Source organism: Microbacterium sp. NPDC091662 (genome assembly GCF_044756705.1).
Taxonomy (GTDB): Bacteria; Actinomycetota; Actinomycetes; order Actinomycetales; family Microbacteriaceae; genus Microbacterium.
The window spans coordinates 2,442,086-2,555,735 of the sequence record NZ_JBIVTM010000001.1 but is presented as its reverse complement, the minus strand read 5'-3'; the positions used below and the strand labels follow the sequence as shown (position 1 = coordinate 2,555,735).

Below are 113,650 nucleotides of genomic sequence, written 5' to 3'. Positions count from 1 at the left end.
TAGGTGACATCATCTTCTCCGATGAGCGGCATCGCATGCCGCACCGATCCGATCCAGATATCACCGAAGAGGGCGATCGCGTCGCGGATCTGGTCGAGGTCGAGCGGCGCCACGCGCGTGAAGCGATTTCGCTGCATCTCGACGAGGCCCTGTTCCGCCAGACGCGCCAATGCATGCCGGACGGGGGTCTTGGAGGTCCCCAGATCCTCTGCCAGTTCGGAGTCGCGAAGGCGTTCACCCGGTCGCAGCTCACCGTCCACGATCGCATCGCGCAACCGGCGATAGACATCTTCACTCATCGTTCTGCGCTCCAGCGCGACATCGATGCCTGCCAAATCACACTCTCCCTCGACCACAGCGGTTCCCCCACCACTCGAAACGGTCGACACTCGCGAACCGAACACTCCCGTATCCGGAACCGGCGCCATCCCCCCGCGCACGCCAGCGCGCAACGCGTAACATAACACGGCGCAGATCACCGGAAGCTGTGCACCGGCCGCCTGAGCGCTCTCCGTGAATCTCACGTATATCTTGCACAACGTTGTGCATGATCCCTACGATGAAGTCATGACCACTCGTGCACCCCGCCGCGACGCCGTCGAGAATCGCGCAGGCATCCTCTCCGCCGCTCGCTCGACACTGGCCGTGCATCCGCACGCCTCCATCGACGTCATCGCGCGCAGCGCCGGACTCTCGCGACGCACCCTGTACGGGCACTTCGATGACCGCGACGCCCTCATCCGCGAACTCATCTCCAGCGGCACACAGCGGTTCAACGCCATCGCGGCCTCGATCGACGACCCCGACGCGCGGCTCGCCCTCGCCCGCCTCGCGGCCCACCTCTGGCACGAAGCCGCGCATGTGCAGGTGGCCGCAGCCCTCGCCCTCGACGAGGCACACGTCGAGCACACCGCCACCGCCCTCGCCCCCCTGCGTCGCACCGTGGCAGCGCTCGTGCGCCGAGGCCAGGAAGACGGCAGCTTCCGCACCGACCTCGCCGCCCCCACCCTCGCGCGCCTCATCGAGGAGATGGCTCGCACGGTCATCTCCCGAACGGACGCAACCAGCACGGGTGCGGCCGACCTCGCCGTGCGGACGGTGCTGAGCATCGCCGGGCTCTCCTGGCGCGAGGCCGACGATCTGCTCACGTCCCACCCCGACATCGCCGCATCCGCCGCCGCCCCGACGGGGTCGCCGCGCACCCCGGAAGGCCGCGCATGAAGATCACCCTGCACGACGTGAGCAAGGGCCGCAACGGCCAGGCACTGCCCGCGATGTCGCTCGAGTTCCACACCGGCTCGGTGCGCTTCGCCCTGGCCGAGACGGAACAGCGCCCGACGGTGCTCGGACTCATCGCGAGCGGTCGCATGCGCCCCGACACCGGCCGCGTGCGCATCGACGACGCCGACGATCCGAAGGCATTGCGTCGTCGTGTCGCCCTCGTCGACGCCCCCGCCGTCAGCGACCCTCACCCCGACGTCGCCCTCGTCGGCGTCGTCGAGGAAGAGCTCATGTTCGCCGGCCTCGGCGCCACTCCCCTGCACGCACGCCGCTGGCTGGCACGACTCGGCTATACCGAGCTCGCGACCGTGCCGTTCGGCACGATCGACCCCGCCGCGCGGGTGCGCATCCTGTGCGAGCTCGCGGTGCTCCGCTCCGGAGTCGAGGGCATCGTGCTCGTCTCTCCCGACCGTCACGGAGGAAGCCCCGATGGCTGGTGGCGCATCGCGGGAGAGTTCACCGACCGCGGCTACGCGATGCTCGTGATCATCGGGGGTTCCGCAGCCGTCGCCCTGGAGCGGATGCAGGAGTTCGACGCGATCAACGCCTCCGGTCCCGTCGAACCGCTCGCGCTCGAAGAGCCCGCAACCGCAACGCCCCCGACCGCAACGCCCCCGACCGACGAGGTGTCCGCCGTAGCCGAGACATCCGCCACGTCCGAGCCACCCGCCACGAACGAGAACGGAGAAGCGCGATGAAGGTTCCCGCCATGATCGCCGCCGAACTCCGGCGACTCACCGCGAGCCGGATGGGCATCATCGCCCTGGTCGCCTTGATCTGCGTCCCGATCCTCTACGGCGGCCTCTACCTGTGGGCGAACCAGGATCCGTACGCGAAGTTCCCCGAGGTCCCGGTCGCCCTCGTCGTCGACGACGAGGGCGCCCCCGCGCCCACCACCGGAACCGAGCCCGCGACCGGCGAGACCGTGAACTACGGAGAGGACGTGGCCGAGAACCTCATCAAGGGCAACGCCTTCGACTGGCAGCTGATGTCGGCCGACGAAGCCTCCGAAGCCCTGCACGTCGGCGCGGTCGACTTCACCGTGACGATCCCGGCCGACTTCTCCTCGGCGCTGACCTCAGCCGCGGGGTCCGATCCGCACCAGGCGCGCATCGACCTCGAGACCAACGACGCGAACAACTACCTCGCCTCGTCGATGGGCACGCAGGCCGTGGAGAAGATCCGCAGCTCTGTCGCCGAGATGGTCGGCAGCCAGGCCGCGGAACGCCTGCTCACCGGTCTGAGCGACGTGCGCGACAAGCTGATCACGGCAACGGACGGCGCCACACAGCTCACCGACGGCGCCGACACCGCCGCCGCCGGCAGCTCCTCCCTCGCCGAGGGAACCGCGCAGCTCGCCGACGGGACGGCGCAGTTGGCGACCGGGGCGCAGAGCCTGGCGAACGGCGCCCAGCAGGTGAGCGCGGGCAACCGTCAGCTCGCCGATATCGCCGACCGGGCGGGAACCGCGGTGCAGCAGGCCGCGAACGCCCTGCCGCAGGTGCGCACCGACATCGCGAACGCGCTGACGCAGCAGGGGCTCACGCCCGACGAGATCGACCAGGTGCTCGCCACGCTCGATCCGCTCGGCGCACGTCTGCAGGAGGGGAACACGCAGGTACAGGCGGCGGTCGGCAAGGTCGACCAGCTCGCCGACGGTGCCGCGTCGCTCGCCTCGGGCGCCTCCGAACTCGCCGCCGGTGCCGGCACGGTCGCCACGGGTGCCGCCGCCGCGAACGACGGTGCCGCACAGTTGCGGGATGGACTCGCCACGCTCGCCTCCGGCACGGCCCAGCTGCGCGACGGACTGTCACAGGGCGTCGACGCGATTCCCGCCTCCACACCCGACCTGCGATCCCTGCAGGCCCAGACGATCGCCGACCCGGTCAAGGTGTCGAGCGACAAGGTCGCATCCGCCGAGGACTACGGCGCCGGCCTCGCCCCGTTCTTCGCTGCATTGTCCGCATGGATCGGCATCTACGCCCTCTTCCTGATCGTGAAGCCCATCTCCCGGCGCGCCATCACGGCGTTGCACTCCCCCGTCCGCATCACGCTGGCCGGCTGGCTGACCCCGGCGATGCTCGGTGCCGTGCAGATGCTCGGGTTGATGGGCATCCTCGCCATCACCCTGGGCTTCACCTTCGACCATCCGCTCGGCACCCTCGGCGTCATGGTGTTCGCGTCGGCGACCTTCGCCGCGATCATCCTCGCTCTGAACGTCTGGCTCGGCTCGGTCGGGCAGTTCCTCGGTCTGGTGCTGATGGTTCTGCAGCTGGTGACCGCGGGTGGCACGTTCCCCTGGCAGACATTGCCTGCCCCCCTCGCCGCCCTGCACCACGTGCTGCCGCTGGGATACGTCGTCGATGCGATGCGCCAACTCATGTACGGCGGCGACTTCGCGCGCGCCGGGTGGGATCTGGCCGTGCTCGGCGCGTGGCTCGTCGGCGCGCTGCTGTTCGCGATGATCGGCGTGACGCGCATGACGCACCGGCGCACCCTGCGCGATCTGCAGCCGAGCCTGATCGGATGATCGGCCCGGTGCTCGTCGCGGAACTCCTCGCGGCGAGCGCCGGTGCGGATATGATGCGAAGGCGCGACCCTGAAACGCGCACTGGGGCTCGGTGGGACTGAGTTCCACCTGTCTACCCGAAAGAGTTCTCGACGATGATGACCGATTCGCAGGAGTCCGCCGCACCTTCTCGCCCCTCTTTGGGCGTTCGCATCGGACGCATCGCGTTCCTCGTCGTGGCCGGTATCGTCGTGGTCGCCGTGGCCGCGGCGTTCTTCGTGACCTGGACCATCCAGCGGTCCTTCCCGCAGACCGAGGGGTCCATCGAGCTCGACGGGCTCTCGGCCGAGGTCACGGTGCAACGCGACGATCGTGGCATCCCGACGATCACCGCCGATTCGACCGACGACCTGTTCTACGCGCAGGGTTTCGTGCACGCGCAGGACCGGTTCTTCGAGATGGACTTCCGCCGCCATGTGACCGCCGGCCGCGTCGCCGAGATGTTCGGGGAATCACAGGCCGGCACCGACGCCTTCCTCCGCACGCTCGGCTGGCGCAAGGTCGCCGAGGCCGAAGTCGAGGCGATGGACGACACCACCCGCGGCTATTACGAGGCGTATGCGGATGGCGTGAACGCCTACCTGGCCTCGCGCTCCGGCGCCGAGCTGTCGCTCGAGTACGCCGTGATCGGCCTGCAGAACCCCGCCTACGTGCCCGAGCCCTGGGAGCCTGCCGATTCCGTCGCCTGGCTCAAGGCCATGGCCTGGGACCTCCGCGGCAACATCGAGGACGAGACCGAACGTTCCCTGCTCGCCGCCGAGCTGAACGAGGGCGCGGGTGCAGACGACGCGACCACCGACGACATGCTGGCCACGCTCTACCCCGACTATCCGTTCGATGAGAACCCCGTGATCGTGCCCAAGATCTCGACCGTTCCCACGCTCGGCACCGATGCGGAGCCCGCGGCGTTCCTCTCCTCCGAAACCGACGGCGAGATGCAGCAGGCATCGACGACCGTCGAGTGGAAGGAGACAGCGAACGTGATCGAGGCAGCGAGCGTGCTGGTCGGCGACGTCGGCGAGGGCATCGGCTCGAACTCCTGGGTCGTCTCCGGAGACCTCACCGAAACCGGGATGCCGCTGCTCGCGAACGATCCGCACCTCGGGGCGTCGCTGCCGTCGGTCTGGTATCAGGTGCAGTTGAAGTGCTCGACGGTGAGCGAAGAGTGCCCGTTCGACGTGGGAGGCTTCTCGTTCTCCGGCCTTCCCGGCATCGTGATCGGCCACAACCAGAAGGTCGCCTGGGGATTCACCAACCTCACCACCGACGTCACCGACTTCTACATCGAGCGGGTCGAAGGCGACCAGTACTGGCGCGACGGAGCGCTGGTGCCCCTGGAGGAGAGCACCGAGACGATCAAGGTCGCCGGCGGCGACGATATCGAACTGACCATCCGCTCGACCGTGCACGGCCCTCTCATCTCGGGACTCACGGACGACTTCACGGCCATCGCCGACGACCCGGAACCCGCGCTCGGCGCCGAGGCCGTCACACCGGCGACCTCGGCGCCCGGTTCCGATGACGCCGAGTACGCCGTGAGTCTGCGGTGGACCGCGCTCGATCCCGGCACGGCGGCGACGGCGATCTTCGCGCTCTCCACCGCGCAGGACTTCGACGACTTCCGCTACGCCGCCTCGCTCTTCGACGTGCCGGCGCAGAACCTCATCTACGCCGACACCGAGGGCAACATCGGCTACCAGACCCCCGGTCGCCTTCCGATCCGTGGCGCGGGCGACGGATGGATGCCGCAGCCCGGATGGGACAGCAGCTACGACTGGACCGGGTTCATCCCGTTCGAGGAGCTGCCGGTGTCGTACAACCCCAACTCGGGGTACATCGTGACCGCGAACAACGCGATCGTCACCGACGACTACGCCTACTTCCTCTCGCGCGACTGGGACTACGGCTACCGCGCGGCACGCATCGCCCACCTCATCGAGCGGCGGGCAGCCGTCGCCCTCCTGACCGCCGACGACATGCGCGAGATCCAGATGGACGACGAGATGTGGATCGGCACGCAGCTGACGACAGCGCTGGCAGACGTCGAGGTGTCCGGCGCCGGCGCGACCGAGGCCGTCGAGCTGCTGCAGGGATGGGACGGGCAGAACACGGCCTCGTCGGCGGCGGCAGCCTACGCGAACGTGCTGTGGTCGAATCTGGTGCAGAACATCTTCGCCGAGCGCGCCCAGCCGCTCCCCATCGACGGTCAGGGTCGGCTCTTCACGGTCGTCTCCGACATGCTGGCCGATCCGTCCGACCCGCTCTGGGTCAACGAGCAGATCGACGTCGACGGCATGGAGCAGATGCTGGCTCTGTCGGCGGAAGAGGCCTACGACGAACTGGCCGCTCTTCAGGGCACCACCGTCTCGCGCTGGAACTGGGGCGACCTGCACGCGATCACCCTCACCAGCGAGACGCTCGGCTCTTCGGGCATCGCACCGATCGAAGCGCTGTTCAACCGGGGACCGTTCCCCGTGAGCGGAGGCGCTTCCGTGGTGAACGCGACGGGCTGGGAGCTCGGCGTCTCGTACGCCACCACGACCGTGCCGTCGATGCGCATGGTGGTCGACCTCTCCGACTTCGACGCCTCGACCTGGAACCATCTCACCGGCGCCTCGGGTCACGCGTACAACGAGCACTACACGGATCAGACGGCGGACTGGGCAGTAGGCATCCAGAAGCCGTGGGCATACTCGGCGAAGGCCGTGAAGGCGGCCGCCGTCGACACCCTGGTGCTGACGCCGGCGGGCTGAACGACCGCACTCGGGGCGTCCGAAGCGGCGCCCCAGGATGCTCGGCTAGCGTTGACGGGTGCCATCCAGCTATCTCGCCCCCAAGGGCACCCCCGTCATGCTCCTGGAGTTCGAGCACGCAGGTGCGACCCTCATCGCCGAGACCTTCGGAGAGGGCACGCACACCTACCTGCTGCTGCACGGCATCGGAATGGGGCGGAGCGTCTACCTCGACGTCGTGCAGCGTCTCGAAGGCCGGGTCATCGCCCTCGACCTGCCCGGCTTCGGCGAGGCGCCCGAGCCCACGCGGACGCTCACCATGGAACGGCACGCCGACCTCGTCGCGGCCTACCTGCAGCACGTCGACTCGGGCCCGGTCATCGTGATCGGCCATTCGATGGGCAGCCAGATCGCGGCCGAGCTCGCCGCGCGGCATCCGTCCCTCGTCGAGGGGGTCGTGCTGGCCGGACCCACCGTGAACAAGGCGGCACGCAACATCGGCGCCCAGGCACGGTACCTGCTGACCGACCTCATCGGTGAGCGCCCCCTGGTCATCTGGCGCGGTGCCAGGGAGTACCTCCGCGGCGGCCCTCACCTCGTCCGCAAGATGCGCGCGACGATCGTGCACGAGCCTGAGGATGCGTTCGTGCGCATCGACTGCCCGGTGCTGGTGCTCCGCGGGGAGAGCGATCCCCTCGCGCCGATGAGCTGGTGCCGCGAGATCATCGATGCCATCCCCGGCGCCGACCTCGAAGTCATCCCCGACCACGGTCACGGCACGCTGATCAGCGACTCCGAGCCCGCGGCCCGCCTGATCCACGAATTCACCGCCCGCCTCTAGTGGGTCGGCCGGGGGTCACCCCGGTGTGCCCAGATCAGCCTGCGGCGGGCGGGGTCTGCTTCGACTCGGCGAGTTCGTCGACGACGAGGCCGCGCTGCTCGATGGTGCCGTTGCGATACGCCTGACGACCCACCATGTGCGCGGAGAGCGGAGCGGTCGCGAACTGCATCAGCACGACGGGGGCGACCAGCACGAACCCCAGCAGGATGCCGCCGATCGAGCGCTGCGACAGGGCGATCGCGATGCAGATGAGCAGCAACCCGAGCACCTGGGGCTTGGTCGCCGCGTGCAGACGTGAGGGCACATCGCGGAAGTGCAGCAGCCCCACCGCCGCCGACAGGCACAACAGCGCGCCGAGCAGGATGAGCACCAGGACCGCCACGTCGATGACGGCATCCGGAATCATGAGACCGAACACGTTCATGGTGTCGTGTTGTCCCTTCTCGCGACGAACCGGGCGACGGCGATCGACCCGAACACTCCGATGGCCGCGATGATCAGGAGCACGGGGATGTTCCGGGTGTGACCGTTGATCGCCATCTCGGCACCAATCACGCACATCACCTCGGTGAGCAGCACGTCGGAGGCGACAGCGCGGTCGAGGATCGACGGGCCTCGCACGATGCGGATCAGCGCGAGCACTGCGGCGATGCCGAACACCACCATGATCAGCAGCAGCAGAATGTTCATCGGGCACCGCCCTTCGTCGATCCGAGGCCCGCGCGCTCGTCGGCCTTGAGGGCACGATACTGAGCGGGGTCGCCGAGCGCACGCACCACGCGTCGCTCCCACCGGAGCACCCCGGCGCGCTGCTTCTCGACGTCGTCGAGGTTCCTGACGCCGATCACGTGCAGGTAGAGGATGCGTCGGTCGCGATCGGTCTCCACGACCAGCGACCCGGGGATCAGCGACGAAACCACGGCGACGTGCGTCATCACCAGGTCGTCGGCGTAGCGCAACGGCACTGCGATGATGGCCGTGCCGGGCTGGCGACGGAAGTCGAACACCTGCACCGTGACCGAGAGGGCACCGCTCAGCACCGCGAACAGGAACTGCACCACGAACAACGCGGCGTACCAGAGGTTGATGCGGCCGGAGAGTGCGACGGTCGGCAGGCGGAACACGCGGGTGACGAAGATCGCGACGACGAGTCCGGTCAGGAACGACAGCACCGTGAACTGGGCCCACAGCAGCATCCAGAGCACCACGAGCCACGCGAGGAACGGCAGCTGCACGCGGATGTCGCGCCAGAGGTGACGTCGGGTGTCGCGCGCCATCAGCCCACCTCCTCTTCCAGCTGCACGAGGCTCACGGGCTGCAGCAGCGCGGCACCGATGCGGTCGCAGAGGGCGTAGAGCGGGCCGGCGAAGATCGTCAGCGCCAGCGTGACCGCGACCATTCCGCCGGTTGCGACGGTCATGATCTTCGGGATGCGACGACGCTCCTGCTGCTCATCGGCTGCGGGCGCGTTGCCGAGGTACGAGATGCGTCCCTCGGTCTCGGTGGAGTCCTCCTCCTCGCGCCAGAAGGCGAGGTTCCAGGCGCGCATCAGGGCGTACAGCGTCAGCAGCGAGGTGACGATTCCGCCGAAGATCAGCACGATCATGATCGGTGTGCCGACCGATGCCGCCGCCTCGAAGAGGGCGAACTTGCCGATGAAACCCGAGAAGGGCGGCAGCCCACCGAGGTTGATCGCGGGCACGAAGTAGAGGATGGCGATCAGGGGCGCCACCTTCAGCAGTCCCTTGACGCGCAGGATCGAGGTGCTTCCCGCTCGACGCTCCACGAGCCCGACGGCGAGGAACAGAGTCGTCTGTACGACGATGTGGTGCACGATGTAATACACCGTGGCGCCGATCGCGGCGGGTGTGGCTATCGCGAGACCGAAGATCATGTAGCCGACGTGACTGACCAGCGTGAACGACAGGATTCGTTTGAGTTCTGCCTGTGCGACCGCACCGAGCACCCCGACGATCATGGTCGCGAGCGCGATGATCAGCAGCAGCGTGTCGATGCTGTTCGAGGCGAAGAGCTGCGTCTCGGTGCGGATCAGCGCGTACACGCCGACCTTCGTCAGCAAGCCGGCGAACACCGCGGTGACCGGGGCCGGTGCGGTCGGGTACGAGTCGGGCAGCCAGAACGACACCGGGAAGATGGCGGCCTTGATGCCGAACGCCACCACCAGCATCAGGTGCAGCACCAGTTGCGTCTCCTGCGGGAGCTCCGACATCCGCTCGGCGATCTGGGCCATGTTGACCGTGCCGAGCGCGCCGTAGATCATCGCGATCGATGCGAGGAACAGGATCGACGAGACCAGCGAGACGACGATGTAGACCGCGCCGGTGCGGATGCGCGACTCGGTGCTGCCGAGGGTGATCAGCACGTACGACGCGACGAGCAGGATCTCGAAGCCGACGTAGAGGTTGAAGAGGTCACCGGCGATGAAGGCGTTGAAGATGCCGGCCGCGAGGATCAGGTACGAGGGGTTGAAGATCGAGATCGGCGTCTCATCGGTGCCGTCTGCGGCTCCCTGGCCGATGGAGAAGAGGAGCACGGCGAGCAGCACGATGCTGGAGACGAGCACCAGGAGCGCGGCGAGCCTGTCGACGTAGAGCACGATGCCGAAGGGGACGGGCCAGCCGCCGACCGACACCGCCAGCGGAGCACCGGAGTCGACCACGACCAGGAGTACGGCGGCGATCACCGAGACCGCGGCGAGGGTGGCCACCGTGACGACGACCTGCAGGCGCGCATTGCGCCCGAAGACGAGGGTGACGGCGGCCCCGAGCAGAGGCAGTGCGACGAGGAGCGGGACGAGGGCGGTCATGGCCTGCCCTCCTGGTTCTCGTCGTGGTCGTGGGGTTCGTCCGGGCGCGGTTCACGGCCCTCGTCCGAGTGTTCTGACGGTTCTGAGGGTTCGGAGGGTTCGCTCCCCCATCCGGTGGGCGCGTCGAACGGCGCATCGTCGTGGATCGAGGGGTGATCGCGCATGTGCAGGACCGTGATGGGCGCGGTCTGCACGCCGACGAAGTCGGTGGTGGCCTCGTCGTCGTCGGTCTCGGACTCGTCGTCCATGAGGTCTTCGTCGGCGTCGGTGCGCTCGCGCAGCGCGATGTCGGCCTCGTCGTCCTCGACCGTGTCGGCCTGGCCCAGTTGCCAGGAACGATAGATCAGGGCGAGCAGGAAGGCCGAGACCGCGAACGTGATGACGATGGCGGTGAGGGTGAGCGCCTGCGGGAGCGGATCACTCATCTCCCCTTCCGTGCCGAAGAACGGGGCGTTGCCGGGAACGCCCATCACGATCAGGAGCAGCAGGTTCGTGGCGTTGCCGAGCAGCAGGAAGCCGATCAGCACGCGGGTCAGGCTCCGCTCCAGCATCGCGTACACGCCGCACGCGAAGAGGATGGCCATGATGACGATCAGGGTGAGGGAGACGTCCATCAGCTGCTCCTCCCGCCGCGGGAGAGGAATCCTTCAGGACCCGGCGTGGTGCGCAGCGCCGCCTGACGGTCGACCTCGGCGCCGAGGCTGCGCAGCACGTCGAGGACGAGCCCGATGACCACGAGGTACACGCCGACGTCGAAGATCGTCGAGGTGACGAACTCCATGTGTCCGATACCGGGGATCTCCCACTCCCAGAAGGTGCTGGTCAGGGGCGCGAGGCCGAAGAACAGGGGCACGACCGCGGTGCCGACGGCCAGGATGAGGCCGGTGCCGAGCAGTCGTCCCGCGTCTGTGGGAGCGGCAGCGCCCAGCTCCCAGCGCCCGCCGGCGATGTAGCGCATCACGAGAGCCATACCCGCGACGAGCCCCCCGGCGAAGCCGCCGCCGGGCAGGTTGTGGCCGGAGAAGAGCAGGAAGATCGACACCACGATGATCGTGTGGAACAGGATGCGGACGATCACCTCGAGCAGGATCGACCTGTTCTCGGGTTTCATCTTCTGACCGCCGACGAGCCACGCCCGCGGGCTGCTCTCGTTCTCGGATGTCTGGAACCGGATGCCCTCGGTGGTCTCGACGAGCGGGCGGCTGCGGGCGGCCTTGCGCGTCGCTCGAGGGAGGTTCTTGGTGGCGGCGAGCAGGTCGGCACGGTGCGTGACGAACACCAGGGAGGCCACACCGGTCGCGGCGAGCACGAGCACCGAGAGCTCACCCATCGTGTCCCAGCCGCGCAGGTCGACCAGCGCCACGTTGACGACGTTCTTTCCGTGGCCGATCTCGTACGCGAGCTTCGGGAACGCCTCCGAGATCGGGTCGGCGACACGCGACTGCGTGGCGACGACGGCGACGAAGGCCATCGTGACGCCCACTCCGATCGCCAGCAGTGCACGGGGGATGCGTCCGACCGAAGCGTTGTGCTCACCCATCCGTGCCGGAAGACGACGCAGCACGAGCGCGAAGGTCACCATCGTCACCGTCTCGACCAGGATCTGTGTCAGCGCGAGGTCGGGAGCGCCGCTCGTCGCGAACAGCACGACCATGCCGAGTCCGGTGACCGAGACCAGCACCACGCCGGTGTAGCGCTTCTGCGCACGGACCGCGAAGATGCCGGCGATCGCCATGATCGGTGCGACGACGATCTGCGCCGGGGTGTGCCAGAGGGACAGGTTGTACCGATCGATGTCGCTCGCGATCAGGGCGGTGACCTCGGCGGCGACGAACACCACGAAGATGGTGCCGACATAGACCGGCAGTGAGCCGCGCTGGGTGAGCGTCGTGCTGAGCACCGAGAGACGGTCGACGCCGCGCATGACGAAGTAGTAGACGTCGGCCGCGGTGAATCTCAGGATCCGGGCCTTACGGTCCCATCCGGTCCTGCGGGTGAGCAGGAAGAGCCCGATACCGAGCAGGATCGACAGGATCGAGATGCCCAGGGCGGGCTCGAAGCCGTGCCACAGGGCGAGGTGGCCAGGACCCTCGACAGCCTCGCCCGCATGGTCGAGCCCCGGGGTCGCGGTGAGGGCGTATCCCTGCAGGGCCGTGTCGAGCGCTGGGGCACCGATGCCCGCGGCGATGGTGACTCCGGCGAGGATGATCGGTGCCGACAGGAAGCCCACCGGCGGGTCGGGCCATGCGGTGTCTGGCAGCTGCTGTCCGTGCTCGTCGCGCTTCTTCCAGAACGCGCCCCAGAGGAAGCGCACGCCATATGCCGCTGTGAGCATGGATCCGACGATGATGCCGATGAGCGCCACGAGGCCCCAGGGAGAACCGCCCTGGGCGTCGTCGAGGAGAGCGGTGAGCGTGGACTCCTTGGCGACGAACCCGATGGTCGGAGCGATGCCGGCCATCGAGGCGACCGAGATGAATGCCGCAGTCGCCATGACCGGCGCCTGCCGGCCGACGCCGGAGAGCTCATTGATGTCTCGGGTGGACAGTTGACGGTCGATCACACCGACGATCAGGAACAGTGCCGACTTGAACAGCGCGTGCCCGATGACGAGCGCGAGACCCGCGAGTGCCGTCGCCTGCGTGCCGTAGCCGACGACCACGGCGAAGAAGCCCAGCTGGCTCACGGTGCCGAAGGCGAGGATGCGCTTGAGGTCGGTCTCGCGCAGCGCCTGGATGCCGCCGAGCAGCATCGTGAGGATGCCGAGGGTGACGACGATGGGACGCCACGTCGTGCTGAACGCGAAGATCGGTGCGAAGCGGGCGATGAGGTAGATGCCGGCCTTCACCATCGCGGCTGCGTGCAGGTACGCGCTCACCGGCGTGGGCGCGGCCATGGCACCGGGCAGCCAGAAATGGAACGGGAACAGCGCCGACTTGCTGATGGCACCGATCAGGAGCATCACGATCGCGGCATCCACCAGGGGTCCGCTGGGCGCGATGACGAGGATCTCGCGGATGCTCGAGGTACCGGTGTCGACCACGAGCAGCACGACGCCGACGAACATCACGAGGCCGCCGAGCGTCGTCACCAGCAGAGCCTGCAGCGCCGCACGACGACTGGCCGCTCGGCGACGGTAGTGACCTATGAGCAGGTACGAGAGGATGCTCGTGACTTCCCAGAACATGACGAGGATCACGAGGTCGTCGGTCAGGACGAGGCCGTACATCGCGCCGGCGAACCCCAGCAGCACACCGGCGAACTGACCGACTCCTGCCGAGTCCTCGTAGAAGTACCAGCGGCAGTAGAGGAGAACCAGCGCCCCGACGCCCGTGACGATCAGGGTGAGCACCCAGCCGAGCACGTCCATGTTCATGGAGAGGTTCAGACCCAGCTGCGGGATCCACTCGACCGACTCGAACGGCACGGGTCCGTCGAGCACCTGCGGCGTCATGACGAGTGCGTGCACGAAGGCGGCGGCCGGAACGAGGGCGGCGATGGCGAAAGCCTGAGCTCCGAGCCAGCGCACCAGAACGGGCATCAGCAGCGACCCGAGGAGGAACACAGCGAGGAGCATCAGCATATACGCGGCTCCCTCAGGGCTCGTCGGCCATTTCGGCACAGGCGGGCGGGTGTCAGACCAGTTTACCGGCGCGAGAGGTTCCTGAGGTCCACGTTTGCACGATCGTGCGAGAGTAGCCCCATGCGGCGGGTCTGGGTTCGAGAGCTCGCGGGCTGGTCGGGGGCCTTGGCCGTGGCGATGATCACGACGGCGCAGGTCGCTTCTTCCGCTCGCGCCGAGCTGCTGTTCCGTGACGGAGATTCCCTGATCGTGGGCATGTTCGCGAGATCCGTCCTCTCCGGCGCTCCGCTGGATTGGGCGATGTCCAGCGTGCTGTTCCTGCCCGAGTCCGCGGTGTTCGCAAGCCTCGACGCCGTGCTCCCGCTCGACGTGAACGGATTGCTCACGGTCAATGCCGTCATCAACATGCTCGCGCTCTACGGCGCGCTCAGACTCGTCGTCGGTCGCCGACGGGACGACACGGCACCGGTCATGTGGGCCCTCGTCGGGCTCGGGGCCTTCGGCCTCCTGGCGATGACCGATGTCTCGGGATCACGAGATGCCCTGGAGCTCGCGTCACTCCTGCTCACGACCACCTACTACTCGGCCACAGTGGTCGGCGTCGTGCTGTCGGTCGGCCTGGTGCGGCGGGTGATCGATCGCGTCGCCGGTGGCGCGGGGCTCGTGATCGCACTCGGGGCGACCGCCGCCGTCTCCACGCTCTCGAATCCGCTGTTCGCTGCCTGGGCCACGATCCCGATCACTCTTCTCCTCGCCCTGATGCTCATCCGCTCACCCCGCCGCACCCGCACGGCGATGCTCCTCGTCGTCCTGGTCACCGGCACCGCACTGGGGTTCCTCGGTCGCATTCCCCTTCGGGCATGGATCGCGAACACGGGAGCCGGCTACGTCCAGCCCGAGCGGTGGACCGAGTCGGTGCGCTACTACGGAGCCCTCCTCACCGACCGCATGGCGACGCCCGCCGGCATCATCGGCGTCCTGATCGTGAGCTCCCTCCTCGTGCTGGCGATCGCACGCACGGTACGAGCGGGCGACGCCGGCGCGCGGTTCGTCGCGACGGTCGCGTGGGTCACGCCCGTGCTCGTCGCGATCGGCGCGATCGCTCTCGGCACGCACGCCGCTCGGTACCTGCAGCCGCTCGCCTTCGCGCCGGTGTTCGCCCTGGTGGCTGCTCCCCGTGCCTGGCGAGTGTCGATGCGTACCGGTTCGCTCCTCGCTGCGGCCGCCACCGTGATGCTCCTGATCGGTGGCGCCTTCAGCGCCCCCCGACTCGCCGCTGCGAGCGCCGCCCCCGACCCCGATCTCGTGTGTGTGACCGACTGGGTCGACGCCTCGGGCCGCGTGGGGGCCGGCCAGTTCTGGACGGTTCGCCTGCCGAAACTGCATCTGGCCGATCCCGCCCGTCTCGTGCAGGTCGATCATGAGCTCAACGGCTACGCGTGGCTCGTGAACCGAACGGACTTCGACGTGGGCGAAGTGTCATTCCTCGTCGAAGATGCGCAGACCGTCCCCTGGCGCCTCTCGACATCGACGGCCCCTGACGAGGTGATCGACTGCGGGCGCTACCGCATCCTCGATTTCGAGGAGAGCAGTCTGCCGCTCGGTCCCCAGCGCAGCTGAGAAGGGCTGCCGCTCAGCGCGGGACGGGACCGGTCGTCGTGCCGGCGCGGAACACGCAGGTGAGGTGCTGCGTCTCACCGGGCTCACCGCGGAGCATGCGGGCAACCTGCTCCCCCGCCGCGCGACCCTTCTCGACCGCCGGCTGCACGCTGGTGGTGAGGGCGAGATCTCCGAGGCCGTCGAGCGGGATGCCGTCGAATCCGGCGACCGAGAGATCCTCGGGCACGCGGAGACCCAGTTCCTCCGCCGCTCGGATCACTCCGACCGCGAGCAGGTCGCTCTGGGCGAGCACGGCCGTCGGGCGGGTGGCAGGGTCGGTCAGGAGCATCCGTCCCACCAGCACCCCTTCGTCGATGAGGCTGCCGGACGCCGAGATCGCCGGCGCCTCGGGGAACACCTGACGCATCCCCTCGAGTCGATGCACCGAGACATCGACCGTCGCGTTCGCGATCCGCTCGGGGGTCACGGGCCCCCGTTCCCGTTCGCTGTCGAGCGAGAGCGTGACCAGCGCCACGTCACGGTGGCCGAGGTCGTGGACGTGACGGGCGACGTCGGCGGACGCCGCGACGTTGTCGAGCGTGATGCGGGGGATCTCCTCACCGGCGTCGCCTTCGATCACGACCACCGGCAGGCCGCGGCCGACGACGACTTCGAGCGACGCCTTCGTGCGTCCCGAGCATCCGATGAGGACGAAGGCGTCGACGGGCGCGTTCGTGATGGCCGCCCCCTCCTCCCCCGGTTCGTCGCGCATCAGGAGGATGCCCGCGCTGAGGTCGGCGAGACCGTCGGTGAGGCCGTCCATCATGGCCGTCGTCACCGGATCGAGGAACGCAGCGCGCAGGTGCCCCTCGAGAACGACGGCGACGATGCCACTGCGCCCGCGACGCAAGGATGCCGCGCGAGGATCCGGGCCGGCGTAGCCGAGGTCGGCTGCCGCGGCGAGCACGCGCTCCCGCGTGGCGGCTGCCACGTTCGCCTTGCCGCTGAAGACGACCGAGGCCGTGGATGTCGCCACGCCCGCCTCACGTGCGACGTCGGCGATCGTGGGCCGACGCGGCGTCTCCTGACTGCTCATACTTCGAGGATAGCTCCCTTCGCTTCCCTTCGGTCGAATCGATTCGATAGGCTGTCCGGCATGGAAACAGCGCTCTCCCGTTCGCAGTTCGTGCGCTGGCGCGCCGCGATCTTCGCCATCTTCCTCGCGAGCGGCCTGTCGATCGCGACCTGGGCGTCGCGTGTGCCCGGGATCAAGGAGGCGCTGGGACTCGACAACGCCCAGGTCGGCCTCATCCTGCTCGGCATGGGCGCGTCGTCGATCATCGGCATCTCGACGGGTCCCGCCGTGATGGCGCGCCTGGGCGCCCGCCGGGGCATGCTCCTGACGATGCTGACCTTCGCATCCGGCATCACGCTCGTGGGCCTGGGGGCCAACGTCTTCGTTTCCGTGCCCCTCGTGATCGTCGGCATGGCGCTCTTCGGGTTCGGCAACGGATCGGTCGACGTGATGATGAACGTCGAGGCCACGGCGATCGAGCAGCAGATGGGCCGCACGATCCTGCCGGTCTTCCACGCGTTCTTCAGCTTCGGCACGGTCATCGGCGCGGGAATCGGCGCTCTCGCGGCGCAGCTCACGATGAACGTCGCCACCCACGCCGCGATCATGGGTGGGCTGATCGCCCTGATCGCGGTCATCTGCTTCTTCCAGGTGCCCTCGCGCGAGGCCGCCCTCGATCCGGTGACACATGAGAAGCCCGCCTTCCGCGCACGCATGCACACCGCACTCGAGGCCTGGCGCGAGCCGCGCACCTATCTGATCGGCGTCGTCATGCTCGGCATGTCGTTCGCAGAAGGCGGCGCCAACGACTGGATCGCACTCGGCACGGAGCAGGGTCACGGCTTCGCCGAGGGCACCGGAGCCGTCTCGCTCGCCGTGTTCTCGGTCGGCATGACCGTCGTGCGGCTGCTCGGCGGGCCGCTCGTCGACCGCTTCGGGCGCGTCCTGGTGCTGCGCATCCTCGCGGCGACTGCGGCATCGGGCATCCTGTTGTTCATCCTCGCGCCCACCTTCCCGCTCGTGCTGGTGGGGGCGGCGCTCTGGGGCATCGGCGCATCTCTCGGCTTCCCGCTCGGCATGTCGGCGGCGGCAGACGACCCGGCGAAGGCCGCGGCACGGGTGAGCGCGGCGGCGACCATCGGCTACATCTCGTTCCTCGGCGGACCTCCCGTGCTCGGGGTCATCAGCGAGCACATCGGCCTGCTGAACACCCTGTTCATCCTCGTCGCGCTGGTGGTGATGTCCGGATTGTTCTCCGGCGCTGCCCGTCCGCTCCGCGACGACGAGAAGACCCCGGTCACCACGACGGCACAGGTCTGACGCCGGCAAGGGCTGCGGCTCAGTCCTCGCCGCCGCGGACGAGCGCTGCCGCGTGCGAGCGGCTGCGGGCACCGAGCTTCGTCAGCACGTTGGAGACGTGCGTCTTGACCGTGGGCACCGAGATGCGCAGCCGTGCGGCGAGTTGGGCGTTCGACCACCCCTGCAGGATCCCGTCGAGCACTTCCTGCTCCCGAGCCGTGAGATCCGGGAGCGCTGCCTGACGCGCCCCGGGCACAGTCGGCGGCGTGTTCTCGGCGACGGCGGCGAGCGCACGTCGGGTCACCCGCGCATCCAGCGCACCGTCACCCGCAGCGACCGCACGGACGGCCTGCCCGAGGGTGGGGGCGTCGACCGTCTTGAGGAGGAAGCCGACGGCGCCGGCACGGATGGCCCCGAAGACGAGGTCGTCCTCGTCGAAGCTCGTCAGGACCAGGACGTCGCCGAGACCGCGCTCGACGATCTCCCTGGTGGCCGAGATCCCGTCGCGCCCCGGCATCCGCAGGTCCATGAGCACGACGTCGGGGCGCAGCGCTGCGGCATTGCGGACAGCGACCTCGCCATCCGCGGCCTCCCCGACCACCGTGATGCCCTGCGCCTCGAGCATGATGCGCAGGCCCGCTCTGATCGCGCCGTGATCGTCGGCCAGCAGCACGGTCGGGGCCGTCATGCCCTCGCCTCCACCGGGATGCGCCCCTCGACCGCCCATCCGCCCGTGGTCGGTCCCGCGGAGAAGGCGCCGCCCAGCGCGCCGACGCGTTCCTCGAGCATCTGCAGCCCCCAGCCCTCGTCGCCATGCGCGGCCGCGCGGCTGGCCACTCCACCATGCGAGCGCACCTCCACCCGCACCTCGGCATCCTGCTCCTGGACCACGATGTCGACGACGGCACCGCCCGCATGGCGGATGCAGTTGTTCAGGGCCTCCCGCACGATGCGTATGACAGCCTGCTCGCGTCGCGCGCCGACGTCCCCGACGTCCTCGACGTCGAGGTGCACGACGAGCCCCGCCCGCTCGGCCTCCCGCACGATTCCGCCGAGATCCGCCCAGCGCGGCGTGGCTGCGAGAGTCCCGTCGCCACGACGGAGCACCGAGATCATCGATCGCAGCGCGCCATGGGCGTCGAGGCCCGCATCGCGCACCGCCTGCAGGGCTTCTCGATCCCTGGCCCGGTCTGGTGCCGTCGACAGCGCAGCCTCCGCGCGGATCGCCATCGCCATCACATGGCCGGCGACCACGTCGTGCAGTTCTCTCGCCATCGCCTCCCGCTCCCGCTGCACCGCCTCGACGCGGTCCCGTTCCGCTGCCGCGGCGGCGTCCTCCGCACGCTGACGGTGCAGCTCGGTGAGCTCCTGGGCCTGGGAGACGGCCACCGCCCACCAGTAGTCGGTGCCGAAGATCGCACCGAACTGCACGCCGATGAGGAAGGCGACGGCGAACGACACCTCGGTGAAGCGCCAGGCGGCGAGGAAGAGGACGATCGTCGATGCCCCCAGCAGGATGAGCAGCACCCGCCTCCCCCGCGGACCAGCCAGGAACGCCGCCGTCCACAGCACGTCCAGCAGCACCACGAGGGTGCCGATACCGCCGACCGTGAGCAGATCGACCACGAAGAGGAGCGTGACCAGCACGAGGACCGTCACAGGCATACGCCGCTTCAGGAGGGCGAGCGCGCAGGCGGGAAGCGCGAGGGCCAGCGCCCACCACGGCGAGACGGGGTCCTGAAGGATCGAGAAAGGACCCCAGATGCCGCGGAACCCGAAGCCCGCCATGACGACCGCGAGGATCGCCATCCCGAGCGGATCCGCCCACCAGCGGTGCCGGCGGTACCAGGCTCCGAACCCGCCTTCGACCTGCTCGTGCATGCCCTCATGCAACCACGGCGTGCGCGCTCGCGCATCCGACGAAGGGATGAGGAAGCCGAAAGAGACGATACTTTCGCCCGATCCGCAGCTGACCCCGTTCCGTGAACGTGGAGCCATGGAACTCTTCGGCGGGCTGCCGCTTCCCCTCTCCCTCGCGCTCCTGGCGCTGATCGATGGGCTGAGCGTCGGCACTCTCCTCATCCCCGTCTTCCTGCTCCTGCATCCGGGGCGGGTGCGCGCCGGACGCATCCTGCTGTATCTGGTGACGATCGCCGCGTTCTATCTGCTCGTCGGTCTCCTGTTCCTCTGGGGGTTGGTGAACCTCGTCGACGTCGCGTCCGATTTCCTGGCCTCGCCCGCCGGCCTGATCATCCGCCTGCTCGTCGGAGGAGCGCTCCTCCTCGCGGCCTTCGTGATGCCGACCGGCGACAAGAGTGCCGAGACCGCGTCGACGAGCCCCACGTCGGGCGCCACCACCCCGCAGATCTCGCCGTGGACGGGGATGCCGACCGGGTCGGACGCGGATGGCACCTCGATGATGCCGCCACCGCCTCCGGCGACCGCGGTGGCGGCAGACGCCGCCCCACGCCCCGGCCGCATCACCCGATGGCGGGAGCGGCTGCTCGATCCGCGCACCCGCGGCACCGCCGTGATGGCGGTGGCGATCGCCGCCGGGCTGGTCGAGATCGCCACCATGCTCCCGTACATCGTCGCGATGACGATGCTCGCGGACGCGGGGATCGACACTCCGCTGCGTGTGCTGTCGCTCGTCGGATACTGCGCGCTGATGATCCTGCCCGCGGTCGTGCTGCTCGTCCTGCGCCTGGTCGCCGCTTCCCTGGTGCAGCGGCCTCTCGAACGCTTCGCCGTCTGGATGCAACGCACCGGCGCCGAGAACACCGCCTGGATAATCGGCATCATCGGATTCCTCATCGCCCGCTCCGCCGCCACCGAGCTCGGTCTCTTCCAGGCGATCGGGTCGTTCCTCGACCGATGACCGCCGCGCCCAGGGCCTGCGACCGCGCAGCACCCCCGACGAAGTAGGCTCGACGGGTGCGTCTCGTCATCGCCCGCTGCTCGGTCGACTACACCGGTCGGCTCAATGCCCATCTCCCGCTCGCCACGCGTCTGCTCGTGCACAAGGGAGACGGGAGTCTGCTCGTGCACTCCGACGGCGGCAGCTACAAGCCGCTGAACTGGATGAGCCCGCCGTGCTCGCTCTCGAGCGAGACCCCTGGCGAAGAGGAGGCCAGTGCCGGCGTCGTCGAGGTCTGGCGCGTCACACACAAGAAGACCGGCGATGCGTTGCGCGTGCAGATCTACGAGATCATCCACGACACCTCTCACGAGTTGGGAATCGACCCCGGGCTGCAGAAAGACGGTGTCGAGGCCGACCTGCAACGGCTGCTCGCCGAACAGGTGGAGCGCATCTCCGAGGGAGCGACACTCGTCCGCCGCGAGTACCCGACGGCCATCGGACCGGTCGACCTGCTGGTGCGCGACGCCGACGGCGCCGCGATCGCCGTCGAGATCAAACGCCGCGGCGACATCGACGGCGTGGAGCAGCTGACGCGCTATCTCGAACTGCTCGGTCGCGACCCGCATCTCTCCCCCGTGCAGGGCGTCTTCGCGGCGCAGGAGATCAAGCCCCAGGCGCGAGTGCTCGCCGAGGATCGCGGTATCCGCTGCCTGGTGCTCGACTACGACGACATGAAGGGCATCGAGTCGGGCATTCCCCGCCTGTTCTGAGGCATCGCCTCTCAGCGCGCGGCGATGAGCCGGGGCGTCGGCCCCTCGAGGCGCGCGATCGCGATCTTCACTTCGAAGATCTGCTGTTCGATGCGATCGAAACGTGCGTCGGACTTCGTCTCCATCGCGTCGCTCCGTGCATCGAACTTCACGTCCTGGGCATCGCATCGGGCATCGATTTTCGCGTCTAGAGCATCGCACCGCGCATCTATTTTCGCGTCTAGAGCATCGCACCGCGCATCGAACTTCGTCTCCATCGCGTCGCACCGCGCATCGAACTTCGTCTCCATCGCATCGCACCGCGCACCGAACTTCGCCTCCATCGCATCGCACCGCGCATCGAACCGCGCATCCTGCGCCGCGAATCGCGCGTCCATCCGATTGACCATCCAACCGAAACCACTGATGATCGCGACCAGGAGCGTCATCGCTGTCGCCAGCATCGTGATGACTTCCACCGACACGTACATGCCCCCATTCTCGCCCGCGCATCCGCCGTTGTCACGACCTTATATGTAGACACAAGGTGTCCACATGAGGTGTGAAGAAGCCCTCGCGTTGCACACCTGTGCAGGAAAGGCGGCCATCCTGTGCCGGACCCATAGGCTGGAGAGATGCCTCACTCCCCCTACTCCTGCGTGCTGTGGGATGTCGACGGCACCATCGTCGACGCGTCCGTCGGCATCCTCCGCCGGCTCAACGTCGCGCTGACGCACTTCGGTCGACCGGCGCCGACCCGCGAAGAGCTGGTGCACTGGATCGGTCCGCCCATGTTCCAGTCCTTCCAGGACCAGGCGGGCATGACGCCGGAGCAGTCAGCCGAGGCGGTCGCCTTCTACCGCACCCTCGGCAAGGCCGACGGCTACACGACCGATGTCGCGGCCTATCCGGGCGTGGTCGATCTCATCAACGAGTTGCACGCCGCCGGAGTTCCCCAGGCGACGGCCAGCTCGAAGCCCGAGAACCAGGTCGACGCCCTGGTCGACCACTTCGGCCTGCGCCCCGCATTCCTGACGACGGTCGGCGCGACGCCCGATGAGTCGACCCTCGCCTCGAAGACCGACATCGTGGCCGAGGCCCTTCGTCGGCTGCGCGAGCTCGGCGCCGACACCTCGCGCCCCGTCCTCGTCGGCGATCGGCACCATGATGTCGATGGCGGCAACGCCAACGGCGTTCCGGTGGTCTTCGTCGAGTGGGGCTTCAGCGACTCGCACGAAGGCGATGATGCCGCATTCCGGGTGGCCTCCGTCGCAGAACTGCGCACTCTGCTGCTCGGCTGAGGCGCCGGGCACGTCCATCGGAGCGACATCCGACAGCCCCGAGCGGCCGATGACCGGTGCCGCGATCGCCCTCGTCCACCGCCTGAAAGCACAGAACTCCCCGCCGGATGACGCATCGGGGACGCGATCCGGTGGGGAGTTCGGTGTCTCGCCCGTCTCAGACGGGGCGAATGTTCTCTGCCTGCAGGCCCTTCGGACCCTGCGCCACATCGAACTCGACTCGCTGGTTCTCTTCGAGAGACCGGTAGCCGGATGACTGGATGGCGGAGTAGTGCGCGAAGACGTCAGCGCCTCCGTCGTCGGGGGAGATGAAGCCGAAGCCCTTCTCCGAGTTGAACCACTTAACCGTGCCCTGGGTGCTCATGTACTGCCTGTTCTGCTGGTGAAGAAGCCGACGCAGGGATGCCCCGACATCGCTAACGCTAGTGGAGGAGGCCCCGAGCGGAATAGCCGTTGCGAGAAGGTAATCCAAATGTTGCACGAGCGGCATCCGGCCGTCATCCGGTGCGGGCGGAGGTGCGCGGCGCGTGAGGCGCCCGGAAAATGGTGTGGCCCTCACCGCGGGGGGAGCGATGAGGGCCGAAGACGACCGGAGGGTGCGTCAGGAACAGCTTAGCTCCTTTTTCGAGCTCTTGTCCCCCTTTTGGGGGACAAATCTTAACTTCGGTGCGAGACTGAACGATAGCGGCCCCCTCGAGTAGCCCATTGGGGACTGAACTACTCGAGAGGGCCCAATCGCATGCACGGATCGTCTGCCCCTGGGGTGGGCCGCCGTCTCGTGGGGAGAGACGTAGACGATCAATCCCCGTGTGCATGCACCTTCACCATAGGGGAGGATGCACGCTCTCGCCACGGGCTCTCGTCCGGGCGAGATCGCAGAAGGTCGGGGTACTGATCCCGCAGGGATCGCAGGTTTCGGGAGGAGACGGGACGCACAGCACGGAGGCACCTCCGTCGTCCGGTCTCCCCCGAATCCGCGGGGTGTCATCGCCGCCTGAGCCGGATGCGTCCCTGCGTGATGGCGATGCCCACGATCACGACGACCGCGCCGACCGGCTCGTTCCAGGAGACCTGCTCGGCGAGGACGATCACGCCGAGCATCACCCCGACGACTGGCGTGAGATAGGTGACGGTCGAGGCGTTCGTCGCTCCCCACGCACTCACGATGTTCGTGTTCCACACATAGGCCAGCCCCGTGCCGAGAGCACCGAGCGCCAGCACAGCCACGATGACCGGTGCCGTCAGAGACGCGGGAGTCGTCGCGATCATCGGTGCGAGCGCGAGCATCACCACAGCTCCGAGGCCGACCTGCACGGTCGCGACCGGAATCGCATCGAGACTCAGGGGAGAGACGAACCTTCGCAGATAGACGAATGCCGCTCCGTAACTCGCCGTCGCTCCGAGGCAGGCCAGCTGTGCGAGCGCGGTACCGCCACCGAGACCGCTCCACGGGCCCAGGACGACCAGCACACCGAGGAAGCCCACCGCGATCCCGATCATGCGATCCCGCGTCGGCCGCTCGTTGCGCAGCGCGATCAGCGAGATCAGCATCGTCATGAGCGGCGTGGTCGCGTTGTAGATGCTCGCGAGACCGGAGGAGATACCCTGCTGAGCCCATGCGAAGAGCAGGAAGGGAACGACGCAGAGCAGCAGGCTCACGACGAGGAGATGCGCCCATACCCTGCCGAACGCGGGGAGCGGATGACGACCGATCAGACAGATGAGCGCCAGCGCGACGGCGCCGGTGACGAGACGCCCGAGCACCACCTGCGCCGGCGACAGGCCGTCGAGAGCGACCGCGACGAAGAGGAAGCTCGCACCCCAGGTGAGCGCGAGCAGCAGGAACTGCAGGAGGATGCGGCTCCGCCCGCTCCTGATGCCCTGCCGTGTCTGCGTGGCCATCTGCGTCTCCTCGTTCACCTGACGCGTGCGCGCCTCTCTCATCGTCGACGTGCAGCACCCTTCTGCGCTGGCGGGATTCGGACGCCGCATCTCACGCGACGAACCACCCGCGAGTAGCCTGATCCGGTGACTCTGCTCAACAAGGACATGACACTGTGCATCTCGCTGTCGGCACGGCCGAGCAACAACGGAACGCGGTTCCACAATCATCTCTACGAGGCGCTCGGCCTGAACTGGATCTACAAGGCCTTCGCGCCGACCGACCTCGCGCAGGCCATCGCCGGCGTACGCGGCCTCGGCATCCGCGGCTGCGCGATCTCCATGCCGTACAAGGAAGAGGTCATCGCCCTCGTCGACCGGATGGACCCCTCGGCGAGCGCCATCGACTCCGTCAACACGATCGTCAACGACGACGGCAAGCTCACGGCCTACAACACCGACTATTCGGCGATCGCTCAACTCATCGAACGCGAAGGTCTTGATCGCACGGCCTCGGTGCTGCTGCGCGGATCGGGCGGCATGGCGAAGGCCACAGCCGCCGCCTTCCGCGATGCCGGGTTCAGGCGGGTGACGATCGTCGCCAGGAATGAGACGAACGGACGCGCCCTGGCCGACCTGTACGACTTCGCCTGGACCGCCGAACTCGACGGCGCCAGAGCCGACATCCTGGTCAACATCACACCGATCGGCATGGCCGGGGGCACGGAAGAGCACGCACTGTCGTTCTCGGAAGAGACGATCGCCGCGGCATCCGTCGTGTTCGACGTGGTGGCGCTCCCCGCGGAGACGCCTCTGATCGCCGCAGCTCGCGCGGCGGGCAAGACCGTCATCACGGGGGCCGAAGTCGCCACCCTGCAGGCGCTGGAGCAGTTCGTGCTCTACACCGGCATCCGCCCGTCCGCGGAGCAGGTGCGCGCGGCGGAAGAGTTCATGCGGGCCGGAAACGCCTGATCGGAAGTCCGCGACCTGAGTAACCTGGGCGCATGAGCGCGCCTCGCACCCAGCAAAGAGGCCTGTTCGTCGCGAACACGAACGAGGCGGTCGATCCGACCTGCGCGACCGGGGGACGGCAGTTCCGGAACAACGCGGGGGAGTGACGACGATGAAGACGATCGGGGTACTCGGCGGCATGAGCTGGGAGTCGTCGCTGGAGTGGTACCGGCTGGCGAATGAGCGCGTGCGAAACCTGCTCGGCGGCCACCACTCGGCGCGCATCCTGTTGGACTCGCTCGACTTCGCCGAGATCGAGCAGATGCAGGCGCGCGACGACTGGGAAGCAGCCGGTGCGCTGCTCGCCGACCGGGCACGGGCGCTGGAGGGTGCCGGCGCCGAAGTGCTGGTGCTCTGCACGAACACGATGCATCTCGTCGCCGACCGGATCCAGGCCGCCGTGCGGATCCCCTTCCTGCACATCGCCGACGTCGCGGCAGAGGCGATCGCCGCAGCGGGCGTGCAGACGATCGGGTTGCTGGGCACGGCCTTCACGATGGAGCGGCCGTTCTACGCCGAACGACTCGCCACCCACGGCATCCGCACCATCGTGCCGGACGGGGGCGACCGAGCCGCCGTGCATGCGATCATCTACGACGAGCTCGTACACGGCCGGATCCGGGAGGAGTCCCGGCGTCGGTACGTCGAGGTCATCCAGAGACTCGTCGAACGGGGCGCTGAGGGGATCGTGCTGGGATGCACAGAGATCGAGCTGTTGGTGTCGGCCTCGGATGCGCCCGTACCCGTCTTCCCGACCACCGCTCTGCACGTCGATGCCGCGGTGTCGCTGGCTCTCACGGAGACGGGACACGGACCCCAGTAGCAACCCAGGTTGACACACCAACGCAAGCAACGTAGGTTGACAACCATGGAATCCCTCGACGTAGCGCAGGTCGCCGCCGATACGACCGATCCCCGCGCGGGACTGCGAGCGGTGGCGTCGCTGCGCACGCTCGCCGATGCCCTCGAGCTGCGCCAGGTCGAAGCCGGGCTTCGATCGGGCATGAGTTGGCAGGCGATCGCCGATGCCTTGGGCGTCACCCGCCAAGCGGTGCACAAGAAGCACGCGAGGCGGATCGACCCGACCATCGTCGTCCCCCGGAGGAACGCATGAGCCGGTTCATCCAGGCCGCCTCCACCATGCACACCGTGTCGCTGGCGTCGATGGAGGAGGCCTCGCGGTTCGGGGTGCGCGACGCCGACATCGATCACCTGCTGCTCGCCCTGAGCTTCGACCCGGACACCGGCGGGCAGATCCTGCGCGGCATGGGCGTGAGCCTCGACACGGCACGAGCCGCGGTCGCCGCCCAGCACTCGACTCAGCTGGGGCTCGTGGGGATCGCCTCAGATGCGGACACCAGCCCCGGCCGCATCGTCTTCCACGAGACCTCGGGGTACGTATGGACCGATCGGGCGCTCGCGGTGTGGGACGCGGCATCGAGCGGAGGTCGCCGTGGCGACTCGGCGGCCGTGCTGCGCGCGCTCCTCGACGAGCCGAGCGGTCTCATCGCCGAGATCCTGACACGACTCGACGTCGATCGGGAAGCACTGATCATCCGTGTGGACGAGATGCAACGGCTCGTCCTCGCGCGCGAGTCGACGACCGACAGGAACGAACTGTCCGGCACGCACTCGATTTTCGTCCCTGCACCGATCGACGATGTGTGGGCACTGTTGTCTTCGGCAAGTCGCATCCCCGAGTGGGAGCCGGCCGTGGGCTCCATCGATGCGACCGCCCAGACCGGACCCTGGGAAGCCGAGGCGACCACATCCGCCCCCGATGGCCGACCGATAGCTGTGAAGGACGGCTTCCGCCGAATGCGCGTCGAGCTGGTGGAGAGCGAGGGACCGACGCACGTCCGGTGGCGCTTCTCGTACCCTGATGCCGCGCGGGCGAGCGCCCGACAGATCGCGTTCGACCTCGAACATGCCGCAGGCGGAATGCAGCTCCGGGCGACACTCACGTGGGAGTTCACTCTTCGCCGCCGTAGTCGCCGGGTGCTCCGCCCGCTGTTCCGACCGCTCCTGCGGTTCCTCGTCTACATCCAGCTCACGCAGATCGCGAGTGGCGTCACCCGCGCCTTCCGTTGAGGGCCATGGGTGGGCGCAGCGCGGATGCGCCCACCCATCGCCGAATCGGCTCAGCCCTTCGCGCCCTTGCGAGGCTTGATGAACTCAGCCGGCGCGTTCTTCGCCCGCTTCGCCGCTCGCTTCTCCTTGAGCGAGAGCTGCGGCGCCTTCTTGCTGTCGCGACCCTGGATGGACTTTCCGGACATGGTGACTCGCTTCCCCTTCGGTGGCTGGCGTAACCTCCGACCATAGCCCGGAACCCAGGGAAGTCAAATTGCCTGCTGAACGGGAAGAATTCACTGAGTTGCCTAGGCGCTCCGCGCTCCCAGGAGCCCGTATGCCCCCGGTGGCGACGACGCATGCCGATTGCGGAATGTTCGCCTGCGCCCGCGCGGAGCCGAGCCGGTTTGCTACCCTGGAGAACAGAACAACGACGGAGGACGACCTCCGACGGTGAGACAGACCGGGGACGACCCCGACAGGAGTCTCCCGTGAATCACCCGCCCACCTGGCCGCTCTGGGTGGTCTCCCGCGAACTGCGGGCCGCGCGCGCCACCCTCGTGCTCTGCATCGCTTCCTTCTCCATGGTCAGCGCGGCAGCACTGTCCGTCGGCGTGCGCGGAATCTGGCTCGAACTCATCCTCTCTGCGGGCTTCCTCGCCTGGGCGACCACACAGTGGGTCTGCGTCGAGCGCCGTCGACATCGAGAGTCGGCCTTCCGCCGCGACGTGGAACGCTACATCCACATACTCTCCCGCTCCTCCACTCCGGAGTGACGCCACCGCGGTCGATCGCGAGACCATCCGCCGCGACCGACCGCGTACCATCGGATGCAGTGCGCTGACACAGCGCTGCGGCCGGGACGACCCGCCCGTGGTTATCAGTCGGGGACGGCCCCACCTCGAAGGAGTCCGGCGATGTCACGCACGGAACGGCAACAATTGATCGGCGTCACGGACATCGTCCGCGTCGTCCTGGGATGGGGAGCTTTCGGAGCTCTTCTCCTCCTCCAACCGGTACTGGCACCTCCCGTGCCCGTGCCCGTCCTCATCATCGCGCTCGGAGCGATCATCGCGGTGATCCTCGTCTGCGCTTTCGGCGTCGTGAAGCAGGCCGAGGCACTCGCGCACCGGCTCGGCGACCCCTACGGCTCGCTCGTACTGACCCTGTCGATCGTCCTGATCGAAGTCATCCTGATCTCGGCGGTCATGCTCGGTCCGGGTGAGCATGCGACCATCGCCCGCGACTCGGTGATGGCCGTCGCGATGATCATCCTGAACCTCGTCATCGGACTCGCGCTCCTGCTCGGCGGGCTCCGCCATCGCGGCATGGCCCACAACCGCACCGGCACCTCGGCGTACCTGTCGATGCTCGTCGTGCTCGTCGCGCTCGCGTTCGGCCTCCCCGCCCTCATCGGCACGGACGGCTCGTACACGACCGCGCAGGAGATCCCGATCATCGTGCTCACCCTCGTGCTCTACGCCTTCTTCCTCTACCGGCAGATGGGCGCCCAGGCGAGCGACTTCACCGAGGTCGACCCGCGCCTGCTCGAGACCACGCGGCACCAGGCGAAGGCGGAGGCGGGCGGGGGGATCCGTGAGACTCTCGCCGAGCATCGCACCGAGGTGATCGTGCGCCTCGGGCTCCTCGTGGTGACCGTGATCCCCATCGTGCTCCTGTCGCACGACATGGCGACGCTGCTCGACGACGGTCTGGGACGCCTCGGTGCCCCCGTGGCTCTCGCCGGCGTGCTCATCGCGGGCATCGTCTTCCTGCCGGAGTCGATCACGGCCGTGCGCGCCGCGCTCGGGGGAGAAGCCCAGCGCGTCAGCAACCTGTGCCACGGAGCCCTCGTGTCGACCGTGGGGCTGACCATCCCCGCGGTGCTGATCATCGGCATGTTCACCGGCCAGACCGTGGTTCTCGCGGAGTCGCCGGCGAACCTGCTGATGCTGGGTGTGACACTGCTGCTGTCGGTGACGACGTTCGCGGCGAAGCGGGTGACCGCCATGCACGGCGCCGCGCATCTGGTGACTTTCGCGGTCTACCTGGTGGTTCTCTTCAGCTGATCTCCTCTCGGTGGGAGGCCGCGCCTCCCACCGAGAGGAGGGATTCGTCTCCACGCGAAGACTTCACATCCGGATACATTGGATACCCCTACCCCCTATGGGTATATGGTGATCTCTGACCGGACCCACCGGCACGCACCCTCAGGAGGAACCCATGTCCCGCCCGCCCATCTCCCGAGCCCAGCGCTGGCTCGGGCTCGTCCTCATCGCCACGGCGCAGTTCGTCGTCATCATGGACACCTCGATCATCGGAGTGGCTCTGCCCGATATCCAGCGCGACCTGGGCTTCACTCCGGAATCGCTGTCGTGGGTGTTCAACGCCTACGTCGTCGCGTTCGGCGGGCTGCTGCTGCTCGGCGGACGCCTGGCCGACGTGTTCGGCGCCAGGAAGATCTTCGTGATCGGATGGATCGTCCTCATCGCCGGCTCGCTCCTCGCCGGCGCCGCCACCGACGTCGGAGTCGAGATCACCGGACGCGCCATCCAGGGCGCCGGGTCCGCGCTGATCGCGCCCGCCGCGCTCAGCCTTCTCATGATGCTGTTCGGCGGCACCTCCGACCTTCCGAAGGCCTTCGCCGTCTACGGCGCGGCTGCCCCCATCGGCGGCACGGCCGGCGTCTTCCTCGGTGGAGTGCTGACCGAATACGCGAGCTGGCCCTGGGTGTTCTACGTCACGGTGCCGATCGCGCTGTTCGTGCTCGTCTTCACGGCATCCGCCCTCCCTCGTACCGTGCGCAAAGCCGCCGGCTCGATAGACATCGCCGGCGCTCTCACCGTCACCCTCGGTCTTGCTGCCGTCGTCTACGGAGTCGTCAATGCTCCCGAGGTCGGGTGGCTCACCTGGTGGACCCTGACCTTCGTGGGCGCCGGAGTCGTGCTGCTCGCGGCCTTCTTCGTCATCCAGGCACGCAGCCGGAACCCGCTGCTTCGCCTCGGGCTTCTGCGTGCACCGCTGTTGGCCGCGGCCAACAGCGCCCAGCTGCTCCTCGGAGCGGCGTGGGTGTCGATGTGGTTCTTCCTGAACCTCTATCTGCAGCAGGTCCTCGGGGCGAGCGCGTTCGTCGCGGGTGCCGCGCTGCTGCCGATGACGGGGCTGGTCGTCCTGGTGATGATCGCTCTCGCCCCTCGCCTCCAGGCACGGTTCGGAGCCAGGTCGATGATCGTCAGCGGTCTGCTGATCCTCGCCGGGGGCCTGCTCTGGCTCTCGTTCGTCCGTCCTGACGGCAACTACGCTGCGCCCGTTCTGCCGGCGTCGCTGCTCGCCGCGCTCGGGATGTCGCTCGCCTTCGTCCCGTCGCTGGGGACCGCGATCAACGCCGCACCGCCGATGGAGACGGGCGTCGCCTCGGGACTCGTGAGCACCAGCTACCAGATCGGTTCGGCCCTCGGTCTCGCCGTCCTCACCGCGATCGTCTACGGCATCTCGGGCACGGCGCCCTCGGCGGTCGACCTGACGCGCGGGTACTCCGCCGCCTTCCTGGGGGCGGCGACACTCGCTCTTGTCGGAGCAATCGCCACGTCGATCTGGATGACGAAGCCGCGGGTGCGAAACGAAACCGCCGAAGAGTCCGTCTCCGTCTGACATCGGCCCAGACACCGCGAGCGCCCTGGGGCTTACGCAGGGCGCTCGCGGTGTGGTCAGGAGCCCCGGAAGGCCGACCGGTACTGGCTCGGAGTCGCGCCGAACGTGCGACCGAAGTGCTGGCGGAAGAGCGCCGCCCCGCCGAACCCTGTCGTCGACGCGACCGTCTCGACCGGGAGCGACGTGGCCTCGAGCAGCTCCCGAGCCGCCGCGAGCCGCTGCGAGAGCACCCACTTCGCGACCGTCGATCCCGTGCGCGCGCGAAAGGCCCGGGTGAACGAGCTGCGGCTGAGGTGCGCACGGGCGGCGAGAACATCGATCGACAGGTCGGCGTCGAGATTGGCCGCACCCCATCGCATCGCCTCGGCCACCGGATCTCCTCCGGCTTCCGGAACCGGCCGCTCGATGAACTGCGCCTGTCCGCCCGCCCGGTGCGGTGGTGCGACGATCCTCCGGGCGACCCGGTTCGCGACGAGCTGACCCTCTCGCCGGGCGAGGAGGTGCAGGCACGCGTCGATCCCTGCGGTGGCACCGGCGCCCGTGACGATCTGCCCCTCGTCGATGTACAGCTCATCCGGTTCGAGCGCGACGCGGGGGAACCGGCGCCGGAACACATCGGCCCACTTCCAATGCGTGGTCGCGGTGCGGCCGTCCAGCGCCCCGCTGTCTGCGAGGGGGAACGCGCCGAGGCACAGCCCGACCAATGCGGCCCCGTCGTCGCGCGCGTCCTGCAACGCGCTCGACAGCTCATCCGGCGCCGCCCGTTCGGGCTCGCCCCACCACGGCACCACGACGACGTCGGCACCGCGCACCGCTTCGAGACCGTGTCGCACGTCGATGTCGAAGTCGGCAGAGGTGCGGAGCGTGCCCGCACGCAGCGCCGCGACTCGGATCGGCCACGGATCGATCTCGCCGACGGGCGTCTCACCTCCCCAGACGAGGGACGGGACGGACAGGTGGAAAGGGCTGATGCCGTCCACCGCGATCACGGTCACGCGCGGTGTGCTCATGCATCCCTCCATGCGTGGGGCGAGCCGATCACGACGACGGCTGACCCGAATCCGGCTGTTCAGAGTTGTTCGGGTCAACAAGACTACAGACGACCCCGAGAGAGGACACCCCCATGACCACGTCATCCACACTCCGCGCCCTGAGCGGCATCGTCGACCACCCCGCGAACCTCGCTACCTCGACCGTCGTGCTCGTGGATTTCCAGAACACGTACACCCGCGGGGAGATGGAGCTCGACGGGTGGGACGCCGCACTCGACGCCGCGGCCGATCTGCTCAGGCGTGCCCGCAGCGTCGGCGCGACCGTGATCCACGTGCAGCATGACGGCGGAACCGGATCGGCGTACGACATCCGCGAGGACATCGGCGCCATCCACGAGAGGGTCGCTCCGATCGACGGTGAGGCAGTCGTCGTGAAGACCGCTCCGAACTCCTTCGTGGGCACCGAGCTCGGAGACCTCCTCGATGCCGCGGGCCATCAGGATGTCGTGATCGCCGGGTTCATGACGCACATGTGCGTCACCTACACGACCGAGGGTGCTTTCCTTCGCGGGAACCGGCCGACCGTGGTCGCTGCCGCCACCGCGACGCGCAGCCTTCCCTCGGTCGCCGGCGACGTCCCTGCGGCGCAGCTGCACCGTGCGGCACTCGCCGGCATCGCCGACCTCTACGCCACCGTCGTCCCCACCGCGGCTGACCTCTCCTGAGCGACACAGGATCGTGTTAAACAGTTGCCTCACGCAACTGAGCTGATAAAGTGAGGCCATGGCGGTCGAAGACAAGATCGAAGACATCCGCGAGGCGCTGGTTGGCGTCGTCGCGGAGTGGACGCAGAGCGAGCTGCAGGTCGAGGTCGCCGAGAGCGTCGACGGCTCCCTCGATGCCACAGAGGTGCGCAGCCTGTACCTGGTCGGCATGAGCGGCGGCTCTTTGGGATTCGGTCAGCTGGCCGATCGAGCAGCGATGTCGCGCCCGACCACGTCGAAGCTGGTCTCGCGCATGTCGGCGCAGGGCTTCTTCGACCGGGTCCGCTCCGGCCGCACGGTCGACGTACGTCTGACGGATGCGGGACGCGATGCCTACGGGCGACTCGTCGCCGCAGGCCAGCAGATGGTCGGCGGCGCCCTCGTGGGCTGGTCCACACAGGAGATCGACCAGTTCCAGGCGCACCTCACCCGTTTCGTCACCGCCCTGCCCGGGGCGACGCCGGCGTCCGTGCTCCGGCCGCCGCCCGAACCCGTCTCATCACCCCAGGAGGAATCATGACCCGCACCTATGTCGTCACCGGCGCCGCATCCGGAATCGGCGCCGCGACCGCCGAGCTGCTCCGCACACAGGGACACACCGTGATCGGCGTCGACCTCGCCGGCGTCGAGGTGACGGGCGACCTCTCGACACCCGAAGGCCGCGCAGCCGCCGCGGACGCCGTGCTCGCCGCGGCCGATGGGGGCATCGACGCCATCATCGCGTGCGCCGGAATCGCGGCGCCGATCGCCAAGACCATGGCCATCAACTACTTCGGCGTCACCGAGTTCCTCACCGCGCTGCTGCCGAAGCTGAGCCTGGCGGATCAGCCGCGCGCCGCCGTGGTGTCGTCGATGGCATCGCTGCAGCCCGTCTCGGCAGACCTCGTCGATGCGGCGCTGAGCGGCGACGAGCCGCTCGCCCTCGAGATCGGCGACCAACTCGCCGCCACGGCCGAGGGCGGGTTCCTCAACTACTCCTCCAGCAAGCGCGCACTCTCGCGCTGGGTTCGCCGCGCCTCGGTGTCCGAAGCATGGGCCGGCGCGGGGATCCCGCTCAACGCCGTCGCGCCCGGCACGGTCACGACGGCGATGACCGCCGGACTGCTGGCGAGCCCTGAGGGTCTGGCACAGGTCGACGCCGCCGTGCCGATGCCCCTCAACTACCACCAGCCCGCATCCTCGATCGCTGAGCTGCTGGTGTGGTTGACGAGCCCGGCCAACACCCACATGGCCGGTCAGACCATCTATTGCGACGGCGGCGCCGACGCCGTGCTGCGCGGCGACGACATCTGGTCCTGGAACGACGCTCCGCGCGGCTGACCTCCACTCACGAGAAGGCCCGGTCCCGCTGCGGGTCGGGCCTTCTCGGCGCTCTCGGCGCACTCAGCCCGCTTCGTTATTTTGAATGACTCAAAATAAGTGTTACTGTCGGAGAGAACCGGACGACCAGATCGCCCTTCCCTCCGTCGGCATCCGACAGCTCTGGGGGAAGGCTCCTGGCCGCAGGACAGCGCGCCGTCCATCGGGGGCCTTCGCCCCCAGGAGGGTGTTCGGCGCGCCCACGCGCAGGAACGACTGCACCCGCAGTCGACGACGCTCGGAGACACAGGAGAGGAAGCACTGATGGAGGAGACCCGAACCGGCTGGAAGCCCAATCCGGTGTTCAGCTCGATGCCGCACTCGATGGGCCGCGGCTCCCGCGAGGACATCGTCTGGGAAGCGCTCGACCGCGTGAACGGCAAACCCGCACCGACCATGGGCACGATGCAGGCAGCCATGGGCAACGAAGCGCAGATCCGCATCGTCGCCGACACGATCCGGGCCTACCTCGACGCGCACGGCCTCCGCGACACCCGCGGGCTGAGCGTCCGCACCGGTGACTCCGCATGAGAAGGAGAGCCGCACAGGCCGACCTGACCATGCACATCCGCTCGACCGAGCTCTGCCGTACACCGCCCGCCTCCCTGGACGACGATCAGTTCGTCGCCCGGCTCGGATCCGTCGGCCTCGGCAGCACGTCGTATGTGGTCGGACGGCGTGATCCGCGTGCACCGGAATGGATCGTGCTCGACTACGCCATCGGCGGGCACGAGCGGGTGTGGAAGCGGACCCGGCCGCACACGGAAGGCGAACTCGCCTACGTCCTCGTCGAGGACGATTCCTCGAACGGATACGTGAGCGTCGCCTGACGGGAGAGTCGGCCGCCGGAAGAGTCCCGAACGTCGGTCACCCCCCGAACACGACCACCGAGCCCGCCCGTGAGCGTGCCGCTCGGAGGGCCACAGCTCCCAGCGCCCCAGTGGCGAGGATGCGCGTCAGCGTCAGCACCTGGGAGACGAGGATCATCGCATTCTGGTCGGTCACGCTGCCCGACATGATCGCGACCTCGATCAGCGCACCCAGGATCACCGCAGCGAGTGCGATGGCGGGAACGACGTTCCAGGGTTTCGCGAGTGGACTGCGCAGGACACCGGCCACGATCGTTCCGCTGAGCCCCAACTCCACGAGGGCGTTCACATAGAGCGGTGCGGACGAGGTGATCTCGAACGACGCCGCCAACAACGGAGGGCCGATGGGCAGCCAGACCGCGAGGAGGAAGAGGGAGATGACCGCAGTCCTCGGCAGGCGCAGAGTGTCGTCGCGGCGTGCGGCTCCGATCCCTGCGGCGGCGAGCGCGAGGCTGAACGAGACGGTCGCTGCCGTCGAGATTCCGATCAGTGCATTCACCTCGAGCGATCCGGGGAGACTGCGGAACGCGGCCAGCAGCGCCGAGGCGATGAAGAGCGCTCCGGAGGCCAGCCACCAAGGTGATCTCCGCGACGACGCGCCCTCGACCGCGATCACCGGGGAATCAGGTCCACTCATCGCTCACCATTCGTCGCTCACGGTCAGGTCCTGTCTCCACCCTCTCAGAAACCGCCGATCAGCGCCGAGCTCCCGGAGTACCGCGCACCCTTAGCGTGTAGCATCTCGAAGCATGGAGAACGATGGTCGATGGACACTGCTCGGCGCCTTCGCATTCCTGAGTGCTGGCATGTTCATGGTGGCCGGTGGCGTTGAGCCCTCCTGGTACTCGTACGTCACTGTCGTGCTCGTCTTCGTCGCGGCCGCAGCCTGGACCGCGCGGTACATCGTCGATTCTCGCAAGACGAAGCTGCAGGCAGTCACGGCCGCGGCCGACGACGAAGGCCTGTAAGCCGCTCATCGATCCCTCGCCTCCGCCCCAGACCGAACACCGGCGCGGTCCTTTCTCGTGAGTATCCAGATCACGGGTGTCGATCCCCGGGATGTCGCCCTCCTTCTGCAGTGGAACGGCTTGCTCCGCGACGGCTACGCGGCCGGCCGTGAGAAGGTGTGGTCCCGTAGCGACGAGACCACCCGCCTGCAGTTCCAGAACCCGCATCCCACCCGCAGATCAGTGCTGCTGCTCGCGGAGATCGACGGGCTCGCGGTCGGCGCGGCCGAGGCGCACGGACACCCCGATGAACCCGTCGACGTCGAGATCGCCGTTCTCGAGGGCTTCCGTCGACGCGGAGTCGCCCGTGCGCTGCTCCACGCCGTGCGGAGCACCCTGCGCGGCACCGCCACGGTGATGCGCACCGAGACCTACTCCGATGCCGGGGTCTCGTTCGCACGTTCCGCGGGCATGCGGGTCGGCGTCCGCGAGAGTCGGCAGGTGGTCGATCTCCCACTGCCGCCGGGCACCCTCGACAGCCTTCCCGGCCCGCCGTCGGACGTCGAGGTCGTCTCGTGGGTGGGCGCGTGCCCGCCGCGGTTGCTCAACGGCTGGGCTCGGCTCCGCACGCATATGTCGGAAGACGTGCCGATGGGCGACCTGACGCGCACCGTCGTGCCCGCGGATATCGACGCGGTCCGCCGCAATGAGGAGCGCATGGCGGAACAGGGGTATGCCCTGGTGCGGAGCGTGGCGTGCGTGGACGCGCACGCGGTCGGCTACACAGAGATCCTGCTCTCGCTTCCCGACCCGAAGATCGTCCTTCAGGACGACACGTTCGTCGAGGAGCGGGTTCGTGGGCGCGGCATCGGCCGTGCTCTGAAGACCGCCAACCTCCGCCGGCTCATGAGCGTCCCGGAGAGTGCCGGCTCGCGTTTCCTGCAGACGTACACGGCGCTGACGAACGAGCCGATGCTCGCGCTCAACAGGTCGGTCGGGTTCGATGAGGTCGACGTGCTCACCGTTCTCGAGGGCCCGCTGGGGTGACACCCGCACGGCTCGTCGTCGCGCTCACTTCACGACGCGGTTGTTCCGACTCGTGAGCCGCGTGCCGTCGGCCCCGACGGGCTCCGGCGCAACCACGGGAGCTCCCGTGCGGTCGATCAGTGTCGAGTGCGACTCCCCGTCACGGAACACTCTGGAGCGGGTTGGCGCTCCCGCTCGCTCGGCTCAGCCGTCGGTGCGGCCACGACCACGTTGGTCTTCAGCGCCTCGGCGTGGGTCGGGTCGGCGATACTCGGCGCGACCTTCGCCACCGCAGGCCTCGTCGCCTGGGCCCTCGGAATCGCCACGGTGCGTCACGCTCTCGAGGGCAGGATGGGCGTCCGCCGGCCGCCGTGGGGAACGGCGGCCAACGAACGAGGCGCAGCACCCCTCGATGGTGATCTTGGGGACGATCACCGTGACGGCGGGGAAGCCAGGGATGCTGTGCGGTCGCCATCAGAAGGCGACCATTGAACGGTATCCACTCCCCGTCCTGCCCAGTGAAATATCGGTGCGCGGTCAGTTCAGGATGAGGTCGTCGAGCACGTAGATGTAGAGGTCGTCGACGATCTCTGCGCCCTCATGCGCCGCCGCGTCGTCGACGGCATCGCGGAGCGCCTCGATCGCAGTGCCCACCATCGCCGCATTGCGATCCCTGGCCAGGTGGGTGAACCCGAACACCAGGGCGGGGCGCTTCGCGGCATGCATCGCCTCGAGATACCGGTTCCGCGAGAACGAGGCGAGCATCTGGAAGAGATTCCAGGTGAGCCCCGACGCGACGCGGTGCTCGACATGCGGCGCGCGCCAGGCCGTCATCGCCTGCTCGGCTGCCGCCCGGAACTCCTCGCGCTCGCCCGGGGTCGCGCGCGCGATGCCGAGGGTCGCCGCCAGGATCGACAGGCCGGAGCACTCCGCGACGACGGCCGCGAGCCACCCCTCTGTCGGCGTCGCCACGACCGACGACTTGTGCGCACGCGCCTCGACCAGATGCTGGACGGTCAGGATCGAGATCGCCTCGCGCACGGTGTTCGTCGCGACGTCGAGCTCCTTCGAGAGCCTCGAGACCCTCAGCGGCGCCCCCGGCGGCAGTCCGCCGTCCTCCATCTTCCGGGTCAGCGCCTCGACGACCGACTCCAGCCGCGTCGATACGGGCGCCGGCGCATCCAGCTCCTTCCGATCGACGAGGTCGAGGATCTCAGCCGACATGAACGACGAAGCACCCGCGGGCGGATCGGACTCTGCTCTACTCAACAGGGAGCCGCCATTCGCCGGTCAGCGCCGCACGCAACCGCTCGACCGTGGTGATGCGGAAGAGCTCGAATACGGCGTCCCTCGCGGCCGCGCCGTCCCGCGCTCGAAACGCCACCCGCAGCGGCTCGACGAGTGCGCGCTGCTGCTCTCCGAGCCAATCGGGGAGCGGGCGATCCTGTACCGAGCGACTCAGGTGCAGCACGAGGTTGCGATCCAGGATCTCGGTCACGATCGCGTTGTCCGACAGCTCGATCACCTCGATCCACAGGACGAACCACAGGCGCAGCCCGTCGGCCATCCCTCCCCTGGTGAGGTCGGAGTCGAGGATCGCCTGCACGCGGGCATCGAGGGATTCGAGTTGAGCGTCGGTGAGCGTGGGCACCACCTTCGCCGCAGCGTAGGCGATCAGCGCCCCTGCGGCCTCGGCTCGATCCGCCTGCGCCTGGAGATCGATGGGGGCGACACGCGTGAAGCGGTTCGAGCTCATCTCCACCAGGCCGACGTCGGCGAGCCGGATGAGCGCCTCCCTGATCGGGGTGCGCGAGACCCCGTACTCGGCCTGGAGATCCTGATCCCGGATCTCCTCGAGCGGTGCCAGACGCCCCGTCACGATCTCCTGCGCCAATCGCGCATAGACCTGGTCGCGGATCAGGGTGCGCGGACGGGCCTTCGTCGAGGGGTGCGGCTCGTCCGTCATACCGGCCACCCTAGCCAGCAGCCCCTGTTTTGTCTCGGTCCGGGAGGGCCGGTGCGCGTTCGCCGCTGCCGGGCGCGGCGGTGGCGGAAGCCGACGCGCACGCGGCGAGCGCGAGCGCCGAGGTGCTGAGCCCGACGGCGGCCAAGGCAAGAGCGAAACGGGGGTCGGGAGTGCGTGAGGTCACGGAACGCCTTCTCTGGGGATGGTGGACTTCCATCGTCGCCGGACAGGGGTGCATGAGGCATCGACCGGAGGTAGCGGCTGCGTAGTACTTCGGGGGGATGTTTCCACGCGCTCGATGACGACGGACCCCGCCCGCTGCGGGCGAGGTCCGTCCGGTACGGGGCTACCGGGGCAGCTCAGCGGTCACGGGTTTGGGGATGAACATCGAGAAGACGAGGGCGCCGACGAGAACGACGGCTCCGGTGACCAGGGCCGCGACATATCCCACGGTGGCGTCCCCCGCTCCGGAAGAGAATGAGGTCTGCGCCGCATAGATGACGACGAAGCTCAGTCCCGCACCCAGGTTGATGGCTCCCGTGTTCAGCCCGGGAAGCGACCCGGGGCGATCCTTCGGCGACAGCACGACACCCAGTCCGTTCAGCATGATGTTGCCGATGCCTGCGTAGGTGATGCCGACGGCGATGGAGAGAAGGAGCAGGACGAGACGGGAGGTGGTCTCGACGTTGGCGACCATGAGCGCGAGCACCACGACGGTGCCGCCCAGGCCGATGCGCAGCATCGTGCGGTACCCGACGGTGGCGGCGAGCCTGCCGCTGAGCGGTCCCATCAGGAGGCCGGCGAGGGCGTAGGGCATCAGGATCCACAGCGACACCTCCTCGGCGCTCATCGCGAGGTTCATGGCCGTGTCCTGCGCGAGCGCGGGGACCACTCCGTTCATGATCGCGAAGATCCCCGACAGGGTGAGCAGCGAAGTGGCGCTCAGCGCCCAGGTGGCTCGCTGCTTGAGCTGGGCCGTCGAGACGAGCGGATCGGCGATCTTCCCCTCGAGCTTCCAGAACGAGGTGAACGACACGACCGCGACGACCGCGAGAACGATCACGAGCACAAGGTTCGCGTCGGCGAGCGCACCGAGTTCGTTGAGCGCGACGAGCATCGACCCCACCGAGATGACCAGGAGCAGTGATCCCCACCAGTCCATGCGCGGGCGGTCGTCTGCCATGGTCTCCGGGGCGAGGAAGCGCACGGTCAGAGCGGCGACGACAGCGACGCCGGCCATCGTCCAGAAGATCGAGGCGAAGCCGTGGTTCGTCGCCAGATATCCGCCGAGCAGCGCGTCGCCGCCGGCGATCCCTCCGTTGACCGCCGTGACGACACCGAGCAGGGTGCCGTACACCTTCGGATCCTTGACGGCGGCCCGCAACATGATCAGGCAGAGCGGAACGACCGGTCCCGATACTCCCTGGATGAGACGGCCGATGAAGAGCATGGGCACGTTGGTGGCCAGCGCCGCGACGACGCACCCCACAGCCATCACCACGAGCATTCCGACCAGGACGCGCCGGCGTCCGATCAGATCACCCAGCCGGGGGAGGAACAGCGTGAACAGAGCGGCCGCCGTGAAGAACACGGTCTGCGTCGCCGCGATCTCGGTCGACGTCGCATCGAGCTCGCGCTCGATCGTCACCAGCGCAGGACTCAGCATGCTCGCGTTGAGCTGGAACGCCAGGCATGCGGCGAGGAGGGCGATCATCAGCGACACCACGCTGCTCTTGGTGCGAACCGCATCTACTTGATTGGTCATTGCTCACTTCTTCGTGTCGAATCGTTGGCTGTTCGCGTGCGTAATCCTTTACGCACGCCCTATCTTGGACTGATGGCGTCGACCCGCGACGCCGGTCAGGGTGTGAAGTCGTGGTGAAGAAGGCGTCCGTCACACTGCACGAGGTGGCAGCTGCCGCCGGTGTCTCCATCGCGACCGTCTCGCGAGCTCTCAACGGCAAGGACCGCGTGTCCGGTCGTACCGCCGAGCATGTCGCCGAGGTGGCCGAGCGCCTCGGCTATCGGGTCAACCTCATCGGTCGCGGTCTGCGTGCCGGCACCGGCGCCACCATCGGGGTCGTGGTCCCGGTCATCAGCAACCCCTTCTACGGTGAACTCATCCACCGCCTCGAGGACCATCTGCAGCGCCGCGGCTTCGATCTCGTCATCGCGGACTCCCACGGCGAGGTCGACCGCGAACGCGACCGCCTCCGCATGCTGGTCGAACGTCGCGTCGAGGGCATCTTCGTGGTCCCCTCCGACGCCGAGCTCTCGTTCGACGCCGTCGCAGACACCGCCCGAAGAGTCCCCGTCGTGCAGCTCGACCGCCGCGTGCTCGATCTTGCCGCCGACTTCGTGGGCGTGGACAACGACGCCGGCATCGACCTCGCGGTCGGGCACGTCACCTCCCTCGGCGCGAGTCGAGTCGTGCTCCTCTCGGGCAACGACGTCACCTCCGTGGGCCGTGAACGACGCGCCGCCTTCGAGGCGACTGTGCGCGCCCGGTCGCTGCCCCACGAAGAGAACATCTTCGGCGAGTATCTACTCACGTTCGGCGAGAGGGCCGCGGAAGAGCTGCTGGCCCGCGGCCCGCTTCCCGATGCGATCATCGCCGGTGACGACCTCGTCGCCGCCGGCGCCATCGCGGCGCTGAAGCGCGCGGGCAAGAGCGTTCCGTTCGATGTGCAGGTGACCGGCTTCGACGGGACGATGCTCGCCGACGTGTGCGAGCCGCGGTTGACGACCGTGGTGCAGCCGTTCGACGAACTCGCACGCGAGGCGACCGAGGCGCTGGTGCGACGGATGGAAGATCCCGACGTTCCGTACGTGCTCAGCCGTCTCGCGCCGAGTCTGCGCGTGGCCGAGTCGACGACGCCCGCCCCGTCGCACTGAGCGTCAGGCCAGTGAAGCGACAGCATCCGTCACCAGGTTCCAGAACTTCGGCACGTCGAGGGTGATCGCGACGTCGGTGTTCGGCTCCTTGCCCAGCATGTCGTGCAGGTCGACGCAGGTCGCGCCCGCCGTGAACTCGCCCGTGGTCTCGATGTCGACGTGGCAACGTTGGATCGACGCGACGGCGCGGTCGATCGCGATCGCCACGGTGATGGGATCATGCAGAGGGCCTTCCGGCATCCCCTCCGCCTTCTCGTAGGTGCTGCAGAAGAAGCGCAGCAGCTCCACACCGAAGGCCGATGTCTCGTTGCCGACCGCACCGATCCTCTGGATCACGTCTTCGGTGATCAGCGCCTGGTGGGAGATGTTGAGCCCGACCATCGTCAGCGGCAGTCCGGAGGCGAACACGACAGCGGCCGCTTCCGGGTCGGCCCAGGCGTTGAACTCCGGGTACGCGCCGACGTTGCCGCGGCCGGTCGAGCCGCCCATCCAGATGATCTCCTTGATCTGGGGCGCGACCTCCGGATGCTGCTGCAGCAGGAGGGCGATGTTGGTGAGGGGGCCGGTGGGGATCAGTGTGATCGGCTCCGGCGAGGCGGCGAGGGTGTCGGCGAGGAACTCGACCGCGTGACGGGGGTCCAGCGGCACCGTGGGCTCGGGCAGGACGGGCCCACCCAGGGCGTTCTCCCCATGGATCCACGCTCCCGGGGTGAGCTCGCGGGTGAGCGGCTTGTCGGCACCCGCGGCGACCGGCACGTTCTCGACCCCGGCCACGGTGAGGGCGATCCGCGCGTTCCGGGTCGTGTGCTCGAGGTAGCCGTTGCCGCCGACGGTGGTCACACCGCGCAGATCGATGGCGTCGTTTCCGGCCGCGAGCCAGATCGCGAAGACGTCGTCGTGGCCCGGATCGCAGTCGAGAAGGACGGGAGTGGTCATGGTGCTCCTTTGCAGATGTGCGTGCGTAAACGTTTACACTTTCTCACGGGAACGTCAAGTCGACCGCGATGCCGGCGTTCCGACCCCGTCTCCTCGATCTGAAAGCTGCCGCCATGGTCACTCCCGCTCTTCCGTCTCTCGTCGTCGTCGGCAGTGCGAACGTCGACGTCACCGCGTTCGTCCCTCGCCTCCCCACCGCGGGTGAGACCGTGGCGGGAGGGCGACTCGCCCGAGAGCTGGGCGGGAAGGGCGCGAATCAGGCTGTCGCCGCCGCGAAGCTCGGGGGACGGGTGCGCATGATCGGCGCCGTCGGCGATGACGCCGATGGGTCCTGGACGCGTGAGGAGATGATCCAGGCCGGAGTGGACACGGCCGACCTGCGAACCGTCGATTCCCCCACCGGAACGGCGCTGATCGTGGTGGATTCCGACGCCGAGAACCAGATCGCGGTCTGCCCGGGAGCGAACGACCACGTGGCCCTCGACGGGGTGACCTTCCGAGAAGACGAGGCCGTGCTCATGCAACTGGAGATCGCGATCACCGTCGTCGAAGAGGTCGCCGCCACCGCCACCGGCTTCATCGCCGTCAACGCCGCCCCCGCCCAGCCGTTGCCCGAAGCGCTGCTGCGCCGGGTGGATCTGTTCATCGTGAACGAGACCGAACGCGAGCTCATGCCCGAGCTTGCCGATGCGGAACTCGTCGCCGTCACGTACGGAGCAGCCGGCGCGGCACTGTACCGCTGCGGCGAGGAGATCGCACGGACCGACGGCGTCCCCGCGCACGCCGTAAACACCGTCGGTGCGGGAGATGCGTTCTGCGCGGCGCTCGTGCTCGCGCTTCGCGCCGGACATTCACCGGCCGACGCGCTTGCGGCCGCCTGTGCGGTCGGATCCGCTGCCGTGTCGCACCTCTCGTCGCAGCCGCCGTTCGCGCACCTGAACCGGTATCTGCCGGTGAGGTGAGCAGCGGGCAGCGGGCAGCCCCAGGGTGTGCTGAAGCTTGAGGTGGGCCACGGTTACGCTGATGCTCATGACAGGGACGGAGACTGTTTTCAGGCACGCCCCGGCGTCAGCGATCTCGCGCGCGGCGCTCGTGGGCTGGTTGGCTTGGTCCCTCTTCATCTTGGCGGCAGGGGCAGTGAGCACAATCACTCTTCTCGACCGGTATCGGGGGTACTGCGCGGGACCGGGGGAAGCGGGACGGGACTGGGCGTTCGAGCTGTTTCCGTTTGCCCAGACCTGTGTCGTCACGGGGGTTGCAAGGACAAATGCACCGATGGCTTCTTTCCAGACAGCTGTGGTGTACCTGCTCCTGCTCGTGGCTCTGACCTCGACCATTCTCAACCTCATCAGATCCGGTATCCGAAACTTGCCTCGTCTGGCCTTGTCGCTGATGGTCGCTCAGTTCACGGGCATCGCCCTCGCCGCCATCGTGGTTCTCATCCAGGTGATGACGAACGAAGCTCCGCCGCCCCTGAACGGCATCGATCTCGGGCTTGTGTGGAAGGTTGTTCTTGCCCTCGGGGTTGCCGCCCCGGTCACGGCCGCGGCCTTTAGTATTTCCGCGCTCGTGAAGCTTGGGAAGACGAGCCCCTAGTCCAGACTTGGACGGGCTCTGAAGTTCGTGCGGGCGTGCATTCATCGTTCACACCGACCACCACATCCCCACCAGAGCCGGCGTTCGCCATCCCGATGAGATCCTTGACCACGTTCAGAATGTGCGCCGAGTTGGACAGATCAAGGAATGACTTGAACTCACCGGTGCCGCCATCCCCACCCCTCGCGTTCGAGACCGCAGCACGGGAAGAGGAGTCGAGCGTCCAAGCAGTTCTGCTATCACACCGAACCGGCTCAGGTCTGAGCGAGGGTCTCCTCTAGTTCGGCCCGAGTAGGACCTGTCTAGTAGCGGGAGAAATGAAAGAGCCGGTCAGATTTGACGCCTGACCGGCTCTTTCAATTTACGAACAGATTGCCCTGAAAGAACGAACAGGACCATACTGTGCGCGAGGGGGGACTTGAACCCCCACGTCCTTACGGACACTGGCACCTGAAGCCAGCGCGTCTACCATTCCGCCACTCGCGCGAGTGTCTCGTTCCGAAGAACTCAACTTCCCAAAGATATCATGCGTTTTCGGCCTCGTTGCACATGTCTGGGGGGTCGTCGGCGGCGTTCCCCCAGGACACCTGGCTACGATGTGTCTACCAGTCGGCATGCCAGAGGAGCCCAGTGGGACTACTTGACAGCTTTGAGAAGGGTCTCGAGCGCGCAGTGAACAGCGCGTTCGCCAAGACCTTCCGCAGCGGCATCCAGCCTGTGGAGATCGCTTCGGCGCTGCGGCGCGAAGCCGACACGAAGGCTGCGGTCGTCAGCCGCGACCGCATCATCGCGCCCAACAGCTTCGTGGTGCGCCTCAGCGCCGACGACGCGGAGCGGATGCGCGGACTCGGCGGCGCCCTCACGGACGAGCTGCACGCTCTTCTCACCGCGCACGCCAAGTCGCAGGGGTACAGCTTCTCCGGCCCGCTCTCGATCAATCTCGAGACCGATGAGAAGGTCGCCACCGGAACCGTGCGCGTGAGCTCCGGCACGGTCGAGGGGCGCGTGAGCTGGCAGGCCGTGGTCGACGTCGACGGCCACCGCCATTCGATCTCCCGCGCCCGCACGGTGATCGGCCGTGGCTCTGATGCCGACATCACGATCGCCGACGCCGGTTCGAGTCGCAAGCACGTCGAGATCCTGTGGGACGGCGAACGCGCCATGTTGCGCGACCTCGGCTCGACCAATGGCACGAAGGTCAACGGCCAGAAGCTGCGCGAAGCCGCACTCCCGAGCGACACCACCATCACGATCGGGCGCACCGACCTCGTGTTCCGCATCGTGCCGGTGGCCACGCCTTCGCGTCCTGCGTCGAGGGATGACGACGCCACCCGAGCGTTCGGAGCTCTCGGTTGAGTGAACTGATCCTCCTTCTGCTGCGCATCGGGTTCCTCCTCCTGATGTGGTTCTTCGTGTTCGGGGTCGTGTATTCGCTGCGCGCCGACCTGTTCGGTGTACGGGTGCGCAAGCTCCCCGCAGAGGCGACCGCAGGAGCTTCCGCCCCGGCACCGGTCGCAGCCCCCGCAGCACCGGCGGCAAAGCCGGCATCCGCTCGTCCGTCCACCGGGCCGGCCACGGTCGCGACCGCCAAGCGGCTCGTGATCACCTCGGGCCCGAAGGCGGGCCTGGAGCTGCCGCTGAGCGCCGACTCCCTCACGATCGGCCGCTCCAGCGAGTCCGCTCTCGTGATCCGCGACGACTACACGTCCAGCCACCACGCGCGCCTGATGCTGCGCGGCGACGCCTGGGCGATCCAGGACCTCGACTCCACCAACGGCACCTTCGTCGCGGGCCAGCGCGTCTCCGGCTCGCCCGTCGCCCTCTCGCTCGGCACCCCCATCAAGGTGGGCGCCACGACCTTCGAGCTGCGAGCCTGACGCCGGCATGGTCTTCGAAGGCTCGAGCGTCGCGATCTCCCACACCGGGAAGGTCCGCTCCAACAACCAGGATTCCGGATATTCCGGGGCGAACCTCTTCGTCGTCGCCGACGGCATGGGCGGTCACGCGGGCGGTGACGTCGCGTCCAGCATCGCGATCCAGCGTCTCGAGCCGCTCGACCAGCCCTACGCGTCGACCGAAGACGCGCAGGCCTCGCTGCAGGCCGCAGCGACCACCGCAGCGGGCGACCTCATCCGCGCCGCCAAGGACCGTCCGGAACTCGCCGGCCTCGGCACCACGGTCAGCGCGATCATCATGGTCGACGAGTACGCGGTCATCGGCCACATCGGCGACTCGCGCATCTACCTCTACCGCGACGACGCCCTGACGCAGATCACCGCCGACCACACCTTCGTGCAGCGTCTGGTCGACTCTGGTCGCATCACGCCGGAAGAGGCGCGCTACCACCCCCGCCGTTCCGTGCTCATGCGTGTGCTCAGCGACATGGACTCCGACCCCGAGCTCGACATGTTCGTCATGCACACGCAGCCCGGCGACCGGTGGCTGCTCTGCTCCGACGGTCTCTCGGGCGTGGTCGACGAGCCCCACATCCTCAAGGCCATGCAGCTCGGCCTCGCGCCCGGCCGCACTGCCGACAACCTCCTCAAGCAGGCTCTCGACGGCGGTGCTCCCGACAACGTCACGATCGTCCTGGTCGACGTCGGCGGGCAGCATCCGATCCACTCGGGCACGCCCACCATCGTCGGCTCGGCATCCAACCCCGACGGCGTGTACGTGCCGCCGGTGCGCCCTCCGCGCGGAAACTGGCTACACCCGGTGCGCCAGGCCGCGAACGAGCCGAGCCACTTCGAGCCGGCCCCCGAGTATCTCGAGGAACTGATCGAAGAGGATCGCCGTCGCGCCAAGCGCCGTCGTCTCGGCTGGATCGCCGGTGCTCTCGTGGTGATCGTGATGCTCGGCGTCGCGGCCTTCGCCGCCTACAGCTGGACCCAGACGCGCTACTTCATCGGCGCCGACGAGGACAGCGTCGTGATCTTCCAGGGCGTGCAGCAGAACATCGGACCGATCACGTTGTCGACCCCGGTCGAAGACACCGACATCCTCCTCGCGAACCTGCCGCCGTATCAGCGGGCATCGGTCGAGCGCACCATCACCGCGCGTTCCCTGTCCGACGCGATGGCGATCGTCGATCGGCTCCGTGCGGGCGCCGATGCGAACGCGATCGAACAGACCCCACTGCCCACGCCCATGCCGACACCTGTCGAAACCCCGGCCGGGGGTGAGGGATGAGCACCGACGTCGCCGCCGACACCAGCGTCATCAAGGCGCTCAAGCGCATCCGGATGCCGCAGAACCAGCGCAATCGCGAGTTCTGGCTGCTGCTGTTCGCGTGCGCCATCAGCGGCGCGGCCCTCACGCTCGTGCAGCTGGGCGCGCTCGGAGTGATCGACCCGATGATCCTGGCGATCGGCGGCGGTCTCGCCGCCCTCGCCTTCGCCCTGCACATCGTGCTGCGCTTCGTCGCGTCGGACGCCGACCCGTTCGTCGTGCCCATCGCGACCCTGCTCACCGGCCTCGGCATCGCGATGATCTATCGGATCGACATCGCCTTCAAGAACACCGGCTGGAACGCCTATTCCACCAAGCAGCTCGCGTGGACCGCGATCTCGCTCGCTGGTGCGATCGCGGTCGTCATCCTGCTGCGCAACTACCGCGTCCTGTTCCGGTACACCTACATCTTCGGCCTCGCCGGAATCCTGCTCCTGCTGCTGCCGTTCGTCCCCGGCCTGCGCATCCCCGACGCGAACGCCGCCGTGTGGGTGTCTCTCGGCGGCGCGTTCGCCTTCCAGCCGGGTGAGCTCGCGAAGATCTGTCTGGCCATCTTCTTCGCCGGCTATCTGGTGCGCACCCGCGAGAGCCTGACGTCGGTCGGCAAGCGGGTGCTGGGCATCACCTGGCCCCGCATGCGCGAACTCGGACCCGTGCTCGTGGTCTGGCTCATCTCGCTGGGGATCATCGTGTTCCAGCGCGACCTCGGAACCGGAACCCTGATCTTCGGGATGTTCGTCGCGATGCTCTACGTCGCGACGGGCAAGACCAGCTGGGTGCTCATCGGCCTGGCCCTCGTGGTCGCCGGCGTCGCCCTCGCGACGCAGATCCTCAGCTACGTGCAGGGACGCTTCATCAACTGGCTGTTCCTCTTCGACGCCAACCAGGTCGATCCCGACGGCGCCGGCTATCAGCCCATGCAGGGGCTTTTCGGCCTCGCCCGCGGCGGGCTCATGGGCACCGGCTGGGGCCAGGGTCGTCCCGAGGTCACCCCGCTGGCACACAGCGACTACATCATCACCAGCCTCGGCGAAGAGCTCGGTCTGATCGGGCTCTTCGCGATCCTCTGCCTCTACATGGTGTTCGTCAGCCGCGGCATGCGCATCGGCCTCGCTGGTCAGGACGACTTCGGCAAGCTCCTCGCCACCGGGCTCTCGTTCACGATCGCGCTGCAGGTGTTCATCATGGTCGGCGGCGTCACCCGCCTCATCCCGCTGACGGGTCTGACCACGCCGTTCCTCGCCGCGGGTGGTTCCTCCCTCGTGGCCAACTGGCTCATCGTGGCGCTGCTGCTGCGCATCTCCGACGGCGTGCGTCGTCAGCCCCGGGTGGTGATCGGCTGACATGACCAAGGAACTCCGTCGCCTCAGCATCATCATGCTGTTCATGTTCATCGCGCTGTTCGCCGCGACCAGCTGGATCCAGGTCGTCGAAGCGGATGCGCTGGCCCAGAACAGCAACAACAAGCGCACCCGACTCGACAGTTACGAGATCCAGCGCGGATCGATCATCGTCGACGGAGTCGCGATCGCCAGCTCGGTGCCGAGCGACGACCGCTACCAGTTCCAGCGGGTCTACACGGATGCGCCGATGTGGGAACCGGTGACCGGGTACTTCAACCCCGCCCTGGGCTCCAGCACCGGCATCGAGAAGGCCATGAACGCCGAGCTCTCCGGCACGGGGTCGAACGCCTTCCTCGGAGAGGTCGAGCGCATCCTGTCGGGTCAGCCGCAGCGCGGATACAGCGTCGAGCTCTCCCTGAACACCGCGGCGCAGCGGGCCGCCTACGAAGCCCTCGGCGACCTCAAGGGCGCGGTCGTGGCGATGGACCCGAAGACCGGACGCATCCTCGCCATGGTCTCGACCCCCGGCTTCGACACCAACCTGATGGCGACGCACGATGCGAACGCCGCGAATGCGACGTACGACCAGCTGGTCGCCGACGCGAACAAGCCGCTGTCCAACCGCGCGATCGCCGGCGACCTCAACCCTCCCGGCTCGACGTTCAAGGTGGTCGTCGCGGCTGCAGCCTACGCGACCGGAAACTGGACCCCGGATTCCACGCTGCCCAATCCGATCGCGTACACGCTCCCCGGATCGACGAACCGCGTCTCCAACGCCTGGGGCGGCACCTGCGGCCCTGGTGAGACGGTCACGATCGCGGAGGCGATCCGCCTCAGCTGCAACATCCCGATGGCGGAGCTCGCCGTCGAGCTCGGTGACGACACCATTCGTGAGATGGCCGACAAGCTGGGGTTCAACCAGTCCTTCGACACGCCGCTGACCTCGACGCCGTCGAGCTACCCGCGCGCCCTCGACGACGCCCAGACCGCCCTGACCGGATTCGGTCAGGGAAAGGTCACCGCGACCCCGCTGCAGATGGCCATGGTCTCCGCCGGACTCGCGAACGACGGCGTCGTGATGAACCCGCGCATGGTCGACGCCGTCATCGGCAACGACCTCTCGGTCATCAAGGCGTTCCAGGACAGCGAGTTCGGACGTGCGATGGAGGCCGATGTGGCGAACGACGTGACCGCAGCGATGGTCGCGAGCGTCGCAACGGGCGCGGCCCAGGGTGCAAGAATAGACGGGATCGACGTGGCCGGTAAGACGGGCACCGCAGAGAACGGAAACAGGCCGCACACGTTGTGGTTCACCGGCTTCGCGCCGGCGAACGACCCCGCGGTCGCAGTAGCGGTCGTCGTCGAAGACGGCGGCGGACAGGGACAATCAGGTAGCGGCGACACCATCGCCGCTCCGATTGCGAAGAAGGTCATAGAGGCGGTGCTGGGCAGATGAGGCCGACGCAGGGTGTGTCGTTCGGTGGTCGTTACGAGCTGCAGTCGCGTATCGCGATCGGTGGCATGGGCGAGGTGTGGGAAGCGACGGATCACGTCATCGGACGTACCGTCGCCATCAAGATCCTCAAGGACGAGTACATGGGGGACCCCGGGTTCCTCGAGCGTTTCCGGGCCGAGGCCCGCCACGCCGCGCTCGTCAACCACGAGGGCATCGCCAGTGTGTTCGACTACGGCGAGGAGAACGGCAGCGCCTATCTCGTCATGGAGCTGGTGCCCGGCGAGGCGCTCTCGACCGTGCTCGAGCGCGATGGAGCACTGAGCGCCGACAAGACGCTCGACATCGTCGCTCAGACGGCTTCCGCGCTGCAGGCGGCCCACGCGGCCGGTCTCGTGCACCGTGACATCAAGCCGGGCAACCTGCTGATCACACCCGACGGCCGTGTCAAGATCACCGACTTCGGCATCGCCCGCATCGCCGACCAGGTGCCGCTCACCGCGACCGGCCAGGTCATGGGCACCGTGCAGTACCTGTCGCCCGAGCAGGCCTCCGGCCACCCGGCATCGCCGGCGACCGACACCTACTCGCTCGGTATCGTCGCCTACGAGTGCCTGGCGGGCAAGCGTCCGTTCACGGGCGAGTCGCAGGTGGCCATCGCGATGGCGCAGATCAACGAGCAGCCTCCGCCCCTGCCTCCGACCGTCCCGATCCCGGTGCAGAACCTGGTCATGGCGATGATCGCCAAGAAACCGGGCGATCGCCCCTCCTCGTCCGCGACGGTGGCGCGTGCAGCCCAGGCTCTTCGTCGCGGAGACCTGAACTCCGCGGCCATCGCCGTTCCCGCGATCGCGACCGGTGGCGTCGCCGGCGGCGACGACGCGACCCGCCTTCTGAATGCCTCCGGCGACGACGGCACCACGCGCATCCTTCCCACCACCGCCCAGCTCCCCACCGAGGAAGCCGCGGCGGCGGAGGAGAAGAAGAAGAAGCGCAGCCCCTGGACCTGGCCGCTGATCGCCCTCATCGCTCTGCTGGTGATCGTGCTCGGGGGCACGGTATGGGCGATGCTGGCGAACCAGGGCGGCGACGCCGATCCCACGGGGTCACCGAGCAACACACCCACTCAGACGCAGACGACGCCGCCGCCCACCACGCCGACCCCCGAGGTGACTCGAGTCGACGTGACTGCGCTGAACCTGAACGGCAAGGACTGCGGAGCAGCCACTGCGACGCTCAAGGAAGCGGGCTTCAACAGCGAGATCACCTGCGTCGACGGTGACCCGGCACCCAGCGATGAAGAGGTCGGCAAGGTGTATCGCGTCGCACCGACAGGCAACGTCGAGACCACTCAGGCGATCACGCTCACCGTCTACGCCGCTCGCGCCGGCGTGCCGACCCCGACCGATGCTCCGACCATCACCGGCAACCCGGTCGCCGGCTCGACGGTGACCATCTCGTGGGGCACCGGATTCACATGCCCCAGCGGAACCACGCTCTCCGGCTACGTCGTCTCGGTCCAGAACGGCACGTTCGTGTCGGGTGGCCCGAACTTCCAGCCGACGCAGCGCAACACGCAGGTGAAGATCGCGGATGCTGTGGGCCAGCAGCTCATCGTCACTTACCAGGGCATGTGCTCGGGTGGCGACCAGCGCACCTCTGCCGCGTCGCCGCCGCTCTCGGTCACGATCACCGCGGCCGCCCCTGGCGATGGGGACAGCGGCACCGACGGGTAACCTGTAATTTCAGTTCAGCAAGCGTAGTTTCCAGGGGGGTCATCCGTGTCCACAGAGCCACAAGTCATCGCGGGTCGGTACCGCGTCGACGAGCTCATCGGGCATGGCGGAATGGCGAAGGTCTACCGCGGATATGACCTGACGCTCGGGCGCGAGGTCGCGATCAAGATCCTCGATCCCGATCTCGCGCGAGACACCACTTTCCGTAACCGGTTCCGGCTCGAGGCGCAGGCAGCGTCGCGCATGTCGCATCCCTCGATCGTCCGGGTGTTCGACGCCGGCGACCCTTCGACCAGCGAAGTCGGCTCCGACGAGCCGCCCTACATCGTGATGGAGCTGGTCAAGGGCACTCTCCTCAAGGACATCATCTCCGCCGGTCCCGTACCGGCGACTGACGCGGTCCGCTACGTCGACGGCATCCTCGAAGCGCTCGATTACTCGCACCGTGCCGGTGTCGTGCATCGCGACATCAAGCCCGGCAATGTGATGGTGACCGACAAGGGCCAGGTCAAGGTGATGGACTTCGGCATCGCCCGAGCCGTCTCCGACTCGTCGTCGACCGTGGCCGAGACCACCCAGATCATCGGCACCGCCGCCTACTTCTCACCGGAGCAGGCAAAAGGCGAGCCCGTCGACGCTCGGGCCGACCTCTACTCCACCGGCGTCGTTCTGTATGAGCTGCTCACGGGTCGCCAGCCTTTCCGAGGTGAGTCGCCGGTGGCGGTCGCCTATCAGCACGTCAGCGAGACCCCCGTTCCGCCGACCGAGGTGAACGAGGATGCTCCCCGCACTCTCGATCCGATCGTGCTCCGCGCGCTCGCGAAGGATCCTTACCAGCGGTACCCGGACGCCGCTCATTTCCGCGCGGCATTGGATTCCGCCATGACCGGGAGCGCACCGACCCGCAAGGAGCTCGGAGCGCTCACCAGCGAGCTGTACGGGGCGAGCCCGCGGCAGGCGCAGGAGACGGCCCGCTCGCTGCGCCAGCTCAGCACGGATACGACCATGACAAGAACCCAGTCCGGTCCTCCGGTCGCCTGGATCTGGGCGGGCGTGGCGCTTCTCGCCGTGCTGCTGGCCTCCGTGCTGTTCTGGGTCGTCACGATCAGCATGCGGCCCCCCGAGGTGTCGAGCACGTCACGCACCATCCCCAACCTCGTCAACGTGTCTTCGGAACGGGCACAGGACGACCTCGCCGCGCTCGACCTCTCATCGAAGATCGTGATCGAGACGAGCTCCGAGGTGACGGAAGGGAACGTGATTCGCACCGACCCCGAAGCGGGAGTGTCGGTGGAAGAGGGTTCCACGATCACCCTGTACGTCTCCAAGGGCGAGGAGACGGTGGTGATGCCGAAGATCGAGGGCATGGCCCTCGACGATGCCACGAAGGCGCTGACGTCTGCCGGCCTCGAACTCGGGACGGTCATCCAACGCAATGACAAGGCCCTGGCCACGAACACGGTCATCTCCGCCAGCGAGAAGGCCGACACCGAACTGGATCCGGGAACCGTCATCAACCTGGTCGTCGCCAGCGGCAAAGTGACGTTGACCGACCTCGTGGGCTGGACCGTCGACGCGGCCACGACCAACCTCGCCGATCTCGGTCTGGTCGCCGTGCCGACCGAGACGGCGGAGTGCCCCGCGACGGAGCCGACGACCGTTCACTCCATGTCGGTGGCGCCGGGTGACGTTCCGGTCGGCTCGTCGGTCCAGATCTTCTTCTGCACCGGCTAGCACGTCCCGGTCGGAGCGCGGCGCGGGGGAACTGCTCAGCTGGACAGCGGATGCAGGTGCTCTGCGCGTGCGACGGCGTTCTGGTCTCCGCACAGCTCCAGCCAGTTCGCCATCAACCGATAGCCACCCTCGGTGAGCACGCTCTCCGGGTGGAACTGCACCCCCCACAGGGGGAGGTCGCGGTGGGCCAGTGCCATCACGGTTCCGTTCTCGGTCCAGGCGGTCACGATGACGGCGTCGGGCAGATCGGATGCGCACAGTGCGAGGGAGTGATAGCGCCCCGCATCGAAGGGCGAGGGGATCCCGGCGAACAGCGCAGAGCCGTCGTGCGTGACCGCCGATACCATTCCGTGCATGAGCTCAGGCGCCGCGGTGACCGGAGTGCCGAACGCCTCACCGATCGTCTGGTGGCCGAGGCATACCCCGAGCGTCGGTATCCGCAGCCTTATGGCGATGCGCACCGCGTCGAGCGATGCCCCCGCGTCGACGGGGGCACCGGGACCGGGAGAGAGCATCAACGCGTCGTACTCCGGAAGGGTCCTCTCCAGCTGAGCGGCGTCCGTGGCGTCTGACTCGATCATCACCGTGTCGGCGCCGAGCTCGCTCAGGTATCCGACCAGTGTGTGCACGAAGCTGTCGTGGTTGTCGACCACGAGCACGCGCGTCATTCGACGTCGACCTCGCCGGGCGCGATGATCGGGCTGACCCACGGGAAGACGTACCAGAACAGTCCGTAGAGCACGGCCGCGATGACGACCACGAGGATGAGCACGCGCAGCCACCACGGTCCGGGCAGCAGGCGCCAGAGTGCGGCGTACATCAGTCTTCTCCCTTGTGCACGTCCACGATCACACCGAGGGTGCGGCCGGCGGGGGCGGCGGGTCGGTCAGCGCGGTCGGCGGTCCCTCGGCACGCGGCTGGAAGCTCTCGAACACCCCGTAGGCGACGATGCGCTCAGCCAGCGAGTACAGAGGCGAGCACGCGGTGAGGGTGATGTACTGCTCGCCGGTCTGCTGCTCCGGCATCTGCGGCACATCGGCGAGAACGTCGGTCTGTGACGGCTTCACGTACTCGAGCGTCCGGAAGCGGTAGGTGTACCAGCCGTCTGGCGTCTCGACGACGATGGCGTCGTTCAGCTGCAGCTTGTCGAGTTGGTTGAAGGGCTTGCCCCAGGTGGTGCGGTGTCCGGCCAGCGAGAAGTTGCCGACCTCCCCGGGCATCTTCGAGTTCGTGTAGATGCCGATCCCCTGCTGATCGAGGGTGCGCGCGCGGCTCGTGCCCCCGAAGATCCCGAAGTTGTACTCGGCGCCGAAGCGCGGGATGTGCATCTGTCCGAACCACTGCGCGTCGGCCGGGGCTGCGGGTACGGGGGGAACGTAGGTGATGACGCCGTCGTCGCCCTCGACGACCGGCGGGAGTTCGGGGGCCTCAGCCTGTGCGAGTGCCTGGGAGACGGCTGCGCCCTCGTCGTTCTTCTGAGCGCTGATGATGATGTCGCCGATCCACATCTGCCACGCGACGAAGAGGAGGACGATCACTCCGGCCGTCAGCAGGAGCTCGCCGAGTACGCTCGCGAACGTCGCACGAGAGCGTGGTCGCTGTCGCCGCTGACGTCGCCCCCCAGGCGCGACGGATGCAGTCATGCGGTGATCATATCGGGGAACACTGAGCGGATGCCGTGGCTCACCGCCCCACGGGCTGACCGGCCTCGGCGGAGGACAGGTCTCATGGGTACAATGACGGAATGGCACGTGACCGCAAGACTGAAGAACCCGCCGCCGAGCGCGCCGAAGGCGACGCCGCTCCCAACGCCGTGTGGTTCAAGCCGGTGATGATCGGCTTCATGCTCCTGGGGCTCGTCTGGATCCTCGTGTTCTACATCTCCGGCATGCAGTACCCGATCCCGGGTCTGTCCAACTGGAACCTGGCGATCGGTCTCGGCATCGCGTTGATCGGCTTCCTGATGACCACCCGCTGGCGCTGACACCCTTTCTTCAAGAAAGGCCCCCTCGCATCGCGAGGGGGCCTTTCTCATGTCAGGAGCGAAGTACGACTCACGAGGCCTCTTCTCCGGGTCTAGCGGTCGCCGCTCCGGCACCGCAGCCTCACGTCGCAGCATCGCCTGCCATCGACCCAGCAACAGCAGCATCGCACGACACCCGCCCCACAACGATCGACCGAACCTTCAAGATCGAGGAAGGTCTCGTGCGTCGGAGCGAAACGGCCGTACTCCGCCGCGCCAGCGGGTACACATCGATGCGTGCATCTATCAACGGAGCGATCGCCACCGAACTCGCACTGCTCGAAGAAGCGCACAATGGGGGAAGGTGTTCCCACCGAACTCCAGCGAGTTCCAGCGAGGCCGCCCGTTCGGCAGCTAGGACAGGGCCACCCAGGGAGGAGAAAGGCGTCATCTGCGGACGAATCGCAATGGACAACCGAGTGAACGCGGAGATCACCGAGTTCGTCACCCGCACCGGTCGAGAGCCCGACGAGTGGGTGCCCAACTGGGAGTCCGCGTTCAACATCGCTCCCACCGAAGACACTCCGATCCTCGACTCCGCCGAAGCGGGGAGTCGAATGGAGCATGCTCAATGAGGGGCCGTGCTGCCTCTTCTGCGGTGGGAGTGCTGACGGCAGTTACCTTGTTTTGCGGTGTGGTCCGGCAACCGCGGCCTCTCCCGAGACGATGCTCCACGTTGCCAGCGCTGAGGCAGTCACGCATGAACTTACCAATCGCGCAGCGGTGGCCTCGTCTCCTGCGAGCACTACCTCGTCGGGGTCGAGGCGACGTGGTCGAGGATTGGCGTCGGCCCCGCGGCGCCATCAACCCGTTTCTCAAGGCCGGTTGTCTCGTGTTGCTACTTGATCCTCGCATACCCCTCAGATGCCACCCGACCGTTTGGTAGTGTGCTGTGCGAGGGGAAGGCGGCGCGCGTGGGGTCCAAGATGTCAGCGGTGCAAGAGGAAGGTGTCGTGCTGTGGTCGCGGAGTGTGCTGCTGCCGGTGGTCTTGGGGATTATTGCGGCAGAAGGGGAAAGTCACGGCTACCGCATCAAGCAGTTGATCGAGCGGGCGGGTCTGCGGCGCCCGGCCGATGGCGCCCTCTACCCTCTCCTGCGCGAGGCTGAAGACATCAATCTCTTGTACTCGTCGTGGCGCAGGGAAGAGACGAAGCCTGATCGCCTCGTCTATCGCCTCACGCCAGAGGGTGTGCGACGTTTGCGCGCGGAGCGCCAATTGTGGTCTACATTCATTCGCGACGTGAGTCGACTCCTCAAGGCGGGAGCCATCGCCGTGGATGACTTCGATCGCGATAGCGATGAATGACCGCATTGCGGCGGTCTCGCGGGGCGGCACAGATCGCTCAGGGTCGCGAACGGGTCGTATCGACCGCTTGTCTCCTCGGTGCATTTGAGCCCGTTGTGGACCGAGCGCTCGCGCTTCGTGCCTCTGTTAGCGCACCCCGCTCGCGTCGAGCGTTGGACTACACCGAAACGGAGATGTGATGGACCCCCTACCCCTACTCCATGGGAACTATCTTGAGCATCGACCCCGGGGTTGACCAACCGGGTCGGGTGCGGCCCACCTCTCCGCGAACCGTCTCAGGTACTTGAGGTTCGTGACCGAGAACCTTTCATCGAGGGGAACTCGGCTCGGAGGTCAGCGGCAAGCCGGCTGAATCCGCAACACCTCACCGCGAAGCTACACCGCACAACCCCGGCCACGATTCAATGTCGTCGGTGCCTGGTCTCCAGCTCCAGACATGTCGCCGGGCGCAACATGATCACACCGACACCACTCGTTCAGAGCGTGGACGGGATGAAGATCTCGACGCGGCGATTGAATTGGCGTCCTGCGGGGTTGTCGCCACCGTTGATCTCGTTTGGTGCGACAGGACGAGTCTCGCCGAACCCCCTTGGCATCGAGGTTCGCGGTAACACCTCGCTCCTCAAGCCCGATGAGGACCGATTCGGCGCGGTCTTCGGACAACTTCTGATTGTCGTCGTCGGTACCGATCGCGTCGGTGTGCCCGGAGATCTCCGCTTGGGATACGTCAAGTCAGGCGAACACGGTGGCGACAGCGTCCAACGTGGCTGCTGCATCCGCCCGGATGTTGCTCTTGTTAAGTCAAACAGCACGCCGTCGTCGAAGGTGAGTATGGTGCCGCACGTTTCGACTGGCGCGAGCGCGGACAAAGGAGGGAAAGATCCTAACTCCGGCACGACCGGGAGCGGGTTGGCGTTGACGGTTGTCCGGTCGACGCGGGCGGTACCGTCCCCGAAGTTCCGAATCGTCACGTCACTGCCACCGAAGTTCTGCACGGCGCCGCCAGGGCCCGTAAAAGCGCCAGAACCGTCCCCGTAGAGGAAGGCAGAGCCGTTCCCGTAACGACGTCGCCGGCCTCGTTGCAGTGCGCAGGAGTAGCAGTGACCCCCGGGATATCGGCCTAGGCGTCTCTCGCTTCGATAGCGAAAGCTGATGCTGGGGCGCTAAGCAGCGGTAGATCGGGCGGCACGAACAACGGAACGGGCGGAAACTGGCCGACGCCATAGCCCGGCACGACGGCAGAGCTTGAGGAGCCATCAGGAGACGAGGATGGTTGCTTCTTTCTCCGTTCCCGCCTCAGCGGTGCAACCGGAGAGAACGAAAGTCGCTGCCAGCCCTACGAAGAGGCCCCGCCGATAGGAATTGCTGGTTCGAGACGTCACGCCCTGATCAAATTGATAACACCCAACCGTTTGGTAGTCTTGAACTGATCCGTGTAACAGAGCGGTGGGTACGACGTCTCTCTACTTGCCGGGCTTGTCCGGTGCGTGTCACGGGTGGGGGCTCGTCATACGCAGGTGAACAAGGGTTTGCACTCTTCTGGGGTCGTTCTTTTGTCGCAATGCAAGCATCGGCGGCGGCGAGCCTCTTCCTCGCCGCCGCCACGCCTCTCCGGCCCACGCTTCTCATACAGATCTCTTGTTGATACAAAGTGGGGGGCGGTGGTAACCAGTGCGCGTCTCTCCACTAGACACCCTGAGAAAGGTGGACGTAGTGCAGGAGCGACCCGTCATGATGATCACCGGCCCCATCAAGAAGAGCCGTCTATCTGCGCGGCGTATCGCACACGCGAACACCGTCATCACCCCCGCGGTGCACGATTTCCGTTTCGCGTGGATTCCCGACGCGATCGTCGAAGTGTCCGCTACCGGCACTTATGCCGGACGCCCCGTCGTTGCTGTGTCCTTCAGCGGTCTCGATTACATCGTCGGCCATGAAAGTGACGCCCACCTCGTCGCCCAAACCGCACGCCTCCTCCAAGTCGTCGCCACGCGCGGCAACACTCAATGGCCCACCATCCCCGGCACAGGACCCCTCACCCCCACGATCCACAACGGACACCCCATCTGGGCCACCGCCACCGGCACCGGCACGAAGTTCTGCGACATCGGGCACCTCTTCCCCCTCGCCACCTGAGGCGGGCTACCCCGATCCCGGCACCGAGGCCCTTCCCGGGGTGCCTACGGGTGCCGGCGACGGTACGCTGGCCCCCTCCCTGTTTGGACGACGCGCGGCACCGCTCCACCACTGCGTGCTGGTCTTTCGCGGCATATCCCCACTCGCTGCGCTCCCTCTGGTGTTCCACGGTCCCCGCTCTTTGCGCCTCTAGCGGAGCTCCTCCATCCAGAATTCGGCGGCCCAGGCTGAGGTCGAGCCCGCGGCCGAGGTGTGCACAGCATTTGCTCAGGCAGTATGAATAGTCTGCGACTGCCCCGAAAACCCTGGGGAAGCGGACGAGGGAGCAGTACCCGCACACGACGACTGACTCGCTAGGGAGTCAGTCATGTCTTGGGTTATTCTTGTCGCCTCCGGAGTCCTAGAGGCGGTGTGGGCGACAGCTTTGTCCGCCTCGGATGGCCTCAAAAAGCGCCGTCCCACAGTCGTGTTTCTCATCGCACTTGCCCTGAGCATGATCGGCCTGGCGTGGGCGATGAATGATCTCCCCACGGGTACCGCGTATGCGGTCTGGGTGGGGGTCGGCGCCACACTGACTGTCTTGTGGGCGATGATCACGGGTAAGGAACGAGCATCGCTCCCGCGCTTGCTGCTTCTGTTGCTCCTCGTTGGCAGCGTTGTTGGCCTCAAGGTGGTGAGTTAGTCATGCCGTGGATCGTTCTCCTCATCAGTGCCGTCCTTGAAGCGGTGTGGGCGACCGCGTTGGGTCTCTCCCAGGGGTTTTCTCGACCGTCGCCGACCATAGTGTTCCTCATCGCACTTGCCCTGAGCATGATCGGCCTGGGCTGGGCAATGAAACACATTCCCATCGGGACCGCCTACGCCGTGTGGGTTGGACTTGGCGCCGTGCTCACCGTCACGTGGGCGATGCTTACAGGTGCTGAAGTGTTTTCGGCGGGCAAGGCGATCTTCATCGGAGGGATCGTCGCAGCCGTGATCGGCCTCAAGCTGGTCAAGTCTCCGCGCGTTATCGCAAATCCGGTCACCGATACCCCGCCCGATGCATCTTCGCTTCAGCGTGAACCATTGGAGTAAGAGCGACGGTTGCGTCGGCTTCTCCGGTGTGGAGTTGGCGCAACCGTGGTAGCGGAGACCTATCAACGGACACTTCGTGTCCGGCGAGCGAGAACGGCGCAGAGGAACAGGCCGATTCCGGGGTGTGCGGCCGACTGGGTCCACGTGCACCGGTGACATACGTGGGCTCGCTGGAGGCCCCGGTTGTCCCGTTCCACCCTCCGCGGATCCTGTCAGTCCCGGCGCCTTTCGCCGGCGAACTCCCAGAAGATGGCTGTCATGTCCGGCCCTGCAGGATCAACGTACCTTCCTGTACCTCCGGGGGTCGACCAGGTGTGCGCCTGCCCATTGACCATGACGAGCTCAACGAGGGTGCGGTCGGAGTCGTTCAGCGTCCACGTAGTGCGCTCGGACGGGTACATCGTGCCGCGAGGACCCGGTGAGGTTGTTGAGACATACTGCTCACTGCTGTTGTCCACCAGGTCGGATGCCGCAAGCCATTGTCGTGCCAACAGTCCCGCGTACGAGGGTGGGACCACCGTGTCTTGGTCCCCTTGGACGATGAGCAGCGGGACAGGTCGAGCGTACGGTCCCATCGCCTTCACGACTGAGGGCGCCGAAAGCTCGGGGTCTCTCAATACTTCATTCTTTGGAAGTCTCACGTAGGGACCGCCGGCGAAGGAAGTCACCGTTGCGAAGACGTCGGGGTACGTGACCCCCAGGTTAACGGCGGCAGCCGCGCCGGATGAGCCGCCGAGAACATGGACTCGTTGTGGGTCGACGCCATACTTCTGCATAACTGCCTGCGTCGCGCCAGCGATGGCCGTGGTCTCGCCTCCCGCGTCGCGGTACTTATTGACCGGTGAGTCCCAGTTCCAACAGCCGAAGTTATTGTTCAGCCGTGACTGATTCGGGTAGAGGACGAGGAAGCCCTCTTTGTCGGCCAGCGTGTTCAACTGGGTCATGTCCTTCATCGAGTTGGTCCCGTACCCCGTCATCCCGCAGCCGTGGATTGCGACGACAAGTGGCATCTTCTGGTCCGCTGTCCATGTGGGGGGAACGTGAAGCTGGTAGTCCACGATCCATAGTTTTCCGATGTGTTTGTCGGTGATGTCACCGGTTGGCGTTGACGACGCTGCTGCGCTCGGCGCGACAAGGAAGATCGAGAGTGCGACGACCACAGCGGCACGGACCGCGAGCCTGCTCTGGTTTCTGGGCGGTCGGGTGTGTGCGCCAGGAGGGGCGGTCATGATTCTCATTGGATTTCCTTCGTCGTGGCGGGCGTGATGGTGGAACTGGGGGGAGCCTCCTTGCGGATGAGCTGGGCTAGCAGGATCGCGAATAGAACCATCGCCATGCAGGTGGCGAGGAGGAAGAGCGGATTCGCTATGACCCCCACTCCTTCGAGGAGTCCATAAGCGAATGGCCCGACGAACCCTCCGAGAAGTCCGATCATGTTGATGAACGCGAGTCCTGCGGCCGCCATAAGTCCGGACATTCGTGACATCGCGACCGACCAGAACAGTGGCAGCATGCCCAACAAGAAGATGTTCGTCAGGAACAGGAACAATAGTCGCGCCATCGGTCCGGGGAAAAGTGAGTAGCCGGTCAGCGTGATCGTCGTCAGCGCGGCGCAGGCGATGATCAGTCTGGTGTCGTTGCCCGTCCGCTCGTGCAGCCAAGGGAGCAAGAATACGCCGATCAGCGCGGCCACCCCCATGCTGCCAGTGATCGCGCCAACGACCAGCGGAGAGTTGACGCCGAAGCCCTCGATAATCGAGGGCAAGTTGAAGCCCACTGCCGACGCGATGATCTGGTTGAGGAAGTACACCCCAGCAAGTATGAGAATCACCGGGCGTCCGAAGGCGATCCGGAAGTTCCCTCGGAGTCGTGTCGGGGATGAATGGTCTCCGGCGGTGGCATGGGTCTTGAGTTCGCGGGCCTCGGAATCCGACAACCATCGTGCCTGTGACGGCGTATCCGGAAGCAGCACCCACACCACCACGCCGACGACGACCGTGAGAAGGCCTTCGATGAGGAACATCCATTGCCATCCATGTAGATCGCCGATGCCGTCCAGAGACATGAGCCCGCCACCGACCGGCCCGCCGATGATCATTGCCAGAGCCGGAGCAGTGTACAGAAGACCGACGATTCTAACCCGGTGTTTCGGGGCGAACCATTGAGTGACGAGGTACATCAGGGCCGGGTAGAGCCCGGCCTCGGCGGCCCCGAGCAGGAAGCGAAGTACATAGAAAGAAATGGGGCCCTGGACGAACATCATCGCCGCGGACACCAGACCCCAGGTGACTGCGATCCGTCCGATCCATATCCGCGCGCCGACGCGATACAGCACGAGGTTGCTGGGAACTTCGAGCAGAGCGTAGCTCACGAAGAATAGACCCGCCCCTAGCCCGTACGCGGCCGCGCTGATCCCGACATCGGCCTCAAGTTGTGTTTTCGCCAGCGCAACATTCGTGCGGTCGATGTAAGAGAAGAAGTAGGCGGTGCCCAACAACGGCAACAGCCGCCGCATGGCTTTGCGGGTGGCGAGTTCGTGCAGTGTGGACGTCATGGAACCCCTTCGTTCCTGCCTTCGTCGTCGATGGCGAGGGGCGGGCTGACACACTGTCGTCAGCACTCCTAGCCAACCGACCGGTTGTTCGTGAACTCTAGTGAGGAGATCGGTTGTTAGTCAAGGCGGCGAACGGTCTCTCACCGGCGTCCGCCTCAGTGCGGTCACCAGGGGTCGAGAACGGGCCATGCCCTGGGGTCAGTGGTGTCTTGTTCCAGGCGGGAGATCGTGTCGAAGCGCATGGAGTGTCGTTCGCGGCCGTCGTACATGGGCCATCCGGGCTTTCCGGTCCGTGCGAAACGCGCCCAGGTCCGATTCATCTCGGACGCCAGCAATGCCGGAGGGTTCTCCCCGAGCAGCGTGTCGAGCCCAGCTGTGTCCAACGTGTTGAAGACGAAAGGAAGCTCCAAGCCGTGGCACGCGCCGAGGGCGCCATCGAAGGTGGGCGGCTGCCATGTGAACTCGTAGACGTGTGTTCGTGGTCGCGCTTGAGCGATACGGAGGGCGGGGATGCGGTAGAAGCCGTCGGTGAAGATCGCGAGCGCCAGCTTCGAGGAGTCAGTGATCCCCCGTGACGCATAGGAGCGGCGAAGGCCGTGAAGACGCGCACCATACCCGCGGGCGAAGAGGAACGCCGTAAGCAGGTTGAGCTTCGAGATGCTTCCATTGGGTACGAAGAAGAGGTTCGCCTCGTCCTGGTTGAATCCGATGAGGAGGTCGATGTCGGAAGACTCTCCGGCGGCGAGGGCTGATCGGGGGAGTGCAGGAAGGATTTCCCCGTCGATCACGGGCTCGAAGGGCATGAGGTTCTGTGTCGCCGCGTGCCCTCGACAGGAAGCCATGCTTCGGATCATGCGTACGCCAAGCTCCGCCTGCGCCCAGAGGAGATGCTCCCGACGGACGGCAGATAGCGCGGCGATGGTCGGGCGCACGCCGAGCAGCCGCGCGAGCTTCCGTGTCACACGCAGCGCCTCGTCCGCAGTCCGGGCACAATCACCGGCACCGGATTGCGCGATTGCGCGGTGGAACAGCCCGCGCGCGCGGGGCATCGCCATCAGAGTACAGACACTCATGGCTCCCGCGGACTCGCCGAAAATCGTCACGAGATCCGGGTCGCCACCGAATCCGGCGATGTTGTCGCGGACCCACTCCAGGGCGGCTACCTGATCGAGCAGGCCAAGGTTCGGAGTCCCCTCCCCAGTCCAAAGGAACCCGTCCACCCCAAGGCGGTAGTTGATCGAGACGTAGACGATGCCTTGCCGGGCGAAACCATCACCGTCGTAAATCGGCAACGCGGATCCTCCACTGACAAACGCACCGCCGTGGATGAAGACCATGACCGGCAGTCGAGCGGTGCTGTCTGGGGACCAGATATTGAGCGTCAAAATGTCGTCGCCACCCGTCCGAGGGCGTGGTACCGGACTCTGCCCGTCGGATGGTTGCTGAGGGGCTGCGGGCCCGAAGGCCGACGCGTCAAATGGATCGGCCCAAACGGACGGTGCTACAGGAGGGCGGAACCGCCGCTCGCCGAATGGCGGAGCGGCATACGGGATCCCACGCCAGGACACGATGCCGTTCCGTCTGACGCCTCTTACCGGCCCGAACGTCGTTCCCACGACTGTTGGTTTCAACGCGCGATTCCGTCGTTCACGAGACACCCTTCGAGTAGGAGCGACCATGCTAGCATTGCCAGCCAACCATTTGGTTGGCTGGTCCTTCCCAGCGTTGGCCCCGAGGGGGATGTATGGAATCTGTCGCTGTCGTGACCGGTGCGGCCCGTGGAATCGGTGCGGCCATCGCGCGTCGCCTGTCTAGTGATGGCTGTGCGGTCGCCGTCCTCGATCTCGACGAGGAGGCTTGCCGGCCTGTCGTCGCGGAGATCGCCACTGGAGGAAGGCGCGCACTAGCTGTCGGCGCCGATGTAGCCAATCCGGATGCAGTCGCTTCCGCCGTCGAACAGATCACGCACAGACTGGGGGCGCCGACGATTCTTGTCAACAACGCGGGAGTCACCCGCGATAACCTCCTGGCGAAGATGACGGAGGAAGACTGGGACACGGTCATGGGCGTGCATCTCCGCGGATCTTTCCTCATGAGCCGTGAGGTGCAGAAGTACCAGGTCGCCGCCGGGTGGGGGCGCATCGTGAACCTCTCTAGCGTTAGTGCGCTCGGACATCGCGGCCAAGCGAACTACTCCGCGGCAAAGGCGGGGCTGCAGGGGTTCACGAAAACTCTCGCCATTGAGCTGGGTGGCTTCGGTGTCACGGTGAATGCCGTAGCTCCGGGCTTCGTTGACACGGACATGACGCGGGCGGCCGTTGCCCGCATCGGGTTGAACTTCGATGAGGTCGCTGCTGCCGCCGCCGCGGAGATTCCTGTCGGCCGCGTCGGGCACCCGGACGATGTGGCGGCCACGGTGTCCTACTTGTGCTCGACAGAGTCCGGCTACGTTTCGGGCCAGGTCATCTACGTCGCTGGCGGGCCCAAGCTCTAATCGAGGAGAGACGCACACGGATGTGGATCATTGCGTCACAGCGCAGAGGTCTTTCGCATTTCCATCCTGAGGTCAAGCATGCGTGTCATCGCCGCATGTGTCTCGCGGTGGGCGAACCGGTGGAGGCCCCAGCGAAGCCGGTTCGGGGCGGCCTCTTGGGATCTCCCCACGAACCAAGAGGCCGCCACCCGACGTCCCACACTATGTGGGACGTCGGGAAGAGGGAACTCGATGACTGCGAAGGACTTGAGGATTACTTGCTCAGCATTTTCAAGGCGAAGTCCACGTAAGTCTCCGTCATCTCTTCATCGTTGTAAGAATTCTGTGCGACCCAGCGGGTGGCTTGTTCAATAAGTCCCCCGAGAGCACCTGTCGCCAGCTCTGCGGGCACCGTTCGAAATCTCTCCTGCTCTATGCCATCTTGAATGGTGCGAGTGGTTGCCGCAATGATGCCCTTGTAGAGCGTGAGGAGAGGGGCGGCAAGCTCGGGAGCAAGCCACTGCATTTCGTTTACATACACGGCTGCAAGAAACGGGTACTGCGTGACCGCGGTCATTCCTGCGCGCATGAACAGTGCGATACGGACTCGTGGATCGTCAGTCACTGGACCCCCTGAGAGCTCGAACTCTTGCTCCACGCTTCGGTGGCGCAGCATGAGCACCGCGAGGAGGAGTTCATCCTTTGACGCGAAGTGGGAGTACAGGGTTGCGTGGTTGATGCCGACATCAGCGGCGATCTCTCGCACTGAAGTCTCGCGGAATCCGGTCGTCGCGAATCGCACGACTGCGGCTTCGAGGATCCGGCCAGCTGTCCCTTTGGGGAGTTCGTCCGCCGGAAGCACCGGTCGTTCGTCCGCACGCAAGCTGAGCTTCTTTTCGAGCACGTTCATTTTCTCCCCGGTTTCGTGCAGAAATGACCTCGACGTACCCCCGTGGGTCGAATCCTCCTGCCTGCCCACTGTACCCGCATGCACTACTCTGGGCTCACTTCGGGGAGAAAAGAGTGGAGGTAGCCAGGAACTATGCCTGGCTACCTCCTGCCGAGCCAACTGGGGAGAAAAGCTCGGCAAGGCGGACACGACGGGGCCTCCGGGGAGAGGGCCGTGGGGATGTCGATCCGCTAGTCTGTGTGTCTGATTCCTTTCAACCGACGTCGATATGGCTGGGCGGCGCGGCTCTCTCGCGCCGCCCAGATCAGACCTCGCTCGGGGCCTCCGTCTCGACAGCCTCACGACGGCGCCTGTTCCGGGCCGCGAGGAGGAACAGGAACGCACCAGCGACGAGAATGCTTGCCCCGCCGACAATCAGCCCGGCCTGAGCGGCCCCTCCGGTGATCGCGAGACCCCCGGAGGGGGTCGACGGGATAGGTCCGGTGGGTACGACGGCTGTCGAATCGGGCGAAGTCGTCGAAAGATCGGTGCCCGTGATCCCGGTCACGTTCGCCGTGTTGATCATCTCCTCAGAAGCCGCATCGGAATCCGTGACGATGTAGTCCGCCGTGACGGTGCGCTTCTCACCGGGAGCGAGGGTGCCAACCACCGGGTTCTGGGACAACCTCGGATCCTGCACGGTGACATCGTTCAGGGTGGTGTTGCCCGAGTTCGTCACGGCGAATGAGTAGGTGACGCGCTCTCCCGGATTCGCTTTTCCATCCTTGTTCGCATCAATAACCTCTGCGGTTTTCACCAACTCCAGTCTCGGAGCTTGCGCCAATGGGACACGTACTTCCGCGGTGGGCTTGGGAGGTTTCGTCCCTCGCGACGGTGTGACGTCAACGGTGGCGATGTTGGTCACACCACCGGCATCGATGCTGCTCTGGTCGACGGCGTAGGTCGCGGTGAAGGTCATCTTCTCGCCGGGGAGCAGCACGCCCTTCGTGGTAGGCCAGTCGCCTCCCTCGGAAATCGCGCTTACCCCTTCGAGCTGATCGGTGATCTCAATGGTGTTGACCGTGACGTTGCCGGTGTTCTTCACTTCGAAGGTGAAGCCAAGCTCGTCGCCCGGCACCGGTCGGGTGTTGTCGCCGGTGGTCTGCTCACCAAGTTTGCGGAACTCGACTCCTGGAACTGCAGGGAGATCGGTCGTTGCTGACGACTCCGACGTGATTGGGTCGCCATCCCCGTCGGTGCCGTGCACGGTCGCAGTATTGACAATGGTGCCGGTCGCTTCGTCGATGTCAGCCTGGGTAAGGGCGTAGGTCGCGGTCGCGGTGACTTTACCGCCTGCGGGGAGGACGCCCTCCTCGCCGGGCCAGTCGCCGAACACGACTTCACTTAGGCCTTGCATTGGATCGTCGATGGTGATGTCGTGAGCCGTGACGTTCCCGGTGTTCTCAATCGTGAAGCGGTACTTCACGATATCCCCAGCCTTCGGGGACTGGGCGTCCGGCAGAGCCGAAGTTTTGGTCAGCTTCAGTGACGGCGTCTGGGGCAATGTCACCGTAGTGCTGCTGTCGAGATCGAGCTCATCCCCGCGCACGGGATCGCCAGTCAGCGTTGCGGTGTTTGCCACACTTCCCTTGTCCAGGTCGGCGGCGGTCAGCGGATAGTCGGCGATGAAGACGGCCTGTTGCCCGGGTGCGAGGGAACCGGGGACACCGGGCCAGCCGTCCTTCAGAGTGACGGCTCCAAGGCCTTTGAGCGGGTCTGTCACGTCTATCCCGGAGATGGTGACGTTGCCCGCGTTACGGACAGCGAACTCGAACCGGACGATCTGTCCCGGCACGGGCGCCGTGAGCGTGCCCTCATCGCCACTGCCATCGATTCGGGTGGTCAACACTCCAGTCTTGACGAAGGATGCTGCCGGTGCCGCCGGGATGATGGTCTCTGTATCACCATCGTCATCCGCTTCCCTTCCATCTGGAGCGGTGCCGGTTGCGGTGGCCTTGTTGAGTATCGTCCCCCGGTCGATATCGGCCTGCGTGACGGTGTACCGCACCGTCCCGACAACAGTATCGCCGGCGCCGAGCGCCTGCCCCGTGATGGTGCCGGGGAACGGCACCGCGTCGAGGCCGAGCATCTGATCGGTCAGACGAATGTCATCGAGGGTGACGTTGCCGGTGTTCTCGGCACGGAAGGTGTACTCGACCTCGTCGCCCGCGACCACCACGGTGGTCGTATCCAAGGACGAGGTCTTCTGCAGAGTGAGAGCAGGGTTCGTGTTCCAGGTGACGGTCGTCTCAGCGTCAGCGGGATCCAGCACCCCGCGGACCGGGATGGCAGTCGCAGTCGCAGTGTTCACGATACGCCCCGCATCCACATCGGACGCGGTGAGCGTGTAAGCCGCGGTGAAGGTGGCCTCTTGCCCGGGAGCGAGCTGACGGTCAACGGTGTTCGGCCAGGAACCCGACAGAGCGGGGGCGGAGACGCCGGCGAGGTGATCGATGATCGCCACGCCGTCAATGGTCACGTTCCCTGTGTTCTTCACGACAAAGGTGAAGTCCACGACCGCACCTGGGGTCGGTGCATCCACGCCGTTTGGGAGAGCGCCGGTCTTCTTCAGCGTCAGGCCCGGTTCGGCGACGATCGCGACGGTGTCGCTGCCCTCCGACCGCACCTCCGTGCCGGTAGCGTCCAAACCACTCGCCGTAGCCGTGTTCGGCACGGAACCCGCGTCGATGTCGGCCTGAGTGAGTGTGTATGTGCCAGTCGCCTTCACCGACGCTCCCGGGGCGAGCTGCCCCGGTGTCGACGGCCACGCCGCATCCCTGATCAGCACCGGATCCGGGCCGAGCTTCGGGTCGGACAGCACGATACTGCGCACGGTCGTATTGCCGGTGTTGGTCACGGTGAACGAATAGTCCACCGTGTCTCCCGCCTTTGTGGTGCCGGTCTTCGTAAGCGAACCGGCCTTGGCGACGGTGAGTGCGCTGGCTGCGGACAAGGGGAAGTCGACTCCGCTCTTCGCCGTCGCCGCTTCGCCACCCGCTGAGGACCCGCTAACGGAGGCCTCGTTCGTCACGGTGCCTGCGTCGATGTCGGCCTGGGTAAGGGCGTAGGTCGCGACGCCGGTCACAGACTCTCCGGCACCGAGGTGTCCGGGGAGCGTCGGCCAACCGTCCGGGAACGAAACCTTCGACAGCCCCTTCATCGGGTCGTTGACGGTCACCTCCGACAGCGGGCCACCGCCTGTGTTCGTCACTTCGAAGCGGTATTGGACCGTGTCGCCGACCGATGGACGCGCCGGGTCGCCGGGCGCCAGCAGCGTGGCGCTCTTTGTCAGCGAGATTGCATCGACGGTGTTGTCATCGGTTGCCGTACCGGTGAGCACCGTGGGCCCGAATGCCGGGTCGGTCACCGTCGCGGTCACCTCGTTGCGGATTGTCGCCGCAGCGGTGTCGTCGACATGCACGGTGACAGTGCGCGTCTGCACCGCGTTAGCGGCGATCGATGGAATCGTCCACGCTACCGCCCCGTTGGCGAACGTTCCACCGTCGGATGCAGAGACGAACGTCGTCCCGGTCGGCAAGGTGTCTACGACCTGCACCCCGTTGAGCTGTTCGTACACGAGGGGGTTGCGGATTGACACCGTGTAAGTGGTTTGCTGGCCGCGCACCACCCCGGTCACACCGTCGGTCTTTTCGACGCCGAGGCTCACGGCCGGAGCGTCGGGCTGGCGGGTCGTGATCGTGTGCGAGTTGTTGTCCGGGTTCGTGTCGCGCACGTTCGTCAGAATCTCCGCGGTCACCGAGACTGGGGTGGGGGAAGTCACGATCGCTGGCAGGTCGAATGGAACCTTCACGCCCTGTGGCATGTCTTTAAGGGGGGTGCAGGTGAGCGTGGCCGGGCCGGTGATGGGCGCGTCAGTTGGCGTGCAGGTCCATCCCTGGATGTTGAGGTTCGGGATGGTCACGCCCGCGGGGATGGAGATCTTGACAGTCGTTGCCACCGGGCTCGTGCCCGATTCGTTCGCGAACACGAAGGGGAACGTGGTCGGTCGTCCCTGCTGAGTCGAGATCGTGTCCACACCTCCCGCGCTCAGGTCGGCTTCCGCGATCAGCGCACATACTGCTGTCGGCTCCGACGGCAGCGTCTGCGCGGAATCAATCGCCACCGAGTTGCAGGCACGTAGATCCGGCTTGCCCCCGAGCACGGAAGCCGTGTAGGTGAACTGTGCCTTCTGGCCGGGGGCAAGCGATCCGGACACGACGGCACGGATCGCTTGCTTGCCCGACGCACTCGGGCCCCAGTCGTTCACCGTTCCTGCCGGGGACACCTCGGGACGGGCGGGGTTGGTGGAAGCGGAATAGGAGAGCGTGAGGTTCGCGGAGACCGCGCTCACAGTGCCGACTCGTTCCGAGAACTGTGAGCCGCGAGAAGTTCCTACTGTGCCCGGGATCAATCCCGTGTCTCCGATGAACGGGAGCACGTCGTAGCCCACCACGTTCGACAGAGTGGTGTTGCCGTGGTTCTGGAGAGTGATGCGGTACTTAATGTCCGTCGCGTTCGATGGAACTGGCACAGACTTCGCGGAGTCGGACAGCCAGGTGCATCCTTCCGGAGCACCCGCGGTCGGAAGGCAGATTTCCTTCAGAACCCCCAGGTTGTCGGCGCCCGACACAGTGACGGTCTGGCGGGCTGCGGAGAACCAGGCCGATGTCTGTCCGCTCCCGTCCACGTCTGCTGTGTTCTGGACCGCGGTGAGCGCCTCTTTCGGGAACGCGAACGTCGTGTTGTCTGTGGTGTATCGGCGTTCCGAGTCTCCGAACCAAGTTTCTGCAACGCTCTGCGTTCCCGCGGCGACAGCGAAAGTGGGGCTGGCGATCACATGCATCTTCGGTGCCGAGGCGTTCATGGACGCGCTCGTCCCTTGGGGCCATCGCGCGACGACGACATCCCGCATCACGCCGTTGATTTGCTTCGATGCGTAGGAGATCTGAACGCCAGCGGGCACTGCCGTGTCGAACGTCGCCGAGTTCTTCTGCACGGTCCAGCCCGTCGGAGCGATGAACACGTATTCCGGGTTGAAGCCAGTACCGGGGATCTTCGCGGTACTCCCGCCCACTGTGAATGTCACGGCACGCTCGGGCACCGCCTGCCCTCCGCCGTCGACGACAGCCGGCGTCGTGAAGTCCGCTCGAATCTCGGCTTTCTCACCAACGAGGCGGACCGTCTTGGACGCCGTGTTCGCCGCCGCTTTGATGTCGGTACCGGGCCACGTCATCGTCGACGTCGCCGTATTCGTCCGCGCACCCGGGGTCATACCTGGGAGCACGGAGAACACGAAGTTCGCGCTGAACTGGGTCGAGGTTGTCTCACTCGGTGCTTGACGTCCGGGTTTGATCTCCGGGCTCGTCAGCCGCACCCAAGTGAATGTGCGGCCCGGTGGAGCCGTTACAGAATCGGGTGTCGAGCCTGTCGTGCCGTCGTCAAGGCGCCATTCGATCACGGACCCATTCACCGCACCACCGGGTAGACCACCGGGAAGGCTGGCCCAGACTCGCGTCACAGGGAGATCCGTCTTCGTCAGATCATCCTCAATCACCGCAACCGCCGGACGATTGCCCTTGTTCTGGACCACCACAGCCCACGTTCCCGTCGTCGCGACGGTGTTCGGGATCGGGATGTCGGTGGCGGCCGCTCCGCCGCCCAACGTCGCTTCCTTGTACATTCCGGCGGTTCCGAAAGGGGCCCAGCAGGCCACGCGCAGCTTCGCCGTCGTGTTCGCCGTCTTTGTCGTGCGTGCGGTATCGAGGTACGTCACCTCGGTCGCGAACTTCAGGTCTAGATCGGTAGAGAAGTTGCACCCCGATGCGTCCGCCCCCGGGAAACTCGCGCCCGGATCGACCTGAAACGAGACATCCCTTTGGCCATACGGAGCAGTGGCGTTGAAAGCCCTCGCGACGCTTCCCCAGCCGCCGAGCGCTTGCGCGTCCGGAGCATCCTTCGTCCCTCTCGACCACGTGATGGTGCGGGTGGCAGGATCCCACACTCCACCATTCACGACCGGCACGTTAGGGGTGAGCCCAAGAGGCACAGAGAGGACATTCTTGAAGCTGCCTGCTCCGACGACATCCGCGTTACTGAAGAGCGAATAGTCGACGTCTCGGAACGCGCCGGAGGTCATCTTCAGGTATGCGTTGGCTGTCCCGCCTGGCGTGGCTGTCTGACCCGGAGTAATGCTGACACGAGGGTCAGGTACCGTACTAGACCAGGTCACGGGCGAGGCCGTCGCGGTTGGTGCGTTACTAGCGGTATCCGCCTTCAGTGTCGCGGCCATTTTGATCTGGAATCCAGATGGATACCATTGGGCTGGCACGGGACGCGAGGCACCGGCGACCTTGCGCGAGGGGAGAACCTGGTACACGGCCAGGAACGTTCCGGAGTCGCCCGCAGCGATGTCACCAAGCGGGAACGTCCACCCGTCCTTGTCACTGCCGCTCGGGGAAGCGGTCGTGGTCGATCCGTCCGGACGTGTCCACGTCTCGTACTGCAGCAGATACCCACTGCCGATCCCGTAGGGATCAACCTGCGACGGCGAGAGCTTCACAGACGCGTTCGTGCACGCCTCGACGGCACACGAAAAGCTGACCTTGTAGGCGATCCGATCATTGTTCTGCCCGTATCCAGTCCCGCTGATGGGCGCGCCCGTCAGATTATTGACCGGTTCAATGCCAACGTCCAGCACGGCGTTTCCCGCGGCGTGCGCTGCGACCCCGGGGACGAAGACCCCAGCGACAACAACGGCAAATGTAGCGAGCACCGCGCCGAGCCCACGGCGTAGGCGGCGCCAGGAGCTTCGGCTTGAACGGTCGGAAAATGAAACAGACATATTGCCCCCAGCACAAAGTCGGATCGGAATGAAAAGCAGAAAGTCGAGCGACCGGGTTACCGCTCTGCGTTGACAGCAACGTCAATACTCAGTCGCGAGTCGTTGGTACCGCTGAGGATGGTCACGAGGGCCGCATAGTTGTTCGCCCCGTCTTCGGGGCGAACAGAGCAGTCCAGCTCCACACCTTTTTTGGCGCTCACCGCTCCGTTACCGCAGTCCACGTCGGCGTTGACGCCGAGGCGCGCTTTGATGCGTTGCTCCACGTGGTCCGCCACGACGTCCCTGGCAATGCTGCCGCCGGAGGCGCAGCCGGTGAGCGCCGTCATTGCGGTTGCGCAAGCAGTAATCGCAACGACGGAAGGCCAGACCCTCCCCATACCCATCGTCAATCCCCCCAGTACATCCCCAGTAGCCAACCAACCGGTTGTTCATCAACTGTACCATGTTCTCGAACACCCACCACACCAGCCCCGTCACCGCGGTACCGACGACCTCACCGGGCGACGCTGGCGCGCACGAAGATGAACTACTACCCGGACAGCGACCAGGACGGCCGTGTTCGAGCCACGTTCTACGCTGGCCGCGACAAGTACCGTTGGGCGTCGTTGAGTCACTGGAACGCGAGTTCAACAACGGCGAAACACTTCGAGCCGATGCCTCCCGGCACAGGTCCGGTAGGGCGTCCTCTGGAGTGAGGTGAACCGCCGGAGTCCTTCAAGAGGGGGGAGTTGATTTTGACTGCGAGATTCCGACGAGATGGGCATTCTAGAGGGCCAAGGCCGCTGCCACCCCGTAGAGGGGCTACGGTCCAGTCAACCCAACGAAGGGCGACGATTGTCACGACGGCGAGGCCTACGAGGGAGGGCTACGGTAGGCCCTCCTCGTAGGTGCTTCCCCGAGTTTCGTCTTGTGGCGATGACCAAAAGAAGACCTAGCACAGTCATGATCGCCACCAAGATCAACGGTGGGGCTATCTGCCCCGCACGAGGCTGGAACTCCGACCCCACAAGCCCATACGAGGGCACCACTGAGTGCAAGGACACCAAGGGTAAGGAGTCTGACCTTCAGTGCCGGGGCCATCCTTGCTTCTCCTCCTGCTAGGACTTTTGGAGCGACAAGATCAAGCCGGAACTGGCCCCGAGCCCTAGCGAACCGAGGCCACGACCATCGCACACGATGTCGCCAAGAGCCGTGACCGCCTGCTCGACCGAGACCGTTAAGAAGCGGGCCCTGTCGGCACCCTACAAAGCCCCGCGCCCCCGCGACCGCGAAGGGCGGATACGGTCAGGTCACGCAGGCTCGCGGCCCCAGAAGTACCACCCTGCAGGTGCGCCCTTGTAGGGGCCGTCCGTCGAGTAGTAGCAAGGGCGGTAAATGGTGGTCCAGGAGGAACGATAGGCACGCTCCGCCGCCTTGCACACCGCAGCCGACGAGTACGGTCCTTTGACGTGCACCATGAAGGGTCGTGCAGCGAGAGCCGACGAATGCACAGCGGCATCCACCTTTGCGGCCGCAGTCGCTGCAGTGACGCTGGCGCTGGCGCCTACTGCAGGCACCGTGGTCAATAGCGTTGCCCCCAACACTCCCGTGATGATCGCCGTTCTCAAACTAGACGTAGTCATCGCAGCTTCTCCTTATCTCGGGTCGAGCGTCATGCACGACGATCTTCTCTTACTCCTCTCAAGCTGTCGATGGGCAGGATTACCCAGACGGGTGCTCTCTAGAAGGTGCGCTCGGCGTCGAAGATGGCCACTGCCTGAGTTTCAGGGATCGGTGCAGAACTAAGCTTGGTCAATAGAATGACCGCGCGGGCAAGGTCTTCGCGCTCACTCGTCTCGATCTCGGGCCAGGAGTTCGCAGCTGCGGTGAAGGCGGAGATCGCGCCCACGGTGTCCGCGGTTGATGTTGCTGCTTTGACTGTCTTGACGGCCGCTTTGAACGCCGCGGTGGCTTTACCTGCGCTCTTCGTGGGCCATGCATCAAAGGGCAGGCCGTACTCTTCAAGGAACCACGTTCGAGTCCGGGGGTGACTTACGGACCTGTGGCGCTCAGTGGGCGGCAGCTTCTTCATCTGCGATCGCATGACCTTGCTGGCGTCCGCATCGCAGTTGAAGACAATGATGCGTTCCAGATCCGGCCAACAAGAAAGGCTCGGAAATGCTGACAAATCCGGGACGAAACGGAGCGCGAGACCACGTAGTGACAGCCCCTGCAGTGACTCCCAGTTCGCGCACGCACCAGCCAATTCCAGATCCTCCAGCCCAGGGAACTGCAGCAAGGAGCTCACGTCGAACGGAACATCCAGCGGACTAGAAGACACAGAGATCTCTTGAATTCCCCCAAGCTCGGTCAACTGAGGCAGACGGCGGGAGCCCTGTGAACCATCCGCCAGTGCCGGCTCTCCATCGGGAGACGGCCTGACCGGCAGCACAAACTCCAGCCTCGGCACTAACCCATCCGCGGCCGCATGCACAGCGAAATCGACAGGATCTCCGACAAGCGACACCCGCTCACACACTGTCGCCGACGGTAGGGCCACGTCCAAACGGTGCCCCCGAGAAACCAGAGTTAGTGCGCCAATACAGGCCCGGCTGAGATCGGTCGTCACATTCGCGGTTGCTCGATAACTCAGGCTCTCGATCGGCCGATGTTCAGACCAGGAGAACACCGAGAGATCCTGGCCTTCGTACTCAATCCATCTTGGCCAATGCGACCCTGCCGGTGTCTGCAATGAATCAAATGCTTCCCACCGCACAACCGTATCCGAGTCCACGACTAAGTCGGGGACGCCCCCATCGCGTCGCGGACCAACACTCACCGATCCAACTCCCGGTTCCAGCACCAAGGTGTGGCTCGCTGGACCCACGAGATCCAACACCACCGTCTCACCGCGACTCATCCATGAAGTATCGCATCCACCGGAGCGGAAACTGACCATCCAATGACGGGTCCAGCACCTTGGCGCCTACCCGGCACCAAGGGCAAACGAAGGCCCGAAGATACAAATGTCCTGTCTCACCGGATCTGCAGAAATCTCACCTACTTGCAGATCGTCGCACCGGAGTTTGCAGATTCTCACCGGAGTTGTCGCTCGGCGGCGTGGTGTCGGTTCCGCGCGAAGCAGCAGAGTAGCTTTCACGTCAAGTTGGGACCCGCACCGCGGAACACCTCCGCGGACACCGCTGACCGAACGGAGTCCGCAATGACGCTGACGACCAACTGGCTGCAGGCGATCGATGGAACGAACGCTCTCGCAGCCACCATTCGATACTCGCTTATGGGTTCGCCCAAGAGGTGACACCGGCAGACGCCGGGTCGGTCGCCTTCGAGGAGACGTCTCCCGTCCGGAAACTTCCGGACTACCCGCATAAGCGAAACGTCGAAGGTCGCTTCCACGGCCATGATGAGAGCGTAGGGGCGATGATCTGAAGCCTCACTCGCGGGGCCGACGACGCCGTCCACGAACTGGAGCGGTATCTGGTCCAATCCGAGAAGACGGTCCTCGGCGCATTCTCACGCATCGGTAGCGCGTAACGACAGACGGCCCTCACCCCAATAATTGGATCGGCGGTCGACCATGACCTGGTCGGGAGGCGCTTCATGAGTACGCGGATGCGCCCCCGGTGCCTGCGTGCCGAGAGTTCTCGATCTCTGCTTTCTGATGTCTTGCCCCGCGATGCCTTCTTGATGTCGCGTTCTACCTCGCCATTGGCTATCGGACTCGCCGTAGGAATCGTTGGCGTGGCAGCTTGGTGTCTTCGTCACTGCTCCACAGGCTTCAGAGATGAATAGTCGGAGCCTTTCAACGCAAGTTCGATTCGTGGATGGGATCGGGTTTGCTGTTTGATGCTGATGCGGCGGGTCGGAGCGCTGGGATGAATCGTGTTTCGAGGATCTTCGCAACGCCATCGGAGTCGTGGGATTGGATGATGATGTCTGCTGCGTTCCGTGCGTCATCGATTGCGTCTACAGGAGCGAGAGAGACGTCGGCGATTGCCATCATCGCGAGATCGTTGTGGTTGTCACCGAAGGCGACGAGCGAGGTAGCGCCCGTGTCGCTCAACAGAAGTTCGATCGCGTTGTGTTTACCGGCGGTAGTGCTGGCGATCTCGAGGCAGTCGGTTTCGGTGTAGATGTTGCGGTATGGGAGGAGTTGAACGTCGGATGTGTTGGTGAGGTCAGTCGCGACCTGGTTGATCGTGTTGTCGTCTCCGACGACAGCGATGTAAATGATCTCTCCGAGCCGCTGCCAGTCCGTGGGACCCAGCTCGGTGAACTGGCCGGTGTCGGCGTGCGCAGCGGGGGTGTTGTACTGCTCGGAGAGCAGGTCGGTGTCCCGGGTGTAGCCGATGCGGAGCTTGCCGTCGTGAATCGCGTAGATGAATGCTCCGGCGTTGTGGCGCGTGATGGCGTCTTGCACATGCTCCACTGCACGTCTGCTGATTGGGTACCAGTGGATGAAGCGCGCTTGCGCGAAGGAGTATAGGGCGGCACCGTTCATCACGATCGCGGGGAGCTCGAGATTGAGTGGAGCGAGTCGGTCGCGGCAGCTGTGTGGCATGCGCGCGGTAGCGATGGCGAACAGTCCGCCGAGTTCGATGAGTCTGTTGACTGCCTGTGCTGTGCGTTCGGTGATTTGGCGGTTTGCGTTGAGGAGGGTGCCGTCGAGGTCGCTCACGAAGAGTGCGTGCGAAGTATCGATAGTGTTCATCGGGTGTCCTCGGGTGTGCGGTCTCGTGTTGCGGGGATGGCGCCTGTGAGTCCGCGTCGTTCGGCGGCCAGACGTGCTATGCGTGTGCGGGCTGCGTACCACCCGATGATCAGGGCGGGGATGCCGAGTGCGACGAATGTCGCCACGGTGAAGGTTCCTGTGGGGTAGTCGATCGCGATGAGAACGAAGGTGACCGCGAAGCCGGCGAGTGCGAGATAGCTCGTCACGGGCGCGCCTGGCATGCGGTAGCTGGGCATCGGGGCCTCGCCGGCGGTGACTTTGCGTCGGAGGGCGATCTGGCAGAGGACGATAGTCGCCCATGTGGATAGGATGCCCAGGGTTGACATGTTGAGGGCGATCTCGAACGCGTTCTCGGGCACGACGTAGTTGAGTCCGACTCCGAGGAGTGCAACGGCCGCGGTGACGAGAATACCCATGTAGGGGACGCCGTTTCGGCCCATGCGTGCGGCGAACTTCGGTGCGGCACCGTTGAGTGCCATCGATCGGAGGCTTCTGCCGGTCGAGTACAAGCCTGCGTTCATGGCGGAGAGTGCTGCGGTGATGACGACGAGATTCATCACACTTCCGGCGATCTCACCCGTGCGCTGGCCGCCGAGGCTTGCGAAGAAGGTCACGAAGGGTGACTCGCTTGCAGAGTAGGCGGTGTTGGGTAGGAGCAGGGAGAGCAGGATGACAGTGGCGATGTAGAAGATACCGATGCGCCACATGACGGAGCTCACGGCTTTGGGGATGACTTTGCGTGGCTCGGCGGTTTCGCCGGCAGCGGTTCCGATGAGTTCGGTGCCACCGTAGGCGAAGATGACGCCTTGGAAGACGAACACGAGGGCGAGGAGTCCTCCGGGGAGGATGCCGCCGTTGTCGGCCCACATGAACAGGGAGGGCTGGCTGGTGGCTCCGTCGTGCTGTAGCGGCCATCCGAATGCGAGAACGATGGTGCCGATGATCAGGAATGCGATTATCGCGGCAACCTTGATGAACGCGAACCAGAACTCGAGTTCGCCGAAGAGCTTCACTGAGATCAGATTGACCGCGAGGATCCCGATGAGAGCGATCAGAGCGAGAAGCCACTGAGGTACGGATGTGAAGAACGACCAGAAGTGCGCGTAGGTGGCGACTGCGGTGACGTCGATGATCGCGACGGTCGCCCAGAAGAGGAAGTTCATCCATCCGGCGACAAACGCGAACTTCTCACCGTAGAACTCTCGGGCATATGAGATGAACGAGCCAGACGATGGCCGGTGCACGACCAACTCGCCGAGCGCGCGCATCATGAAGTAGACAAGCAGGCCCGCGACTGCGTAGGCGATGAAGAGCGAGGGGCCTGCAGAGGCAAGTCGTCCGCCGGCACCAAGAAAAAGCCCGGATCCGATTGCTCCGGCGATCGCGATCATTCGGATCTGGCGGGTTTTCAGGTGAGGGCGGTAGCCCTCCTGCTCATGTTGGTACGGATCGTTGATAACGGCATCTGTCTCTGGTGTCGGAGTCTTGGGGAGCGCGTCGTTCGATGATGATTCCATGCTGGGACCTCCTTGTCCGGTGACCCCGAACTCGGGGTCCCTTGGTCTCGATGGGATGGGCCGGGCCCGCCGTTCGAAGGGACGATGCCCGGCCCGCAATGGTGTGTCAGGCCGTTCGGCTCGCGTCGAGTGCGGCGGTGAGCTGTGCGGTGAGGGATCCTTTGCGCGGGTCGAGCAGTCCGGCGAACGCGGCTTGCCCAATCGTGAAGCCGTCGACGCCGGCTACTGCAAGCGTGCGAATCCTTTCGGTGGTGGAGATGCTCCCCGCTACTACGAGCCGCCCGGTCGTGGCCGCGCGTGCGGCTTTCACCAAGTCGAGGGGATCCGCATCGCTTGCCCGGTACGCGAGAAGGTCGACGCCCGCCGCACCTGCGGCCTCCGCGGCGCGGCAGTCCGCGGCAACCGACTCCGGTGTGCCGCCGAGCACAGTCGGATGGCCAGTCGGCACGCCTGGGAACGGGAGGAATCCGATGTCGCTGCCGTCGAGGACAGCGAGGATCTCTTCTACCCAGACACCGCCCATGATCCAGTCGACCCCCAACTCACGGCCGAGGCGCGCGGACTCCAAGGCGGCTTCACGAGTCTCACTCACGACCTCGAGGTAGCTTTCCGCGCCGCGCGCCTTGATCTTGTCGTGGAGAGCGCGGAGGGTGTCGATGTCGACGCCGATGTCTTTGAACCCGATGTGCTCCAGCGGCACGTCGACGAGTTCGTCCATGACCTCCAGACAGTCTGTGATGGTCTGGTCGGCGCGGGTGAGCATGAAGATGAAGTCCATGTGAGCGTCCTTTTCGTGTGTAGGCGTGACCTAGCGGGCGCTGACGAGATCGATGGCCTGGTCGAAGGCAACGCGGAGGCTGGAGTGATCCGCGATGCCTCTTCCCGCGATCTCGAACGCGGTGCCGTGGTCGACACTGGTGCGCACGAACGGCAAACCAAGGGTGACGTTGGCTCCCTTGTCGAGACCGAGATATTTGAACGGAATCAGCCCCTGGTCGTGATACTGAGCGACGACGACATCGAATTCGCGGTTCCGAGCTCGCATGAAGACGGTGTCCGGAGGGAAGGGACCTTCGGCGCGTATCCCGAGGCGCTGTGCCTCCGCGATGGCGGGGGCGATGATATCGAGCTCTTCTCGTCCCATGAGCCCGTTCTCCCCGGCGTGCGGATTCAGCCCCGCCACTCCGATGCGCGGTTCCCGTCCGTCTCGACGCAGTGTGCGATCGGCGAGGCGAATCACTCTCAGCACGGCGTCATGGGTGATCAGGTCAATTGCTTTGCGAAGAGGTTCGTGAATTGTCACCAGCACGACTCGCAGGTCGTCGCTCGCCATCATCATCGAGAAGTCGCTAGTGCCACTGAGGTCGGCGAGGATCTCCGTGTGTCCGGGGTACGGGTGTCCAGCGAGTCGCATCGCTTCCTTGTTGATCGGGGCGGTCACGATCCCCGAAACGTCCCCCCGAATCGCGGCGTGAATCGCCATCTCCACGTAGCGGAACGCGGCATCTCCCGCATGGGCGCTGACTTCCCCGATGGGCAGATCGTCGGGGAGCGTCGGGCCGGCGACAACATGCACCACCCGGGGATCGTTTCCCATCTCGCTGGCATTGGTGACGGTTTCCACCTGTAGGGGCAGCTCCAGCGAACTGATGTTTCGCCGGAGCAATGATGCATCCCCGAACACCACGACAGGGTACTGGGGTGCGCTGCGCTGCGTCGCCAGGTCGGCGATGAGCTTGACCGTGATCTCCGGGCCGATACCGGCCGGGTCTCCCATGCTGAGGGCAATCGGGGTCACTGATGTTCTCCTCTGAATCATGATCCGAAAGGGGCAGCTAGAGCTCTTTCGCACTGGTGTGGATCAGGTGGGCAAGTTCAACGAGCAGATCCGGAGTGCCGAATCCGCCGGCCTTGATGACAAAGGTGCGCTGACGATCTCGGTCGGCGCGTGTGGCAACGACCCCAGGGGCGGGCTCCGCGAGCACGCGCATCCCGGAGATCTCCAGTGCCTCTAGCACGGCGCGCGCTGTATCGCCGCCTGTCGCGACAACCGCATCGAGTACGTCACTGGCTCGCAATGGCGCCACCGCTGCCGCGAGACGTGCACGCACCTGGGACGCGGTCCGATCATTCGATGTGTCGGTGAGGGTGACCAGCTGCCCTCTGGCGAGGGCGATCTCGATCTGCTGCGCTGCCGCGGCAGGTTCGCAGATCGCGAGATCGAGGTGCACTGAGTGGGAGCGCACTCGCTCCAATTGCTCTTTGCTTGCCGCGTGTTCGCTCCCCACCACGATCAGAAGCGATCGAGATGGTGGGACGGATTGCGTGATCTCGTCCCGCCTCATCGAACGTGCTAACGCGGCACACAGGCCCGGCGACCCGACCCACAGGACCCGCTCCGGGCGCCGAACGCGCGCGACCAGCTCGTCGAGATCCGCATCGCTGGTCGCATCCGCGATTGCGATTCCGATGACCGCATCGACATCGAGGTTCGGATCGCGAAAACTCATCAGCGTTGCCTGCGGCAAGATCGCGCGAACGTCCGACTCCCCAGTCGGACTGCTCCTGTCTTCCCCGAAGCTCGTCCTCGAGACCGGCACCCCCCGGAGTAATTGCATGCCACGCACGGTCGTACGCCCCTCCGCTGGAAACGCCGGTGCGACGATCGTCAGCGGACGGCCAGTCGACCGCCGCGCCGCTTCGATCTCCTCGGCGATATTGCCGCGCAGAGTCGAATCGATCGTCTTCACAACCACCCCAGGTAGCTCACCCCTAAATGCCTTGGCCACGATGCCCGCAGCCTCGGTTGCACTCCGGATTCGCGTATTTGTATCGACACTCACAACATCCGCAGAACCCGCGTAGGGTGTCCCGGATAGCTGCACTTCGGCCCGCAGTCCACCTGCAACGAACGGACCCGCCCCGTCTGTCGCAGACGTGAGGTCGTCAGCGACGATCAGAACTCGAGGGCTGCCTACTTGTTTCACAAGAGCAACAGTGCCGAACAATCATGCGCATGAAAAGCGGGATTTGCGCACCAGAACTGTGCGAAACTCTCACATATGACAGCGCTTGCCCTTCCCCCGCTCAACGCACTCGCACCGTTCGAGGCCGTAGTCCGTCTCGGCAGCGTGACTGCCGCCGCAGGGGAACTCCGACTCACACACAGCGCCGTAAGCCGTCAGATCTCCACCCTCGAGCGCCACCTCGGACGCAAGCTTTTCCACCGCAAAGGCCGAGGGCTTATCGCGACTGACGACGCTCTCAGCCTCGCGGACTCCATCGCGCTCGGGCTCGAGACGATTTCCTTCGCCTGCCGCAGGATTCAACAAGAACCCGGACGGCCACTTGTGGTGTCGTGCGAACCGACCCTGCTGCAACGCTGGCTCCTGCCCCGACTTCCCGGCCTTGACTCCAACATCAAGCTCAGACTCTATGCGTCCGGCGGACCAGTCGACCTGAATCGTGACGGCATCGACCTTGCTATCCGTCGCCATGATTTTCCCCTCTCCGCAGATGCACAGTACGAGCCTCTCTTTCCCGAGTGGGTGGGTCCGGTCTGCAGCCCGGACGCGGCCAGACGACTGATCGAGGGCGACAGCATTCCTTGTTTGACATCGCGCACTCGCCCTGAGGCGTGGACGGTCTGGGAGCAGTTGCACGAGCGTTCACTGCTTCCTTCGGAGGAGCTGCAGTTTGACCACTTCTTCTTGTCACTCCAAGCCGCGTGCGCCGGACTAGGAGTGGCCATTGGCCCATACGCGCTCGTCGCCGACGACTTGAGTGCAGGGCGTCTCGTCGCTCCGTACGGTTTTGCAGCCGACGGCACCAACTATCTCTGCCTCACCAGCTCAAATCCACCCGCGCAGCTGATGGTACTGCTCGCCTGGCTGCGCAACCTCGACGGAATGGAACCACCCGACAGCCTCCGCTTGTGACGACCATCGACACGGCACGCAGCCAGGATGGGAAGCCAGATGAAAAAGGCGCTGCTCATCTCAGCGAAGCCACGGTACGCACGCGCGATTTACACCACTGAGGGCGCTCGCCTCACCCGCATCCGCTCCACCGGTGCGCGAGAGCAGATAGCGGACAAGACAGTGAACGCGGTCCGGACGAAGTCCCGCTGACCCGAAGGCGGGAAGAAAGTTTCGCGCAGATCGGGCTTGCGAAGAAAGCGACAACTCGGATGAGACGAATCGCAAGTGGAGTTGTGAGTCGGCTCAGCGGAATCCCGCCAAACTCTTGTCTCACCTTGCGACAACTCTCGTGAGATCGGACCACAAAGCGGGGCCCAACCAACTCTGACACCTCGGGGCCACCCAGGCTTGACCTCCCGTTGATGCTGAACAGCGCGGCTTCCGAAACGACGACGACCGCGTCGGAGCAACCCTCCTCATCCTCTTCGTACGAATCCTCAACCGACCCAGTCGCACCGAGGCTCTGGGGGCTCTTGCCGTCGCCAAGCCACGGTACAGCGTTGGAGGGTCTTTCGCGTATCCGTCCCGGGGTCTATCATGCGTGTCATTGCCGCACGTATGTCGCGGTGGGCGAGCCGGCGGAGGCCCCAGCGAAGCCGGTTCGGGCGGCCTCTTGGGATCTCCCCACGAACCAAGAGGCCGCCACCCGACGGCCCACCCGGGTACGACCCGCACCACGTGTAGTAGAGGGATCTGCACGAGAGGCGCGGGCCGGGGAGGGGGAGGTGGCGGCGGCGAGGAAGAGGCTCGCCGCCGCCGGTGCTTGCATTGCGATAAAGGAACGACCTCGGGAGAGTGCAAATCCTTTCGCCTGCGTGAGACGGGTCCCCACTCATGACACGCACCGGACAAGCCCGGCAAGTAGAGAGACGTCGCGCCCACCGTTTCATTACGCGAAACTACCCAACGTTTGGTTGGGTGTGCCGTTACGCGAGCGCCATGCTGTTCGGCCGGCGCCCAATCCCCGTGAGTTCGTCGCGAGCTTGGCGTTTACGCCCCAGGTCTTACGGACGACCACCTCTACGGCCACCCTAATGTGATTCGGATCTTAGTTTCGGGTCGAAAGCTCGCGGCGGATCGTCGCCGCTGGCCCTCGGTGGCTATCCGTCTCGGAAACGACCGCTATCGGGCTCTCGGGGGTGCGAACCTGGGCGCATGATGCCAACCGATCGGTTGGTTGTCTGTAGGGAGAAGAGGGGACAGACACTTCTGAGCTTCGTTTTTAGGCTGACGACGACAGCACGTATGGGTGCTGCGGGAGACGAATGGAGCATTTCTAATGAAGACTCGTGCTGTCCTTTCTGGGGTGGGACTACTGACGGCTGCCGCTCTGTGCCTCGGTGTAACCCCTGCAACTGCTGCCGCTCCTGCGACCGTGGCGACGGCTAGCGCGGAGGACTTGACGCCGGAGCTTGCCGATCGTGCCGCAGGGCTGACGACGTTCCTTGAGCAAAGTCACCTCGATCCCGGACGACGTGCTTCTCGCAGGAGACGAGGCCACCGCTACCTGGATCCAGGCCAACCTCGCTCCCTCCGGTGGGTCGTTGACTGCACGGGCAGACGTTTTCGGCTGCATCGGCGCGATCACTCTCGCCATCGCCGGCGTCGCGTTCCCTGCCGCCAAGATCCTCAAGATCAAGAAGCTCGCCGACGAACTCGGCGGCGTGGCGAAGGCTGTTCAGTTGCTCTGGGGCGCCAGCTTCAACTTCGAGAAGGTGCAGGCAGCGGGAGGTGCCCTCGCCGCGTTGGGTGCCGAGCTGATCGGTATCAGCGAGATCAAAGCGAAGTGCTTCACATGAATACTCCCGACCACCCCCGCCGCCTGAGTCGACGCGCCCGGTCCATCTGGATGACGTTGATCGGGATCGGTTTCGTCGTCGCCGCCGGCGTGATTGCGGTGATTGGCGATCCCTTCCTCGGGCTAGGATTCGCCGGTGCGGCGCTTGTGGTCTTCGCCCTCGCGCCGACCGTGATCGGTAGCCCCTCCGGTACCCGCCAACGCCCGGTATCAGCCACCCCGGAAGAGCTTAAGAAATGGCGCGAGGCACACCCGGGATCAACAATCACTGACGCGCTGAACGCACACCGCACCCCGTAGAAACTCGGAAAGGGGAAGCAAGGATGGCCCTCACCCCGGTCGACGTCGACCGGAGACACCGCCATCAGCATCGTTTGGAGATCGAACGCGGTCCCCTCGGGGTAGCCATCGCCCTGGGCCGCAGGCGGATTCCCGGCGCGAGCATCGGGAAGGAACCCGCTCTGCGAGCGAAGTACGACTCACGCCCTCCCACAGATCACCAAGAGCGAAAGTTATCCACAGCGCTCTCCACAGCCTGGGGAGAATTACACCGTTGTTATTCACAGGGGTTAACAACCCTGTTAACAACTCGGGATCAGGACAAAAGAATGAGCGGCGGCACGAACGCCACCACAACGATCAACAGGACGACCAGTGCCGACAGCAGAATGATCTGCAGGGTGCGCTGGTCTCGTCTCTTGGTCTTGACGAGGATGAGGGCGACGAGAGCGCCGACGATGGCGCCGCCCAGGTGCGCTTGCCAGGAGATCCCGCCGGCGAAGAAGCCGAAGGCGAAGTTGATGCCCAGGATGACCAGGATCCCGGTCACGTTCGCGCCGATGTGGCGTCCGATGATCAGCAGCGAAGCGAGGAGCCCGAAGATCGCTCCGGATGCTCCCACGGTCCAGGTGCCGGGGGCGAGGATGGCGACCATCACCGACCCGCCGAGGCCGCTGATCAGATACAGCGCGAGGTAGCGGGCGCGGCCGAGCATGGGCTCGAGGCTCTGCCCCAGCATCCACAGTGCGAGCATGTTGAGTGCCAGGTGGATGAAGCTGCCGTGCACGAAGAGCGCGGTCAGCAGACGCCAGGGCTCGAAAGGGATTCCGAAGAGGTTCGGGTACAGATACGGCGCGTAGAAGCCGAGCGCCTGGGTGATCGGGGCGTTGAACCCGGGGATCAACTGCACCAGGCCGATGAAGGACGTGACTGCCAAGAGCGCGTAGGTGACGACCGGCTTGCCGCCGCGCCCCAGCGCCATGGTCGCGCCGCTTCCGCCGCCCCACCGACGTGCCGCCTTCTTCTGGGCGGGGGTGCGGTTCTTGCGATCGGCGCTCATGCACTCGGGGCAGATGACGCCGACGGGCGCCTGGGTCTGGCACTCGGGGCAGATGGTGCGCATGCACCGCTGGCAGAGCACGAAGCTCTGCCGATCCGGATGCCGGTAGCAGAAGTTGTCGCGATTGCTCGTGAACTCAGGCGTGGTCATCCGGATCGGCCGCAGCTGTCGTCAGGCCGCGACGATGTCGATCGACTGCAGCACGACCGGCTCGACCGGGCGGTCGCCGGCACCGGTCTGCACGGCGCCGATCGCGTCGACGACGGCCCGGGAGGCGTCGTCGGCCACCTCGCCGAAGATCGTGTGCTTGCCCTGCAGCCACGGCGTCGGGTCGGTCGTGATGAAGAACTGCGAACCGTTGGTGCCCTCGGGCTTACCGGTGATGGCGTTGCGACGGAGGCCGGCGTTGGCCATGGCGAGGATGTAGGGCTCGTTGAAGTTGAGCTCCATGTTGATCTCGTCGTCGAAGTTGTAACCGGGGCCGCCGACGCCCTGTCCGAGCGGGTCGCCGCCCTGGATCATGAAGTTCGGGATGATGCGGTGGAAGATGACGTCCTTGTAGAGGGGACCTTCGCCGGGCTTGCCCGTGGCGGGATCGGTCCACTCCTGGGTGCCGTCGGCGAGGCCGACGAAGTTCTTGACCGTCTTCGGGGCGTGGTCTCCGAAGAGGTTGATGACGATGTCACCGTGGTTGGTGTGCAGGGTTGCGACATGAGAAGCGTGAGCCATGACCTCATTCTCTCAGAGCTTCCGGTGAGTTGGCCGTGGTGGATACTCCTGTTCGGACGAAGAAGCAAGGGCCGGGCGATTCCCGCCCGGCTTCCAGCCTCTCGTGGCAAGATGGGGAACCCGTACTCCAATGGACAGGAGAGCATCGTGAGCCTCAGCCGCAAGCGGAAGAAGGAACTGCGTCGTCTTCAGAACGACGCGAACCAGCTCTGGGAGAACCAGCAGGTGCTCGTCGGTCACGCCGCCGATGTCGCCCGTGAGGCCGGCCGTCAGCTCGGCAACCTCAATCGCGAGCAGGTCGTGCCGGTCATCCAGGACACGTACAATCGCCGTGTCGCCCCGGTCGTCGACCGTGGCGTGAAGATCGGCAAGCACGTCGTCGACGACAAGTTCGTGCCGATCGTGGGCGGAGTGGTCGGTTCGGCCCTCACCGCCTGGGACGTCGCCAACGCCAAGCGCCACGGCGTGGCCGTGCAGGTGCGCAAGGCGACCAAGCCGCAGAAGTCGGGACCGGGCCTCGGCTCGGTCATCGCGATCATCCTCGGCGCCGCTGCAGCTGTCGGCGTGCTCTACGCCGCCTGGCAGGCACTGCGCGCCGACGATGAGCTCTGGGTCGCGGACGACCCGCTCGCCGCACCCGACGCGTGACCCCGTCTGATCCCGCCTCCGTCGCCACTGGTGACGGAGGCGTTCAGCATGCGCGGGTGCGGGATGCGGCCGCTGCTCGTGGGCTCGCGATCGAGATCCGTGAACGTCCGGCCGCTGGCAGCCTGTTCGAGGCGGCCGAGCTCCTCGGCATCCCGCCGTCCGGCATCGTCAAGACGCTCGTCGTGAAGCGCTCGGACGACACCTTCCTGTTCGCTCTGGTCCCCGGCGGACGCTCGATCTCCTGGCCGAAGCTGCGCGCGCTGGTCGGCGTGAACAAGCTGCGACTGCCGGAGCCTGAGTTGGCGCTCGCGGCGACCGGCTACGAACGAGGCACCATCGTGCCGATCGGCAGCACCACCGATTGGCCGATCTACGCCGACGAGTCGATCGTCGGTCAACGCATCGCCATGGGCGCAGGAGCCCATGGATACAGCCTGTTCGTCGACGCAGACGATCTGATCGCGGCCTACGGCGCCACCGTCGCCGACATCTCCGTTCCCGAAGAGCGCTGATCCCGGCGGGACCGGGCCGCTCGGGTCAGAGGATGCCCGCCATCCTCAACGCGATGTCGACCAGCTTGACGCGCTGCAGCTCGGCGACCGCCTTCAGCGGGAACCACTCGGCCATATCGGTCGAGCCGCCGGTCTCGAAGCGCAGCCTGCCGCCCGTGACTTCAGCGCGATAGAGGATGCGCAGGGTGTGCAGCGGATCCGCTGCCTTCTGCACCCGACGACCGGCGGGGATCACCCGGGAGTGGATGCCGAGGAGTTCGCCGACCTTGACCGTGTAACCGGTCTCCTCGCGAAGCTCGCGACGCACCGCATCCTCCGGTGACTCACCCGCCTCGAGCCCGCCGCCCGGCATCGTCCACGCCACTCGGCGACCCTCGGTCCAGCGCGCCAGCAACAACCGCCCGTCGTCATCGGTGACGACCGCGTACGCCGCGACACGCAGGTCCATGGATCACACACTATCCGTCGGAGAAGGCGGTCGATGACCGCGTGTCCTGCGGACATCGATCACGAATCGAGAAGCACACCGGCATCGGGTATCCGTAGTGTGATCTGCACACCGGCACCCATCGAGAGGACCGATCATGGCCGAGAAAGAGAAGAACTTCAGCGCTGAGGAACGCGAGGCCATGCAGGCCGCAGCGAAGGAGGCCCGTACCCGGCGCTCCCGGGCGAAGAAATCCCCCGAAGAGCTGCGAGCGGCGGGGGAGGCCGACATCAAGGAGGCGATCGAGAAGCTCACTCCCGAGGATCAGGCGCTGTCCAACAAGCTGCATGCGCTGGTCTCCGAGGTCGCACCGGAGCTGGTGCCGCGCACGTACTACGGGATGCCCGCGTGGGGTCGCGACGGGAAGGTGCTCTGCTTCTTCCAGCCGGCGAGCAAGTTCAAGGTGCGCTACGGCACGTTCGGGTTCGAGCCGATCTCGAACCTCGACGACGGCACCGTGTGGCCCACGGCCTACGCGGTGACCGACCTCACCAAGGCCGATCTGGAGTTCCTCGCCGAGCGCATCCGCGTCGCCATCAGCTGACTTCCGCGGAGGGGGCGCGACCGAACGACCGCGCCCCCTCCGATCAGCCGTTGATGACCTGCGGCACCGCGACCGACTTGAGCCCTTCGATCCCGAACTCGAGGCCGTAGCCCGAGGACTTGTGGCCGCCGAACGGGATCATCGGATGCACCCCGCCGTGCGAGTTGATCCACACCGTTCCCGCCTGGATGCGCGCGGCCACCTTCCGCGCCTCTTCCCGGTCTCCCCATACCGACGCGCCGAGCCCCACGTCGAGGCCGTTGGCGCTGGCCACCGCGTCGTCCACATCGGTGTACCGGATGATCGGCAGCGCTGGTCCGAACTGCTCCTCGTCGACGAGCGCCACGCCGTCCGCGACGTCGGCGACGAGCGTCACCGGGTAGAAGAGCTCGCCGAGCTCGGTCGCGGGCCGACCACCGGTGACGATCCTTCCACCGTTGCGAGCGGCATCTTCGACCAGGTCGCGCACGATCTCGAACTGCGCGTGGTTCTGCAGCGGACCGAGAACGTTCTTCTCATCCAGACCGTTGCCCATCGGGGTCTGGCGCACGACCTCGGCCAGCGCGTCGACCACCTCGTCGTAGACGGAGTCATGCACGTAGAGGCGCTTGAGAGCCGCACAGGTCTGGCCCGTGTTGATGAACGCCCCCCAGAAGAGGTCCTGTGCGATGGCCGAGGCATCGACGCCCGGCAACACGATCCCCGCGTCGTTCCCGCCGAGCTCGAGCGTGAGGCGGGCGAGGTTCTTCGCCGAGCTCTCGACGATGCGGCGTCCGGTCGCGGTGGATCCGGTGAACATGACCTTGCCGATGTCGGGGTGCGAGGCGATCCGAGCCCCTACCTCCCGGTCGCCGGTGACGCCGATCAGCACGTCGTGGGGGAGCACCCGGTTCATGACCTCGATCAGGGCCAGCACGCTGAGGGTCGTGTAGCCGCTCGGCTTCACGACCACGGTGTTGCCCATGCGCAGCGCGGGGGCGATCTGCCAGATGCCGATCATGAGCGGCCAGTTCCACGGTCCGATCGCCCCGACCACGCCGATCGCGCGGTAGTGCAGTTCGGCATGGGTCTCGCCGTCGTCGACAACGGTCTCCGGCTCGAGGGGCGTCGCCGCCGCGGTGCGCAGCCATGCCGAGCAGGCCCCCACCTCGAAGCGGGCGTTCGGTCCGTTGAGCGGCTTGCCCTGCTCGCGGGAGAGCAGACGCGCGAGCGGCTCGGCGTTCGCGTCGATCGCGTCGGCCACCCGATTCAACAGCGCACTGCGTTCCTCGTGTCCGAGCGCATCCCACGCGGGCTGGGCGGCTTTCGCGCGCGCGACCGCTGCGTCGAGTTCTTCGACCGTGTGCACGGGTGCTCGTCCGATCGGTTCCCGCGTCGCCGCGTCGACCACTTCGCGACCCTGACCCGCGGGGGCGCCGACGCGCTCCATCAGGGCGGCCTCATCAAGAACCGGGGCGATTTCCGACATCACTGTCTCCTCACGATGGGGCACGACGGGTTCATCGTGCAGTTCGAGTCTGCGCTCGGGGATCGAGCGGGGTTTGTCTGCCCGTGCGGGGCGCTTGTCGGTCCGTGACGGAAGCGTCAGGACCGGCAGCTCGGCTCAGTGGCCTCCGCCGCGGTAGGGGCCGAGCACCGACAGTCGGTCGAGGTGAGCGGACAGTGCGAAGTGCGGATCGATGTCGGCGGTGCTCGGCTGCGTGACGAGCCGTGCCGCCCATTCGCCCAGCATGGGCGCGAACTTGAAGCCGTGCCCGGAGAGGCCGGTCACCGTCACGACCCGCTCGCTCGCGCTCACATCGACGATCGGGGTGCGGTCGGGCGTGTAGGCGCAGTGATGCACACTGGAGCGCACCGGCTCGGGGTTCAGCGCGGGGAAGAACTCCTTCGCCTGCTGCCCGATCTTCACGAGCTCGTGCCGCGTGTACTCCCGAGGCACTTCGTCGACATCACGGGCCACCGGCCACGTGGGGTTGCTGCTGGCCTTGATCGAATAGCCGTCGAGACTCGGGGCCCCGAAGAAGTGCACGGGGCCGACGTCGCGCAGGAAGGCGGGGAAGCGCCCCGGGAGGAAGTCGGCGATGTCCGTGGGCATGAACCAGGTCAGGCCCAGCACCTGCAGCCGCAGCAGGTCGCGCAGGCGCCCGTCCAATCGCGTCGACCACGATCCAGAGGCGAGGATCACGGTGTCGGCTCCGATCGCCTCGAACGGAGTGCGGACCACGACGCCGCCCGGCTCCTCCTCGATCGCGAGTACCGGGGAGTTGAAGCGCAACTGCGCTCCGGCAGCCTCGGCGATGTCGAGCGCCGCCATCAGAGACACCTCGGGACGGATGCCGCCGCCGTGGTGGTCGAGCACTCCCACGTCGCCGTCGTGCACGTTGTGCTGCGGATGCGCGCGCCGCAGCGCTTCCGTGTCGTACAGGGTGTGCGGCAGATCGAACTCCCGCACGGTGTCGAGGGTCGTGCGCATCTCGACGCGGTCGGGCTGGGCGATCGACAACGCGCCCACCTCGAGGTAGAGCTCCCGACCCGACTGCTGTTCGAGTTCGCGCCACAGCCGCCGCGACTCCTGGAGCATCGGAACGTAGAGTCCACCCTCGTGATACGCCGTGCGGAAGACACGGGACTCCCCGGCATACGAGCCGCGGTCGTGCACCCGGCCGTACTGCTCTATGCCGATGACCTCGACGTCGTCACGCTGCGACAGCCGCCACGCGGCGAGCGCACCGACCGCGCCCAGCCCGACGATGACGATCCGCTTCCTGACTTTCGCGTTCATGCCGACTCCTGACGAATGATGGATGGGGGACGGAGACCGGTCATGCGAGTGCCGGGGAGTCCCACAGAAGAAGCTCGGTACCGATGCCCTCGGTCACCGCCCGTCGGTACACGACGGTTCCCCACGCGACATCCTCCACGGGCATCCCGCCGACGGAGTAGAGGAAGATCTCGTCCGCACTCCGGCGTCCCTCGGCCTCGCCGCTCATGATCGCCGGCAGGTTCTCGAGAGCCTCGTCGCTCACGTCTCCCGAACGGATGCGGTCGAGCAGATACATGCCGTGCAGCCCGATGTGCTCGTGGGCGGGGTGCGGCACCTCCTCGCTCCACGCTTCATACAGACCGCCGAAGTCGGCGATGTGCCGAGCACCGCCCAGCAGCTCGTCGTCGATCATGATGTCGGCGGGAAGGCTCACCAGCGCGCCGGGCTTGATCCACCGTTTCTCGATCCGCACGTAGTTCGCCGACCCTGCCGGCGTGGTCGGGGCGATGGTGACCAGATCGCTGTCGCGCACGGCCTCCTCGACACTGTCGACGACCGTGACCGATGTGAATTGCGGGTACTCGCGCCGCACCCACCCGACGAAGGAGTCGATGCCCGACCGGCTGCGGCCGGCGATCTTCAGGGTGTCGAGCTCGGGCCGCACGGCCACGAAGGCCTCGAGCGTTGTCCTGTTCATCACGCCGGGGGCCACGATGCCGACGCTCCGCGCATCCGGATTCGCGAGGTGTCGCGCGCCGACACCCGGCACGGCGCCGGTGCGATAGGCGCTCAGCAGGTTGGCCGACATGTGCGCGAGCGGCGCTCCGGTGTCCTTGTCGCTCAGGGTGAGCATCAGGATCGACCGCGGCAGACCGTTCTCACGGTTGACCATGTTCGACCCGTACCACTTGCATCCGGCCGTCTGGAAACTGCCGCCGAGGTAGGCCGGCATCGCCATCATCCGCCGATGGGGACCGTCGAGCGGCATCCCCTCGTGGGATGACTCCGCCGGGAAGGTGACCATCGATCCGTGGGAGTTCCCGTCGGGGCCGCCCATCCGATAGTCCCCGGCGTCGACGAGACGCAGCGTCTCCTCCATCACGTCGACGCACAGACCCATGTCTGTGACGCCCGCGGCGATCATGTCGGGCTCGGACAGATAGCGAAACGTCAATCTGGTGTCCGGAGTGCTCACGTGCTTCCTCTCATCGCCTCCGTCGCCCGCCCGCTTCGGGGGGTGCGGCGGCATTCGTCAAATGGTTCGCGACGTCTCCACCGACTCGCCCAGGTGCGGATTCTCCGGCAATTCGGTGCCATGCCCGATCTGACGGTAGACCTCGGGTCGAGCCCGCCGCAGCCAGAACGCCCACCCGACCGCGAGCGCCGAGGGAACGAGCAGGACTGCGGGAAGGATGAAGGTCGTCGGTGCGGACTCGGCCTGGCCGAGCAGCACATCCCAGTTCAGGAGGATGAGCACCCACACGACCGCGAGCGCCACGAGAGCGATGATCGGTGCGACCAGCCTGCTGCCGGCACCCACCTCTCGTCGATCACGCCGGAAGAAGCCGATCACCGCGACAGAGACGAGCACGAGGAGCAGCACGAGGCCGAAGGCGCCGAGGTTCGTGAGCCAGGTGAACAGCGTGATCACGGGGTACGGACCGTTCTCGGGGCTCCAGCCCTGCTCGCCGATCGCGAACGCGACGATCACGACGACTGCGATCGCGGACTGCAGCAGTGATCCCGCCCACGGTGCGCCGCTCGTGATGCGGACGGTGCCCAGCCCCCGGGGCAGCACACCCTCGCGTCCGAGCGAGAACGCGTACCGGGCGACCGCGTTGTGGAAGCTGACGAGGGCAGCGAACAGGCTCGTGATGAAGAGGATCGACATGACGTCGACCCAGATCACGCCGAGATGCTCCGCGACGAAGTTGAAGAACAGCGGGGGGCCGGCTTCTTCGGGAGAGATGCCCGTGGGGTCCGTGATCTTGCTCGGACCGACCGCGAGTGCGAGCGCCCACGAGGAGAGAGCGTAGAAGATGCCGGAGACGCCGACCGCGAGGAAGGTCGCACGCGGGATGGTGCGCTTCGGGTCCTTCGACTCCTCGCCGTAGATCGCCGCCGACTCGAAGCCCATGAACGCCGCGATGCCGAAAGCGAGCACGGCCCCTACTCCCGGCACGAAGAGCGCCGAAGGGGTGATGGGGGTGGCGGTGAATCCCTCGGCCGGGTTGCCGAAAGCGAAGAGGTCGAAGACGATCACGGCGACGAACTCCAGGGCGACGAGCACCCCCAGCACCTTGGCCGAGAGATCGACGCGATGCACGCCGAGCACACCCACCAGCACGATCGTCAGGAGCACCCACGCCCACCACGGACTCACCCATCCGGTCTTCGACTCGATGAACGAGCTGATCTGGAAGCCGAGCATCCCGTAGATGCCGATCTGCATCGCGTTGTACGACAGGAAGGCGAGGATGGAGGCGCCGACGCCCGCCGGGCGGCCGATGCCCTGCGCGACGTAGGCGTAGAAGGCGCCCGCGTTCGTGACGAACCGGCTCATGGCCGCATAGCCGATCGCGAAGATGCCGAGGGCGACCGCCAGCACGATGTAGCCGAACGGGATGCCGTCGACATGTGTGACCGCGTAGGCGCTGGTCACTCCGCCGGCGAGCACGGTCAGCGGCGCGGAGGCCGCGATGATCATGAATGCGACCGCGAAGACGCCGAGGCGCCGGTGTTCGGCCGTTCTCGTCGTCGACGTTGTGGGGGTGGACGTCACCATGGCGCAGCTCCTTCGATGCTCGGGTATGTCCTCATACTCGCCACGGCCGGGCGCCGTCTGTTGACGACGAGGGCAGAACACTTGTCTACGCGGGCACAGGGGGCTGATGCTAAAATGCAGCATCGTATATGATCGGCCACAGTGGGGTGAGCCTTGATGCAGAGTCTGTCGTTCCTCGATTACCGCCATGCGGTGTCCCGTGCCGTCGTCGCGCTCGATGTGACCGCGCCCGAGCAGGATCGCTTCCGCGGCGCGATCGATGCCACCGCCGCCGGTGACATCCACGTGTTCGCGATCGACGCCGACGGACACGGCGTGCACCGCACCCCGTCGCTCATCTCCCGCGCCCCTCAGCAGTACTTCAAGTTCTCGCGGATCGAGCGCGGCAGCGGCCTCATCGTGCAGGACGGACGCGAGACCGCGCTCGGCAGTGGCGACATGGCGCTGTACGACACCGACCGCCCGTACTCGCTGTTATTCGACGACGCGGTGCAGATGTCGGTCGTGATGTTCCCCAAGGTGCTGCTCGACATACCGTCGGAGGACACGAGCCGCATCACGGCCACCCGACTCAACGCGGGTGGAGCACTGGGCGCGATGGTGGGTCCGTATCTGGGCTCGCTCGCCGAGGGGGCGCATCACCTCGACAGCCGCATCGCCAGACGGATGCTGCGCACAGCGGTCGACATGCTCAGCACGGTGCTGGAGGCGAACCTCGCCGTGACCGACGGCCCGGTGAGCGCGCACTCCGCGACGCTGACGCACATCCTCACCTACATCGACGTGCACCTTGCAGACAGCGATCTCTCACCGTCACAGATCGCGGCGGCGCACTACATCTCGGTGCGGCATCTGCACGCGATGTTCAGTGAGCAGGGCTCCACGGTCTCGACGGTGATCCGCCGACGCCGACTGCAGCGCTGTTACGACGCGCTCACCGATCCCTACCAGGCACAGCGCTCCATCGCCGAGATCGCGATCGCTGCCGGCTTCGTCGACCCCGCGCACTTTAGCCGGGTGTTCCGTGCGCACTACGGAGTACCGCCCCGTGCCGTGCGCGCGGGCTGAATTCACCCCTGGATCGGGGTGACCTGCACCCACCCGCGCAGTAGCGTTGAGCCCGTGAGCACACTGCCGTTCCCCGCCCCCGTGTACGCCGCCCGCCTCAGTCGCGCCGCCTCGCTCGCCGCCGAGGCCGGGCTCGACGCCATCATCGTGGGCCCGGGCCCCGATCTGCAGTATCTGGTGGGAGTCGAAGGCGACACCATCGAGCGACTCACCGCCCTGGTGATCGGCCCCGACCTCGCGCCGACGATCGTGGTCCCGCGGATGGAGCTCGCGAAGGTGCGCACCACCGCGGTCGGAGAGCTCGCACTCGCCGTCGCGGACTGGGTCGACGGCGAAGACCCGTACGCGCTGGCCACCGCCGCCGCAGGCACCGTGTCGCGCGTCGGCGTCTCCGATGCCCTTCCCGCCCTGCACGTCATCCCGATCGGCGAGCGACTGGGGGTACGTCTCGAACTCGCGACCCCGGTGCTGCGCGAGGGACGCATGGTCAAGGACGCCGAGGAGATCGCGGAACTGCGTCGTGCCGGAGATGCGATCGACGCGGTGCACCGCCGCGTGCACGAGTGGCTTCGGGCTGGACGCACCGAGCGCGCGGTCGCGGCCGACATCGCCGAGGCCATCGTCGCCGAGGGCCACCGCACGGTCGAGTTCGTGATCGTCGGCTCCGGGCCGAACGGCGCGGACCCGCACCACGAGGTCTCGGACCGCGTGATCGAAGAGGGCGATGTGGTCGTGGTCGACATCGGAGGAGCCGTGCCGAGCGGCTACAACTCCGACAGCACCAGGACCTACGTCGTCGGCACTCCCGACCCCGCAGCCGCCGAGCACATCGCCGTGTTGGTGCAGGCGCAGCAGGCGGCGGTGGATGCCGTGCGCCCCGGGGCCACCGCGGCCGAGGTGGATGCCGCAGCGCGGAACGTTCTCGCCGACGCCGGTCTGGGTGAGGCGTTCCTGCACCGCACCGGCCATGGCATCGGCGTCTCGGTGCACGAGGAGCCGTACATCGCCCCGGGCAACGACCTGGTGCTTCGTGAAGGCATGGCATTCAGCATCGAGCCCGGCATCTACTTCGCAGGCGAGTGGGGTGCCCGCATCGAGGACATCGTGATCGTCACGGCCGACGGTGGTGAGCGACTCAACCTCGCACCGCACGGGTTGGTGTCGGTGGGCTCGCACTGACCGTCGTCGAGCGCTCACCGCGATAGCATCGGCCCATGCGCCGCCGCCGCAAGGTCTCCTCCGCCACCGCGTCGCCGGCGACCCGTGCGCGCTACGCGAAACGGCGCCAGAATCGGCTCGCCCGCGTCGACAACGATCTCACCGACGACCAGTGGTACGACCTGATGGACGCCTGGGGCGGATGCGCGTACTGCGGTGGAGACGGCGCCGCCCTGCAGCGCGACTGCATCCAGCCGGTGTCGCGCGGCGGCCGGTACACGCTCGAGAACGTGGTTCCGGCCTGCGCCTCCTGCAACGCGAGCAAGCACAACGACGAGGTCACCGGCTGGCTGCGCCGCAAGAAGCTCGACGAACGCACGTTCCTCGTTCGTCACGCCACGATCCTGCGGACCCTTCGACCCACCGAGTGATTCTCCGCACCGCATCGCTACTCTCGAGTCATGACGACGATCGCACCGATCACAGCCGATGACCGTGCCGAGTGGGATGCCCTGTGGGGCGGCTATCTGTCGTTCTACGAGGAAGACCTCGACGCGGCGACCACGGCTGCCACCTTCGAGCGCCTCATCGACTCCGATTCCGGCATCCACGGAGCGCTCGCCCGCGACGAGAACGGCACCGCCGTGGGCATCGTCCACTGGTTGACGCACCCCTCCACGTGGGCGACGACGGACTACTGCTACCTCGAAGACCTGTTCGTGGCCCCGAACGTGCGCGGTGGCGGAGTCGGTCGGGCCCTGATCGCGCACGTCCGCGCGTGGGCCGAGCAGCAGGGTGCGGCGAAGGTCTACTGGCTCACGGCGGAGACGAACACCACGGCACGCGGACTCTATGACCGTGTCGCCACCCGATCGGGCATGATCCACTACGAGATCGACCTCGACTGATACGTCGATCCGGGGCATCCAGCAGGTGCAGAAGAAGCCCCCGGCAGGTGCCAGGGGCTTCTCGATCCTGTGGAGCCTAGGAGATTCGAACTCCTGACATCCTGCTTGCAAAGCAGGCGCTCTACCAACTGAGCTAAGGCCCCGTGAGGGATTTTCTTGAGTTAAGGAGTGGGGCTACCAGGACTTGAACCTGGGACCTCTTCATTATCAGTGAAGCGCTCTAACCGCCTGAGCTATAGCCCCGTCAACCTCCAAGACTTTACCGGAGAAATACGGAAAATCCGAATCGAGGGGGAGCACCCGGGAGTGTCCTCCCCCTCGAACGTGTTCAGCGGCCCGGTCGGATGGTCGCGGTGCCCGCCGAGAGCGAGACCTCGATCGTCCTCCGCGCACTCGACGCCTCGTCGACTTCGGCGTTCAGGGTGCCCGCACTGATCTCCTGAGAGATCGCGTACTCCACGTCGGGAACCGTCAGATCCAGAGTCCCGGCGCTCACGTCGATGGCCGTCCTTGTCGGAGGGGTCCCCGTGAGCTCGACCGTGAGATCGCCGGCCGATACGCCGAGGTCCGCCTGGGATACACCATCGAGGAGGATGTCGGCGCGGCCGGCGCTCATCTGCACATCGAGCTCCTTCGCCGCCCCTTCGACGTCGAGCGCCCCGGCGCTCACGCTGATGTCGAGCACACCGAAATCGCCGTTCACATCGAGGCTGCCCGCATCGAGGTTCAAGTCGGCATCGACTCCTGCATCACGAAGGCTCTCCGGGAGCGTGAGCACGGCGATCTCCTCGTCACCGAACCAGCCGCCGATCCACCACCCGAACACTCCTTGCGGGCTCCGCACGACCAACTCATCGCCGTCGCGTTCGAACGTCCACGGCGTACCGCGCCCGTTCGTGATGGCGAGCGTGGCCTCGTCGACATCGCCGAACTCGACCCGCATGCTGCTGGCGTCGGCAGAGAGGTCGATGCTCTCCAGACCGTCGACGTTCACGTTCTGCACGGAATCCGGGCGACTCGACGACACGATGGTCCCCGCCGCGGCGGCGGCGGCCGTGCCTCCGGCGCCGAGAAGCGCGAGCCCCCCGACCACCGCCGTCACGACCATGACTGCGGTCGCCCCGGGGGTGCGTCCGCTCGGGGGTGCGGAGGGAGAGGGTGGAGCCGCCTGCGGTTCAGGTACCTGGGGCGGGGAAGCGGGCGGCGGGGTGAGCGGGGTGTGCTCGCCCTGGACGCCGTTGTCGTCGGTGGTCATCGTGCCACTCCTGTCTGGCCGGTCGGCGGCGTCGGGCCACCGGTGTTCTCGATGTGTGCGAGGGCGGCGAGCACGCGGCGGTTTCCCGACTCGTCCTGCTCGAAGCCCAGCTTCTGGAAGATGGAGGTGATGTGCTTCTCGACACTCGCTTCCGAGAGGAACAGCAGCCCCGCGATCGCCTGGTTCGACTTCCCCTCGGCGATCAGTGCGAGCACGGTGCGCTCGCGCTCGGTGAGCCGCAGCATCCGATCGTCGCGGTTGCGGCGCATCAGCAGCTGGGCGACGACCTCCGGGTCGAGCACGGTGGCGCCCTCGGAGATCCGCTGCACGGAGGCGAGGAACTCGGAGACATCGGCGACCCTGTCCTTGAGCAGGTAGCCGAGTGGCCCACCCTGCGCGGCGATCAGATCGGATGCGTACCGCTCTTCGACGTACTGCGAGAGCACGAGGATGGCGAGCGACGGATGCGTCGAGCGCAGACCGAGAGCGGCTCGGATTCCCTCATCGGTGAACGTCGGCGGGAGGCGTACATCCAGGATGCACAGGTCGGGCGATGTGGTGGCGACGGCCTCATCCAGACCCTCGATGTCGGGGAGGGCGGCGACCACCTCGTGGCCGGCGTCTTCGAGCAGACGGACCAGGCCCTCGCGGAGAAGGACCGAGTCCTCGCAGATCAGGATGCGCACGGTACGTTCACCTCCAGGCTGGTCGGCCCGCCCTGGGGACTGTCGAGGCGGAAGGTTCCGCCCGCGGCCAAGATGCGGTTCGCGATCCCGTCGAGTCCTCCGCCAGGCTGCACCTGCGCGCCGCCGATGCCGTTGTCCTCGACCCGCGCCCAGAGCGTATTGCCCTCGCGGAGTCGCACGATCACTCGCGCCTCGCTGGCCCGGGAGTGCTTCGCCGCATTGGTCAAGGACTCGGCGATCGAGAAGTAGACGGCGGCCTCGGCCTCCCGACTGCAACGGCCGTCCATGCGCACGTCGAGGTGTACGGGGATGTGCGACCGCCCGGCGAGGGCCGACAGTGCGGCATCGAGCCCCCTGTCGTCGAGCACGGAGGCGTGGATGCCGCGAGCGAGCTGACGCAGTTCGGTGATGGCGGCCTTGGTCGAGGTGTGTGCCTCGTTGATCAGCTCCTTCGCGGCGTCCGGGTCGCTGTCGATCTTCTGCTGCGCGAGGCCGAGCGTCATGCCGACCGAGACGAGCCGTGGCTGAACGCCGTCGTGCAGATCGCGCTCGATGCGAGTGCGCTCGACATCGGCGGCGCGCACGGCGCCTTCCCGCTGGGCCGTCGTGGTGCGCACGCGCTCGGTGAGCTCGGTCTCCTTGCTGCGGATCACGATCGCGAGCGAGAGTGTGCGGTGCAGCAGCGCCAGGCCGATCATTCCGACGACGCACGCCGCGATGCCCAGGATGCCGACCAGCGGGGCCCATGCGACCGGGATGCCTCCGCCACCGAACGGTCCCATGACCGAATCCGCAGCGGTGAGGGGCGCGAACGAGATGATGATCGACCAGACCAGGCCCCAGAACAGGCGGAGCACGACCCAGCCGAGAAGGGCGGAGATGGCGAAGTTGGCGACCGCGCGCCACATGCGCCCATCGATCGCCTGGCGACCGAGAGCTCGCAGCCAGCCGACGAAACCGGGACGATCGAGTGGCTGCAGGCGCAGCGGTGCGATGGGGGTGCGGTACAGCGCGCCGACACGGGCGACCTCGAACCAGCCCACGCCGTACAGCGCGTAGACCAGTCCCACCAGCAACACGAGTCCGATGCCGGCGGCGAACAGAAGCCCGAGGCCGGTGCCGAGGAGCCCGCCGAGCATGCCGAAGATGGCCCCGCCGAGGATGCCGACACCTGCCAGATGCAGGATCGTGAGGAAGATGCGCAACGGCGGCTTCACCGCCGTTGCGGGAGCCGGGGTCGCAGTCTGAGTGGTCATGGTTCCAAGGTACGGCTGGCCGGGTGGGCTCGATACCGAGTCAACCGGACACTCCGATTCGGGTTTTCCGTAATGACCGTCCCGGTCTCCCTCCCTCTCCGGCCGCCCGTCTGCTTCACTGGGGGCATGACAGCCCACGAAGGTGAACCGCACGGCGCCGGTCTCGGTCAGCGACTGAACTGGCTGCGCGCCGGAGTTCTCGGAGCGAACGACGGCATCGTCTCGGTGGCCTCACTCGTGGTCGGAGTCGCCGGCGCCACGACCGACAACGCCGCACTCCTCACCGCGGGCATCGCCGGCCTCGTCGGCGGAGCGATCTCCATGGCGCTCGGCGAGTACGTCTCGGTGAGCAGCCAGCGCGACAGTGAGCGCGCCCTGATCGCGAAAGAACGCGAGGAGTTGCGGACCATGCCGACGGCCGAGCTGGCCGAACTCACCGCGCTCTACCGCGATCGCGGCCTCACCGAGGAGACGGCGCGGCAGGTGGCGGAGGAGCTCACCGCGCACGACGCCCTCTCGGCCCATCTGGAGGTCGAGCTCGGCATCGATCAGAACGATCTCGTCAACCCCTGGCACGCCGCGATTTCTTCCGCCGTCGCCTTCACCCTCGGCGCACTGCTGCCGCTGCTGGCGATCCTGCTCCCCCCTCCGCAATGGCGCGTCCCCGTCACCTTCGTCGCCGTCCTCATCGCTCTGGCCGTGACCGGGGCGGTGTCGGCGAGGATCGGAGGCTCGGCGCCGGTGCGCGCATCCATCCGACTGGTCATCGGTGGCGCGCTCGCGTTGGCCGCCACCTGGCTGATCGGCACCCTCCTCGGCACCACGGGCGTCGTCTAGACCGGGGAAGAGGAACGACGAAGGGCGGATGCCGTAGCATCCGCCCTTGGTCTGATCCGTTCCGAGGATCAGTTCGACATGAAGCCGACGAGCAGTCCGCCCGTCACCTTCACCGCGAGGTTGTAGATTCCGGCGACGACGGCGCCGAGCACCGTGAAGACGATCAGGTTCAGGATCGCGACCACGGCCGCGAACGCCATCACCTGCGGAAGTCCGACGACCTCGGAGAGCACGAACGTGTTGTCGGTGATGCCGAGCAGGAAGCTCTCCGCCGTGGTCATGATCCCCGTCGCCTGGAACACCAGGAAGATGAGGAAGAACGAGACCATCGTGACGACCGCGAGGGCCACCGCTCCGAGGAACGAGAGCTTCACGGCCGACCAGAAGTCCACGTAGACCAGTCGAAGGCGTACCTGCTTGCCGCTGGTCTTGCGGGTCGACTTCTTCGCCAGCTTGTCGGCCACTGTACTCATGCGTCTGTATCCTCGGGGGTCTCTGTCGTCTCGGGGGCCTGGGTCTCGGCATCCTCCGCATCCGCCTCGTCTTCGGCGAGTCCGCGCTCACCGTTACGGGCGATGGCGAGGATGCGGTCGGCCTCCGTCGTCCGGGCGAACACCACTCCCATGGTGTCTCGACCCTTGGCGGGGACCTCGGCCACGGCAGAGCGTACCACCTTGCCGCTGGAGAGAACCACCAAGACCTCGTCGTCCTCGGAGACGATCAGACCACCCGCGAGAGTGCCCCGATCATCGTTGAGCTTGGCGACCTTGATGCCTGTTCCGCCGCGTCCCTGCACCCGGTATTCCTCTACAGCGGTGCGCTTCGCGTACCCTCCGTCGGTCACGACGAAGACGAACTTGCCCGGCGCTGCGACGGATGCCGAGAGCAGGCAGTCCTGGTCGATCTTGAACTTCATGCCACGCACACCGGCCGTCGCACGACCCATCGGTCGCAGGGCCTCATCGGTCGCCTCGAAGCGCACCGACATGCCGCGGCGGCTGATGAGGAGGATGTCGTCCTCGGCGTTCACGAGCAGCGCGCTGACGAGCTCGTCCTCATCGTTCAGGCGGATCGCGATGACGCCACCCTGACGATTGGTGTCGTATGCCTCGAGTCGCGTCTTCTTGACGAGACCCTCGCGGGTCGCGAGCACCAGGTAATCCGCCACCTGGTAGTCGCGGATGTCGAGCACCTGCGCGATGTTCTCGTCCGGCTGCAGAGCGAGCAGGTTGGCGACGTGCATGCCCTTCGCGTCGCGACCGGCCTCGGGCACCTCGTAGGTCTTCGCACGGTAGACGCGACCCTTGTCGGTGAAGAACAGCAGCCAATGGTGCGTCGTCGTCACGAAGAAGTGCTCGACGATGTCGTTGGCGCGCAGCTGCGCGCCCTTGACGCCCTTGCCACCGCGGTGCTGGGAACGGTAGTTGTCGCTGCGCGTGCGCTTGATGTACCCCTCGCGCGTGACGGTGACGACCATCTCCTCTTCGGCGATGAGGTCTTCCATCGAGACGTCGCCGTCGAAACCGTGCAGGATGTGCGTGCGACGCTCGTCGCCGAAGCGGTCGACGATGCCCGTCAGTTCTTCGCGGATGATCGTGCGCTGACGACCCTCGTCGGCCAGGATCGCCTTGTAGTCGGTGATCTGCGCCTCGAGCTCGTTCGCCTGGTCGATGATCTTCTGGCGTTCGAGGGCCGCGAGACGGCGCAGCTGCATCTGCAGGATCGCGTCGGCCTGGACCTCGTCGATGTCGAGGAGCTTCTGGAGTCCCTCGTTCGCGTCCGCCGTGGTCTGGGACCGACGGATGAGCGCGATGACCTCGTCGAGGGCATCGAGCGCCTTCAGGTATCCGCGCAGGATGTGCATGCGCTTCTCGGCCTCGCGCAGACGGAACTCCGTGCGCCGGACGATGACGTCGATCTGGTGGGAGATCCAGTGCGTGATGAAGCCGTCGATCGCGAGGGTGCGCGGCACGCCGTCGACGATCGCGAGCATGTTCGCGCCGAAGTTCTCCTGCAGCTGCGTGTGCTTGTAGAGGTTGTTCAGCACGACCTTCGCCACCGCGTCGCGCTTGAGCACGACGACCAGGCGCTGACCCGTGCGGTCCGACGACTCGTCGCGGATGTCGGCGATACCGGTGATCTTGCCGTCACGGGCGAGGTCACCGATCTTCACGGCCACGTTGTCGGGGTTGACCTGGTACGGCAGCTCGGTGATGACGAGGCAGGTGCGGCCCTGGATCTCCTCGACGTTGACGACCGCGCGCATCGTGATCGAGCCGCGACCGGTGCGGTACGCCTCGTGGATGCCCTTGGTGCCGAGGATCTGCGCACCGGTCGGGAAGTCAGGACCGGGGACGCGCTGGATGAGTCCCTCGAGCAGTTCCTCACGGGAGATGCCGGGGTTGTCGAGTGCCCAGAGGGCCGCGTCGGACACCTCGCGCAGGTTGTGCGGCGGGATGTTCGTGGCCATGCCGACCGCGATGCCGACGGAACCGTTGACGAGCAGGTTCGGGAAACGGGCCGGCAGGACCGTCGGCTCCTGCGTCTGACCGTCGTAGTTGTCGGTGAAGTCGACGGTGTCTTCCTCGATGTCGCGCACCATCTCGAGCGCGAGCGGGGCCATCTTGGTCTCGGTGTATCGCGGAGCTGCGGCCCCCATGTTGCCCGGCGAACCGAAGTTGCCCTGGCCGAGAGCCAGCGGGTACCGCAGCGACCACGGCTGCACCAGTCGCACGAGGGCGTCGTAGATCGCCGAGTCGCCGTGCGGGTGGTACTGGCCCATGACCTCGCCCACCACACGGGCGCACTTCGAGAACGACTTGTCGGGGCGGAACCCGCCGTCGTACATGCCGTAGATCACACGGCGGTGCACGGGCTTGAGCCCGTCGCGCACGTCGGGGAGCGCGCGTCCCACGATGACGGCCATCGCATAGTCGAGGTAGCTGCGCTGCATCTCCGACTGCAGGTCGACCTGGTCGATCTTGCCGTGATCGTGTTCCGGCTCGGTGCGTTCTTCGTCAGTCATGAATCAATCTCTCTGTCACACATCTGGTCTGAGCCCGCGGGCATCAGATGTCGAGGAAGCGGACGTCCTTGGCGTTGCGCTGGATGAAGCTGCGTCGGGACTCGACGTCCTCGCCCATCAGCACGCTGAAGATCTCGTCGGCCGCGGCGGCGTCCTCGATGGTGATCTGCTGCAGGGTGCGCGTGGTGTGATCCATCGTCGTCTCCCACAGCTCCTTCGGGTTCATCTCACCGAGACCCTTGTAGCGCTGGATGCCGGCGTCCTTCGGGATCCGCTTGCCGTTGTCGATGCCGTGCTTGAGCAGGGCGTCGCGCTCGGCGTCGCTGAACACGTACTCGTGAGCGGAGTTCGACCACTTCAGGCGGTACAGCGGCGGCATCGCGAGGTACACGAAGCCGGCCTCGATGAGACCGCGCATGTAGCGGAAGAGAAGCGTCAGCAGCAGCGTGGTGATGTGCTGGCCATCGACGTCGGCATCGGCCATCAGCACGATCTTGTGATAGCGCGCCTTCTCGATGTCGAACTCTTCGCCGATGCCCGTGCCGAAGGCCTGGATCATCGCCTGGACTTCCTTGTTGCCCAGCGCCTTGTCCAGACGCGCACGCTCGACGTTGAGGATCTTGCCGCGGAGGGCCAGGATCGCCTGCGTGTGCGGATCGCGACCCTGCACCGCCGAACCGCCGGCCGAGTCACCCTCCACCAGGAAGATCTCGCTGATCGACGGGTCCTTGCTGGTGCAGTCCTTGAGCTTGTCTGGCATGGCGGCCGACTCGAAGACGCTCTTGCGGCGGGCGGTCTCGCGCGCCTTGCGGGCGGCGAGGCGAGCGGTCGCGGCGTCGATCGCCTTGCGGATGACGTTCTTCGCCTGGTTCGGGTTGCGCTCGAACCAGTCTCCGAGCTGATCGCCGACGACCTTCTGCACGAACGCCTTCGCCTCGGTGTTGCCGAGCTTGGTCTTGGTCTGGCCCTCGAACTGGGGCTCGCCGAGCTTGATCGAGATGACAGCCGTCAGACCCTCGCGCACGTCGTCGCCGGAGAGGTTGTCGTCCTTCTCCTTGAGGAGGTTGTTCGCGCGGGCGTACTTGTTGACCAGGGTGGTCAGAGCCGCACGGAAGCCCTCTTCGTGGGTTCCACCTTCATGGGTGTTGATCGTGTTGGCGTAGGTGAACACGTTCTCGGTGTACGAGGTGGTCCACTGCATCGCGACCTCGAGCGAGATCTTGCGCTCGGTGTCTTCCGATTCGAACGCGATGATCTCGTCGTTGACGACTTCGGCGTGACGCACCTTGTTGAGGTACTCGACGTAGTCGACGAGACCGCGCTCGTAGAAGAAGACATCACCGGGCTGCTTGGTGACGGTCGCCCCGTCTTCCTCGACCTCGTACGCCGAGGACTCGCGCTCATCGCGCAGCTCGATGCGAAGGCCCTTGTTGAGGAACGCCATCTGCTGGAAGCGCGTGCGGAGGGTGTCGTACTCGAACTCGATCGTCTCGGTGAAGATCGAGGCGTCGGGCCAGAACGTGATGCTCGTTCCGGTTTCCTCGGTCGCCTCGCCCTTCTCGAGCTTCTGCTGCGGGATGCCGCCGTCGGCGAAGCTGTGCCGCCAGACGAAGCCCTTCTGCTTGACCTCGACGTCGAAGCGCGTCGACAGCGCGTTCACGACGGACGATCCGACACCGTGCAGACCACCGGAGACCGCGTAGGCGCCGCCGCCGAACTTTCCGCCGGCGTGCAGGATGGTGAGCACGACCTCGACCGTCGACTTGTTGGGGTCGGACGAGTGCGGATCGACCGGGATGCCACGACCGTTGTCGACGACGCGCACGCCGCCGTCGGCGAGCATGGTCACGAAGATCGTGTCGGCGTATCCGGCCAGTGCCTCATCGACCGAGTTGTCGACGATCTCGTAGACCAGGTGGTGGAGACCTCGAGGACCCGTGGACCCGATGTACATGCCGGGGCGCTTGCGCACGGCCTCGAGGCCTTCGAGGATCTGGATCGAATCCGCACCGTACTCACCAGGCTGCTTCGCCTTGGGTGCGATGGTGCCCTCGGTTGCGGGGGTTCCCCCGGTGTTCGATTCCGTCTCGTCAGCAGGGGATTCAGGCGTCATCAGAGGGCATTCTCCACATCGATATCACGAACTCCCATTCTAGCGGAGTTTCGTCGGGAAATGCCGCTCAACGGCCGTGTGTGGGCCTCTGAGCGTTTCGGACCCCTTGCGTGGTGCCCTACCCGTAGGTATCGCGCGGGCCCCGTCCTGGAACGGCTCTGGGACCCCATTTCCACGAGGGGACGTCCGGTCCGATGAAGCGGAGATTCTCGACGCCCGCATCCGGATACCGTCGGCCGATCTCGGTGAGAATCGTCGCCCGCATGAACTGCAGGTTCTTCGCCCACGCCGTCGAGTCGCACTTCACCGTGAGCAGACCGCGCTCCAGCGAGACCGGCTCGGAGTGCTTGGCAGTGTCGGCACCGGCGAGATCGGCCCACTGGCGCACGAGATCTTCCCGAGCAAGGGTGATCTGCCAGCCGGAATCCCGACTCAGCTTGTCGAGCACCGCACCGAGCGCGCCGGGATCACGCCCCGGAGTGAACGGGGCGTTGTCGTCGTCGGTGGCGATGCGGCGCTTGCGCTTCCAGCTCTTGGAGCTCGGCTGCAGTCCACGAAGTCGCAGATACGTGCCCACCGTCTCCGGCACCTCGGCTGCCGGAGAGGAAGGGACCGGAGTCGATGCCGGGGGAGTCGATGCCGCGTCATTCATCGGATGCCTCCCGCTCATCGCTGATGGTCCCGGCGCTGATCCGCACCACGTGGGCATGCAGCACCTCGGGGATATCCTCCTCCACCGCTGCCGTGACCACCACCTGCTCGTACCCCGCCGTCAGGGCCGCCAGTCGCTGTCGACGGTCGGCATCGAGCTCGGCGAAGACGTCATCGAGGATGAGCACCGGGTCACCGGCAGGCGACTCGCTGCGCAGCAGCTCGGCCGACGCGAGTCGGAGGGCGAGCGCCACCGACCACGACTCCCCGTGCGAGGCGTACCCCTTCACCGGGAGGTCGCGAACCCGCAGAACCAGGTCGTCACGGTGCGGACCGGTGAGGGTCAGCCCGCGATCGAGTTCCTTCGATCGCTTCGCCGCGAGCGATGCCCGAAACAGCTCGGCGATGCGGATCGGATCGCTGAGCCTGTCGACGGACGTACCGGTCGCGGCGACTTCCGCCCCCTCTTCTCCCTCTTCGGGATCTCCGCCGCCGACCGAGAGCGCCCATTCCAGTTGCGGACGATGATCGGCACCGGCGATCGCCTCGTAGGCGTCGGCGACCGGCTGCTGCAGATCGGTTGCCAGACGCTGACGGGCAGTGATGATCTCCGACCCGAGGGAGACCAGCTTGTCGTCCCACACATCGAGGGTGCTCAGGCCTTCACCGCGAATGCCGCGGGCGCGTGCCGACTTCAACAGAGCATTGCGCTGCTTGAGCACGCGGTCGTAGTCGCCGAGCACGGCGGCGAGTCGGGGAGTCCGCTGGATGAGGAGCTGATCGGTGAAGCGACGCCGTGCCGACGGATCCCCCCGCACGATCTGCAGGTCTTCCGGGGCGAACAGCACCACGTGTGCGTATCGGGGGAGTTCGTTCGGCTTCGACGGTGATCCGTTGATGCGGGCCTTGTTCGATCCCTGCCTGTTCACCTGGATCTCGGCGAGCACGCGACGCTCTCCGTGCGACAGTCGGGCACGGATCACCGCGAACTCCTGCCCATCGCGGACCATCGGCGCATCCGACGACACCCGGTGCGACCCGAGCGTGGCGAGGAAGACGACGGCCTCGGCCAGATTCGTCTTGCCCTGACCGTTGCGCCCGACGAGGACGTTCGGCCCACGGTGAAGGGTGAGTTCAGCGGTCGCGTAATTGCGGAAGTCGACCAGGCTCAGGTGTTCCACAATCACGCAGTCAGCCTACCTTCGGGGCCTGACATCCCCCTCCGGCGGATTCGGGCCGGCGACCACTCGATCTCGTCGAGCAGTCGCCGGCCGGGATCACGGAAGCGGTCCGTAGAGCGACGGCGAGGTGCGGGCACCCGTCGTCTGCTCGAACGCATAGGCCAGACCCAGCAAGGTGCCCTCGTCGAAGTCCCGTCCGAGGAATTCCAGGTTCACCCCGCTGCCGGGCAGAGTCTCGCCGGACGCCGTCTGCCCCATCGGAACGGTCACGGACGGCATCCCGGTGTTGGGACTCAACCTCATGTTGGTGCCTTGGGTGCCGTACGCGTTCGTGCTCGGATAGATGATCGCGTCGAGGTCGAGATCCTCCATCATCTGCGTCACGAGGGTCTTGCCCGCCGCGATCTGCACCGTGTGCGAACCTGTCTCGCCCGCCCACGCCTCGTACGTCGCTTCAGTCACGGCGTTGCGTGTCTCGTAGATCGATCGTCGTGAGGTCACGAAACTGTTCGTCGCGAGGATGTCCGACAGCGTCCGTGCTTCGACGGCCGGCCCGAGGTGGGTGGCGATGTACTCGTCGAGATCGTGCAGGAACTCGTTCGTCGATCCGGAGCCCTCGTTCAATACCGCGGCCAGGCCCGCCGGAGGTGTCACGGGCACGACGGTCGCGCCCTGCGCGGTCAAGGCAGCGGTCGCCTCGGTGAACAGTCGAACCGTCCCGGTGTTGTTCCCCACCATCGACGTCACGTAGCCGATACGTGCGCCCTGGAGCGCATCCGTGTCGAGGAACGAGGTGTACGACTCGGGAACCCGACCCTGTTGCCGTGCAGTGACGGGATCCGCACCATCGACTCCGACCACCGCGTCGAGCGCGACGGCCGCGTCGATGACAGATCGTGCCATCGGTCCCCCGGTGTCCTGCGAAAGGGCCAGCGGGATGATGCCGTCTCGGCTCGCCAGGCCCACGGTGGGACGAACACCGACGAGCTGGTTGTACGACGAGGGAACCCGGATCGAGCCACCGGTATCGGTGCCGAAGCCGATCGCGGCGAGGTTCGCCGCGATCGCGGCACCCGTGCCTCCGCTCGAACCGCCGGCGGTCTTCGTGGTGTCGTAGGGGCTCGCGACCAGGGATGTCGAGCCCGGGTCCTGGAACGACGAGAACTCGGAGACGAACCCGTAGGCGAACTCGTCGAGACTCGCCTTCGCAAGGATCACGGCACCGTCAACGCGCAGGCCCGTGACCATCGATGCATCGGTGGCCGTCTGATTCGCATTCCAACACGCGCATCCGCCCGTGGTCACCATGTCGACCGTGTCGTAGTTGTCCTTCAGCGCTATCGGCACGCCCAGCAGCATGCTGGTCATCCCCTCGGACGCACGGATCGCATCAGCCTCCTGCGCATCCGCCCGCGCCTGGGGGTTCACCGTGATGATCGAGTTCAGGGGGCGACTTCCTCCCGGTACGACCGCACGATCGTAGGCCGCGATTCGATCGAGGTACTCCTGGGTGATGCTCTGCGAGCTCGCGATCCCCGCGTTCATGGCCGCCTGCATGTCGATCACCGAGGCTTCGACGAGCTCGAACGGTCCGTCGTCGTAGATGATGCGCCGCGAGAGATCCGCAAGATCGAGAATCGTGACCTCTCCGTCCGCATCAGTATCGACGGTCGACGCGCGCGGCCAATCCGGAGAGGCCGCCGTCAGACCGAGCCACTCGCCCGCGAGCGAGAGATCCGCGACGGTGACCATCGCATCCCCTGTCACATCGAGCTCGCTGTAGTACGGCGGCAGACTCACGGATGCGGAAGTCGGCGCCGCGACTGCCGTACCTCCTGCCAGACCCCCGCCGACGATCGCCGCTCCGGTGACCGAGACGGCGACGATGGTCCGAAGCGTGGTCTTCTTCACGATGTTCTCTCTCCTGTTCTTCGGGATCTGTGTGCTGGCGGGAGCCGTGGTCATCGGATCCTCCGTCGGAGAGCGATGACGACGCCCGCGGCGATGGCGGCGACAGCGCCGGCACCGAGGATCAGCCACGGGGCAGCATCAGTACCCGTGCCCGCGAGTGAGCCGTCCGCTGTGGTGCCCGACCCTGTCCCGGATCGCGGCCCCGAACCGGGACCCGTCCCCTCGGAGCCGTCGACTCCCGAACCCGGCTCCGCTGTATCGACAGCCGAGATCTCCACGGTCGTCGATGCACCCGTCCCATCCGGATCGATGGTGGCGGTCTGCGCGTCCGAGCCCACGATGCGACCAGAAGAGATGGCGATCGCCGCGTCGCCTTCGTCGAGAGCCGTGAATCTGAGCGTCACAAGAGTCTGCGTACCCGTCAGCCCGGGCGAGGTGCCGAGCCGCGTCGCGGTCACGGCGATCTCGGTTCCGCTATCGCCAGTCGATGCGAAGCCACCCGCCGGCAGCAGTTCGCTGTCGGCCACGAAGGCGAGCAGCTCGGGGTCGTAGGCGATGTCGAGCTCGTACGCGTAGGCATCCACCAAGCCGGTGAAGACCGCGGAGACGGTGACGGTGTCGCCGACCTTCACCGCAGACGGCGTGCCCGATAGCGAAACCGTGTCATAGGCGACCTGGCCCGTGGCAGCGGAAGCCGGCGATGCGGCACCGAACGCCAGGAAGGCCATCGCGGCGATCACGATACCGGTGCTGTGCGGGCGCAGCCGCCGGAGGGGAGGAGGTTTCTGGGGCATGCGAACCGTCTTTCGTCTGGAGAGACGAGCGCGGCGGCACGGCTATGCGAGCAGCCGTGCTCTGGGGCACGGCTGACTCTCGCAGTCGGGTGTTTCGCGTTCTGAGCGTCGCTGTTTCCGGCACGTAACGGCCGGAAACTGAAGGCTCAGCGCAGGAGGAGGTTCGGCTGGAGCAGGTACTTGAACGAATCGAGCCCCGCCTGATCGACCGAGGTCTGGCTCGTGATGAGCACGGGGCTCAGCTTGTTGGCGTTGTCGCTCGACGTGAACGTGACGCGCACGAACTCGCTCTTGACCGCGCCGAGAGCCTCGATCAGGTACTGCGGGTTCAGGCCCAGCGTGACCTCGTCGCCACCGGAGAGGATCGCGTCGACCGACTCGGATGCGCGTGCATGGTCTCCGCCGGAGGCGTCCATCGTGACGCTGTCGTTCGAGAACGTGAAACGCAGGGGAGCGGCACGATCGAGCACGAGTGAGACTCGGCGAACGGCCTCGACAAGGTCTGCGGTGTTCACGACCGCGTAGTGGTCCGTCTGCTCGGGGAACAGTCGGCGTACAGGCGGGAAGTTGCCCTTGATCAGGAGAGATGTGACCGTCTTGTTGCCCGCGGTGAAGGCGATGATCTCACGGTCTCCCGCTCCGGAGAATGCCACCTGGATCGTGCCGGCGTGCCCGAAGGTCTTGCCGACCTCGAGCAGGGTGCGGGCGGGGACCAGTGCCGTCGCCTCGACTGCCTCGCCATCCCACGGCACATCGCGGAGCGAGACGCGGTAGCGGTCTGTGGCGACGAGGCTCAGGCTGTGGCCGGAGACTTCGAGCTGCACGCCGGTGAGGACGGGGGTCACGTCGTCGCGGGATGCCGCGAATCCGACCTGGGCGATGGCAGTGCCGAAGTCGTCTGCGGGAACCACGCCGGACGAGCCTGTCACCTCGGGGATCGACGGGTATTCCTCGACGGGCATGGCTGCGAGTGTGAATCGTGCCGAGCCGCAGGTGACGGCGATGCCGCCGTCTTCCTCGACGGCGATCTCGATCGGCGCATTGGGAAGTCTGCTGGCGATGTCGGAGAGCAGCCGACCGTGCACGAGGATCGTGCCGGGTGTCTCGACCGTCGCTTCGATGGTCGTCCGGGCGGAAGCCTCGTAGTCGAACGCCGAGAGCGTCAGACCGGAACCGTCGGCTTCGATCAGGACTCCGGCCAGGATCGGCTGAGGATTGCGCTGCGGCAGAAGCTTGACGACGAACGACACAGCCTCGCTGAAGACATCGCGGTTGACCTGAAACCTCACGGGTGCTCCCTTGTCGTCGAACTGTGACGCGTTGTCGTCGGCCCTGCCGGTGCAGGGCTTCCCATGCTAGCCCCACAGTCCCGCGTATCCCTACGCCGAGGTTCCTGTCATTCGGTCGACCGGTTCTCCCCACCGTCTGGTGATCGGATCGCG

The 113,650-nt window shown here is 66.4% G+C and carries 106 protein-coding genes, 3 tRNA genes and 1 pseudogene (1 of these 110 only partly in view); 52 read left to right on the top strand and 58 right to left on the bottom strand.

The features are described from left to right. Positions 1-299, bottom strand: the start of a protein-coding gene (locus tag ACIQLD_RS12500; protein ID WP_402608303.1) for a GntR family transcriptional regulator. 334 nt of this gene lie to the left of the window's left edge; only the first 299 of its 633 coding nucleotides appear in the window; it begins with the start codon at positions 297-299; its stop codon lies off the left edge, out of view. Positions 300-567: 268 nt separating this feature from the next. Between ACIQLD_RS12500 and ACIQLD_RS12495 the strand changes: the two genes are divergently transcribed. The 5 genes from ACIQLD_RS12495 (at position 568) to ACIQLD_RS12475 (ending at position 7,423) form a co-directional block, all read left to right on the top strand. Beyond that, entirely contained in the window at positions 568-1,221 is a 654-nt protein-coding gene (locus tag ACIQLD_RS12495) for a TetR/AcrR family transcriptional regulator (RefSeq protein WP_402608302.1), read from the top strand. Beyond that, positions 1,218-1,979 (top strand): hypothetical protein, encoded by a 762-nt coding sequence (locus ACIQLD_RS12490; RefSeq protein WP_402608301.1) that lies wholly within the window; start codon positions 1,218-1,220, stop codon positions 1,977-1,979. The genes ACIQLD_RS12495 and ACIQLD_RS12490 overlap by 4 nt, the downstream gene beginning before the upstream one ends. Next, the gene (locus tag ACIQLD_RS12485; RefSeq protein ID WP_402608300.1) at positions 1,976-3,811 is read left to right on the top strand and encodes a YhgE/Pip family protein; all 1,836 of its coding nucleotides are present in this window, start codon (positions 1,976-1,978) and stop codon (positions 3,809-3,811) included. The genes ACIQLD_RS12490 and ACIQLD_RS12485 overlap by 4 nt, the downstream gene beginning before the upstream one ends. Positions 3,812-3,948: 137 nt before the next feature. After that, on the top strand, positions 3,949-6,603 hold the full coding sequence (locus ACIQLD_RS12480) for a penicillin acylase family protein (RefSeq protein ID WP_402608547.1): 2,655 nt from the start codon (positions 3,949-3,951) through the stop codon (positions 6,601-6,603). 58 nt (positions 6,604-6,661) lie between these two features. Further along, positions 6,662-7,423: an alpha/beta fold hydrolase gene (locus ACIQLD_RS12475; RefSeq protein WP_402608299.1), complete on the top strand. Its 762-nt coding sequence runs from the start codon at positions 6,662-6,664 to the stop codon at positions 7,421-7,423. 34 nt (positions 7,424-7,457) lie between these two features. Here the strand turns inward: ACIQLD_RS12475 and mnhG are convergent, their stop codons facing one another. From mnhG to ACIQLD_RS12445, 6 genes are read right to left on the bottom strand one after another with little or no spacing between them, the layout of a single operon-like run. Further along, positions 7,458-7,847 (bottom strand): monovalent cation/H(+) antiporter subunit G, encoded by a 390-nt coding sequence (gene mnhG, locus ACIQLD_RS12470; protein ID WP_402608298.1) that lies wholly within the window; start codon positions 7,845-7,847, stop codon positions 7,458-7,460. Continuing rightward, the gene (locus ACIQLD_RS12465; protein ID WP_021200077.1) at positions 7,844-8,113 is read right to left on the bottom strand and encodes a monovalent cation/H+ antiporter complex subunit F; all 270 of its coding nucleotides are present in this window, start codon (positions 8,111-8,113) and stop codon (positions 7,844-7,846) included. Before ACIQLD_RS12465 ends, mnhG begins: the two co-directional genes overlap by 4 nt. Further along, complete coding sequence (locus ACIQLD_RS12460; protein WP_402608297.1) at positions 8,110-8,700, bottom strand: Na+/H+ antiporter subunit E; 591 nt, start codon at positions 8,698-8,700, stop codon at positions 8,110-8,112. Before ACIQLD_RS12460 ends, ACIQLD_RS12465 begins: the two co-directional genes overlap by 4 nt. Further along, complete coding sequence (locus tag ACIQLD_RS12455; protein ID WP_402608296.1) at positions 8,700-10,250, bottom strand: Na+/H+ antiporter subunit D; 1,551 nt, start codon at positions 10,248-10,250, stop codon at positions 8,700-8,702. The genes ACIQLD_RS12460 and ACIQLD_RS12455 overlap by 1 nt, the downstream gene beginning before the upstream one ends. Then, the gene (locus ACIQLD_RS12450) at positions 10,247-10,864 is read right to left on the bottom strand and encodes a Na(+)/H(+) antiporter subunit C (protein WP_402608295.1); all 618 of its coding nucleotides are present in this window, start codon (positions 10,862-10,864) and stop codon (positions 10,247-10,249) included. The genes ACIQLD_RS12455 and ACIQLD_RS12450 overlap by 4 nt, the downstream gene beginning before the upstream one ends. After that, the gene (locus ACIQLD_RS12445; RefSeq protein ID WP_402608294.1) at positions 10,864-13,833 is read right to left on the bottom strand and encodes a Na+/H+ antiporter subunit A; all 2,970 of its coding nucleotides are present in this window, start codon (positions 13,831-13,833) and stop codon (positions 10,864-10,866) included. The genes ACIQLD_RS12450 and ACIQLD_RS12445 overlap by 1 nt, the downstream gene beginning before the upstream one ends. A 120-nt stretch (positions 13,834-13,953) precedes the next feature. On the opposite strand from ACIQLD_RS12445, the gene ACIQLD_RS12440 reads away from it, so the two are divergent. Continuing rightward, positions 13,954-15,453 carry a hypothetical protein gene (locus ACIQLD_RS12440; RefSeq protein ID WP_402608293.1) on the top strand — a complete coding sequence of 500 codons (1,500 nt, stop codon included), beginning with the start codon at positions 13,954-13,956 and terminating at the stop codon, positions 15,451-15,453. Positions 15,454-15,466: 13 nt separating this feature from the next. Here ACIQLD_RS12440 and ACIQLD_RS12435 read toward each other — a convergent pair whose 3' ends face one another. Then, entirely contained in the window at positions 15,467-16,528 is a 1,062-nt protein-coding gene (locus ACIQLD_RS12435) for a LacI family DNA-binding transcriptional regulator (RefSeq protein WP_402608292.1), read from the bottom strand. Between the two features lie 60 nt (positions 16,529-16,588). Here ACIQLD_RS12435 and ACIQLD_RS12430 point away from each other — a divergent pair, with 60 nt between their 5' ends. Continuing rightward, entirely contained in the window at positions 16,589-17,827 is a 1,239-nt protein-coding gene (locus tag ACIQLD_RS12430; RefSeq protein ID WP_402608291.1) for an MFS transporter, read from the top strand. Positions 17,828-17,846: 19 nt separating this feature from the next. Here the strand turns inward: ACIQLD_RS12430 and ACIQLD_RS12425 are convergent, their stop codons facing one another. Continuing rightward, positions 17,847-18,494 carry a response regulator gene (locus tag ACIQLD_RS12425; protein WP_402608290.1) on the bottom strand — a complete coding sequence of 216 codons (648 nt, stop codon included), beginning with the start codon at positions 18,492-18,494 and terminating at the stop codon, positions 17,847-17,849. Then, on the bottom strand, positions 18,491-19,687 hold the full coding sequence (locus tag ACIQLD_RS12420; protein ID WP_402608289.1) for a sensor histidine kinase: 1,197 nt from the start codon (positions 19,685-19,687) through the stop codon (positions 18,491-18,493). The genes ACIQLD_RS12425 and ACIQLD_RS12420 overlap by 4 nt, the downstream gene beginning before the upstream one ends. A 115-nt stretch (positions 19,688-19,802) precedes the next feature. On the opposite strand from ACIQLD_RS12420, the gene ACIQLD_RS12415 reads away from it, so the two are divergent. Continuing rightward, the gene (locus ACIQLD_RS12415; RefSeq protein WP_402608288.1) at positions 19,803-20,684 is read left to right on the top strand and encodes a GAP family protein; all 882 of its coding nucleotides are present in this window, start codon (positions 19,803-19,805) and stop codon (positions 20,682-20,684) included. Between the two features lie 56 nt (positions 20,685-20,740). Next, positions 20,741-21,436, top strand: coding sequence for an endonuclease NucS (nucS, locus tag ACIQLD_RS12410; protein WP_105668731.1), 696 nt, complete (start codon positions 20,741-20,743; stop codon positions 21,434-21,436). Between the two features lie 11 nt (positions 21,437-21,447). On the opposite strand, the gene ACIQLD_RS12405 is transcribed toward nucS, so the two are convergent. After that, on the bottom strand, positions 21,448-21,906 hold the full coding sequence (locus tag ACIQLD_RS12405; RefSeq protein WP_402608287.1) for a response regulator: 459 nt from the start codon (positions 21,904-21,906) through the stop codon (positions 21,448-21,450). A 144-nt stretch (positions 21,907-22,050) separates the two neighbouring features. Between ACIQLD_RS12405 and ACIQLD_RS12400 the strand changes: the two genes are divergently transcribed. Next, the gene (locus tag ACIQLD_RS12400) at positions 22,051-22,716 is read left to right on the top strand and encodes an HAD hydrolase-like protein (RefSeq protein ID WP_402608286.1); all 666 of its coding nucleotides are present in this window, start codon (positions 22,051-22,053) and stop codon (positions 22,714-22,716) included. Positions 22,717-22,873: 157 nt separating this feature from the next. Here ACIQLD_RS12400 and ACIQLD_RS12395 read toward each other — a convergent pair whose 3' ends face one another. Both ACIQLD_RS12395 and ACIQLD_RS12390 read right to left on the bottom strand, forming a co-directional pair. Next, complete coding sequence (locus ACIQLD_RS12395; RefSeq protein ID WP_017203899.1) at positions 22,874-23,080, bottom strand: cold-shock protein; 207 nt, start codon at positions 23,078-23,080, stop codon at positions 22,874-22,876. A gap of 620 nt (positions 23,081-23,700) precedes the next feature. Next, entirely contained in the window at positions 23,701-24,618 is a 918-nt protein-coding gene (locus tag ACIQLD_RS12390) for a DMT family transporter (protein ID WP_402608285.1), read from the bottom strand. Positions 24,619-24,744: 126 nt separating this feature from the next. Here ACIQLD_RS12390 and ACIQLD_RS12385 point away from each other — a divergent pair, with 126 nt between their 5' ends. From ACIQLD_RS12385 to ACIQLD_RS12370, 4 genes are all read left to right on the top strand, one after another. Then, a complete protein-coding gene (locus tag ACIQLD_RS12385) occupies positions 24,745-25,569 on the top strand; it encodes a shikimate 5-dehydrogenase (protein WP_402608284.1) in 825 nt (274 codons plus the stop codon). Between the two features lie 151 nt (positions 25,570-25,720). Continuing rightward, the gene (locus tag ACIQLD_RS12380; RefSeq protein ID WP_402608283.1) at positions 25,721-26,431 is read left to right on the top strand and encodes an aspartate/glutamate racemase family protein; all 711 of its coding nucleotides are present in this window, start codon (positions 25,721-25,723) and stop codon (positions 26,429-26,431) included. A 45-nt stretch (positions 26,432-26,476) separates the two neighbouring features. Next, positions 26,477-26,722, top strand: coding sequence for a hypothetical protein (locus tag ACIQLD_RS12375; RefSeq protein WP_402608282.1), 246 nt, complete (start codon positions 26,477-26,479; stop codon positions 26,720-26,722). Beyond that, a complete protein-coding gene (locus ACIQLD_RS12370; protein ID WP_402608281.1) occupies positions 26,719-27,699 on the top strand; it encodes an SRPBCC family protein in 981 nt (326 codons plus the stop codon). The genes ACIQLD_RS12375 and ACIQLD_RS12370 overlap by 4 nt, the downstream gene beginning before the upstream one ends. 50 nt (positions 27,700-27,749) lie before the next feature. On the opposite strand, the gene ACIQLD_RS12365 is transcribed toward ACIQLD_RS12370, so the two are convergent. Next, positions 27,750-27,884, bottom strand: a complete 135-nt coding sequence (locus ACIQLD_RS12365) for a hypothetical protein (RefSeq protein WP_402608280.1) — start codon at positions 27,882-27,884, stop codon at positions 27,750-27,752. Positions 27,885-28,169: 285 nt separating this feature from the next. On the opposite strand from ACIQLD_RS12365, the gene ACIQLD_RS12360 reads away from it, so the two are divergent. The 3 genes from ACIQLD_RS12360 (at position 28,170) to ACIQLD_RS12350 (ending at position 31,329) form a co-directional block, all read left to right on the top strand. Next, complete coding sequence (locus tag ACIQLD_RS12360; RefSeq protein WP_402608279.1) at positions 28,170-28,454, top strand: hypothetical protein; 285 nt, start codon at positions 28,170-28,172, stop codon at positions 28,452-28,454. Positions 28,455-28,595: 141 nt separating this feature from the next. After that, a complete protein-coding gene (locus ACIQLD_RS12355) occupies positions 28,596-29,747 on the top strand; it encodes a calcium:proton antiporter (protein WP_402608278.1) in 1,152 nt (383 codons plus the stop codon). A gap of 154 nt (positions 29,748-29,901) precedes the next feature. Continuing rightward, a complete protein-coding gene (locus ACIQLD_RS12350; protein WP_402608277.1) occupies positions 29,902-31,329 on the top strand; it encodes an MFS transporter in 1,428 nt (475 codons plus the stop codon). Between the two features lie 56 nt (positions 31,330-31,385). Here ACIQLD_RS12350 and ACIQLD_RS12345 read toward each other — a convergent pair whose 3' ends face one another. Beyond that, on the bottom strand, positions 31,386-32,339 hold the full coding sequence (locus tag ACIQLD_RS12345; RefSeq protein ID WP_402608276.1) for a GlxA family transcriptional regulator: 954 nt from the start codon (positions 32,337-32,339) through the stop codon (positions 31,386-31,388). Positions 32,340-32,452: 113 nt separating this feature from the next. On the opposite strand from ACIQLD_RS12345, the gene ACIQLD_RS12340 reads away from it, so the two are divergent. From ACIQLD_RS12340 to ACIQLD_RS12320, 5 genes are all read left to right on the top strand, one after another. Next, positions 32,453-33,046, top strand: coding sequence for an isochorismatase family protein (locus tag ACIQLD_RS12340; protein ID WP_402608275.1), 594 nt, complete (start codon positions 32,453-32,455; stop codon positions 33,044-33,046). 58 nt (positions 33,047-33,104) lie between these two features. Further along, positions 33,105-33,605: a MarR family winged helix-turn-helix transcriptional regulator gene (locus ACIQLD_RS12335; protein ID WP_402608274.1), complete on the top strand. Its 501-nt coding sequence runs from the start codon at positions 33,105-33,107 to the stop codon at positions 33,603-33,605. Further along, positions 33,602-34,405, top strand: a complete 804-nt coding sequence (locus tag ACIQLD_RS12330) for an SDR family oxidoreductase (protein WP_402608273.1) — start codon at positions 33,602-33,604, stop codon at positions 34,403-34,405. The genes ACIQLD_RS12335 and ACIQLD_RS12330 overlap by 4 nt, the downstream gene beginning before the upstream one ends. Before the next feature lie 303 nt (positions 34,406-34,708). Then, complete coding sequence (locus ACIQLD_RS12325) at positions 34,709-34,975, top strand: hypothetical protein (protein ID WP_402608272.1); 267 nt, start codon at positions 34,709-34,711, stop codon at positions 34,973-34,975. Further along, positions 34,972-35,274: a hypothetical protein gene (locus ACIQLD_RS12320; protein ID WP_402608271.1), complete on the top strand. Its 303-nt coding sequence runs from the start codon at positions 34,972-34,974 to the stop codon at positions 35,272-35,274. Before ACIQLD_RS12325 ends, ACIQLD_RS12320 begins: the two co-directional genes overlap by 4 nt. A gap of 37 nt (positions 35,275-35,311) precedes the next feature. Here ACIQLD_RS12320 and ACIQLD_RS12315 read toward each other — a convergent pair whose 3' ends face one another. Then, positions 35,312-35,950, bottom strand: coding sequence for a hypothetical protein (locus ACIQLD_RS12315; protein ID WP_402608270.1), 639 nt, complete (start codon positions 35,948-35,950; stop codon positions 35,312-35,314). A 112-nt stretch (positions 35,951-36,062) separates the two neighbouring features. On the opposite strand from ACIQLD_RS12315, the gene ACIQLD_RS12310 reads away from it, so the two are divergent. Both ACIQLD_RS12310 and ACIQLD_RS12305 read left to right on the top strand, forming a co-directional pair. After that, the gene (locus ACIQLD_RS12310) at positions 36,063-36,281 is read left to right on the top strand and encodes a hypothetical protein (RefSeq protein ID WP_402608269.1); all 219 of its coding nucleotides are present in this window, start codon (positions 36,063-36,065) and stop codon (positions 36,279-36,281) included. Between the two features lie 57 nt (positions 36,282-36,338). Then, positions 36,339-37,307 carry a GNAT family N-acetyltransferase gene (locus ACIQLD_RS12305; protein WP_402608268.1) on the top strand — a complete coding sequence of 323 codons (969 nt, stop codon included), beginning with the start codon at positions 36,339-36,341 and terminating at the stop codon, positions 37,305-37,307. Between the two features lie 516 nt (positions 37,308-37,823). On the opposite strand, the gene ACIQLD_RS12300 is transcribed toward ACIQLD_RS12305, so the two are convergent. The 3 genes from ACIQLD_RS12300 to ACIQLD_RS12290 all read right to left on the bottom strand — a co-directional run bounded on the left by ACIQLD_RS12300 (position 37,824) and on the right by ACIQLD_RS12290 (position 41,017). Beyond that, positions 37,824-38,510, bottom strand: coding sequence for a GntR family transcriptional regulator (locus tag ACIQLD_RS12300; protein ID WP_402608267.1), 687 nt, complete (start codon positions 38,508-38,510; stop codon positions 37,824-37,826). 37 nt (positions 38,511-38,547) lie between these two features. After that, positions 38,548-39,252 (bottom strand): GntR family transcriptional regulator, encoded by a 705-nt coding sequence (locus tag ACIQLD_RS12295; RefSeq protein WP_402608266.1) that lies wholly within the window; start codon positions 39,250-39,252, stop codon positions 38,548-38,550. Positions 39,253-39,598: 346 nt separating this feature from the next. Continuing rightward, a complete protein-coding gene (locus ACIQLD_RS12290; protein ID WP_402608265.1) occupies positions 39,599-41,017 on the bottom strand; it encodes an MFS transporter in 1,419 nt (472 codons plus the stop codon). Between the two features lie 110 nt (positions 41,018-41,127). Here ACIQLD_RS12290 and ACIQLD_RS12285 point away from each other — a divergent pair, with 110 nt between their 5' ends. Then, on the top strand, positions 41,128-42,147 hold the full coding sequence (locus ACIQLD_RS12285; protein ID WP_402608264.1) for a LacI family DNA-binding transcriptional regulator: 1,020 nt from the start codon (positions 41,128-41,130) through the stop codon (positions 42,145-42,147). A 3-nt stretch (positions 42,148-42,150) separates the two neighbouring features. Here the strand turns inward: ACIQLD_RS12285 and ACIQLD_RS12280 are convergent, their stop codons facing one another. Beyond that, entirely contained in the window at positions 42,151-43,083 is a 933-nt protein-coding gene (locus ACIQLD_RS12280; RefSeq protein WP_402608263.1) for a nucleoside hydrolase, read from the bottom strand. 113 nt (positions 43,084-43,196) lie between these two features. Between ACIQLD_RS12280 and ACIQLD_RS12275 the strand changes: the two genes are divergently transcribed. Both ACIQLD_RS12275 and ACIQLD_RS12270 read left to right on the top strand, forming a co-directional pair. Next, complete coding sequence (locus tag ACIQLD_RS12275) at positions 43,197-44,045, top strand: ribokinase (protein WP_402608262.1); 849 nt, start codon at positions 43,197-43,199, stop codon at positions 44,043-44,045. A 67-nt stretch (positions 44,046-44,112) separates the two neighbouring features. Next, positions 44,113-44,679: a hypothetical protein gene (locus tag ACIQLD_RS12270; RefSeq protein ID WP_402608261.1), complete on the top strand. Its 567-nt coding sequence runs from the start codon at positions 44,113-44,115 to the stop codon at positions 44,677-44,679. Here the strand turns inward: ACIQLD_RS12270 and ACIQLD_RS12265 are convergent. After that, positions 44,636-44,830: pseudogene (locus ACIQLD_RS12265) on the bottom strand (hypothetical protein); the annotation flags it as partial. The gene ACIQLD_RS12270 and the pseudogene ACIQLD_RS12265 sit on opposite strands and share 44 nt — an antisense overlap. Before the next feature lie 252 nt (positions 44,831-45,082). After that, positions 45,083-45,165 (bottom strand) — tRNA-Leu (locus ACIQLD_RS12260). A gap of 144 nt (positions 45,166-45,309) precedes the next feature. On the opposite strand from ACIQLD_RS12260, the gene ACIQLD_RS12255 reads away from it, so the two are divergent. From ACIQLD_RS12255 to pknB, 7 genes are read left to right on the top strand one after another with little or no spacing between them, the layout of a single operon-like run. Then, positions 45,310-46,035, top strand: coding sequence for an FhaA domain-containing protein (locus tag ACIQLD_RS12255; protein WP_402608260.1), 726 nt, complete (start codon positions 45,310-45,312; stop codon positions 46,033-46,035). After that, positions 46,032-46,556 (top strand): FHA domain-containing protein, encoded by a 525-nt coding sequence (locus ACIQLD_RS12250; RefSeq protein ID WP_402608259.1) that lies wholly within the window; start codon positions 46,032-46,034, stop codon positions 46,554-46,556. The genes ACIQLD_RS12255 and ACIQLD_RS12250 overlap by 4 nt, the downstream gene beginning before the upstream one ends. 7 nt (positions 46,557-46,563) lie before the next feature. Then, positions 46,564-47,868: a PP2C family protein-serine/threonine phosphatase gene (locus tag ACIQLD_RS12245; RefSeq protein WP_402608258.1), complete on the top strand. Its 1,305-nt coding sequence runs from the start codon at positions 46,564-46,566 to the stop codon at positions 47,866-47,868. Beyond that, positions 47,865-49,250, top strand: coding sequence for an FtsW/RodA/SpoVE family cell cycle protein (locus tag ACIQLD_RS12240; RefSeq protein WP_402608257.1), 1,386 nt, complete (start codon positions 47,865-47,867; stop codon positions 49,248-49,250). Before ACIQLD_RS12245 ends, ACIQLD_RS12240 begins: the two co-directional genes overlap by 4 nt. 1 nt (position 49,251) lies before the next feature. Continuing rightward, positions 49,252-50,706, top strand: coding sequence for a peptidoglycan D,D-transpeptidase FtsI family protein (locus ACIQLD_RS12235; protein ID WP_402608256.1), 1,455 nt, complete (start codon positions 49,252-49,254; stop codon positions 50,704-50,706). Further along, positions 50,703-52,439 carry a protein kinase gene (locus ACIQLD_RS12230; protein ID WP_402608255.1) on the top strand — a complete coding sequence of 579 codons (1,737 nt, stop codon included), beginning with the start codon at positions 50,703-50,705 and terminating at the stop codon, positions 52,437-52,439. The genes ACIQLD_RS12235 and ACIQLD_RS12230 overlap by 4 nt, the downstream gene beginning before the upstream one ends. A 45-nt stretch (positions 52,440-52,484) precedes the next feature. After that, the gene (pknB, locus tag ACIQLD_RS12225; protein WP_402608254.1) at positions 52,485-54,173 is read left to right on the top strand and encodes a Stk1 family PASTA domain-containing Ser/Thr kinase; all 1,689 of its coding nucleotides are present in this window, start codon (positions 52,485-52,487) and stop codon (positions 54,171-54,173) included. A gap of 35 nt (positions 54,174-54,208) precedes the next feature. On the opposite strand, the gene ACIQLD_RS12220 is transcribed toward pknB, so the two are convergent. The 3 genes from ACIQLD_RS12220 to ACIQLD_RS12210 are packed head-to-tail and all read right to left on the bottom strand — an operon-like array spanning position 54,209 to position 55,816. Then, on the bottom strand, positions 54,209-54,841 hold the full coding sequence (locus ACIQLD_RS12220; protein ID WP_402608253.1) for an anthranilate synthase component II: 633 nt from the start codon (positions 54,839-54,841) through the stop codon (positions 54,209-54,211). Then, on the bottom strand, positions 54,838-54,993 hold the full coding sequence (locus ACIQLD_RS12215) for a hypothetical protein (RefSeq protein ID WP_021201363.1): 156 nt from the start codon (positions 54,991-54,993) through the stop codon (positions 54,838-54,840). Before ACIQLD_RS12215 ends, ACIQLD_RS12220 begins: the two co-directional genes overlap by 4 nt. 28 nt (positions 54,994-55,021) lie before the next feature. Then, the gene (locus ACIQLD_RS12210) at positions 55,022-55,816 is read right to left on the bottom strand and encodes a class E sortase (protein WP_402608252.1); all 795 of its coding nucleotides are present in this window, start codon (positions 55,814-55,816) and stop codon (positions 55,022-55,024) included. A gap of 101 nt (positions 55,817-55,917) precedes the next feature. Here ACIQLD_RS12210 and ACIQLD_RS12205 point away from each other — a divergent pair, with 101 nt between their 5' ends. The 3 genes from ACIQLD_RS12205 to ACIQLD_RS12195 all read left to right on the top strand — a co-directional run bounded on the left by ACIQLD_RS12205 (position 55,918) and on the right by ACIQLD_RS12195 (position 57,503). Next, on the top strand, positions 55,918-56,157 hold the full coding sequence (locus tag ACIQLD_RS12205; RefSeq protein WP_402608251.1) for a cell division protein CrgA: 240 nt from the start codon (positions 55,918-55,920) through the stop codon (positions 56,155-56,157). A 446-nt stretch (positions 56,158-56,603) separates the two neighbouring features. After that, on the top strand, positions 56,604-56,771 hold the full coding sequence (locus ACIQLD_RS12200; protein WP_402608250.1) for a hypothetical protein: 168 nt from the start codon (positions 56,604-56,606) through the stop codon (positions 56,769-56,771). A gap of 339 nt (positions 56,772-57,110) precedes the next feature. Continuing rightward, entirely contained in the window at positions 57,111-57,503 is a 393-nt protein-coding gene (locus ACIQLD_RS12195) for a PadR family transcriptional regulator (protein WP_402608249.1), read from the top strand. Positions 57,504-57,878: 375 nt separating this feature from the next. Here the strand turns inward: ACIQLD_RS12195 and ACIQLD_RS12190 are convergent, their stop codons facing one another. Next, positions 57,879-58,166 carry a hypothetical protein gene (locus ACIQLD_RS12190; RefSeq protein WP_402608248.1) on the bottom strand — a complete coding sequence of 96 codons (288 nt, stop codon included), beginning with the start codon at positions 58,164-58,166 and terminating at the stop codon, positions 57,879-57,881. 1,068 nt (positions 58,167-59,234) lie between these two features. Between ACIQLD_RS12190 and ACIQLD_RS12185 the strand changes: the two genes are divergently transcribed. The 3 genes from ACIQLD_RS12185 to ACIQLD_RS12175 all read left to right on the top strand — a co-directional run bounded on the left by ACIQLD_RS12185 (position 59,235) and on the right by ACIQLD_RS12175 (position 60,713). Next, the gene (locus ACIQLD_RS12185) at positions 59,235-59,639 is read left to right on the top strand and encodes a hypothetical protein (protein WP_402608247.1); all 405 of its coding nucleotides are present in this window, start codon (positions 59,235-59,237) and stop codon (positions 59,637-59,639) included. Positions 59,640-60,006: 367 nt separating this feature from the next. After that, the gene (locus ACIQLD_RS12180) at positions 60,007-60,321 is read left to right on the top strand and encodes a DMT family transporter (RefSeq protein ID WP_402608246.1); all 315 of its coding nucleotides are present in this window, start codon (positions 60,007-60,009) and stop codon (positions 60,319-60,321) included. Positions 60,322-60,323: 2 nt separating this feature from the next. Continuing rightward, positions 60,324-60,713, top strand: coding sequence for a DMT family transporter (locus ACIQLD_RS12175; RefSeq protein WP_402608245.1), 390 nt, complete (start codon positions 60,324-60,326; stop codon positions 60,711-60,713). A 212-nt stretch (positions 60,714-60,925) separates the two neighbouring features. Here the strand turns inward: ACIQLD_RS12175 and ACIQLD_RS12170 are convergent, their stop codons facing one another. From ACIQLD_RS12170 to ACIQLD_RS12160, 3 genes are all read right to left on the bottom strand, one after another. Further along, a complete protein-coding gene (locus ACIQLD_RS12170) occupies positions 60,926-61,942 on the bottom strand; it encodes an alpha/beta hydrolase family esterase (protein WP_402608244.1) in 1,017 nt (338 codons plus the stop codon). Between the two features lie 5 nt (positions 61,943-61,947). Continuing rightward, positions 61,948-63,267, bottom strand: coding sequence for an MFS transporter (locus ACIQLD_RS12165; RefSeq protein ID WP_402608243.1), 1,320 nt, complete (start codon positions 63,265-63,267; stop codon positions 61,948-61,950). A gap of 164 nt (positions 63,268-63,431) precedes the next feature. Beyond that, positions 63,432-64,946 (bottom strand): carboxylesterase/lipase family protein, encoded by a 1,515-nt coding sequence (locus tag ACIQLD_RS12160; protein WP_402608242.1) that lies wholly within the window; start codon positions 64,944-64,946, stop codon positions 63,432-63,434. A 65-nt stretch (positions 64,947-65,011) separates the two neighbouring features. Here ACIQLD_RS12160 and fabG point away from each other — a divergent pair, with 65 nt between their 5' ends. Continuing rightward, positions 65,012-65,761: a 3-oxoacyl-ACP reductase FabG gene (fabG, locus tag ACIQLD_RS12155; protein ID WP_402608241.1), complete on the top strand. Its 750-nt coding sequence runs from the start codon at positions 65,012-65,014 to the stop codon at positions 65,759-65,761. Positions 65,762-66,014: 253 nt separating this feature from the next. Here fabG and ACIQLD_RS12150 read toward each other — a convergent pair whose 3' ends face one another. The 9 genes from ACIQLD_RS12150 to ACIQLD_RS12110 form a co-directional block, all read right to left on the bottom strand. After that, positions 66,015-66,644 carry a TetR/AcrR family transcriptional regulator gene (locus ACIQLD_RS12150; RefSeq protein WP_402608240.1) on the bottom strand — a complete coding sequence of 210 codons (630 nt, stop codon included), beginning with the start codon at positions 66,642-66,644 and terminating at the stop codon, positions 66,015-66,017. Positions 66,645-66,954: 310 nt separating this feature from the next. Then, on the bottom strand, positions 66,955-73,461 hold the full coding sequence (locus ACIQLD_RS12145) for a hypothetical protein (protein WP_402608239.1): 6,507 nt from the start codon (positions 73,459-73,461) through the stop codon (positions 66,955-66,957). Between the two features lie 125 nt (positions 73,462-73,586). After that, positions 73,587-73,856, bottom strand: coding sequence for a hypothetical protein (locus tag ACIQLD_RS12140; protein WP_402608238.1), 270 nt, complete (start codon positions 73,854-73,856; stop codon positions 73,587-73,589). Positions 73,857-75,250: 1,394 nt separating this feature from the next. Beyond that, entirely contained in the window at positions 75,251-76,198 is a 948-nt protein-coding gene (locus ACIQLD_RS12135; protein WP_402608237.1) for a hypothetical protein, read from the bottom strand. Between the two features lie 1,134 nt (positions 76,199-77,332). After that, the gene (locus ACIQLD_RS12130) at positions 77,333-78,241 is read right to left on the bottom strand and encodes an HAD-IIB family hydrolase (RefSeq protein ID WP_402608236.1); all 909 of its coding nucleotides are present in this window, start codon (positions 78,239-78,241) and stop codon (positions 77,333-77,335) included. Beyond that, positions 78,238-79,779 (bottom strand): amino acid permease, encoded by a 1,542-nt coding sequence (locus ACIQLD_RS12125; RefSeq protein ID WP_402608235.1) that lies wholly within the window; start codon positions 79,777-79,779, stop codon positions 78,238-78,240. The genes ACIQLD_RS12130 and ACIQLD_RS12125 overlap by 4 nt, the downstream gene beginning before the upstream one ends. Positions 79,780-79,885: 106 nt before the next feature. Beyond that, positions 79,886-80,542: a hypothetical protein gene (locus ACIQLD_RS12120; RefSeq protein ID WP_402608234.1), complete on the bottom strand. Its 657-nt coding sequence runs from the start codon at positions 80,540-80,542 to the stop codon at positions 79,886-79,888. Positions 80,543-80,587: 45 nt separating this feature from the next. Then, entirely contained in the window at positions 80,588-81,577 is a 990-nt protein-coding gene (gene pdxA / locus ACIQLD_RS12115; RefSeq protein ID WP_402608233.1) for a 4-hydroxythreonine-4-phosphate dehydrogenase PdxA, read from the bottom strand. A 37-nt stretch (positions 81,578-81,614) separates the two neighbouring features. Next, entirely contained in the window at positions 81,615-82,766 is a 1,152-nt protein-coding gene (locus ACIQLD_RS12110; RefSeq protein WP_402608232.1) for a four-carbon acid sugar kinase family protein, read from the bottom strand. A 75-nt stretch (positions 82,767-82,841) separates the two neighbouring features. Between ACIQLD_RS12110 and ACIQLD_RS12105 the strand changes: the two genes are divergently transcribed. The 3 genes from ACIQLD_RS12105 (at position 82,842) to ACIQLD_RS12095 (ending at position 85,857) form a co-directional block, all read left to right on the top strand. Continuing rightward, on the top strand, positions 82,842-83,717 hold the full coding sequence (locus tag ACIQLD_RS12105) for a LysR family transcriptional regulator (RefSeq protein WP_402608231.1): 876 nt from the start codon (positions 82,842-82,844) through the stop codon (positions 83,715-83,717). A 1,487-nt stretch (positions 83,718-85,204) separates the two neighbouring features. Continuing rightward, positions 85,205-85,558 (top strand): hypothetical protein, encoded by a 354-nt coding sequence (locus ACIQLD_RS12100; protein WP_402608230.1) that lies wholly within the window; start codon positions 85,205-85,207, stop codon positions 85,556-85,558. Continuing rightward, complete coding sequence (locus ACIQLD_RS12095; RefSeq protein WP_402608229.1) at positions 85,555-85,857, top strand: hypothetical protein; 303 nt, start codon at positions 85,555-85,557, stop codon at positions 85,855-85,857. Before ACIQLD_RS12100 ends, ACIQLD_RS12095 begins: the two co-directional genes overlap by 4 nt. A gap of 295 nt (positions 85,858-86,152) precedes the next feature. Here the strand turns inward: ACIQLD_RS12095 and ACIQLD_RS12090 are convergent, their stop codons facing one another. Together ACIQLD_RS12090 and ACIQLD_RS12085 are read right to left on the bottom strand one after the other, a co-directional pair. Next, a complete protein-coding gene (locus ACIQLD_RS12090; RefSeq protein WP_402608228.1) occupies positions 86,153-87,046 on the bottom strand; it encodes a rhomboid family intramembrane serine protease in 894 nt (297 codons plus the stop codon). Between the two features lie 21 nt (positions 87,047-87,067). Then, complete coding sequence (locus ACIQLD_RS12085) at positions 87,068-87,625, bottom strand: peptidylprolyl isomerase (protein WP_402608227.1); 558 nt, start codon at positions 87,623-87,625, stop codon at positions 87,068-87,070. Between the two features lie 147 nt (positions 87,626-87,772). Here ACIQLD_RS12085 and ACIQLD_RS12080 point away from each other — a divergent pair, with 147 nt between their 5' ends. After that, entirely contained in the window at positions 87,773-88,273 is a 501-nt protein-coding gene (locus ACIQLD_RS12080; protein WP_402608226.1) for a DNA helicase, read from the top strand. Between the two features lie 56 nt (positions 88,274-88,329). After that, positions 88,330-88,785, top strand: a complete 456-nt coding sequence (locus ACIQLD_RS12075; RefSeq protein WP_402608225.1) for an aminoacyl-tRNA deacylase — start codon at positions 88,330-88,332, stop codon at positions 88,783-88,785. 25 nt (positions 88,786-88,810) lie between these two features. On the opposite strand, the gene ACIQLD_RS12070 is transcribed toward ACIQLD_RS12075, so the two are convergent. Beyond that, complete coding sequence (locus ACIQLD_RS12070; protein WP_402608224.1) at positions 88,811-89,233, bottom strand: NUDIX hydrolase; 423 nt, start codon at positions 89,231-89,233, stop codon at positions 88,811-88,813. A 136-nt stretch (positions 89,234-89,369) separates the two neighbouring features. Between ACIQLD_RS12070 and ACIQLD_RS12065 the strand changes: the two genes are divergently transcribed. Further along, positions 89,370-89,816 (top strand): DUF1801 domain-containing protein, encoded by a 447-nt coding sequence (locus ACIQLD_RS12065; protein ID WP_091028115.1) that lies wholly within the window; start codon positions 89,370-89,372, stop codon positions 89,814-89,816. Positions 89,817-89,859: 43 nt separating this feature from the next. Here ACIQLD_RS12065 and ACIQLD_RS12060 read toward each other — a convergent pair whose 3' ends face one another. From ACIQLD_RS12060 to ACIQLD_RS12045, 4 genes are all read right to left on the bottom strand, one after another. Further along, complete coding sequence (locus tag ACIQLD_RS12060; RefSeq protein WP_402608223.1) at positions 89,860-91,284, bottom strand: aldehyde dehydrogenase family protein; 1,425 nt, start codon at positions 91,282-91,284, stop codon at positions 89,860-89,862. 135 nt (positions 91,285-91,419) lie between these two features. Beyond that, positions 91,420-92,598 carry an N-methyl-L-tryptophan oxidase gene (gene solA / locus ACIQLD_RS12055; RefSeq protein WP_402608222.1) on the bottom strand — a complete coding sequence of 393 codons (1,179 nt, stop codon included), beginning with the start codon at positions 92,596-92,598 and terminating at the stop codon, positions 91,420-91,422. 40 nt (positions 92,599-92,638) lie between these two features. Further along, positions 92,639-93,775, bottom strand: coding sequence for a tyramine oxidase subunit B (locus tag ACIQLD_RS12050; RefSeq protein WP_402608221.1), 1,137 nt, complete (start codon positions 93,773-93,775; stop codon positions 92,639-92,641). 57 nt (positions 93,776-93,832) lie between these two features. Further along, positions 93,833-95,365 (bottom strand): APC family permease, encoded by a 1,533-nt coding sequence (locus tag ACIQLD_RS12045; protein ID WP_402608220.1) that lies wholly within the window; start codon positions 95,363-95,365, stop codon positions 93,833-93,835. 156 nt (positions 95,366-95,521) lie between these two features. On the opposite strand from ACIQLD_RS12045, the gene ACIQLD_RS12040 reads away from it, so the two are divergent. The 4 genes from ACIQLD_RS12040 to ACIQLD_RS12025 are packed head-to-tail and all read left to right on the top strand — an operon-like array spanning position 95,522 to position 98,499. Continuing rightward, a complete protein-coding gene (locus ACIQLD_RS12040; RefSeq protein WP_402608219.1) occupies positions 95,522-96,433 on the top strand; it encodes a helix-turn-helix domain-containing protein in 912 nt (303 codons plus the stop codon). 54 nt (positions 96,434-96,487) lie between these two features. Then, the gene (locus tag ACIQLD_RS12035) at positions 96,488-97,612 is read left to right on the top strand and encodes a M24 family metallopeptidase (RefSeq protein WP_402608218.1); all 1,125 of its coding nucleotides are present in this window, start codon (positions 96,488-96,490) and stop codon (positions 97,610-97,612) included. A 35-nt stretch (positions 97,613-97,647) separates the two neighbouring features. Next, positions 97,648-98,022, top strand: coding sequence for an HNH endonuclease (locus ACIQLD_RS12030; RefSeq protein WP_402608217.1), 375 nt, complete (start codon positions 97,648-97,650; stop codon positions 98,020-98,022). 30 nt (positions 98,023-98,052) lie between these two features. Then, positions 98,053-98,499 (top strand): GNAT family N-acetyltransferase, encoded by a 447-nt coding sequence (locus ACIQLD_RS12025; RefSeq protein WP_402608216.1) that lies wholly within the window; start codon positions 98,053-98,055, stop codon positions 98,497-98,499. Between the two features lie 70 nt (positions 98,500-98,569). Here ACIQLD_RS12025 and ACIQLD_RS12020 read toward each other — a convergent pair. The 5 genes from ACIQLD_RS12020 to ACIQLD_RS12000 all read right to left on the bottom strand — a co-directional run bounded on the left by ACIQLD_RS12020 (position 98,570) and on the right by ACIQLD_RS12000 (position 101,696). Beyond that, a tRNA-Ala gene (locus ACIQLD_RS12020) sits at positions 98,570-98,642 on the bottom strand. A 26-nt stretch (positions 98,643-98,668) separates the two neighbouring features. After that, a tRNA-Ile gene (locus tag ACIQLD_RS12015) sits at positions 98,669-98,742 on the bottom strand. Positions 98,743-98,827: 85 nt separating this feature from the next. Continuing rightward, the gene (locus ACIQLD_RS12010) at positions 98,828-99,754 is read right to left on the bottom strand and encodes a hypothetical protein (protein WP_402608215.1); all 927 of its coding nucleotides are present in this window, start codon (positions 99,752-99,754) and stop codon (positions 98,828-98,830) included. Beyond that, a complete protein-coding gene (locus ACIQLD_RS12005; protein WP_402608214.1) occupies positions 99,751-100,440 on the bottom strand; it encodes a LuxR C-terminal-related transcriptional regulator in 690 nt (229 codons plus the stop codon). Before ACIQLD_RS12005 ends, ACIQLD_RS12010 begins: the two co-directional genes overlap by 4 nt. Then, complete coding sequence (locus ACIQLD_RS12000) at positions 100,428-101,696, bottom strand: sensor histidine kinase (protein ID WP_402608213.1); 1,269 nt, start codon at positions 101,694-101,696, stop codon at positions 100,428-100,430. Before ACIQLD_RS12000 ends, ACIQLD_RS12005 begins: the two co-directional genes overlap by 13 nt. A gap of 126 nt (positions 101,697-101,822) precedes the next feature. On the opposite strand from ACIQLD_RS12000, the gene ACIQLD_RS11995 reads away from it, so the two are divergent. Beyond that, on the top strand, positions 101,823-102,533 hold the full coding sequence (locus ACIQLD_RS11995; RefSeq protein WP_402608212.1) for a VIT family protein: 711 nt from the start codon (positions 101,823-101,825) through the stop codon (positions 102,531-102,533). A 68-nt stretch (positions 102,534-102,601) separates the two neighbouring features. Here ACIQLD_RS11995 and ACIQLD_RS11990 read toward each other — a convergent pair whose 3' ends face one another. The 8 genes from ACIQLD_RS11990 to dnaN all read right to left on the bottom strand — a co-directional run bounded on the left by ACIQLD_RS11990 (position 102,602) and on the right by dnaN (position 113,497). Further along, a complete protein-coding gene (locus tag ACIQLD_RS11990; RefSeq protein WP_017829919.1) occupies positions 102,602-103,006 on the bottom strand; it encodes a DUF3566 domain-containing protein in 405 nt (134 codons plus the stop codon). After that, positions 103,003-105,558, bottom strand: coding sequence for a DNA gyrase subunit A (gene gyrA / locus ACIQLD_RS11985; RefSeq protein WP_402608211.1), 2,556 nt, complete (start codon positions 105,556-105,558; stop codon positions 103,003-103,005). Before gyrA ends, ACIQLD_RS11990 begins: the two co-directional genes overlap by 4 nt. 43 nt (positions 105,559-105,601) lie before the next feature. After that, positions 105,602-107,671, bottom strand: coding sequence for a DNA topoisomerase (ATP-hydrolyzing) subunit B (gyrB, locus tag ACIQLD_RS11980; protein ID WP_021201381.1), 2,070 nt, complete (start codon positions 107,669-107,671; stop codon positions 105,602-105,604). A 118-nt stretch (positions 107,672-107,789) separates the two neighbouring features. After that, positions 107,790-108,323: a DUF721 domain-containing protein gene (locus ACIQLD_RS11975; protein WP_402608210.1), complete on the bottom strand. Its 534-nt coding sequence runs from the start codon at positions 108,321-108,323 to the stop codon at positions 107,790-107,792. Beyond that, entirely contained in the window at positions 108,316-109,509 is a 1,194-nt protein-coding gene (recF, locus tag ACIQLD_RS11970) for a DNA replication/repair protein RecF (RefSeq protein ID WP_402608209.1), read from the bottom strand. Before recF ends, ACIQLD_RS11975 begins: the two co-directional genes overlap by 8 nt. Before the next feature lie 90 nt (positions 109,510-109,599). Further along, a complete protein-coding gene (locus ACIQLD_RS11965; protein ID WP_402608208.1) occupies positions 109,600-111,468 on the bottom strand; it encodes an amidase family protein in 1,869 nt (622 codons plus the stop codon). Continuing rightward, positions 111,465-112,208, bottom strand: coding sequence for a cohesin domain-containing protein (locus ACIQLD_RS11960; RefSeq protein WP_402608207.1), 744 nt, complete (start codon positions 112,206-112,208; stop codon positions 111,465-111,467). Before ACIQLD_RS11960 ends, ACIQLD_RS11965 begins: the two co-directional genes overlap by 4 nt. Positions 112,209-112,354: 146 nt before the next feature. Next, positions 112,355-113,497: a DNA polymerase III subunit beta gene (gene dnaN / locus ACIQLD_RS11955; RefSeq protein ID WP_402608206.1), complete on the bottom strand. Its 1,143-nt coding sequence runs from the start codon at positions 113,495-113,497 to the stop codon at positions 112,355-112,357. Positions 113,498-113,650: the final 153 nt, after the last annotated feature.

Coding starts and splice junctions, on each gene's coding strand:
- ACIQLD_RS12495 (WP_402608302.1), top strand. CDS start 568: ATGACCACTCGTGCACCCCGCCGCGACGCCGTCGAGAATCGCGCAGGC.
- ACIQLD_RS12490 (WP_402608301.1), top strand. CDS start 1,218: ATGAAGATCACCCTGCACGACGTGAGCAAGGGCCGCAACGGCCAGGCA.
- ACIQLD_RS12485 (WP_402608300.1), top strand. CDS start 1,976: ATGAAGGTTCCCGCCATGATCGCCGCCGAACTCCGGCGACTCACCGCG.
- ACIQLD_RS12480 (WP_402608547.1), top strand. CDS start 3,949: ATGACCGATTCGCAGGAGTCCGCCGCACCTTCTCGCCCCTCTTTGGGC.
- mnhG (WP_402608298.1), bottom strand. CDS start 7,847: ATGAACGTGTTCGGTCTCATGATTCCGGATGCCGTCATCGACGTGGCG.
- ACIQLD_RS12465 (WP_021200077.1), bottom strand. CDS start 8,113: ATGAACATTCTGCTGCTGCTGATCATGGTGGTGTTCGGCATCGCCGCA.
- ACIQLD_RS12460 (WP_402608297.1), bottom strand. CDS start 8,700: ATGGCGCGCGACACCCGACGTCACCTCTGGCGCGACATCCGCGTGCAG.
- ACIQLD_RS12455 (WP_402608296.1), bottom strand. CDS start 10,250: ATGACCGCCCTCGTCCCGCTCCTCGTCGCACTGCCTCTGCTCGGGGCC.
- ACIQLD_RS12450 (WP_402608295.1), bottom strand. CDS start 10,864: ATGGACGTCTCCCTCACCCTGATCGTCATCATGGCCATCCTCTTCGCG.
- ACIQLD_RS12445 (WP_402608294.1), bottom strand. CDS start 13,833: ATGCTGATGCTCCTCGCTGTGTTCCTCCTCGGGTCGCTGCTGATGCCC.
- ACIQLD_RS12440 (WP_402608293.1), top strand. CDS start 13,954: ATGCGGCGGGTCTGGGTTCGAGAGCTCGCGGGCTGGTCGGGGGCCTTG.
- ACIQLD_RS12435 (WP_402608292.1), bottom strand. CDS start 16,528: ATGAGCAGTCAGGAGACGCCGCGTCGGCCCACGATCGCCGACGTCGCA.
- ACIQLD_RS12430 (WP_402608291.1), top strand. CDS start 16,589: ATGGAAACAGCGCTCTCCCGTTCGCAGTTCGTGCGCTGGCGCGCCGCG.
- ACIQLD_RS12425 (WP_402608290.1), bottom strand. CDS start 18,494: ATGACGGCCCCGACCGTGCTGCTGGCCGACGATCACGGCGCGATCAGA.
- ACIQLD_RS12420 (WP_402608289.1), bottom strand. CDS start 19,687: ATGCACGAGCAGGTCGAAGGCGGGTTCGGAGCCTGGTACCGCCGGCAC.
- ACIQLD_RS12415 (WP_402608288.1), top strand. CDS start 19,803: ATGGAACTCTTCGGCGGGCTGCCGCTTCCCCTCTCCCTCGCGCTCCTG.
- ACIQLD_RS12405 (WP_402608287.1), bottom strand. CDS start 21,906: ATGTACGTGTCGGTGGAAGTCATCACGATGCTGGCGACAGCGATGACG.
- ACIQLD_RS12400 (WP_402608286.1), top strand. CDS start 22,051: ATGCCTCACTCCCCCTACTCCTGCGTGCTGTGGGATGTCGACGGCACC.
- ACIQLD_RS12395 (WP_017203899.1), bottom strand. CDS start 23,080: ATGAGCACCCAGGGCACGGTTAAGTGGTTCAACTCGGAGAAGGGCTTC.
- ACIQLD_RS12390 (WP_402608285.1), bottom strand. CDS start 24,618: ATGGCCACGCAGACACGGCAGGGCATCAGGAGCGGGCGGAGCCGCATC.
- ACIQLD_RS12380 (WP_402608283.1), top strand. CDS start 25,721: ATGAAGACGATCGGGGTACTCGGCGGCATGAGCTGGGAGTCGTCGCTG.
- ACIQLD_RS12375 (WP_402608282.1), top strand. CDS start 26,477: ATGGAATCCCTCGACGTAGCGCAGGTCGCCGCCGATACGACCGATCCC.
- ACIQLD_RS12370 (WP_402608281.1), top strand. CDS start 26,719: ATGAGCCGGTTCATCCAGGCCGCCTCCACCATGCACACCGTGTCGCTG.
- ACIQLD_RS12365 (WP_402608280.1), bottom strand. CDS start 27,884: ATGTCCGGAAAGTCCATCCAGGGTCGCGACAGCAAGAAGGCGCCGCAG.
- ACIQLD_RS12355 (WP_402608278.1), top strand. CDS start 28,596: ATGTCACGCACGGAACGGCAACAATTGATCGGCGTCACGGACATCGTC.
- ACIQLD_RS12350 (WP_402608277.1), top strand. CDS start 29,902: ATGTCCCGCCCGCCCATCTCCCGAGCCCAGCGCTGGCTCGGGCTCGTC.
- ACIQLD_RS12345 (WP_402608276.1), bottom strand. CDS start 32,339: ATGAGCACACCGCGCGTGACCGTGATCGCGGTGGACGGCATCAGCCCT.
- ACIQLD_RS12340 (WP_402608275.1), top strand. CDS start 32,453: ATGACCACGTCATCCACACTCCGCGCCCTGAGCGGCATCGTCGACCAC.
- ACIQLD_RS12335 (WP_402608274.1), top strand. CDS start 33,105: ATGGCGGTCGAAGACAAGATCGAAGACATCCGCGAGGCGCTGGTTGGC.
- ACIQLD_RS12330 (WP_402608273.1), top strand. CDS start 33,602: ATGACCCGCACCTATGTCGTCACCGGCGCCGCATCCGGAATCGGCGCC.
- ACIQLD_RS12325 (WP_402608272.1), top strand. CDS start 34,709: ATGGAGGAGACCCGAACCGGCTGGAAGCCCAATCCGGTGTTCAGCTCG.
- ACIQLD_RS12320 (WP_402608271.1), top strand. CDS start 34,972: ATGAGAAGGAGAGCCGCACAGGCCGACCTGACCATGCACATCCGCTCG.
- ACIQLD_RS12315 (WP_402608270.1), bottom strand. CDS start 35,950: ATGAGTGGACCTGATTCCCCGGTGATCGCGGTCGAGGGCGCGTCGTCG.
- ACIQLD_RS12310 (WP_402608269.1), top strand. CDS start 36,063: ATGGAGAACGATGGTCGATGGACACTGCTCGGCGCCTTCGCATTCCTG.
- ACIQLD_RS12300 (WP_402608267.1), bottom strand. CDS start 38,510: ATGTCGGCTGAGATCCTCGACCTCGTCGATCGGAAGGAGCTGGATGCG.
- ACIQLD_RS12295 (WP_402608266.1), bottom strand. CDS start 39,252: ATGACGGACGAGCCGCACCCCTCGACGAAGGCCCGTCCGCGCACCCTG.
- ACIQLD_RS12290 (WP_402608265.1), bottom strand. CDS start 41,017: ATGACCAATCAAGTAGATGCGGTTCGCACCAAGAGCAGCGTGGTGTCG.
- ACIQLD_RS12280 (WP_402608263.1), bottom strand. CDS start 43,083: ATGACCACTCCCGTCCTTCTCGACTGCGATCCGGGCCACGACGACGTC.
- ACIQLD_RS12275 (WP_402608262.1), top strand. CDS start 43,197: ATGGTCACTCCCGCTCTTCCGTCTCTCGTCGTCGTCGGCAGTGCGAAC.
- ACIQLD_RS12270 (WP_402608261.1), top strand. CDS start 44,113: ATGACAGGGACGGAGACTGTTTTCAGGCACGCCCCGGCGTCAGCGATC.
- ACIQLD_RS12245 (WP_402608258.1), top strand. CDS start 46,564: ATGGTCTTCGAAGGCTCGAGCGTCGCGATCTCCCACACCGGGAAGGTC.
- ACIQLD_RS12240 (WP_402608257.1), top strand. CDS start 47,865: ATGAGCACCGACGTCGCCGCCGACACCAGCGTCATCAAGGCGCTCAAG.
- ACIQLD_RS12235 (WP_402608256.1), top strand. CDS start 49,252: ATGACCAAGGAACTCCGTCGCCTCAGCATCATCATGCTGTTCATGTTC.
- ACIQLD_RS12230 (WP_402608255.1), top strand. CDS start 50,703: ATGAGGCCGACGCAGGGTGTGTCGTTCGGTGGTCGTTACGAGCTGCAG.
- ACIQLD_RS12220 (WP_402608253.1), bottom strand. CDS start 54,841: ATGACGCGCGTGCTCGTGGTCGACAACCACGACAGCTTCGTGCACACA.
- ACIQLD_RS12215 (WP_021201363.1), bottom strand. CDS start 54,993: ATGTACGCCGCACTCTGGCGCCTGCTGCCCGGACCGTGGTGGCTGCGC.
- ACIQLD_RS12210 (WP_402608252.1), bottom strand. CDS start 55,816: ATGACTGCATCCGTCGCGCCTGGGGGGCGACGTCAGCGGCGACAGCGA.
- ACIQLD_RS12205 (WP_402608251.1), top strand. CDS start 55,918: ATGGCACGTGACCGCAAGACTGAAGAACCCGCCGCCGAGCGCGCCGAA.
- ACIQLD_RS12200 (WP_402608250.1), top strand. CDS start 56,604: ATGGACAACCGAGTGAACGCGGAGATCACCGAGTTCGTCACCCGCACC.
- ACIQLD_RS12185 (WP_402608247.1), top strand. CDS start 59,235: ATGATGATCACCGGCCCCATCAAGAAGAGCCGTCTATCTGCGCGGCGT.
- ACIQLD_RS12180 (WP_402608246.1), top strand. CDS start 60,007: ATGTCTTGGGTTATTCTTGTCGCCTCCGGAGTCCTAGAGGCGGTGTGG.
- ACIQLD_RS12175 (WP_402608245.1), top strand. CDS start 60,324: ATGCCGTGGATCGTTCTCCTCATCAGTGCCGTCCTTGAAGCGGTGTGG.
- ACIQLD_RS12170 (WP_402608244.1), bottom strand. CDS start 61,942: ATGACCGCCCCTCCTGGCGCACACACCCGACCGCCCAGAAACCAGAGC.
- ACIQLD_RS12165 (WP_402608243.1), bottom strand. CDS start 63,267: ATGACGTCCACACTGCACGAACTCGCCACCCGCAAAGCCATGCGGCGG.
- ACIQLD_RS12160 (WP_402608242.1), bottom strand. CDS start 64,946: ATGGTCGCTCCTACTCGAAGGGTGTCTCGTGAACGACGGAATCGCGCG.
- fabG (WP_402608241.1), top strand. CDS start 65,012: ATGGAATCTGTCGCTGTCGTGACCGGTGCGGCCCGTGGAATCGGTGCG.
- ACIQLD_RS12140 (WP_402608238.1), bottom strand. CDS start 73,856: ATGACGGCGCTCACCGGCTGCGCCTCCGGCGGCAGCATTGCCAGGGAC.
- ACIQLD_RS12130 (WP_402608236.1), bottom strand. CDS start 78,241: ATGAACACTATCGATACTTCGCACGCACTCTTCGTGAGCGACCTCGAC.
- ACIQLD_RS12125 (WP_402608235.1), bottom strand. CDS start 79,779: ATGGAATCATCATCGAACGACGCGCTCCCCAAGACTCCGACACCAGAG.
- ACIQLD_RS12120 (WP_402608234.1), bottom strand. CDS start 80,542: ATGCTCACCCGCGCCGACCAGACCATCACAGACTGTCTGGAGGTCATG.
- ACIQLD_RS12105 (WP_402608231.1), top strand. CDS start 82,842: ATGACAGCGCTTGCCCTTCCCCCGCTCAACGCACTCGCACCGTTCGAG.
- ACIQLD_RS12095 (WP_402608229.1), top strand. CDS start 85,555: ATGAATACTCCCGACCACCCCCGCCGCCTGAGTCGACGCGCCCGGTCC.
- ACIQLD_RS12090 (WP_402608228.1), bottom strand. CDS start 87,046: ATGACCACGCCTGAGTTCACGAGCAATCGCGACAACTTCTGCTACCGG.
- ACIQLD_RS12085 (WP_402608227.1), bottom strand. CDS start 87,625: ATGGCTCACGCTTCTCATGTCGCAACCCTGCACACCAACCACGGTGAC.
- ACIQLD_RS12070 (WP_402608224.1), bottom strand. CDS start 89,233: ATGGACCTGCGTGTCGCGGCGTACGCGGTCGTCACCGATGACGACGGG.
- ACIQLD_RS12065 (WP_091028115.1), top strand. CDS start 89,370: ATGGCCGAGAAAGAGAAGAACTTCAGCGCTGAGGAACGCGAGGCCATG.
- ACIQLD_RS12060 (WP_402608223.1), bottom strand. CDS start 91,284: ATGTCGGAAATCGCCCCGGTTCTTGATGAGGCCGCCCTGATGGAGCGC.
- solA (WP_402608222.1), bottom strand. CDS start 92,598: ATGAACGCGAAAGTCAGGAAGCGGATCGTCATCGTCGGGCTGGGCGCG.
- ACIQLD_RS12045 (WP_402608220.1), bottom strand. CDS start 95,365: ATGGTGACGTCCACCCCCACAACGTCGACGACGAGAACGGCCGAACAC.
- ACIQLD_RS12040 (WP_402608219.1), top strand. CDS start 95,522: ATGCAGAGTCTGTCGTTCCTCGATTACCGCCATGCGGTGTCCCGTGCC.
- ACIQLD_RS12030 (WP_402608217.1), top strand. CDS start 97,648: ATGCGCCGCCGCCGCAAGGTCTCCTCCGCCACCGCGTCGCCGGCGACC.
- ACIQLD_RS12025 (WP_402608216.1), top strand. CDS start 98,053: ATGACGACGATCGCACCGATCACAGCCGATGACCGTGCCGAGTGGGAT.
- ACIQLD_RS12010 (WP_402608215.1), bottom strand. CDS start 99,754: ATGACCACCGACGACAACGGCGTCCAGGGCGAGCACACCCCGCTCACC.
- ACIQLD_RS12000 (WP_402608213.1), bottom strand. CDS start 101,696: ATGACCACTCAGACTGCGACCCCGGCTCCCGCAACGGCGGTGAAGCCG.
- ACIQLD_RS11995 (WP_402608212.1), top strand. CDS start 101,823: ATGACAGCCCACGAAGGTGAACCGCACGGCGCCGGTCTCGGTCAGCGA.
- ACIQLD_RS11990 (WP_017829919.1), bottom strand. CDS start 103,006: ATGAGTACAGTGGCCGACAAGCTGGCGAAGAAGTCGACCCGCAAGACC.
- gyrA (WP_402608211.1), bottom strand. CDS start 105,558: ATGACTGACGAAGAACGCACCGAGCCGGAACACGATCACGGCAAGATC.
- gyrB (WP_021201381.1), bottom strand. CDS start 107,671: ATGACGCCTGAATCCCCTGCTGACGAGACGGAATCGAACACCGGGGGA.
- ACIQLD_RS11975 (WP_402608210.1), bottom strand. CDS start 108,323: ATGAATGACGCGGCATCGACTCCCCCGGCATCGACTCCGGTCCCTTCC.
- ACIQLD_RS11965 (WP_402608208.1), bottom strand. CDS start 111,468: ATGACCACGGCTCCCGCCAGCACACAGATCCCGAAGAACAGGAGAGAG.
- ACIQLD_RS11960 (WP_402608207.1), bottom strand. CDS start 112,208: ATGCCCCAGAAACCTCCTCCCCTCCGGCGGCTGCGCCCGCACAGCACC.